We start from the raw sequence: 115343 nt of genomic DNA, 5'->3' as shown, positions 1-115343 counted from the left end.
CCGCTTCCAGGAACTGCTGCGCATGAGCGACCGTGACCGAGGCAAAGTCCTCGACTCCGTCCTCGGTCTCGAGCAACTGGGCCAGGTCCGCGAGCACGCCCGAACCCTTCAGGCGCGCCTCAAGGACCGGCTCAACAAGTACGAGCTGCACCGCAGGAGGTTCCTCGACGACCCAGCTGCGGCGCTGACCACCGCGACCGAACAGCACAGCGTGCAGCGGCAGCACTTGAAGCGTCTCCAGACTGCCCGGGCCGCCATCGCTAGTGCGCGTGCAGAAGAGCGACGAGCCGCCGCGGAGGTCAGCAGGTTGACCCAGCTGAAGGGATCTTTGGCGGCCGCTGTCCCTGCCGGCGCCGCCGACCGGCTACAGGCTTTGGCGTCGCTGGCTCAAACGTTTATCGGCCAACGCGTCCAAATCAACCAACTGACCCACCAACTGCAGATCGAGCAAGACTTTCTTCAAAGCCAGCTGACCCAAGCCGAGCAACGGGGTGGGGATGTGGCGGGCACCGCCACCACGATCAGCACCCTGGAATACCTCGCTGAACAGCTGCCCCAGCAGCGGAAACGGCATCAGCAGCTTACGGACAACGCCGAAGCCCTTGCCGTCGAGCAGCTTCGGCTACAAGGCATGCAACAGAACCTGGCCCATCTTGAGCCAGCCGTCGCGGCGGCCAACAAGACGCATGCAAACGCGGAAACGGCGTTCAAACGAGCCCAGGATCGGCAGCACAAGGCCGTCGAACGACTGAGGATCTGGCGCGGAGCCGCCGCAGACCTAGAGAAGGCACGCGCAGAACTCGCCACGACGGAAGAGGCTCTCGGCACCGCCATAGCCAAGGCAAGAGAAGCGGCGGGTATCGCAGAAGAGGCCGAGCACAACCGGAGCGAGAGCGAACAAACGCACCGCGCGCTGCTGAAGGCGAACGCCGCGGCGCACGCCGCCGCGGACCTCGAACCCGGCGCGGCATGCCTCATCTGTACTCGTCCCCTGCCTGCCGACTTCACGGCACCGATCGCACCCGACCTCACCGCCGCCGACGACGCCCACAAGAAAGCCCGAGTCCGGGCGGAGAAGACGGGTCGGGCGGCCGCCGTAGCGGCCGCCCGGGTGGAAACCCTGGAACGAGACAACCTGCCTGCCGCCCAGCAGAGCGTGACCACAGCCGAGACCCTGCTCAGTGAAGCGCTGATCAGCCTCCAGGAAGTCGTTGGAGACGCCGACCTGTCGGGAACCGACGAGCAGATCCTCAAACCGGTCACCGATGACGCTGCCAAAGCGCAGCAAGACGTCGAGCGCGCCGGAAAGATTCGCGACGACACCCGCGATACCGCGACCGCCGCCAGAACCGAATTCGTCACCCTCTCAGAGGCCCACGCCAAGCGCATGTCTGCCCATCAGGAGCAGGAACGCGACAACGTCGCCTTGCGCCAATCGATCGACGAGGCGGCCAGCCGCCTACCCGCCCGCTTCACTCTCGCCACACCCCTGGACGTCGCGGAAGTCCAGCAACAGAAGGCAGCAGCCGAAGCCCATCAGCGACTCCTTCAGGAGCTGGCCGGCCGACGGACCGGCGCCGAACAAGCGCTCGCCGGCCTGCGCTCGCGGAGCGCGGCGCTGGAGACGACCTACGCCAAGAAGATCACCAAGCCGGCGGCGACGCTGCGAGACAAGCTCTTGACCCTGGCGCAGCGGGTTAACGACGCCGCAGGGGCATTCGGGCTCGAAGAACCGGCGGCCGCGCCCGCCGCGCACGTAGACCTGGACACGCAGGCGCACTGGGCTGCTGATCTTCTCGCTCAGGCAAACGAGTTCCTCGGCATCTGCGCCGCAAAAATCGACGAACAGCAGCGTGCCGAGAAGGCTGCTGGAGAGGCCATCGGCCTTGCCTGCCATACGGCTGGTGCCGCCGGCGAAGAAGACCTCGAGCAGCAATACCTCGCCGCCCACGGTACGGTCCAGAACCTGAAAAGGCAGATCGAGCGCGCCCGGGAGGAACTCCCCGTGGTGAACGCCTTGCAGGAGCGGATTGATGCTGCGGCTGGCACAGTCGAGGTTCTTGCACAACTGTCGGTAGTGCTGGCCGAGGGCAAGTTCATCGCTGACGCTGTCAGCCGGCGCCTCCAAGCGCTGCTTCACCAGGCAAGCGAGATCCTGCTCTCGATCTCCGGTGGCCGCTACAGGTTCACGGCCGACTTCCGGATCATCGATATGGACACCATGGCTGCCCGAGATGTTAAGACGCTCTCCGGCGGCGAAACCTTCCTCGCCAGCCTCGCCCTGGCGCTCGCCGTAGTCGAACTCGCCAGCCGTGCGACCGGCCACGTCGAAGCGCTCTTCCTCGACGAGGGCTTCGGCACCCTTGACACCACCTTCCTGCGCGATGCCCTCAATACGCTGACCGACCACAGCACAACCGGCCGGCTGGTCACGGTGATCAGCCACATGCGTTCCATCACCGAGAACGCTGAACATGTACTAGTCGTGGAGAAGTCCCTGACAACTAGTCACGCGCACTGGGCCGACGCCTCGGAACGAGAGAGGATCATCAACGATGACCTTGGTCGTGGCCTGCTTGAATAGGCTGACAGGGCGCCAAGCTGGCCACGCAAAGGCTCCAGACCGAGATGATGCGCGAGTACCACGGTTGCGGGCGTCGCCTCTCGCGGCGACGCGGCAGTGTGATCTGGCTGAGCGGGGGAGGACTGTGTTATCGATGGCAATGCACAATCCTCCGGTGACCCGGAGCGTACTGGTAGTAACCCCCGCGTGCGGTCAGCTACGCCGGCCACGGCGGTCCCGGGCACATGCCGTCGATCAGCCGAGGCCTGAGGACGCAGCTCCAAGCGGCTCGCGGCCGGCGAGAACCTTAACCGCCGAGGCCACCGGCATCCCGGAGGCGCCGACGATCACTTCAGCCCGCCCCGGCACCCGATCCAAGGGGGGCAACGGAGGCACCAACTGGTGACCGAGATCGCAGAGCTGCCATTTGAGGAGCACGCTGCTGATTCTGCCGTGCTTGCGCTGTACCGGCAGGTGTTCGCCGTTCTGGCCCGTGACGCCAACCAGATGGTCGACGACCCGGCGCTCGTTCGCGTCGACGAACTGATCCTGAACGCATTCGCGTCCGCGGGCCCGGCCGGCTTGACGGTGGAGCAGGTGATCGCTGCGTGCGGAGACACCTCGCCCGTCGCGGTCCGGCGCCGGTTCGAGGTGCTGCGCTCCTATCGTGCGGTTACCAAAGTCAACGAGCGACCGAACGAGATGTTCTACCAGGCGGCGTTCGCGCCGTACGTGATGCTGCTGTTCCTGCGCCGGCTGGCGCAGACCGGCGGCCTCGGCGAGCTGCACCAGATGCTGTCGATCGCCCGGCTCTCGATCGAGGACGCCGATACCACTCTCGAGCAGGCCCAAGCGCAGCTGCAGGACCTGGCGAACGTGTTCCGGCTGCTGGCGAACCCCATCATGCAGATGGCGAAGTCCGGGACGGTCGAATCGTTGCGAAGCTCGGCGCAGCCGATGCTCGGCAACAGCGAACTCATCGACAAGGCGACCGTCTTCCACAACCTGGCGACGGAGAAGTGGCCGCAGCTGTTGCCAGAGTGCACGCAGCTGCGGATGGCGTTGGCCGCGTATCGGGACGCGGTGAACGCCGCGGCGCGGCGACTGATCGACCGGGCCGGCCGAACCCGGGCGTTGGGGCTGTTGCCAGCGGAGAAGTGGCGCAGCTTCGCCCGCGACGCCACCGGCGACGAGCTTGCGGCCGCGCTGGACGGGTTGCTGTTCGACGCGCCGAATCCGCACTTCACCGTTGACGACCTGCTCGACGCGGTCGAAGAAGGGTTGCGGACCGACACGGGGCGGACACCGCCGCCTCGGCCGCGGATTGACGATGAACCAGGCCCTGAACAGGTCGGTGCCGATATGGAGGCGGAACTGCTTGCCACCCGGGCGGAGGAGCTGCTGGCCGGCCGCGACGAGGTCACCGTCGCCGAGCTGTTGGACACGGCCGGGGATTGGGCGGCCGGCCGTCGGGTGCTGTCGGACTTGACCGCGATCGGCTTGCGACCCGAGCTGCCTTACCTGCTGACCTGGGGGGACGGGCTGCGGATCAACGTGGTCGGAGACCTGACCTGGGTCACCGACGGCTGGTTCAGGCGCCGGACACCGGCGGAGGCGCCGGCGTGAACGAACACGACACCGCACTGTGGTGGGCGAAGATCCGCTCCGGCGGCCCGCAACAGGCACCCGCGGGCAGCCCATCCCCAGCAGGGATGCGGCGCCTGGTCGAGCCGGACGCCCAGTCAGTGTGGTTCCTGCCGAACCTGCCGCCAAGTGCTGCGCCGGAGGTCCTCGCCGAGTACCGACAGGAACCGGCGACGCTACAGGATTCGGCCGGCACGCTACGAGTGTTCGCCGCCTGCCTGCGCTGCTGCTGGCCGGACCCGGGCACCGACTTGTGGCCGGGCCAGCCGGCGGATCTTACTGACGTCGACCAAGTGCTACAGCAGCTGACCCCGGGCCGGGACCGGGCCAGCCGGCGCAAGCTGCTGTCCGCCAGCCTGCGCCGGCTGGAAGCGTCCCGGTGGGTGCTGCAGACGGCCGACCGGGTCCGGCTGGGGCCTCGCGTCACCGGGTGGGGGTCGCTGGAGCTGTCCACGCTCCGGGAACTGTGGCGGATGATCCCCGACCCCCAGCCGAAGTCTGACCCAGGCGGAGGGGAGGTGCCGTGATCCGCAACCAGAACCCGCTGTTCGACTCCGTCCTTGCGACCCTGACCGACCGGCAGCGCGAACACGTCGAAGCGGCGTACGCCCTGCTGGAGCACAGCCGCGAACCCGTCCACCGGCAGGAACTGCACGCGTTGCAGGACCCGACCAGCCGGGACCGACTCGAGCAACTGCTGCGCCACACCGGCCGGGTCCTCGTCCAGGTCGACGGGCTGCGGTTCACCTCCGGATATGACGACACAGTTGCCGCGCAGCTCACCGCCGCCGGCTGGCAGCCACTGACCACCGTCGAGCGAGCCGTGCTCGCTCTCGTGCTCATCTACTCGGTCGCGATCGCCCGCAGCGAGGAACGCCTCGCTCCCGACACCTGGACGAGCCCGTACCCGACCACCGAGGCCGACATCCTGAAGGCCAGCAAACTCCCGGCGGTCGCCGCAAAAGCCGCAGCGAGCAAACTCGTCGCCGCCGGGCTGCTCACACGGGTCCGCGACCGCGCCGACGCCGAAGGTGGATACGTGCCCGGCCCACAACTGTTGCGCCTGACCCCGGCCGCTCGGGCCCGGCTGCAGGAACAGTTGATCCTCGCCGCCGCCCCGAACCATCCGCTCGCCGCCGCAATCCGTGAACGCCGCAACCGCACCGCCAGCAGGGAGAACATTCGTTGACCGCAGCAGGTAACCCCGTCGACGACGGCGCCACCGACATCGTCGGACCGCGGGTCCTCGCTGGCATCCAAATGATCAATATCTCCCGGCTGTCGACCCACCCGGTCCCGATCACCTCCCGCGGCCTGATCACCATCGCCGGCCAAGGACCGTCCGACTCCAACGGCGCTGGAAAGTCGTCGTTCATCGCCGGCCTCAGCCTGCTGCACGCCGACGAGCAGTGGCGGCTGCAATCCGGCGCGCAGGCAGCCGCCGAACTGCTGTTCACCGCCGAACTCGCCGGGCAGGAAGTCGTCCACGCGAACGCCGACCACGGCTACATCGTCGGCGTGTTCGTCCCGCCCACCGCCCGGGCGCTCGCCGAACTTGAGGCGGACGTGCTGACGGTGTGGCTGCGGATCAACCGGCAGGCGCCCCACGTCGAACTGCGGTGGAAGCCGCAGCTGCACGTCGCGTACGGTGCCAGCGAAAACGACCGGGCCGGCAGCGCCGACGGCTTGTGGGACGAGTTACCACGCAGCAACGGTCGTACCGACATCCGGGCGAACAAACTCGCCCGCACCCTGTATGGGCAGACCGTGCGATGCGTGTCGTTCCTGTCCACGTCGGTGCGAGCCAGCCCTACAGCGAACCTGCTGGCCCAGCCACTGAACGAGCTGACCCCGGAGCGGATTTTCGATGCGATCGGTGCGCTGACCGGCCTGACCCGCGAGATCGACGACGAACAGGCGGCCCGGCAGAATCAGTACCAAGCCGCGCTCGCCGCGAACACCGCGAAGGAAGAGTACGAGCGGTGGGACGAGCGGGTCACCGTCACCGAAGACATGATCCGGGCCCGCGAAGCAGCCCGTACGGTTAAGGCCGACGCGCTCGACAGTTGGCGGTTGCGGTGCGCCCGCTACCTCGTCGACGGTGTCGCCACCGACGCGGAGCTGCGGCATGACATCACTCAGCTCGAAGCCAAACGCAAAGAGCTCCAAGCAGCCATCGACGCTGCCGACGTCAAAGTCGGTCAACTTACTGACGACAAGGCGTTCGACGAGAGCTACCGGCAGCGGGTGAAGGCGTACAACGATATCGACGCCGAGGTGAACAGTCTGCGGAAAGAACAGACCGGTTACGTCGCCCAGATCGAGCTCCTCACCACACATAGCCGCGCTTTGCGGGAGAAGGCGGTCGCCGCGGACGGTCGGACCGTCGCCCAGGCCGAGCATGAGCTCCGCGACGCCAACGCCGCGGTCGACCGCGCGCAACGCCGCAAAGGCATCACCGAACAAGCCGTCAAGGACGCCCGTAAGGCGCTGGCCGCCGCAGAACGCGGCGAGGACGTCGCGGTCGCCCAGGTGCAGGCGCTGCGCGCGGCTGGCTTCACCGAGGCCGCCCCGCTTGTCGACGTGGTCAGTCTCACCGACGAGCAGCGCCCTGTCTGGGAAGCACGGCTGCTGCCGTATCGGCATGCGGTCGTCGTCACCGATGCGACTGCCGCGCAGGCGGCGCTCACCGACGTCCCCGGCTCGCTGCTCGTCGAAGCTGACCCGGACGGATTCGCGGGTGGCCCAGACCTGCCAGCGGCGGCGAACGCGGCGGTGACCGTGGCCCGGTTCCTGACCGCTCTGCGGGACCGTGCCGGCACCGGTGGACTGATCGACACGGCCGCCGGGGTGCATGGTATCGCTGGGTACGCAGAAGCCATGACCGGCCGCGCCGGCCGGATTCAGGCTGCCCGTGACGCCCTCACCGCCGCGTCCGCTGACGACGGTGAGGCGGACGACAGCGTTCGGGACGCGCAGCGGGCCAAGAAGCGTGCCGACGGGCGGGTCGAGGGAGCCAAGGCGGCGCTCGAGGCCGACGAGATCGACTCCCAGGTCGGGAAGTTACGGAAGAAGAACGCGAAGATCGATGAGGAGCTGGACGAACTCGCTGCCCCACATGCCCATGCGAAGAAGGCTTACCTGACGGCGCTTTCGGAGAAGAGCGGCCGCGACGAGCGGATCGCCGCCGCGAAAGCGCAGAAGGAACGGTTGAGCCGGGACCTGCAGCAGAACCAGGACCAGTGGCAGGCGAAAATCGACGCGCGGGCGGAGTTGGACCTGCCACGTCGGCAGGAAGCGTGGGCGGGCACCTCCGCGTCAGCGGAACAGCACCTGCTCACCCTCACCGAAACGGAGCAGAAACGCAGTGTCGCCGAATGGGACGACCTGTGTGCAGGGCAGACCGACCGGCTGCAGCAGGCGTGTTTCCCGCCGGGCACCCCGGAGGAGCAGCTGCCGGAGGAGCTGAAAGTCGTCGACCAGCAGCGCCGCGACCGCCGGCTCAGCGCCTACATCCGGCTCATCCCGCAGGTACTGCGGATCATCGGCCAGCACCTCGACGACCTTGAAAGCATCGACCGGCAGCAACTCGACGAGATCAGCGCCGAACGGGAACGACTCACCGGGACACTGCAGAGCGCCGAAGACCACCTGAGGGAGGCCCAACTGGCGGCGACCGCAGTGCGAGCCACCCTCGCGAAGGCCATCAAAGCCAAGCTAAAGCAGGTTTCTGACGAGTTCGACGCCCTCGACCAGGCGTACGGCGGGTACGGCGGCGCCCTCGACTTCCCCGAACCAGAACCACCAGCAGACCCGCAGAAGCCTTGGCAGTGGGCGATCACCCCACGGTGGCGACGCGGCGAAGGGAAACCACTGTCGTCGTACCAGCTGCGCGGCAACACCGCCCAGATGGACGACAAAGCCGTCAAACTCGTCTGCGCGGCCGCGCTTGCCGGCTCGCAGGACCGGCCGCTGCTGCTCGTCCTCGACGAACTCGGACGCAACCTCGGCTCTGCGCACCGCCGTGACGCGGTCGCCCTGTTCGAGAACATCGGCCGGGACCGGGCGATCAGCGTCGTCGGCGCCCTGCAGGACGACATGGAACGGTACGCCGTCGGCTCCTCCAGCCTGTACATCAAGCTACGGCGAACCTCGGACGCATACGCCTACAACCAGGCACCCGTCGTCGTCGGCAGCGAGTCCGAAACAGCCCGCGTCGAGCTGCTCACCATGTGGATGACCTCCTACCGCGGGGAGACACAAGCGTGACGATCCCAGGCGGCTCCGCATCCGACAACGCCGTCCCGGACGCAGAACCGGATCGTGAAATCGTGCTGACCTGGATCACCGACTATCCCGGACTGGTCGTGTACGCGCCGCTACCAGCCAGTGGCCGGTATCCACGCGACCGGAACGGCGACCCGTACTACCGCAGCGTGCGGCTGCGGGCCGAAAACCCCGGTCAGCCGCCGCGCCGGCCCGCCGGCCTGCTTTCCGACACCGACTGGGCGTGGATGACCCGCAGCGAACACGCCTGGCGGCAGGTCGCCGACAAGTTCGGCGCCCAAGCCGAGACGATCGTGTTCGCCCTCGCCCGGGCCGCGTGCGTCACCATCGGCTACGACCTGAAGGGCAGCCGGCCAGCACCGAGCCCGAAGCGGGTGTACCCGCACCCCAACCTCTCCGCCGCAGAGAAGTACCGCCGCGCAGTCCGCCGCGACCAGCGGTCCACCCTGCAGTCCCGCGCCGCCGAACTCGCTGCCGACCTGCGCGATGAATGGCCCGGCGTCGCCCAAGCCCTGCACACCACCGAACACCCGGACCGGCTCGGCTGGGCAGTCACCGCCGCAACCGATCTGACCGCCGGCGTCGTCCACAACTCCGTCCGCGCCTTCGTGCAAACCCACGCGGGAAGCACCAAAGCCCGCGATGACGTTCAGCGGCTGCTGACCGAGCTCGGATTCGAACCCGACGCCCTCGCTGCACTCGGCCTATCCCGCAGCCCATACATCGGCATCGGCGGCCCGGTCCGGCTGCAGGTCTCAGATGCCGTCATCGATCTTTCCCCGCTGCCTGGCCCGCATGACATCCGGCTCAGCCCTCAGCACACGATCTCCATCGACATACGCCGTGGGATGGGGCCGCTTCTCATCATCGAAAACCGGCAGGCCGCCGAAACGCTATGCGATATCGACGCGGGCGTGCCGGTCATTTGGTGCCACGGCCAGCCACCAGAGCCCGTCCTCAACCTGATTGCCGAAGTAGCAGTGCAGGCCTCGTCAACACTGATCTGCACCGACGCCGACCTTGGCGGAGTGCGTATCGCCGCGAGAATCCACGACCACCTCGCCGCAGAGTTGACAGTCCACGTCATTGACGTCGGCGCTGCACGGCACCAACCCGGTCGGGCTTTCTCTGCTCACAGCCGGGCACATCTGGAACCGTTCGCGACCCGGAACGATCAGATCGGAGCCTTTGCCCGCAACTGCCTGGATCGTGGCTACGCCATCGAACAGGAGGCGACCGTCAAAGCAGCGCTGACCGAAGCACTGGATCGGATTCGACGAAACTGACGGCGCAGCCCGCAGTGCAGTCACTCGATGCGAATCGATCGACGACGGCACGAAGCACTCGCCCACTCGCTCCACACCCACAACTTCCTGCCGCAGGTGGCTACAGCCGCCATGGCTGGCGTCGGTGGAACGCAGGGCAAGGTGACCTGACCAAAGGCTCCGCATCGTGCCGTAGCGTGCGGACAGCAAATTAGAGGGACTTCCCCCGGCGATCCTTGCTTGTGGTCTAGTGTTACGCAACGTAGTTCGCTACTGTTGGCGTATGAACACCCATTTAGAATATGGGTGCTACGTAGACGTGTCTGAATCCCCCCTCGGACACCAACTGAATCCCACTCCCACGGTGCGCGGCAAGGTCAACACTTGCCCGCACCGTTTGTGTTTCTCGGTACGACAGGTGCAGCCCGAGGCTGCGTAGACCTCAAGCTTGTGTTCCGGCTCGGCGTTTTGCAGGGCGCTCACGAGGTCTCCGACTTCCTCGACGACGGCCATGATCTGCTCCTCGCTGTGGAGGGCAGGAGCGGTGGTCTTTTCTTCGACTGGCGTGTGCTGGTGCCGTTCGGCGCGTTGGCGTTCTGCCTGGGTCTCGGCGATCCAGCCGGCAACGAGGGCCGGATGCGACGCGGGCTTGTGCTGCCCCGGGGCGGGGCGCACCGACCGCTTCCGGCCGTTGACCCGCTTTTCGTTCGCACACGCCTGCGGCGTCGTCGGCGTCCTGAGCCCGCCGGTCGCGCAACCGGGAACGGGTCGACGGCGCCGGACCGAGACCGGGTGGCGAGAAATGCGCCACACCGACGCCATCACGTCTGGGTCCTGACCCGCTAGTGTGTGGAAACAGTGTTTCCATTCATGCCGTCACAGGGCAGGGGGCCAGCGTGCATCGCAGCCAGGAAGACACCGCCGCCCCGCCGGGGGCCGGCGAGCAGGCCACCAGGTTCGGCCCACTCCAGCTCTCACCGGGCACGACCCGGACCAACATCAGCGGGTACTACTGGCTGGCGCTGACGTCGATCATGACGTTCACGTTCATCCCGGCCGCGCAGACGGCACTACTCACCTCCGTCCTGGGTGTGCCCAAGGGGGAGCAGGGTTCGATCGTGGGCACCGCTGGGCTGATCAGCGAAATCGTCCTGATCGCGGCGGTCGGCCTGGCCGGTGCCTGGTCCGACCGCCTCGGACGGCGCCCGATCGTGGTCGGCGGCTACGTTCTGCTCGGCCTCGGCGTCGGCGTGGCGCCGTTCCTCGGCTCGGTCCTGCCCTACTACCTGGCCCGGGGTGTCGCCGCCGTCGGAGTGGCGATGGTTACCGTGATGCTCACGGCCGTGGTCGCCGACTACGTCCGGGACACCACCCGTGGCAGGGCCAACGGGATCCTCGGCTTCTGCAACGGTCTCGGCGCGCTCGTCACGTTCTTCGTGCTGATCAAACTGCCCGACATCTTCGAGGGCATCGGGATGGACACGATCGCCGCGCTGCGGGCGACCTACCTCGTCGTCGGCGGGCTGGCCCTGCTTACCGCGGTCCTGATGCGACTCACCCTCCGGGGTGGGCTGGCGACAACGCACTCCGAGCACATCCCGATCCCCAGGCTGCTGCGCGAGGGCGTAGCCGAAACCCGGCGCCCCGGCGTCTCGTTCGCCTACCTCAGCGCCTTCGTCGCCCGAGCTGACCTGGCGCTCGTCGGCGCCTACCTCACCCTCTGGGCACAGCAGTACGGCACCCAGCACCTCGGGCTCAGCGAGGCCGAGGCGCTGGCCAAGGCAGGTCTGTTGCTGGGAGTGGCCAACGGCATCGCGCTGATCGGGGCACCGGCCATCGGCATCATCGCCGACCGGCTGTCCCGCACCGACGCGGTGCTGATCTCTCTGGGGACCGCAGCCCTCGGCTACACCGCCACGATCTTCGTCGGGGATCCGTTCAGCCCGCTCGGCTACGCCGTCGCCGCACTGATCGGGCTCGGCCAGGTCAGCGCCGTCATCTCCAGTCAGGTGCTGATCGCCGAACAGGCTCCCAGCCGTACCCGGGGTTCGGTCGTCGGAACGTTCGCGCTCAGCGGCGGCATCGGCATCATGATCGCGTTCGCCGCCGGCGGCACCCTGTACGACAACTGGCGCCCCGCCGGCCCGTTCGTCCTGTTCGGCACTCTGGCCGGGCTGGTCTGCCTGTACGGCCTGGCCGTCCGATCGAGGATCCCCAACCACCCGGTGGACTGAAACCCCGGTCGCACCCCCCCGGTGCTCGGAACGGTCGCTGGGCGGCCCGCCGGCCCTCCGCCCGTCGGCGGGCAGGCGCTACGGCACCTCGGGATTGTGCGCAAGTGGCCAAACGATCACCGCCGACGGCTCGCCCAGGACGTTTGACGGCGCCCGACTTTATGGAAACACTGTCACTTCCAGGGAAACGCAGCGGGAGTGCCGGAGGTGGGTGTGCCGACCACGATCGTTGTGGGCGCCGGGCCGGGTGGCCTGGCCTGTGCCATCGCCGCCGCCGACGCGGGCGGCACCGTGCTGCTGTTGGAGAAGGCGCCGGACGTTGGAGGCGCCCTGCCGTACTCGGGCGGGCACCTGTCCGCCGGCGGCTTCTCGCTGCAGCATGAGCGGGGCATCAGCGACGACCCCGAGCGGCACTTCGACGACGTCTGGCGGATCAGCCGGGGCGCCGCCCGGGCCGACCTGACCCGGCTGACGCTGCGCGAGCAGCCGGCGGTGCTGGAGTGGCTGCTCGCCGCCGGGCTCACCGTCGATCCGGGTACGCCCCGCATCGTGTACGGGCACGAGCCATACCGCACGCCGCGGACCGTCCACGCCACCACCGTCCCCGGCGGTCCGGCCATCCTGGCCGTGCTGCGCCCGATGCTCGACGCGCATCGGGCCGCCGGCCGCATCGATCTGCGCTGCGAGGTGCGCGTCACCGAGCTGCTGACCGAGGGCGGCGCGGTGGTCGGGGTGGCCACCGCCGACGGCGCGCGGTGGCGGGCACCCGCCGTCGTGCTGGCCACCGGCGGATTCGGGTACGCGCCGGAGTTGTTCGCCGAGCTGGAGGGCGCGCCGCTGACCACCTCGGCGGCGCCCACCTCGACCGGCGACGGCCTGCTCATGGGCCGGTCGGTCGGCGCCGGCCTGCAGGGCCTGGGCTGCTACATCCCCACCTTCGGCGGGCTGCCCCCGGTCGACGGCGACCTTCGGGTCGACTGGGCGCACCGGCCGCACCTGGTGGCGCCGGAGCGGCCGCCCTGGGAGATCTACGTCGACCGCGCCGGAGGTCGCTGGATCGCCGAGGACGAGCCCAGCATCGACCACAAGGAGCGGGTGCTGACCACGGTGGACCAGATGACCTTCTGGACGGTCTTCGACGCCCATGCCCTACGCGAGTCGTACCCGATGGTGCACGGCTGGAGCGCGGCCGAGCTGGACGCCCAGTGCGGCCGGCGGCGCGGCGTGCACCGGGCGTCCGGGCTGGCGGAGCTCGCCGGGCTGGCCGGCATCGACCCGGCGGGGCTGTCGGCCACGGTGGCCCGCTACAACGGGTTCGTCGCCGACGGCCGGGATGTCGACTTCGGCCGAACGTACCTGCCGGCGCCGATCGTCGAGCCGCCGTTCTACGCGCTGGAGAACCATCCGGTCACCCTGATCACGTTCGCCGGCCTGGACGTGGACGAGCTGCTGCGGGTACGCCGGGCGGACGGCACGACGATCCCCGGTCTGTACGCCGTCGGTGAGGTGATCGGCTCCGCCGCTGTCAACGGCAACGCGTTCTGCTCCGGCATGTGCCTGACGCCGGCCATGGCCTTCGGCCGGCTGGTCGGGCGTCACCTCGCGCGGACCGCGAACTGAGCCGGTCCCGGCCTGACGTCCACAGTGAACGAATGCGTTCAGTGCGCGAAGGTGAAGCCCTCCGCGCGCAGCTTGCCGGAGCTGATCGGCACGAACGGGGTTCTGATCTCACCCCGGTAGGTCAGCGCGGGCCAGCCGTCGGCGGCGCAGAGCTCGTCGAGGACGGCCTGGTTGGTCTGCGGCACGACCGCGTCCGGTACCGCGTTGAACACGCCCGTGAGGTCGCGGGTCACCACGAAGTCCAGCGCGGCGGCGGCGTCGCGGTAGTCGATGCGGTAGTGCAGGGCCTCGGCCGAGAACGGCACGCTGCCGCCGAGCAGTTCGTGGGCCAGCTTCACCCGGGTCGGATAGTCGAGGTCGCGCGGATGCCCGTACACGTCGGGGATCCGCAGCGCGGCGCCGCGCGGGGCGGCCAGCACGGCGGTCTCGGCGGCGATGAAGTTGCGGGGTGAGGCGTCCGGGTCGTCGGTGACCGGGGTGGCCTCGTCGACCAGCGCGCCCTGGCCGGCACCGTAGACCGACACCGAACTGGTGAAGACCACCCGGGGGTGCGCGGCGGCGGCGGTGCGCGCGGACGCGGTGAGCGTGTCGGCGTACTCGGCGATGCGCTGGTCGGCGTCGAAGGCTCGGGCGATGCGCGGGCTCACGGTGAGCACGACCGCGTCGGCGTCCCGGGTGACCCGCTCGACGGCCGGACGGTCGCTGCCACGGAGGATCGCCACCTCGGTGCAGACGGGGGCCAGCTCGGGCACCCGCTCAGGGGAGGTGGTGGTGCCGATCACCTGGTGGCCGGCCGAGACCCAACGACGGGCCAGCTCCATGCCGACGTTGCCGCACCCGATGATCACGTAGCGCACCTGGACCTCCTTATGGAAACGCCGTTTCCACACTCTGCCCCATCTCGGGCTCCCTGCCAAGGCCGTGTCGCGGAACACGCCGCCGGCGCTTCGGTGGTCCGCGGAGTCGATCGCATCGGCCGGCGTCAAATCGCCTGTCTGGCTATTGACAGGAGGGCTGGCTGGCTGCCTTTATGAACCTATCCAATTTTGGAAACTGCCGTTTCCACTAGCGAAACGGCAGCCAGGGGTACACCGTTCCCCACAGGAAGGAGAGCGGGACCGTAATGGGATTGCTCAGAACTACGGCAACAGCGGTGGGCGTGGCGGCGTTGGCCGCCGCCGCGACCGCGGTCTGCGTGTCCCCCGCGCAGGCGTACGGCCCCACCCCGGGCAACCTGGGATGCCGGCTGTACTTCAACGACGCCGGTACCGGCAGCTCGCCGACGAACTGGGCCGACTCGTTCGGGCTCACTCAGACGCCGGCGACGCCGAGCCCGGGGCAGACCGTGACGGTGACCTTCACCGCGGCGGCCGGTCCGAACAACGGCCCGGTCGCGATCAACCCCGGTGATGTGCCGATCGTCGTGGAGGCGGCGCTGGGTGGCTCGCAGAGCGGCCCGGTCACCCTCCAGCAGACCAACTACCCCGCCGGTCCGATCCCCGGCAACACCCCCACCGGCCCGATCACCGCCACCGGCACCTATGTGGCCGGAGCGACCGGAGCCGCGACGCTCACCGTCAACCGGGTGATCCTCAACAACCCGATCGCCAAGACGTACTGCTCCGCCGAGGGCGACCGGGACCACAAGGCAGCACCGGTCCCGACCTCCATCGTGGAGAACTTCACCGTCTTCGGCGGCACGGTCTCGGTTACCTCGGTGACCGGCCAGACCGTGACCGGGGCTGCCCGGGCCGGCAACGTCATCAACTACGCGGTGACCGGTCTCGCGCCGTCCACCGCCCTGACCGCAACACTGCGCGCGGCCGACGGCACCGGAACGGCCGAAGGCGCCGGCACGGGCACGACCGACGCCGCCGGCGCCGGCACCGGCACGATCACGGTGCCCAGCGGCGCCACCACGGGAGCACGTACCGTGGCGGTCTCGGACGGTACCAACACGGTCTCCGTCCCGATCACGATCCTCGGCTCGCCGAGCATCGCGATCACCCCCAGCGGTGGCGGCTCCGGCACCGTGGTGACGGTCACCGGCACCAACTGGAACCCGGGCAGCACCGTCACGATCGGCGGTTACCAGGCGCTCACCGGCGCCCCGCCGCCGCCCGCGACGAGCGACCCGGCAACGACGGCCACGGCCGGCGCCACCGGTGGTATCAACGCCACCTTCACCGTCACGGACAGCACCACCGCGTACATCGGCGCGCAGTCCGGCGCCCTGTTCGCAATCTCCGCCTGGACCGGATCGGCTGACTCGTGCACCGCCAAGACCGGCTCGGCCACGACCGGCAACTGCACCCTGTCCTACAACCTGTCGGAGACCGTGACCGCCGGAAACCTGTCGATGGCTCGCGCCCCCGGCACCGGCAACATCCCGTTCTCCGGCGTCACCGTCGGCGGCAGCGTACAGACGGCGACGGGCAACCTGTCGACCGTCACGGTGACCGACCACCGGGGCAGCACCTTCGGGTGGAGCCTCGTCGGCACGGTCACCGACTTCACCGGCACCCCGGGCGGAACCATCGCCAAGAGCAACCTGTCCTGGACACCGGCCTGCGTCGACACCGCCGGCGCGACCAACGCGGTCACCGCGGTGGCCGGCACCCCGGGCACGGTCGACGCGGCGACGCTCTGCTCCGCACCGACCAGCGCCACCGGTACGGGCGGCAGCTTCGACGCCTCAGCCGGGCTGACCCTCTCCGTGCCGGCGAACCAACTCGCCGGCACCTACGCCGCGACCCTCACCCTCACCCTGAGCTGAGGACCGCCCCGAGGTGGGGGCGGTCGGCCGAGCCGGCCGCCCCCACACCAACCAGTCGAAGGGTGGAACCGCGTGCGTCACCCCCTCTGGCCACGCCGCCTCCGCACCGGCGCGGCAGCCCTCGCCGCCGCTGCCGCCGCCCTCGCGCTGACCGTCGTCCCGATCGGGCCGGCCGTCGCGGCGGACAACGGCGAGTGGGCCGTCGTGCCCACCCCGCCGGCTAACGCCGGGCCCACCCCCCGGCTCTACTTCTTCCTCGAGTCACCCCCCGGCCGGACCCTCACCGACTCGGTGCGGGTGATCAACCGCACCGACACCGAGCGCACCTTCACCGTGTACGGCGCGGACGCCTACAACACCGCGCGCGACGGCGGGTTCGCGCTGCGCCAGCCCACCGAGAAGCAGTCGGACATCGGGGTGTGGACGGTGGTCGGCGCCGGCACCGTGGCGCTACCGCCCAAGGCGCAGGCCGACATCCCGTTCACCATCACGGTCCCGACGAACGCCAGCCCCGGCGACCACATCGGCGGCATCGTCGCGATGGAGTCCGTCCCGGGCGGTCGGAGCGAGCACAACGGCGTCGCCGTCGCGGTGCAGCGGGCCGTCGGCGCCCGCATCTACCTGCGGATCGCCGGGCCGGAGACGCCCGGCCTCAACCTCAGCGACCTGGATCTGGACCACCCGACGCCCTGGCTGCCCACGCCGGTCGACGGTGCCCTGGAATACACCCTGGCCAACACCGGCAACCTGCGCCTCGCCCCGACCATCACGGTCACCGCCTCCGGCATGTTCGGACACCGGATCCACCAGCGTGGCGCCACCCCACAGCTCGACCTGGTTCCGGGCGCCGAGTCGCGGATGCGTACCCGGTTCACCGGGCTGTGGCCGGTCGACCTCGTCACCGCCACCGTGACGGCGAAGGCCGACGGCGGCGTGCTCACGGTGCGGACCACCCGTACCGTCGTCGTCTCCTGGACCGGCGTCGCCGCACTCGCCGCGCTGGCCGCCGCCGTGGTCGTGGCCCGGCGCAGGCGCCGCCGCGCCCAGGTGGCCCGCCCCCGGGGCGTCCGACGCGTCCGCGCGCATTCGGAGGTCGGATGACGAGGATCGGACGCACCCTGACCGCCGTCGTCTGCGGGCTGGTCATCGGGCTGGCACTGCCCACCGGGCCGGCGTGGGCGGCCGAGGAACTCACCCTCGCAGCCCCGGCGGCGGCACCGGGCGACCGGCTCGGGGTGAACGGCACCGGCTGGCCCGGCGGCGCCCTGGTCCAGCTCGTCACCTGCGGGCAACTCGCCATCGGCGGTTCGGCCTCCTGCGACACACGGGCCGCCCTGGCCGTTCCGGTGCGCCCGGACGGCACCTTCTCGGTGCAACTCGTGCTCGGCACCCCGCCGGTGCCCTGCCCGTGCGTCGTGCACGCCACGCTGGTCGGCGGCACCGCGCGCGGCCAGGTCGACGCGCCGCTGGCACTCACCGGGCACACCATGGGGGAGACCCCCACCGTCTCGGCCGCCCCGGTCCGCCTCGACTTGGTCGAGGCGAGGATCGCCGGCCGACCGGGCTGGCGGAGCCTGTTCGGCGCCGCCGCGACCCGGACCCTCGTCTACACCGTGCACAACCCCGGGCCGCACCCGCTGCCCAACCCGCCCCTCAACGTCCGGATCGGCAAGGACGGCGGCGGCGACCGGATCAGCACACCCGGTGCCGGCGGCGTCCGGCCGGGCGAGACACGCACCTACCGGGTGCCCGTCACCACCCCGTTCGCCGCGTTCGGCCGGTACACCGTGCAGGCCGACCTGGGCGGGTTCGGCCCGGCCGAGGTGACGCTCCGGACGTACCCGTGGGCCCTGTTCCTGGTGCACCTGCTCGGCGGGACGCTGATCGTCGTGGGCATCGCCCGGCGCATCGCCAACCGCCGTGACCACCCGCCGCTGCCCGCGCTGGCCCCGGCCGGCACGCTGCTGCCGTCCGTCGTGCGGGTCAGCTCGCTCGGGGCGTACCTCGTCTTCGACGACGCTCCCGGTGCCGGCCGGCTACGTCGACGGGCCAACGCCCACCTGAGCGTCACCGCGCTGCGGGACCTGCTCGGCGACGCCGGACTGCCGAACGGATCCGGCACCGAGCCCGCCGGCACCGCGGTCATCGACCTCACCGCCCTCGACGCGGTGCTCGCCGCCCGCCCAGGCGCGGCCACGCCGGCCGGAGCACGCGCCGGCAGCCATAGCGCCGCCGCCGTGATCGATCTGGCCGCGCTCGACACCTACCTCGGGAGCCCTCGATGAGCCGCGATCCTGGCACCCACACCACCGGCTGGGACCGGGCCCTGACGGTACGGGCGGCCGTCGCCACCGTCGCCGCGCTGCTCGCCTTCGTCGGCTGCGGCGCGGTGCTGCCCGGAGTGGGCGGCGCCGACGGCACCGGCGTCGGGCCCGGCGTCACCGCCGACGCGGTCACCGTCGTGTTCGTCGGCACCGACCTGACCAAGACGGCGAGCCTGACCGGGTTCAACACCGCCTCGGCCGGCGACCCGGTACGCCAGATGCGGGCACTGGAAAGCCACGTCAACGCCAACGGCGGCATCGCCGGCCGGCGGATGCGAGCGATCTTCCGCAACTACGAGGCGAGCGACGACTCACCGGCCGCGGAGGAGAAGCTCTGCAACCAGATCACCCAGGACGACCGCGCGTTCGCGGTAGTGCTCACCGGCCAGTTGCAGGCCAACGCCCGCCCCTGCTACGCACAGCGGCACACCCTGGTGCTCGACGCCACCCTGATCACCATCGACCAGGCGACGAGCCAGCGTCTCGCGCCATACCTGTTCGCCCCGGCCTATCCCGCGTACGACGACTTCGTGCGCGCGTACCTGCCGGCGCTGGCCGCGCAGGGCTTCTTCGACGGTGCCCGGCAGGCGGGCATCGTCGCGGTCGACGCACCGGCCAACCGCGCGATGTACGAGCAGCACGTGGTGCCGTACCTGAAGCAGCGGCGAATCACCCCGACCGTGGCCTGGATCGACTCCACCGACCTGGGCACCCTCAACACGGGGCTCAACCAGGCCGCCGTCGACCTGCGGGCCAAGCGCGTCGAGCGGGTCTTCTTCCTCGGCGGGACCCGGCTGGCCTCCTTCTTCCTCACCTCCGCCTCCGCGCAGGGCTTCACCGCCCGGTACGGCATCTCCAGCTACGACAATCCCAGCTTCCTGATCGGCAACCCGGACATCATTCCGCGCGAGGCACTGACCGGGGCGGTGGGCATCGGCTTCAACCCGAGCCAGGACGTCGCCGACCGGGAGTACGCCTTCCCCGCCACCGACCCCGAACGAACCTGCCTGGGCATCTTCGCCGCAGCGGGGGAGTCGTTCCGCACCCGCGAGAACGCCCGCGTGGCCTTCCCGTACTGCGACGCGGTCCTGCTGCTGCAGATCGGCGCCAAGGACCTCGGCGCCGATCTCAACGCGCACCGGTGGCTGGCGGCCGTGGGCAGGCTCGACACGCAATTCCAGCCGGCCACCGGATTCTCCGGGCGGCTCGGCCCGGACCGGTTCGCCGCCTCGAACGGCTACCGGGCGTTCGGCTACGACAGCGACTGCGCCTGCTTCACCTACCGCGGGGAGGACGTGTCCTTTGCGACCCGATGACAACACCCGCCGGAGCGTTCCGCCGGGCACCGCCCGCGACGGTGCGAGGGCATGGCGTTCCCGCAGCGCGGGCTGGGGCGCGGGTACGGCCGGCGGCTTGCTGACCGGGGTGCCGCTGCTCGGCGCCGCGGGACTCGCCCGGGGTCTCGACGTCGACCTGACCAGCGTACTGACCGCGGTGATCGCCGCCGCGGTGGTCGGCGCGGCCGCGACCGTCGCGGTCGTGCAGCGGGTACCGCACCGCCATTCGGTACGCACCGCGCTGCTCGCCGGCGCCGGGCTGGGCGCCGCGCTGCTGCTGGTGGTCAACGTGGCCGCCCCGCTGCCGGGGCTGCTCGCGCTCACCGCGCTCGGACTGCCCTGGGCGGTCCTGGTGGTGTCCGGCCGCGCGATCGCCGCCGCGACGGCCGCCCTGCGGTACTGGCACGTGGGGCTGCTGAACGGGCTCGGCCTGGCCGCACTGCTCGCCAGCGGCACCGCAGGCGGATCCGGGTACCACTGGGCGGCGGCGGGCGTCCTCGCGGCGCTCGGCGCGCTGGCCGGGGCGGCCGCCGCGGAACTGCCGGGCGATGCCGGCTGGCCGCCGGCGCTACGCACCCTGTTCGACAACGCCACCCGCCCACCCACCGCGCGTACCGCCGTGCTGGCCCAGGCCGGCCTCGGCATGATCGTGCCCGGCGCGCTGACCTTCGCCGCCGACGTGCTGCACACCGGGTTCGGCCTCGGCCCGCGCGGCGCCGTAGGAGTCATCGGCGACGCGCTGCTCGCCGGGGCCGCGCTTGCCGTGCTCCTGCGCGGCGAGCGGACGCTGCGCCTCGCCGTCGCCGCAGCCCCGGCGGGGTTGCTCGGCGCCGCCGGTGCCCTGTTCGTCGGGGCCACCCCCGCAACGGTCGGCGTCGTGCTGTTCGCATCCGGCCTGGCCGTGGCCGTCGGTGCGCTGGTCGCGCTCGCCGTCTCGGGCGAACGCATCGCCGCCGAGGTGCTCCACCCCGACGCCCGCCCCGCGTTCGTGGCCGCGACATCGGTGCTGTCCCTGGCCGGTGGCCTGGGCGGCGCCGGCCTGCTCGCCCTGCTCAACACCCGGTACGGCGCCGTTCCGGCGTTGGCGGTGGCCGCGGCGGCGGTGCTGGTCGGCGCCGGCTACGCCCGGCGGCTCCGGCGCACCGCCGCCGCCGACGCCGAACGGTTGGCCCGGGTGCTCGCCGACGAGGCGGAGGTCGCCCGACTGAGGCACAGCGGCGCCCGTCCGGCCGCTCTCTCCTGCGCCGGCATCGACGCGGCGTACGGTCCGGTCCAGGTGCTCTACGACGCGGCCGTACGCGTCGGCGACGGCGAGATGGTGGCGATCTGCGGCCCGAACGGGGTCGGCAAGACCACGTTCCTGCGGGTGCTCTCCGGCCTGCACCGCCCCGCCGCCGGGGTGGTCCGGCTCGGCGGGGTCGACGTGACCGCGCTGACCGCGCCCCGCCGGATCGAGCTCGGGCTGTCCACGGTGGTCGGCCAGGCGGTGTTCGGCTCGCTCACCGTCACCGAGAACCTGCGCATGCACGGCTACGCGCTGGGCCGGCGCAGCGACGCGGTGCACCGGGGGGTCGACGCGTCGTTCGCCGTCTTCCCCCGCCTCTACGAGCGGCGCGACCAGGTCGCCGCCACCCTGTCGGGCGGTGAGCGGCAACTGCTCGTGCTCGCCAAGACGCTGATCCAGCGCCCCCGGATGCTGTTGGTCGACGAGTTGTCGCTCGGCCTGGCCCCGGTCGTCGTCGGCGGCCTGCTGGAAATGCTGCGCCGGCTCAACGCGCTGGGCACTTCGGTGCTGGTGGTGGAGCAGTCCGTCAATGTGGCGCTGTCGCTGGCCGACCGGATCTACTTCATGGAGAAGGGTGCGATGGTCGCCGAGCACACCGCGGGTGAACTGGCCGGTCAGCCGGACCTGGTCCGGGCCCTGATGCTCGGTGGCCACGCGCCAGCCGAGGACACCGAGCCCGCGCCGCAGGCGCAGGCCGCGCCCGCGTCGGAGGCCACCCCGGTGGACGGGGCGGTGATCCGATGATCGGCGGTTTCGACGTCGGCCCGGACCGCATCGTGCTGGGCCTGTTCACCGGCCTCACGTACGGGCTGCTGGCGGTCGGGCTGGTGCTGGTCTACCGGTCCAGCCGGTTCGTCAACTTCGCACACGGCGCGGTCGGGGTGTTCGGCGCCGCCGTGCTCGGTCGGCTGGTCGGTGACGGGGTGCTGCCGTACTGGCTCGCCCTGCCGGTCGGGATGCTCGCCGCCGCCGCGGTCTCCGGCGCGATCGAGCTGGGCGTGGTCCGCCGGCTGCGCCACCGGCCCCGGGTGATCGGCATGATCGCCACCCTCGGGCTGTCCCAGTTCGTGCTCGTGCTCGCCCTGCTGGTGAACAGCTCGGGGGCCAGCGGCCCGGCGTTCCCGGTGCCGCCCGGCATGCCGTCGTTCACCATCGGCAACACCCCGGTCGGCCCGGCGTTCACCGCGATGCTGCTGCTCACTCCGGTGCTGCTGGTCGGGCTCGCCATGTTTCTCAAGCGCAGCCGGTTCGGGCTGGCGATCCGGGCCGCCGCCGATGCCCCCGACGCGGCCACCCTCAACGGCGTCACCGCGGCCCGGATGGCGACCCTGGCCTGGTCGATCGCCGGTGCGGTGGCCGCCTTCTCGGCGATCCTCATGGCGCCGACCCAGGGCACCCAGTCGATTGAGTCGCTCGGCCCGGCCCTGCTGGTGCGGGGCCTCGCCGGCGCGGTGATCGCCCGGTTCTCCTCCGTCCCGATCGCGTTCGGCGCCTCGCTGGGCATCGGGGTGGGGGAGCAGATCCTGCTCTCCGGTCAGTCCAGCGGCGGCCTCGTCGAGCTGGCCCTGGTCGCGGTCATCCTGGTCGCGCTGCTGGCCCAGCCGGTCCGGGCGCGCCGCGACGGGGAGGACGGCGGCTGGGGCCGGATCGGCGCGCCGCCGCTGCCCGCCGCCTACCAGCGGGTCTGGCTGCTGCGCAACCTCGGCCGGGTCGTCGCCGGGGTGGGCTTCGCCGTCGCCGCCGCGCTGGCCTTCGTGATCAGCAATGAGACCGCCTCGGTGCTCATCGCGATCATCGGCTTCACCCTGGTCGGCCTGTCGATCGGGCTGGTCACCGGCGTGGCCGGCGAGCTGTCCCTGGGCCAGTTCGCGTTCGCCGGCATCGGCGCCGCGGTGTCGGTGCAGGTCTCCGTGCGGACCGGCAACCTGTTCGTGGGGATCCTCGCCGGCTGCGCGGCGGCGGCGCTGGCCGCAGTCGCGGTCGGCGTGCCGGCGCTGCGCCTGCGCGGGCTCGCCCTCGCCGTCACCACGCTCGCCTTCGCGCTGGCCACCAGCACGTTCCTGCTGCGGCAGGATTGGCTGCTCGGCGATGGCGCGCAGGTGCCCAAGCCGCGCATCCTCGGCCACACCTTCGACCTGGCCACCGACTACTACCTGTTCGCGCTGGTGGCGCTGCTGCTCGGCCTGTGGGTCACCGCGAACCTGCGCGCCGGTGCCTTCGGGCGGGTCCTGGTGGCGCTGCGCGACAACGCCGACGCCGCCCGCGCGTTCACCGTCGCGGTGCCGGTGCGGGTCCTGCAGGCGTACGCGGTCGCGGGCGCGCTCGCCGGTCTCGGCGGGGCGGTGATCGGCCACGGGCAGACCCAGCTCACCGTGAACACGTTCCCGGCCTCGGCCAGCATCGACGTCGTCGCCACCGTGGTGGTCGGCGGGATCACGCTGCTGGGCGGCCCGCTGCTCGGGGCGTTCCTGATCGTCGGCGTACCCGGATTCCTGGAACTGGACATCATCGGCCAGGCGGCGCTGACCCTGGTCTGGCTGGTCGTGGTGATTGCGCTGCCGGCCGGACTCGGCGGGCCGGTGCTGTGGCTGCGTGACCGGATCGCCGCGCTGATCGCCCGCGGCCGCGACGCACCGGTACCGTCCGCCACCGATGAGATGGCCGGGCCGGCGCAGGCCGCCAGCTCCGGTGGCCCGATCACGCTGCCGCCGCGCACCGTCCCGCTGCGACCGCCTGCGACCGGCGAGCCGCTGCTCTCGGTGCGGGAGGTGGCCCGCTCCTTCGGCGGCGTGCGGGCCGTCGCCGGGGCCAGCCTCGACGTCGCCGCCGGCGAGGTGGTCGGCATCATCGGCCCGAACGGCGCCGGCAAGACCACCCTGTTCGAAATCATTGCCGGCTTCACCCGTCCGGACCGGGGCGCGGTCCTGTTCGCCGGCCGCCCGGTCACCGGGCTGTCGCCGCAGCGGCGGGCCGGTCTCGGGCTGGTGCGCTCGTTCCAGGACGCGCGGCTCTTCGCCACCATGACGGTGCTGGAGACCGTCATGGTGGCCGGCGAACGGACCGCGCCGACCAGCCTCGTCGCCGCAGCTCTGGGTGCCACCGCCCCGGACCAGGCCAAACGCCACCGGGCCGAGGAACTCGTCACGCTGATGGGCCTGGCCCCGCTCGCCGATCGGTTGGTCGGGGAACTGTCCACCGGTACCCGCCGGATCGTCGAGATCACCTGCCTGCTGGCGCTGGAGCCGGCGCTGCTGCTGCTCGACGAGCCCTCATCGGGAGTGTCCCAGACCGACGGCGTCGCGCTGGGCGAGGTGCTGCGCCGGATCCACGACGAACTCGGGGTCACCATGGTCATCATCGAGCACGACCTGCCGCTGCTCGCCCGGCTCGCCGACCGGCTGGTCGCGATGGACGGCGGCCGGGTCATCGCCGACGGCACCCCGCAGGAGGTCCGCAACCACCCCGACGTGGTCCGCTCCTACCTCGGTACCGACCACGCCGCCGTCAACCGCTCCGGCGTGCCCGCTCAACGCACGACGGTGCCGTCGTGAGCCCGCTCCGCGTCGCCCCGCCACTTGCCCGTGCCGGCCTGCGCCGAACCTGTCAGGAGATCGCCGTGCGAACCATCCGCCGCCGGGCGCTCACGCTCGCCGCCCTGCTCGCCACCAGCAGCGGCCTCGCCGTCGTCGCGGCACCCCCGGCCGCGTTCGCCGCGCCGACCCTCACCGTCAGCGCCACCACCGGGCTGACGGACAAGCAGCAGGTCATCGTCAACGGTTCGGGTTTCACCCCGAACCTGAAGCAGATCGCCGTCGGTCAGTGCGTCGCCGGTTTCAAGGGACCGACCGACTGCAACCTGTCCGGCGGGGCCGCGTTCGTCAACGCCGACGGCAGCGGGAAGCTGCCCACGGTCACTCTGAAGCTGGCCCAGAAGTTCGGCGCGTTCGACTGCACCAAGCGCGAGTGCGTGGTCGCGGCGCAGATTCTGCCCACGAGCGGCAACGCCGACCAGGTCGAGGCCAACAAGGTCTCGGTGACGTTGACGTTCGGCAAGAAGTCGGCCCAGCAGCCCTCACCGGGAGCCCCATCCGCGACCCCCGCGCCCGCGGCGCCGGCGGCCACGCCGGAAGCCACCACGGCACCCTCGACCGGGCCGGCGGGCGCAGCCGGCACGTCGACCCCGACGCTCAACGCCAACCCGGTGAGCGCCGGCCCGGACCGGTACGCGGTCACCGTGCTGGTCGGCTCCGGCCTGCTGTTGCTCTGCATCGGCCTGCTCGTGCTGATGCCCTACCGGAACCGGAGGACCCAATGACCCGAGGTCGTTATCCCGTCCGGGTGGCAGCGTTCGCGCTCGTCCTGGCGCCGTTGCTGCTGCTACTCGCGATCCCGGCGGCGGCCCCCGCCCGGGCGACGCTGCCCGCCGCGGCGGTCGGCCCCACGGCCGGGACGCTGGGCTGCCGGCTCTACTTCAACGACGCCGGCACCGGCAGCTCGCCGACGGTCTGGCAGGACACCTTCACCCTGACCCAGTCACCGGCCGCGCCGAAGGTCGGCGACACCGTGACCGTCACGCTCACGGCGAAGACCGGCCCCGACAACGGGCCGGTGGGGCTGAACGCCGGTGACGTGCCGGTGAATGTCACGCTGGCCCTGGGTGGCTCCCTCTCCGGCAGCGCGACGCTGCGGATGTCCTCGTACCCGGCACGGGCCGTCGCCCCGGAAGCGCCGCTCGGCCCGATCACCACGACCGGCACCTACTTCGCCTCCGCCGCCGGAGCGGCGACGCTCACCGTCGGGCGGGTCACGTTCACCAACGCCTCGGCCACGACGCACTGCTCGGCGGCCGGCGACCGCGACCACAAGGCGGCACCGGTGCCGACCTCCATCGTGGAGAGCTTCACCGTCGGCGGTACCGGCACCGCGACCCCACCGCCGAGCCCGTCGCCCTCCGCAACGCCGTCCCCCTCCGCAACGCCGTCGCCCTCCGCGAAACCGTCGCTGTCGCTCCCGTCGTCGGCGACGGACGACCCGCCGACGGCAACCGACGAGGTCGACACGCCCGCCCAGCCGTTCGGCCCGAAGAGCGTGAAGCTGAACTGCAAGACGCTGAGCAGCCTCTCGTCGTGGACCGCCACGCACACCCTGAGCATGTCGCCCAGCAACCCTGGGCGGGGCGCCAAGGTGACGGTGCGCCTGAAGTTCTCGGCCGGCCCGAAGAGCGGACCGGTGCCGGTCGGTGCCGGCGATCTGGTGCCCAAGGCGACCGTCAAGGTCGGCGGGGTGGGCAGCGGTACGGTCAACCTCCGAGGCCCGGCGTACGGCGCGATCAACCCCAACGCCGTCCTGCCCGGCGCGACGCTGACCGGGACCTACACCACCTCGAAGGCAGGGCTGGTGTCGCTGACGGTCACCAACATCGTCTTCGACCACCCGCAGGTCGACACCGAGTGCAACGCGGGCGCGGACCCGGTGACCGGCCCGGCGGCGACGTCGATCGTCGCCAAATTCACGGTGAAGTCGCGGGCCGCGACCGGCGACGAGAGCGAAGGCGGCGGCGGTGGCAATGGCGACGGGTCGCTGCCGAACACGGGCGAGGGGGGCGTGACGGCGCTGCTGCTGCTCTGGTCCAGCGCCGTGCTCCTGCTCGGTGTCGGCCTGGTCGTGGTGCTGCCGAGGCGTCGCGGAATCCCGCGGAGCTGAGCCGGCGAACGGCGCGGGCCGGGGATTCCTCCCCGGCCCGCACCGCTGGCGTGTTGCCGACAGCGCGGGTGGTCAGTGCTCGCGCAGCAGGGAACCGGCGCCGTACACCTTGTCGGTGATCCCGTTCTCGCGCAGCGCCATCCACCAGGTCGCCGCGTTGATGGCGATCACCGGCTTACCGAGCCAGCGTTCGGCCTCGTCGGCCAGCCCGACCATCGACAGGTTGGTGCCGCACTGGACCAGGGCGTCGACGTCCGGGCCGTCCACGGCCAGCAGCGCCCGGCGCAACTCGTCCTCCGGGACGTGGGCGATGGAGACCGCGGTCGGGCACTTGAGACCCTCGATCGTGACCACCTCGAAGCCGATCTCGGAGAAGAACTGCTCGACGTTCGTGTCGCCGATCGGTTGGTACGGCGTCACCACGCCGATCCGGCGGGCGCCGTAGAGGCGCAGTGCCCGCTCACACGCCTCCGCGCCGGTCGCCACCTCCAGCCCGGTGATCGCCTTGATCTGGGCGACGAACTGCCGGTTGCCCTCGACGCCGCCCCAGAACGTCTCGGCGGACATGCCCATCACCATGTAGTCGGGCTCGCAGGTCAGCACCCGCTCGCAGGCCGCGCCGATCTCGTCGCGGATCTGGGTCAGGAGGTTCTCGAAGTTGCCGTCGCTGGAGAGGTCCTGGTCGCGGATGTGGATCCGGGAGAAGTGCGCGGTCACACCGGGTACGGTCATCCGGTAGAAGTCCGGCTCCACGATGGTGTTCGTCGACGGGGCGATGACACCGAACTTGCGGCGCCAGCCGAGCGCGTCGGTCATGAGCGGACAACTCCTTCCTGGGCGGGGGTCGGGTGGGACGTGGTCGAGGCCCGGTGGTGCGCGCGCACGGTCAGCCACGCCGCGGCCAGCAGCGCGGCCTGGCCGAGGGTGTTGGTGCCCTGCTCGACCCACTGGAGGGCCAGGGTTTCGTGCTCGGGATGGTTGCGCAGCGGCACCAGCAGCAGCACGCAGGCCAGCCCGGCGACGTAGAGCGTCACCGCGGCCCAGGCGCGCCGCCGGCCGGCGATGATCGCGGCCAGGACGCTGATGGTCGTCACGCCCGTGGTCGCGAGGGCGAAGACGGGGGCGAAGACGGCGTACCCGGCGGCCACGCCGGCGGTCACGGCCAGCACGGCGGCGAACGGCCACCACGGCAGGCTGCGCCCGCGCAATGCGCTCGCCAGGCCCCAGATCAGCCCGACCGCGCCGAGCGCCATCAGCGGAAACAGCGCCGCCTCCAGCCAGGGCAGGTCGATCGAGAACCCGGACAGCAGCAGCTTCCAGGTCGACTTGGCCAGGCCGCCGAGGCCGATGAGGACGGCGCTGACGTGGGCGACCGGGCCCACCCGCGGCACGACCCGAGCGGAGAGCCCGGCGAGGATCCAGAACCCGACCAGCGCCAGACCGGTCGGCACGAAGTCCTCCAGCGCGAGGACGACGGTGTAGTCGCTGCCGTTCACGACAGGTGCTCGCGCCGGGTCCCCGCGGGGACGCCGACGGAGTCGCCGAAGAGGTCGCGCTTGCGGAAGCTGGCGACGGCGAACCGAGCGGCGGCCTTGCGGCTGGTCAGCCAGGCGGCCCGGCTGCCGTTGCGGCCCCCGGCGAGGACCCGGTCGGCCAGCCACGGGGTGACCGTCTCGACCCGGTCACCGAGGATGTTGAAGATCTTTTTGGCCTTCGCCAGCTCGTCCGGCGGGTAGTCGTGGGTGAGCAGGTCGGTCACGACGATGCCGGGGGAGAGGTGGTGCACGGTGACCCGGTCGGCGACCCCGGCTGCGGTTAGCTCCTTGGCCAGCCCGTCGGTCAGGTAGGTGACCGCGCGCTTCGACGCCCCGTACCCGGTCAACCCCGGCCGGGCCTGGCCGTTGGAACCGAAGCCCTCCATGTTCCACAGCGCGCCGCGGCCCTGCTCGATCATCGCGGCGAGCACCACCGCGCTGGCCCGGGCCACCCCGCCGAGGTTGGCCGCGAGCACTCCGTCCAGCTCTGCCGGCGGCAGCTCCCACAGTGGGCGGCGGGCATGGTTCGTGCCCGCATTGTTGATCCAGATGTCGACCCCGCCGAACGCCTCGGCGGCCGTCGACCAGAGCACGGACAGGTCGGCGCGGTCGGTGACGTCCGCACGTACCCCGAGCACCTCGGCTCCGGCCGGCACCAAGGCTTCGGAACGCAGTGTGGCAAGCGCCGCTGCCACCGACTCCGCGCTGCGTCCGCAGAACGCGACCCGGGCGCCGCGGGCCAGCAGCGCGCGTACCAGGCCGGCACCGATCCCGCGGGTGCCGCCGGTCACCACCACCGCGGTCATCCGGCTGCCTCCCAGGCGAGCAGGCCGTGCAGGACGCTGTCCAGCACGTTGCCCCGGAACAGCTCGTACACCACGGCCAGGCGCCCGCCGGCGGACATGCCCGGCTCGGCGTCGATGGCGAACTCGCGTCCCTTGACCTTCCACACGTCGCCGCCGTCGGCGTGGAAGTGCCAGGACGGGTAGCTGGCGCGACCGAAGCCCTGCGCGTTGCCCCAGGCGTCGGGGCCCTCGAAGAACAGCCGGTCGCCGTCGCGGCGCTGCTCGACCACGTACCGCCGGTCCAGGCCGGCGCCGGTCCAGTGCACGACCCGGCGGGTGCGGAGCAGGTCGATCGGCTCCAGACCGAGGCGCACCGCGACCGTGCCGCGCAGCTGCTGGTCGGCACCCCACAGCTCGCAGCTACCGGTGAACGCGCCGGCCTGCTTGGTCGGCAGGATGTACGGCACCGGCCCGCGCCGCTCTTCGGCGGACAGGAACCGCGTCACCCGCTCCCGGGTGTCCGGGTTGGTGTCGTGGTCGAAGCTTCGCGTGTAGACGCCGTTGAAGCAGCCCACCACAGCCCAGCCCTGGTAGAGCATCGACGAGTAGACCTGGGTCTGGCCGTCGGGCAGCACCTGGTTCCAGGTGTTCAGGTCCACCTGCCAGCCGGGGCCGTAGTAGTGGGCGTCCACGAAGGACCCGTACGGCTGGCCCGTGCCGAAGAAGTCGGGGCCGGTGTAGGCCCGATCGGCGTCGGAGTCGATCACCCTGAAGGCGAACGGCGCGCCCAGCCGGTAGCGCCCGGCCAACTCGCCCCCACCGACCAGCCCGCCGTCCATGAAATACGTGGTGACGCCGTCGGAGAAGACCGACGAGCGGCGGATGTCCTCGAAGCCCTGCCAGACGCCGGTTGCGGTGAACAGCGACGGCCGGCCGTGCCACTCGCCGGCGATCCGCTGCTGCCACTGGCTCGGTTCGGAGTCCGCCGCTACGGTTGTCGGTGCGGTGGGCTCACCCATTGCCGATCAGCTCCGCTCGGATCCGGTCGGTCGCCGGCTCGCCGATCAGCCGGGTGACCCGGGCCCAGACCGGGTCGACGTCGGGGCTGAACAGGTTGACCCGTACGGCGGTGTCCCGGGCGGCCAGGTCGGTGTCGGCCAATCCCGCCACGACGTCGGCCGGCAGGCCGTCGGTCACCAGCGCGGACCAGTGCTCGGCGTACGCGGAGACGGCGGCTCCGATCTTCCGGAACGACTCCTCGGTGGCCCGGCCGACCAGCATCCACGGCGACATCAGCGCGCACTGGCGGGGCCCGATGTCGGCCCGGCTCAGCCCGTCCATCGCGCTGGCCTCGGTGAAGACCGCGGTGAGCGGCTGGTACGCCGCGTCCAGGTAGGGCAGGTGGCTGCTCAGCTCGGCCCGGGGGATCAGGTCGAGGTGATAGGCGTAGTAGTCGCCGCCGTACACCGAGTCCAGGGTGAAGTGCGGGACCGCGCTGTCGGCGGCGGTGAAGGCGAAGACCATGTGGCTGTCGAGGCGGATCATCGGGACGACCAGCCCGACGTAGACCACCTTGACCACCGGCTGGCCCGGTGCGCCCCGCCAGACCCGCAGCGCACCCACCGGGTCGGGCGACATCGGGCTGCTCAGCGGCTCGTCGATGACCGCGGTGAGCGGGTGCCGGGCGGTCAGGTGGGCCACCGCGTTCTCGCAGAGTTCCAGCGGGAGACTCATGCCTGCTCCTTCGTCCTCGTCGCGCTGCTGGTGGGGTTCGCCTGCGCCTCGGCTCCTGCGGCGGCGTCGGCGCCCTCCTCCTCGGTGATGCGTTTGAGCCCGGTCCGCTGCGCCTCCGCCACGGTCGGGTGGTCGCCCTTGGCCTTGTGCACCCAGGCGCGGGCGAGCTCCGGGTTCTCCCGGCGGGCCGGCGACGCGATGACGGTCGCCTCCCGCCGTGGCACGTCGCCCGTGATCCGGTCGGCGTCGGAGAGCATCCAGCCCTGCTCGGCCAGCTCCTGTCGGCGTCGCCGGTAGTGCACCGCGATGAGGTCGCTCTTGACGTGCAGCTCCGCGCCGAGGTCGAACGGGAGCAACTCGGGGCGGACGTTGTTCACCACCTCGGCGTCCTGGTAGAAGATCTTGAGGACGCGCTGCACTGCGTTGCGGTTGGCCCAGGCCCCGGTGAAGAAGGTGCGCAGGGCGACCCACTTGACCAGGGTGGTCGTCTCGTCGACCGGGATGTTGGTGTCGTAGATGATCAGGTCGCCGATCGACAGTCGGACGTGCAGCTTGATCATGTTAGGCAGCATCCAGCCGGCCGAGGTGACCACTGGCGGGCGGTTGGCCAGGTCCGCGTTGTTGCGGCTGATCAACGACCAGAGGCCCTTCGAGCGCGGCGGGTGCAGGCTGACCGTGGCGTACGCCGACCACTCGTCGCGCACCTCGACCTCGTACTCGGGCACCTCGGGCTTCTCTCGGTTGCCGAACACGCTGCCGTGCACGAAGGGTGCGTGTGCGATGTCGCAGCCGTTCTCCAGGATCCGTTCGTAGTTGGCCTTCCACAGGAACTCGCCGGTCACCGCGCGGAACTTCCCGCCGTTTTCCACCAGGTTGTCGAACTCCGGCCAGAGGGGGATCGGCGGCCGCTCGGCCTCGGGCAGGTCACCCATGAAGACCCAGACGAAGCCGTAGCGCTCCTGCACGGGATACGAGTCGACCCGGGCCTTGGTGGGGATGCCCCGGCCGGGCTGATTCGCCGGGATTTTCGTGCATGCTCCGCCCGGCTCGAACTGCCATCCGTGGTATGGGCAGACGATGTTGTCGCCGGCCGTCCAGCCGCCGGAAAGCGCCGCGCCCCGATGTACGCACAGGTCGGACAGGGCTACCACGCGCCCGCTCGGGGTGCGGTAGAGAGCCAGGTACTGGCCGAGCACGGTGATCCGGGCCGGCTTGGTGGTGACCCGGTCGGAGAACTCGACCGCGTACCAGAAGTTCTTGAGCATGGTGGCTTACCTCCGACGGAACGAGGCGATCGAAGAGGTGGTGTCGAGCTTTGCCAGCAACCGGTCGAAGCCGTCGGCCGGTTCGCCGCGAAGGTGGACGGCGAGGAACCCGGACAGCAGGTCGACCACGAGCGCACGGATGCTTTCCGGGTCGGCGGTCGCCTCCTCGTCGAGGAAGGCACGCGCCGAGGTGGGGTCGAGCGGGTGCACGATGCCGAAGTGGTTGGCACCGGCGAGCCGCACCAGCAGATTGCTGCCGCCCGCTTCGGGCAGCGCCTCGTCGAAGGTGCGGGTGATCGGGTCGGCGCGGGTGGCCGCGTCCTCGCCGTACCGGTCGGCTGAGCCGTTGATCACGCCGTCGTTGGTGCCGGCGAGCAACATGACCGGGCAGTCCGCCTGGGCCGGCAGCACGGTGCCGGCCGGCCAGCCGAGCATGGTCGCCACCATGGTGTGCGCCCCGTAGGTGGCCACCGCGCGGACCTCGGGCAGGAAGCGCGCCGACTGCAGCGCCACCGTGCCGCCGGCGGAGTGACCCACCAGCGCCACCCGGTCGAGGTCGAGCAACCCGTCGAGCGGCCCGGTGAGCTGCGCCAGCGAGTCGAGCACCGGGCGCAGCGACGGGCTGGTCGGTCGGCTGCCGTAGCCCTCCGGCCGGGCCGCGTCCAGGTCGACGCCGGGAGTGATCCCGTGCAGGCCGGCGAAGAGCACTCCGACCCAGTCGTAGGTCACCGCGACGACGCCCCGCGCGGCCAGCTCCACCGCCAGCCAGCGGTAGGCGTCCTGCCCGACGTTGACGCCGGAGACCAGCAGGACCACCGGGTACGGTGCCCCGGCCGGGTCGGCCGCCAGCACCCCGCTGAGCCGCTCGGCGTCCGAGCCGGTGGGCCGCGCCCGGTAGTAGACCCGCAGGTGCGCGGTGTCGAACGGCGCCGGCGCGCCGGGGACGCGTACGGCCCACCAGACCGACCGGACGTCGCCTTCCTGCGCACCGCTCATGCCGACGGCCGGGGGAGTTCGCGGTCGCCGCCCCAGAGCGCGCGGACGAGCCGGTTGGTGGTCTCCTCGCCGAAGTAGCGCACGCCCATCACGTTCGCCGGGTCGCGGTCGGCGATATTGCGGCGGATCCGCAGATCGGTCTCGGCGAGCGCGGCCCGCTCCTCGGCCGGCACCGGCTCGGCCTCGTCGACCCAGCGCAGCCAGCGGTCGACGTGGGCGTGGGTCACCTGGCTGACCCTCTCGATGTTCTCCGGGCTGCGGTCGAAGGAGTAGCAGTACGCCGTCGGCGACAGGCTGGCCCGGATGAACCCGGCCCGGCTGACGAAGTAGTCGAACGCCGGGTCGGTGCGGAGTTGCAGCCACTCCTCGTTGACCGGCTCGTAGTACTTGTCGTAGTAGTCGCCGTGCTCGACCATGTTGACCCGGGGCACCGAGTCGACGTAGAACCAGCCGCCGGGCCAGACGAGCAGGGCCAACCCCAGGTGCGGCACCCTGACCTGCGGGCCCAGCCAGCACGTCAGGTGCAGGTTGGCGAAGCTGGCGGCGGGGTTGCCCAGCCAGGAGCGTACGAGCCAGTCGACCTCGGGCCCGGTGTACGCGGCGAGCGAGCCGCCCGGTCCGTTCGGGTAGTCCCCGTAGTGCTCCAGCGGCTCGGTGGACGGGTCGCGGGTCAGCTCGAACCGTGCGTCGATCTTGGCCTTCAGCTCGTCCAGGAGTATCTGGTAGCGGTGGAACGTCTCGTGGACGTCGACCGTGGGGGAGTCGTCGAGCATGTCCTCGACGGGTTTCAACGTGTCGGCCACGGGTCAGCGCCTTTCGGTGAGGGCCTGGACGAGCCGCCACGGGCGGCCGTCGACGAGGTCGGTTCGGCGGGAGACGAGCCGGTTCGCCGCCTGCGCCGGGGTCACCACGGCATGCGTGACGGGCCGGTCCGCGGCGATGTCGGTGCGCAGCGGGCTGCTGATCCGGCCGGTGAACGGTCCGGCCCAGGTGGTCCAGAGGGTGAAGTCGGCGCTGAGGGTGAAGACCGCGGCGCCCGTGCCGAGGCGCCCGGCGGCGATCACGTTGAGCCGGTTCTCCGCGGCCCGCTCCGGCAGGCCCAGCGCCAGTTCCCAGGGCTCGCGCGGGGTGAACGGCACGGCGACCACATCGGCGTCGGCGAGCGCGGCGAGCCGGAACGTCTCCGGGAAGACCGCGTCGTCGCCCACCACGATCGCCAGCCGCCCCCAGGGCAGGTCGAAGGTGCGCAGCGCGCCGCCGGGCCGCACGGCGTCGCGGGCCGCGCCGGCCCGATGCAGTTGTGGCTGCTCGCCGACCACGCCATCCGGGCCGATGAGCAGCCCGACCGGACCGTCGGGGCCGAGAGCGGTGGCCACGGCGTACCCGTCGGTGCCGCGCAGCGCCGGTGCCAGCGCCGTGGCCACCTCGGCCGGCCCGACGTGCGCGCCGAGGGCGTTCTCCGCGAGCACGGCGAGCAGCGCGCCCTCGGCGACCGCCTTACCGAGCAGGTCGGCCGCCTGGCCCGGGTCCCCGGGCCGGACCACGGCGACCGGCAGGCTCGGTGCGCCGGGCGGCCGGCGGCGACCGGCCGGTGCGTCCCCGAGTGGGCTGTAGAGTTCCGGTCGGCGGGCCGCGAGGATGTCGCTGCCGTCCGGGCGGCGCTTGTCGTCGGCGCGCTCGACAGCGATGTCGGCGATGACGACGGCCTCACCGGTGCGCGGGCCCTTGGCCACCACCGTGCCGTCCGGCGCGACGATCTGCGACTCGCCGGCACCGTGCAGCCACTGCTCCGGCACGCCCAGGCCGCGGCTCATGGCCGGCAGGTGCTCGGCGGGCAGCAGCGGGCCGACCTTGTTGGCGGCGATCACCCAGACCCGGTTCTCCGCGGCCCGCACCGGAATGTGCAGCGCGGCCTCATCGGTGGCGAACGAGTTCAGGCTGTTGAGCAGCACCTGCGCGCCGCGCAGCGCGAGCCCGCGGGTGGTCTCGGGAATGACGCCCTCCATGCAGGCGTACATGCCGAGCCGGCCGAGCGGGGTGTCGAGCACGGGTCCGACCCCGGTCGCGGGGTCGAGGTGGTCGTTCTCGGCGCCCATCAGGACCTGCTTGTCGCAGCTGCCGAGCAACGCCCCGTCCGGGCCGAAGAGGAAGTTGGTGCCGCCGGTGCGCCCGTCGGGGTAGGCGTGCGTGACGTTGATTTTGAGGTGCACCCGATGCTCGGCGGCGCTCGCGGAGATCGCGGTGAGGAAATCGTCGCCCGGCCGGGTGGCCAGGGCGTGTGCCTGGGCGCGATCGGTGTACCAGGCCAGGTGGTTGCAGAACTCGGGCAGCACCACGAGTTGTGCGCCCTGTCGGGCGGCGTCGGCGACGAGGCGCAGGCAGGTGGCCAGGTTGGCCCCGATGTCCTGGCCGACCTCGAACTGTACGGCGGCAACCCTGATGGTCATTCCCGCTCCGGTTCCCCTAGCGAAACGCTGTTTCCAGAACATACACTCGGGCGACGCCGGGGAACAGGGGGACGAACAGGTGTTTACGCACGTGGTACTGATGAAGTTCGCCGATGCGGCCGATGCTGCCAAGGCGAAGTCACTGCTGGAAGGTCTGACCAGCACAATTGATGAGATCGCGACGCTGACCGTCGCCCTGGACACGCTGCGGACCCCGGTCTCCTACGACCTGTGCATGATCAGCACACACACCGACGCGGACGCGTTGCGCGCCTACCAGGCCCACCCCGCCCACCTGGAGGTGGCGGGCTGGCTCAAGCCGCGCCTCGCGGCCCGCGTCGTCGTCGACTACTGACGGCAGCGCTGGACCGACGCGGCCCGGCCTCAGCCCGGGTACGCGTTGGCGGGTAGCCCGGCGCCACCGGGCCGGAACGGGCCGGGCGCGTGCACGACGCAGGTCTGCGCGTACTCGGCCAGCCCTTCCTCGGCGTACTCACGGCCGTAGCCGGAGCGCTTCACCCCACCGAACGGCGCCCTCAGCGACAGCCCGGTGCGGTTGTGCGTGTTGACGAAGACGAAGCCCGCCTCGACCCGACGGGCCAGCGCGAACGCCCGCTCCTCGTCGGCCGACCAGACCGAACCGCCAAGGCCCAGCTCGTCGGCGTTGACCCGGGCCAGCAGTTCCTCCTCGTCGTCGTAGAGCAGCAGCGGCACCGTCGGCCCGAACTGCTCCCCGGTGACCACCTCGGCGTCGTCCGGTGCGTCCAGCACGAGCGTCGGGGTCACGAAGTACCCGCCGGCCAGGTCGGTGCCACCGTCGACAGTGCCCAGCGGCAGCGCCGTGGCACCCCGGGCGACGGCCGCCGCAACGATCCGCTCGATCCGGGCGACGGCACCGGCCGAGATGACCGGGCCCATGCTCACCCCCGGCGTGAGCGCGTCACCGACGCGCAGCACCTCCGCCGCGGCGGCCCGGTACGCCGCCACGAACTCGTCGCGGCGGCCGCGGTGCACATACAGGCGCTTGGCAGCCATGCACACCTGGCCGCTGGTGGCGAAACTCGCCAGCACCAGCCGGCGCATCGGCTCGGTGCCCAGGTCGGCGTCCGGCAGGAAGATCGCCGCGTCGTTGCCGCCCAGCTCCAGCACCACCGGTGTGGTCTGGGTGGCCGCGGTCGCCGCCACCTGCCGGGCCGCCACGCCGCCGCCGGTGAACGCCACCTTGCGCACCAGCGGGTGTCCGACCAACGCCGCACCGGCGGCGGCGTCGCCGTGGACGACCGCCAGCGTCCCGTCGGGCAGCGCCCCGGCGAGCAGGCGCAGCACCTCCGAGACCGCCAGCGGCGCCAGCGGCGAGGGCTTGACCACCACCGCGTTGCCGGCGGCGAGGGCCGGGGCCACCTTGAGCAGGGTGAGGATGATCGGCGCATTCCACGGCGTGATCGCGGCGACCACACCGTACGGCCGGGGCAGCCGCAGCAGCCGACCGGCCGCGTCGTCGATCTCCCGATCCGCGTACGCCGCCGGGGCGTGCTCGATGACCCAGCGCAGGTACGTGCCGGCGAACCCGACCTCGCCGCGGCAGTCGGCGAGCACCTTGCCCGACTCCCGGGCCAGCAGCCCGGCCAGCGGTTCGAGCCGCCCGGCGATCGCGTCGGCGCCGGCGGCCAGCGCGGCGAGCCGCCGCGCGATGCCGGTGGCCGCCCAGCCCCGCTGCGCGGCGTCGGCCCGGCGGACCAGGACGTCCACCCGCTCAGGCCCGCTCACACCGACCGTGCCGACCAGCTCGGTGAACCTGGACGGGTTCACCCGCTCGATCACCGGGCCGCCGCCGGGTGCCGTCATGCCCGTACCACCGGCTGTCCGGCGCCGGGGCGCAGCGAGGCAATCATGGAGCTGCGCAGCAGATACGCGCGGGCCGCCTGCGGGTCCGCGGCCAGCGCGCGCAGACCGGCCAGCTGCGCGGACCGCAACTGTGGATCGGTGGCCCGCATCCGGCGGTAGTTCTGGTCGGAGACCTCCTGCACGTAGGTCAGTGCGATCCGGCGCCGCTCGTCGGACACCGCCGTCACCGCCCGGTCCAGCTCCCCACCGTCCGGTGCCGGGCTGCCCGAGGCCAGCACCTGCGCGTAGGCGACCGCGTCGTGGATGCCCGAGTTCATGCCCAGCCCACCGAGCGGGTTGTTGACGTGCGCGGCGTCGCCGGCCAGCAGCACCCGCCCCTGCCGGAACGTCGCGGCGACCCGCTGGTGCACCCGGTACAAACTGGCGTGCGCCACCCGCCACGGCCGGCCCGGATCGGCGATCGCCCGCAACCGCCGGTCGAGCCGGCCCAGCTCGTGCGCGTCAGGGGTGTCCTCGGGGGTGGGCAGCAGCACCCGCCAGTGGTCCGGCGTGCGCAGCAGCACCGACCACTCGACCGGGTCGAAGACGTAGTTGACGTACGCCAGCGGGCCGAGCAGAACTGGCAGGTCCTCGTCGGTGGAGGCCACCAGGAACCGTTCGGGGTAAGTGATCCCGTCGAAGGGCAACCCCAGCGCCCGCCGTACCGCCGAACTGGCGCCGTCGGCCGCGATCAGCCAGTCGCCGGACACCTCCCGGCCGTCCTCGGCGACCGCGACCACACCGCCGTCGGCCCGATCCGCGGCCTGTCGTACCGAGTCGACCGGCCAACCGAAGCGGACCCGGGCCGTCGGTTGCCCGGCCAGGTGCGCCAGCAGGATCACGCACAGCTTCGACTGCTCGCACTGCACCCGGTACGGGTACGGGGTGTCCTCGGCGAGCACCGAGAGGTCCAGCTCCGCGATCAGTCCCTCCCGGCGATCCCGGTAGGCGAACGTCGGCGCCACCAGCCCGCGCGCCAACAGGTCCGCGCCGACCCCCAACGCCTCGAGCATCTCCAGCGTCGGCGGGTGGAACGTGGAGGCACGGGACTCGGCGGCGAGGGCGTCACCGGCCTCCAGCACGGTCACCTCGCAGCCCCGGCGGGCCAGCGCGAGCGCCGCGGTCAGCCCGACCGGCCCCGCTCCGGCGATCAGTACGTGCATCAGGCGTACCTCCGATCGAGAGTCAGCGCATCGTCCTGGCCGACCAGCGCGGTGAACGACGACCAGGCGAGCCGGGGCACCGCGCCGGCGTGACCGTCCCGGCCGATCGCGGCGTAGGCGGCGGCAGCCGCGCGCAGCGCGGCCAGCATCGGCGCGACCGGGTGCAGCACGACCCGGACCCCGAGCGCGCCGAGCGCGTCGTCGGGCGGGAAGGCGCGCACACCGGCCGCCTCCGAGCGATTCACCACCAGGGGTACGCCGGGCAGCGCGGTACGCACCGCCGCCAACTCCTCGGCGGTGTCCACACCCTCCAGGAAGACCGCGTCGGCGCCGGCGTCGGCGAACCGGCCGGCCCGCTCGATCGCCTCATCGAGGCCGGCCACCGAGTAGGCGTCGGTGCGGCCGATCAGCACCAGGCCGGTGCCCGCCTCGGCGATCGCCCGGATCTTCGCCGTCGCACCCGCCATGTCCAACAGCTCCTTGCCGGCCAGGTGGCCGCAGCGCTTCGGGCTGACCTGGTCCTCCAGGTGCAGCCCGGCGGCGCCGGCCGCCGCGTACCGCTGGGCGGTCCAGACCGCGTGCAGCGGATTGCCGTAGCCGGTGTCCGCGTCGGCGATCAGCGGCACGCCGGCCAGCGCCGGGACCAGCCGCGCGGCCCGCTCCGCGACGTGTGTGCCGTGCAGGTATCCCAGGTCGGGAAGGCCCAGCTCGACCGCGGCGCAGACCGCACCGGACAGGTGCACGACGTGGTGCCCGGCCTCGGCGGCCAGCGCGGCGGTGAGCGGGTCGTGTACACCGGGGGCGTGCACCGGCGAGGCGCCGCCCAGCAGCGCCCGCAGCACGTCGGCCGGGCGTGCGGTCGCCGCGCCGCCGGCCGTGATCGAGGGCGTAGCCTGCGCCGGGGCGGTCTCGCCCCGGGTCATGACCGGCCGTGCAGCGCGAAGCCGCCCTCGACGCCGACGACCCGAGGGTTGGTGAAGAACCGCAGGGTCTCGGCGGTGCCCTCCTCGCCGTACCCGGACAGCCCGAACGCCGGGCGCGGGCTGAACAGGTGCAGGCTGAGCACCGAGGAGCCGTTGACCTTGACCTCACCGGCCCGGATCCGGCGGGCCACGGCCAGCGCGGCCTCCTCGTCCGCGCCGAACACGTACGCCTCCAGCCCGTACGACGTGCCGTTGGCCAGCGCCACCGCCTCGTCGACGGTGGCGTACGGGTGCACCGCTGCCACGGGCCCGAAGATCTCATCGCCGGTGTGCGCGGGGGCGACGCCGGTGACCAGCGTCGGGGCGAGGAAGTTCCCGCCGGCCAGCGGCCCGGCCGCCGGCAGCGTGGTGCCGGTTACCGCGGTTCCGCCGTGGGCCAGCAGGTCGTCGCGGGCGGCCACCACCCGGGCCAGGTGCCGGGAGTGCACCAGCGGACCGAGGTCGGTCGCGGGGTCCAACGGCGCGCCGGCGACCAGGCCGGCGAGCCGGTCGGCGATCGCGGCGACGATCTCGTCGTGCCGGTCGGCGGGCACGATCAGCCGACCCAGCGCCCGGCACCACTGCCCGTTGAGGGTGCTCAGCAGGTCGACCGCGGCCCGGGCGACATCGGCGACGTCGGCGTCGGGGAGCACGACCAGCGGGTTGTTGCCGCCGAGCTCGAGCTGCACCGGCTTGATGTCGTAGGCGCAGGCCGCCGCGACCGCCCGCCCGGCGGCGAGCCCACCGGTGAAGGAGACCGCCCGGATCCGGGGATCGCCGACCAGGGCCGCACCGGCCTCGGCCCCGCCGTGCACGAGCTGGAACACCCCGGCCGGCACGCCGGAGGCGGCGAGCGTGGCCCCGACGACGGCGGCGAGCCGTTGGCTGCCGTGCGGGGCGTACTCGCTGGGCTTGAGGATCGTGGGGCAGCCGGCGGCGAGCGCGTTCGCGACCTTGTGCGCGGCCATCGGCGCGGGCGCGTTCCACGGCACCACACAGGCGGCCGGACCCCAGGGCAGTCGTTCGGCGTACGCGATCCGGCCGTCCTCGCGCTGGAACTCCTGGCTCTGCGGGCCCTGCCGCAGTTGGGCGGCGGCCAGCCGGAACGAGCCGCCGAGGATCACGCCCAGCGGTGTGGTCTGCCGGATCGGCACGCCGGTGGTCGCCGCCTCCAGCGCGCAGATCTCGGCCGCGACGCCCTCGACCGCATCGGCGACGGCGTCCAGTACGTCGGCGCGATCAGGGGCCGGTAGCGCGGCCCAGCTCCCGGCCTCGTGCGCCGCCGACGCGGCGGCGACGGCGGCCTCGATCCGGTGCGGCGGCGTGCCGGCAGCCGGTCGCCGCACCGCCCCGGTCGCCGGATCCTCCAGGTCGAATCCGAGCGGTGTGTGGCTGGGTGTCCAGACCTCGTCGACCAGGTCGGCGAGATCGGGCAGGTCCGGTTGGTGGGGCCCGGTCACCCGGCCACCGCCGCGAACAGGTTGTTGGACCGGTCGCTGGTGACCATGCCGGCCGCCTCCAACCGGCCGCGCTCCGGCGGGAACGTCATCACCAGCCCCATCGCCAGGTCGCGAAGCGCCCGGCCGACGGGCCCGTTCATGGTGGCACTCGACGTGCCGCACGCCTTGAGCGCGCCGACCGCCACGTCGAAGCACGCCTCGCAGATCGAGCCCTTGGCCAACCGCCACTGCTGGTAGACCTCGGCGTGCGGGCGCAGCGGTGGCTCGCTGGTCTCCAGCAGCAACTGGCGGCGCAGCCAGAGGTACGCCGTCTCCAGCCGTTCGGTCATGTTGCCGATGATCACCTGGTGCATGGGGCTCTCCGCGATCGGCCGGCCGGTGTCGGCGAAGGTCTTCTCGGTGAGCCTGGTCAGCGTGTCGTCGTAGACACTCTGCGCCGCGCCGACGTAGACGGCCGTGATGGCCAGCTGGTTGCCGACGAAGCTGCCCCGGCTGCACTGCAACATCTTCACGAACGCGCCCGGCACGGTGAGCGCCTCGTCGGCCGGGATGAAGACGTCGTCGAGCCGGATGCCGTGGTTGGCCGAGCCGCGCATGCCGATGCCGTCCCAGCTCGGCCGGGAGGCGACCCCTGCGGCATCTCGGGGCACGAGGAACAGTGCCAGCCCGTCCGCTGTCTCGTGCCCGGCGAGCCGGGCGGTGACCAGGTAGGTGTCGGCGACGCCGGTGGCGCAGCCGAACGACTTCTCGCCGCTGAGCGACCAGCCGTCGACGCCTGCGCGCCTGGCCGGGGTGGCGGTGGTGGAGATGGCGATGTTGGCCGACGAGCTCTTCACCGCCTCGCTGGCGAAGTTGGCCAGCCACACCCCACCGGCCATCCGGGTCAGCACCTTCTCGGCGAAGGCCCGCACGGCGGGGACGTCGTCGTCGTCGAAGAGGCCGCGTTCGATCGCCTCCAGCGGCAGCAGGCCCCGGGAGGCGCTGGTGTTGTGGAAGAAGAAGGCCAACGCCGTCGACGGGCACGCGCTGCCCATCGCGAAGGTGGCGGCGGCGAGGTCGCGCAGGCCGCCGCCGAGGCCGCCGTACTCCTGCGGAACCACCAGGCCGAGCAGCCCGGCATCGCGCAGCAGCGCGACGTGCGCGGCGGGGAACACCCCGTCGGCGTCGGCCTGCGCGGCGGCGGCCCGCAGCGCGGGCAGCACCTTCTCCACCCGGGCCGCACGATTCTGCTCGGCCGGGGTGAGGTCGTCGATGAGCCGTCCGCCGGTGGACATGTGGGTCACTCCTCTGGGTTGGTGGCGGGGAGCCGGGGACAGGACACCCCGAGTTGACGGGCGAGGAAGACCAGGTCGCGGGTGCGCAGGGCGTCCGCTCGTCCGCTGAGGGTGGTGTCGAAGCCGGTGACCCCGCTCTTCATCGCGACCGTGGCGTTGACCAGGCCGAGCCCGCGCTGGGTCCGCAGCCGCACCCGAAGTGAGGCGCGGCGGGCGCGCACGGTGGCGTCGGCGAGCACTGCCCGCACCTGCACCGGGCTGGCGTCGGCCTTCTCGACCAGGGTGACGGCGGTGTGCCCGGCACGCAGCAACTGGTCCAGCTCGGCGAGGGTGGCATCCTCGCCGCCGGGCCGGAAGGCGTCGGCGATCATCGGGCCGGGCGTTGCCCGCACCGTGAAGCCGGCCATCGCCAGAGTGTTCGCGCGCAGGCGGGAGAGCCGGCCCCCGATCGCGATGTCGATGCGCTCCGGCAGCGGGTCGGCGAGTTGGCTCCACACGCTGGAGTGGAACAGCAACGGGGCGCCGACCCGGGGGGTGCTCGCGGCGAGCACCTCGCCGACGAAGATGGTGTGGTCGCCGCCGGGGTAGGCGTGCACGACCCGGCAGTCCAACCAGGCGGTCGCGTTGGCCAGGACCGGGCAGCCGGTCTCGGCGTACGCCCAGTCCAACCCGGCGAAGCGGTCGGTGATCTCGGGGCGCATGCCGGCGAAGCGCTGGCCGATGCCGGCCTGGCCCTTGCCGAGGAAGCTGATCGCGAAGGCGCCGGCCCGCTCCACCAGGGCGTGGCTGGGAAGGTGGACGCCCAGGCAGACGGAGACCAGCGGCGGGTTGAGGCTGACCGAGGAGAACGAGCTCGCCGTCATGCCGTGCGGCCGGCCGTCGACGACAGTGGTCACGACACCGACGCCACTGGGCCACTGGGCGAGGGCCGAGCGGAACGTGATGCTGTCGACCGACACTGGCAGGCTCTCCGTTTCGCATCAGGAAACGCCGTTACCAGAAACGTAACGAGGGGTGGTGTCCCGTGTCAACCGCCGTTTGGTCCGGGTGGCCGGCGACACCCGGGACACGCTGTTTCGCTGGGCGGAATCGAGCGACCTACACTGCTCGGGAGACCGGACAAAAACGAACAGCGCTGTGGAGGACCACCCATGACCAATCGGACATCCGCGGTGACGGCGTCGGCCGTCGCGGAGGACGGCGACGGCCAGTCCCGCTCGATCGCGGCGGTCGAGCGGGCGATGGACGTGCTGCTCTACTTCGGGCGCAGCGGACGACCGGACCTGGGCGTCACCGAGATCGCGACCGCGCTGGGCCTGACCAAGGCCGCCGTGCACCGCATCCTCACGGCGTTGCGCAGCCGGGATCTGATCATCGTCGACCCGAGCACCCGTCGCTACGCACTGGGCCACGCGGCCGTCACGCTCGGCCGGGCCTACCTGGCCCGCACCGACCTGCGCGCGATGGCCGGTCCGGAGCTGCGCGCGCTGGCGGCCCAGACGGGCGAGACCGCCACGCTGTCGCTGCGCCGGGGCGACACCCGGCTGTACGTCGACCAGGTGGTGCCCGAGCACGAGCTGCGGCTGGACGTCAACATCGGCATCCCGTACCCGCTGCACGCCGGCAGTTCGTCGAAGGCGTTCCTGGCCTTCGTCGCCGAGGACGAGTTCGACGCCTACCTGGAGCGGCACCGGCTCGTCGAGGTCACCGACCGCACCATCACCGACCCTGCGAAGCTGCGCAAGGAGATGGCGGCCATCCGCAAGCGCGGCTATGCCACCTCGCGCGGCGAACGCCAGCCCGGCGCGACGTCGATCGCGGCACCGGTCTACGACCACGACGGGCACGTGGTGGCGGTCGTCAGCGTGGCCGGGCCGGTGGGGCGGTTCAAGCCGGACTCGCCCGAGCTGGCGAAGGCGCTACTGGAGGCGACCGGCCGGATCTCCGCTCAGCTCGGTTACAGCGGCACCTGACCGACCTGCCCGGGTCACAGCGCCGCGAGCGGCTTCAGCACGCCGAGCGCCGCGGCGGCCAGCACGCTGCCCCAGATGCCCCACACGTAGGGCAGGCAGCCGTCGATCGCCCGCCGCAGCGTGCGCTCCACCTCCGGCGTGGAGCCGGTCGTCATCAGGGTGCCGAAGGCCGGTCCGAACGGGCGCAGGGTGAGCCGGATGCCCAGTCCGCAGGCGATCGCGACGCTGTAGAGCAGGATCTTGCCGCCCAGCCACCTCGGGTTGGTGTCCACGCCGAACGGTGCGGCGGCGAAGAGCGTGTAGAGCGCGGTCCCGGCCAGGCCGGCGATCAGCACGATCCGGACCGTCCAGTCCGCCCGGCGTACCCACCGGTGGTGGCCCGGGCGGTGGTGGTCGGAGATCGTGGCGGCCAGCCACGCCGCCGCGAACACCCAGACCAGTGCGACGATCGGCCAGCCGAACGGGTTGATTCCGAAGACCCGCGCGCCGTGCGGGTCCAGCGCCATCAGCGTGACGCCGCTGGGCAGGAAGAGCACCAGGCAGATCTTGGGCCCCAGGTCGAGCCCGCCCATGATCTTCAGCGCGGTGGCCCGGGCGGCCGGAGTGAGGTCGGGCTTGAGGACGAACCGGCTCGACCAGAAGACCCCGAGATCTCCGCCCAGCCAGAAGACGAAGAGCACGATGTGCAGCAGAATCCACCAGCCGTGCGGGTGCGGTCCCATGAAGCCTCCTTGACGTCTCGATCATTAATGGAAACACTGTATTCGCAGTCGAAACAATGGCCGCATCGCCGGGGCGTTGTCGAGCGGGAGGGCCCGAAGCCGTTGAGGTCGTACCTGTACGTGCCCGGGGACGCGCCCGACAAGCTGGCCAAGGCGGCCCGGCGCGGCGCGGACGCGGTGATCGTCGATCTGGAGGACGCGGTGCCGCAGGCCGGCAAGGACGCCGCCCGCTCGGCGGTCGCCGCCTTCCTGCGCTCCGCACCACCCGGGGTCGCCTGGTGGGTGCGGATCAACCCGGGCCGGTTGGGCCACGTCGACGCGGCGACCGTTGTGGGGCCGGGGCTCGCCGGGCTCTGTGTGGCGAAGGCCGAGTCCGCCGCCGAACTGGTCGCCCTGGACGAGGTTCTCGGTGCGGCCGAGTCGGCGGCCGGGTCGCCGGTGGGCGCGACCCCCGTGGTGCCGCTGCTGGAGTCGGCGGCGGCCGTGGCCGCGGTCCTCGACATCGCCCGCTCACCCCGGGTACGGCGGCTGCAACTCGGCGAGGCGGACCTGCGCGCCGACCTCGGTGTCACGCTCGGGCCGGACGAGCGGGAACTGCTCTTCGTCCGCTCACAGGTGGTGCTGGCCAGCGCGGCGGTCGGCATCGAGCCTCCGGTGGGGCCGGTCAGCACCGACTTCCGGGACCTGGTCGCGCTGCGCGAGTCGACGATGGCGCTGCGGCGGCTCGGCTTCGTCGGCCGGGCCTGTATCCACCCGGCGCAGGTCGCGGTGGTGAACGAGGTGTTCACCCCCGCACCCGACGAGGTGGCGACGGCGGCGGACCTGGTGGCCCGCTTCGACGCGGCGGTCCGCGACGGCGTGGGAGTCTGCCTCGACGCACAGGGCCGGCTGGTGGACGAGGCGGTGGTCCGCTCCGCCCGGCGCCTGCTCGCCCTGGCCGTGTAGACGCCCGCCCGAAACCCGGGCATCTGCCGAGCACGCGCGGCTGCGGCGGTGGGCACGGCTGCCCCGAGCCGCTCTCAGCGAGCCGCGGCGGTCAGCGCGAGTAGCGCCGACGGCGTCACCCCGGCACCGGTGGCGCCGAGCACGGCGTCGCGCAGCGCGGCGATCTGCGCCGGTGGAACCGCCCGCTCGGCGTTGAGCTGGAACTTCGTCGCCAGATCGGCCGCGCTCAATGGATGCTGCGGCCCGCCGCGCGATGAGTCGACCCGGTGCTCCATGAGGGCACCGCCGCGGGTCCGCACCCGCAGCACCGCCGCGAACGCCCGCGGGAACAGCTCCGACGCCCGGGGGTCGGCCACGCACCGGACCCGGGCCGCCAGCGCCAGCCGGTCGGCCGGCAGCTCGCCGGCGAAGTCGTCGAGCGACAACCCCAGACCGCCACCGCCGAGCAGCGCCGCCGCGACCGTGTACGGGCCGGAGAACTTCGCGTGGTACGCGCTGCGCGGGCGGGTCTTCTCGGCAGTGGGTTCGGCGATGGTACGCAGCACCGGGGCGGCCACCCCCAGCTCGATCTCGGCGACGTCGGCCGGGTCGAGCCCGCCGGCCCGCAGCGCCAGGGCGCAGTCGACGCCGGGGTGGGTGAAGTGGTTCGACGGGTACGGCTTGTAGACCGTGCGCAGCACCTCCCACTCGGTGCCCAGCCCGCGCAGCAGCGCGTCGGCGGTGAAGTCGCCGGTGTGCGCGGTGAAGAAACCGAACCGTCCCTCCAGCACGGTCGGTGGCCCGGTCAGCCCGTCGGCCGCCAGCACCGCCGCACTCACCCCGGCGTGGGCGGCCCAGCCGCAGTGGGCCTGCTTGACCGAGCCGCCGGTGCGGTTGGCCTCCAGGATGCCGGCGCCCATGCTCGCGGCGATCCCGATGGCGTGGCCGATGCCCACGTCGTCCAGGCCGTAGAGCAGGCCGGCCGCGACGGCAGCGCCGATCGTGCCGCAGATCGAGGTGGCGTGCTGGCCCCGCTCGAAGAAGACGTTGGCCCCTGTTGCGGGCAGGTAGCCGGCCATGCCGAGCCGGTTGGTGATCTCGATCCCGGCGGCCACCGCCGCGACCAGGGCCGCGCCGCCGGCGGCCGCACCGGTCTCGACCGCCTCCGCGGCGGCGAGCGCGGCCGGCACGACGCTGGCGCTCGGGTGCAGCACCGAGGGCAGGTGCGTGTCGTCGAAGTCCAGCGAGTGGGCCAGTACCCCGTTGACCAGAGCAGCGGCCGGGGCGGGCAGCCGATCGCCGGAGCCGATGACGGTGGCCTCGCCGATGCCGCCCCAGCGCCGCACGGACCGCAGCGCGGCCGCCGCCGCGTCGGCCCCCGGGTCGGCGTGCGCTGCCAGGGCCAGCCCCAGGATGTCCAGCACCCGGCCGGGGATGTCGGCGCGGACGGCTTCCGGTACTCCGTGGTCACGGCAGTCGACCGCGAAGCGCGCCAGCCGGGCGCTGAGCGTGGGCTCGTCGCCCGGCGCGGCCGTCGTCCCGGCCGTACCTCCGCCCGCCGTCACGGCAGAACCGCCAGCGGGCGGACCGGGGCGCCGGTGGCTCCGACGATGGGCAGCGGGTTGAGCACGAACAGGAACTCCCGGACCCCGGTGTCGAGCAGCGCGGCCAGGTTCATCGTCTCCACGATGTTGATCCCGTGCTCCACCAGCAGGATCCGGTGCACCGGCAGGGTGGCGTGCCCGCGTCCGGGGGCGAGGTGCTCGAAGGCGATCGTCTCGCCACCGACCACCCTGGGCGCGCGCTCGGCGAGCCAGCGCGCGGCGGCCACCCCGGGGCCGGGTACGCCGTCGGCGAGCCCGACGAACGCTGCTCCGTCGCCCCACCGCCGCGACCAGCCGGTGCCGATCAGGACCGCGTCGCCCGGTGCGATCCGGGTGTTCCCGGCGGCCCGCTCCAGGTCGTCCGGAGTGATCTCGTAACCCGCCGGCAGCACGGCGGTGGAGTGCACGGCGGCGACGTCGAGCAGCACGGCCCGTCCGACGTACGGGTCGAACGTCTCGATGCCCAGCTCCGCGAAGCCTTTGTGGGACTGCGCTGCCGCGGCCGGCCGGCCGGAGTGCACGAGTCCGTCCTGCGAGACGTGGGCCAGCGCGTCGACGTGGGTACCGACGTGCCCGCCGGTGATGATGACCTCGTTGGCGGCGCTGCCGCCGTCGGCGCGCACCAGGTCGCCGTGGCGGCGCTCGATCACCATCCGGAACGGCGGGTGGTTCGGTGACTGGGGCATTCCCTGGCGCATCGGCTGGGCCAGGTCGATGACCCGGGCCCCGGCCAGCGCCGGCCACAGCGCGGTGACGCCGGGGTCGACGTCGGGTTGCGGTGCACCGGGCACGGGACCTCCACTTGGACCGACCGAGGGTTGGGACGTCAATCTAGCCGCCCTTTCTCAGTAATGGAAACTCTGTCACGTCCTGCGAAACGCAGCCGGTGAAGGGGTGTGCGGTGGCGCGTTACGACCTGCTGGTCAAGGGCGGCGTGCTGGTACTGCCGTACGTGGGAACGAGGTGCCCACGGCGGTCGGCGAGCATGGGGTGTGACGCGGCGGTGGTCGTGGCCGCGTCGCACCCCGTGGCCGTCACATCCCGTCGCCGGACCAGGGGCCGCGTGAACGGGACCGCACCGGCAGGGTGGAGATGACCGGCGCCTCGTCGTGCTCGTGGTAGTTGGTCGCCGTGCCGCCCCACTTGACCCACTCATCGGTGGTGTACCAGTTGACCAGCTCGCCGTCCGACCGGATGATCCAGTCGATGTCGGTCTCGGCGACGAAGTGGCCGTGCTTCACCCCGGCCGGCCGGAAGCAGTAGGTGCCCTCGTCGATGTCGCCGAAGTTGTACGCCATCTTCCCGCCGAGCGTGTAGAACTCCTCGTAGCAGGGGTGGTGGGCCAGTCGGTGGTCGCTCCAGCCCTTGTGGGCCCGGATCAGGCGGGTGTAGAAGTTGGTCACCGGGTCGCGGTGCAGCAGCTTGATGTAGAGCGGGGTGAGCGGTCCGACCGTCGGGGCGGCGGTCCACTCCATGTCGTTGGAATCGACCACCGTCACCTCGCCGACAGCGTTCTCCCACCGCGCCGAGGCCGGACTCCACTGTGCCTTTTCGACGTCGAAACCGCAGTCGCCGTACTCGCGCCAGTGCAGCACCGACGAACCCTCGCGGATCTTGATCCAGTCCATCGGCACGCCGCGGGGCACCTGAAGATAGCCGCCCGGGCCGATCTCCTGACCGCCGTAGATCAGCGAGCCGGACCGCACGAAGAACTCGGTGTCGGCGTGCGGCACGCCCGGCCCGCGCCCCCAGTCGCTGTCGAACCGCAACGCCAGCGAGGACGATCCGTCCTCCTCGTCGGTGGAGAGCCGGCGTTCGTGGACCCGGCCCTCACCGTGCGGCAGCTCCCCGACGTGCCAGATGTAGTCATTCTCGTGAATCAGTTCGACGTGCGCTCGCACCCGCAGCTCCTCACTTCGCGTTTCAGGCCGCCCGGCAGCCGGCGATGGTGAGATCGGCGCCGTCCGAGACCGGCATGGCTGCAATGGAAACACTGTTTCCACGGGCACGGCAAGCCCAACGTCCCGCAATGTTCCCCCTAGCGAAACGGCGTATCCATCGCATACGCTGCGTCGAATGAACGGTGCCGAGCTGTCCACCACCCCCAGCGGTACCGCGCGCGGCGGCAGGCTCGATGCCGACTACGCCGGTGCCGGGTTCGCCCGCCGGCTCGGCTGGGGCACCCGGCCCGGGCTCGTGCTGGTCGACCCCGTCGCCGCGTACGCCGTACCCTCGTCGCCGCTGTTCCTGGCCACCGCGGAGGCCGCGCTGGCCGCGCTGGCCGCGCTGGTGGCGGCCGCCCGCGCCGCCCGGGTTCCGGTGGCTTTCACCGCGGTGCGGTACGCCGACGAGTCCTGCGCCGAAGCACCCCTGTTCGCCACGAAGGTGCCGGCACTGACCGCGTTCGCCGCCGGCAACCCACTCGGCGACTTCCCGACCCAGGTCACGCCTGCCCCGGGCGATCACATCGTGTACAAGCACTACGCCAGCGCCTTCGCCGGAACCGCCCTGGCCGCCTGGCTCACCGCGGCCGGCGTCGACACGGTGGTGCTCGGCGGCTTCTCCACCAGCGGCTGCGTCCGCGCGTCGGCGGTGGACGCCCTGCAACACGGGTTCCGCCCGATGGTGGTGCGCGAGGCGTGCGCCGACCGCGATCCCGGCCCGCACGAGGCCAACCTCTTCGACCTCGACGCCAAGTATGCCGACGTGGTGCCGCTGGCCGACGCGGTCGCCCGGCTGGCCGGCCACTGACCGGACCCGTTCTCCCGACTTGAGTGGGCAGGAGCAGTCATGCGTAAGGCAGTCATCACCGGCAGCACCAGGGGGATCGGCTTCGCGCTCGCCCGCGAGCTGCTCTCGCGGGGCCACTCCGTCGTCGTCTCGGGGCGCTCGCGGCCGGCCGTGGACGACGCCGTCGCACGGCTGCGCCCACAGGCCCTCACGGCAGCGACGGTCCACGGGTTCGCCGTGGACGTCACCGACGCCGAGCAGGTCGAGCGGATGTGGAACGCCGCGGTCGACGCGCTGGGCGGCGTCGACCTGTGGATCAACAACGCCGGTGTCGCCAACACCACCCGGCCGATCGTCGACACCGCGCCGGAGGACGTCCGGACGATGGTCACCACGAACATGCTCGGCACCGTGTACGGGTCGCAGGTCGCCGTCCGCGGCATGCTCACCGCCGGCGGCGGCCAGGTCTTCAACATGCTCGGCGGGGGCAGCGACGGCCGGATCCGCCCCGGCATGGGGGTCTACGCGGCCACCAAACGCGGTCTGGACTCCTTCACCCGGGCACTGGCCAAGGAGGTCACCGGCACCGGCGTGCGGATCGGCCAGATCCGCCCCGGCATCCTCATCACCGAGGGGTGGCTGCGCGAGGCCGCCGCCGCGCCGGAGCAGGTGGCGCGGCAGCGCAGGTGGCTGAACATCCTGTGCGACCACGTCGACGACGTCGCGCCGTACCTGGTCGAACGGATGCTGACCAGCACCAGGAACGGCGACGCGATCGCGTGGCTCACCACCGGCCGGATGACCCGCAAGGTCCTCATCCCCGGCAAGCGGGACGTGCTCGCCCGCTACGGACTCTGACCGGGGCCGTCATGCGCGTCAAAGACTCAGGGAGGGATGGCACCGGGGTGAAGGGTGTGCAGCTCAACATGGCCGCCGGGATCCGCGAGTTCGGCCGGGCCACGCCGGGCCGGGTCGCGGTCGTCGACGGCGACCACGCCGTGACGTTCGGCGCGCTCGACGAGCGCTCCAACCGGCTCGCGTCCGCGACGCTCGCGCACGGCATCGCCCCCGGTGAGCGGATCGCGGTGCTGAGCAACAACCGCTACGAGTACTTCGAGATATCGGCGGCGATGGCCAAGGCCGGCATCCCGACCGTGCCGCTGAACACGAAGAACAACAGCTCGGACAACGCGTACATCCTCGCCCACTCCCGGGCGAGGGGGATCGTCCTGGCCGACGAGCTGGCCGGCAACGTCGACGGCCTGCTCGACGACCTGCCGCTCGTGCTCAGCTTCGCCGGCGAGGTCGGCCAGCGGTACGAGACGTTCCTGGGACAGGGCCGCGCGGTCGATCCGCAGGTCCCCGTCGACGAACTCGACCCGTTCTGCATCACCTACACCTCCGGCACGACCGGGCGGCCCAAGGGCGTCCTGCTGACCCATCGGGGACGGGTCCTCACCGCGTTCGGAGTCGGGCTGGACTACGGGCTCGGCCCCAACCGCAGCACGATCGCCGTCGCACCGATGTACCACGGCGCGGGGTTCGCGTTCGCCTACACCGCCCCGATGCTCGGCGGCTCGTGCAGCGTGCTGCCGACCTGGGATCCGGAGCGGTTGTTGGACCTGATGGTCTCCAGTCGCGCCTCCACGGTGTTCCTGGTGCCCACGCACGCCCAGCACCTCCGCCGGTTCTGCGAGGAGCCGGCCGCCCGGTACGACCTGTCGGCGCTGCGGACGCTCTACTTCAACGCCGCCGCGTTGCCGGTCGCGCTGAAGGAGTGGGTGATCGCCGCGTTCCCCGGCGTCGACGTGCACGAGCTGTACGGCTCGACCGAGTGCTCCATCGTCACCAACCTGCGCCCCGAGTTCGCCCTGGAACGGGCCGGCAGTGTCGGGCATCCCTGGTTCTGGAACGAGATCCGGCTCACCGACGACGACGGCAACGAAGTGGGGCCGGGTGAGCCCGGCGAGCTGTTCGCCCGCTCGCCGCTGCTGCTGGCCGGCTACCTCGACGACGAGGAGGCCACCCGGGCCGGATACGACGCCGACGGGTTCTTCTCCGTCGGCGACGTGGCCGTGCGCGATGAGCAGGGCTTCGTCACCATCGTCGACCGGAAGAACGACATGATCATCGCGGGCGGGGTCAACATCTTTCCGCGCGAGATCGAGGAGGTCATCGCCCGCCACCAGCCGGTCGACGAGGTCGCCGTCATCGGCGTGCCCGACGAGGTGTACGGCGAGCGCATCGCCGCGTTCGTGGTGGCCCGCCCGGGGACGCGGATCGACGTCGGAGCCCTGGAAGGCCACGTCCGGCAGCACGTGGCCCGCTACAAGGTGCCCCGCGAGTGGCACGTCGTCGACGCGTTGCCGCGCAACCCGAGCGGCAAGATCCTCAAGCGGACGATCCGCGACGGGTACCTCGCACGTTCTGAGGAGATTGGCTGATGGGGCTCAAGCAAGGCTGGACCGGGCGGTTCTTCGAGGACTTCGAGATCGGAGACGTCTACCAGCATCCGCTGGGACGCACCGTCACGGAGACCGACAACACCTGGTTCACGCTGCTGACCATGAACACCAACGAGATGCACTTCAACGCCGCGTACGCCGCGCGGTCGGAGTTCGGCAAGCCGCTCGTGGTGTCGACACTCACGGTGGCCATCGCGGTCGGGCAGAGCGTCACCGACCTGACCCAGAACGCGTTCGCGAACCTCGGCTGGGACGAGATCCGGATGACCCACCCGGTGTTCGCCGGTGACACGCTCTACAGCGAGTCGCTCGTGCTGGAGAAGCGCGAATCCGCGTCCCGCCCGCATGCCGGCATCGTCACGGTGCGCACCCGCACGCTCAACCAGCACGGCGACGAGGTCTGCTCCTTCAAGCGCACGTTCTACGTGTACCGCCGCGGCGCCGAACAGCTGGAAAACCTCTTCCCGGTGGGGAAGTCCCCACTCTCCCTCGACGGCGACAGCAAGGAAACGGCATGAGGCTCACGTACCAGCCGTGGGGGGAGACGCTCGCGGAGCTGGCCGACGCCGGGCGCCGGGCGGAACGCGCGGGCGCCGAGGTGCTGTGGGCCTCGGAGCTGCACCGGAGCGCGACCGGCACCGCCGCGGCCCTGGCCGCGGCGACGTCGACCGCACGGATCGGCACCTCGATCGTCCTGGCGTTCACCCGCAGCCCGATGATCACCGCGCTGGAGGCGCTCGACCTGGACGAGCTGTCCGGTGGCCGGTTCGTTCTCGGCCTCGGCTCCGGGGTGCGCCGGCTCAACGAGCAATGGCACAACGTGCCGTTCGGCAAGCCGGTCGGTCATCTGCGCGAGACGGTCCACAACATCCGGCTGTTCTGGGACGCCTGCACCACCGGCGCCGAGATCCGTGCCGACGGCGAGTTCGAGCCGATGCACATCCGCGGTTACGAGCGGCCGTACGCCGTTCCGGAGCGGCCGATCCCGGTGTACCTGGCCGCGATGGGCCCGCTGATGACCCGGCTGGCCGGCGAGATCGGCGACGGCTGGATCAGCCACGAGCTGTGCTCACCGGGGTACCTGCGGGAGCACATCCTGCCCGACCTCACGCTCGGCATCGACCGCGCGGACGGCAAGACGCGCCACGACGTCGACGTTGTCGTCTCCGCGTGCTGCTCGGTGGCCGCCGACCCCGCGCTCGCCCGCCGCCGCGCCGCCGGGGTGGTCGGCTTCTACGCCACGGTCCGCACCTACGCCGACTTCTTCGCGTTCCACGGCCTCGCCGAGGACCAGCAGGCCGTCATCGACGGGTTCCGGGCCGGTGCCGGCGCGGACCACCTCGCGGGCAGCGTCAGCGACCGGATGGTCGACGCGCTCACCATGGCCGGCACCCGCGACGACGTCGCCGCCCGGATCGCGGCCTATGACGGCATCGCCGACACCGTGAAGCTGAGCCCGCCGACCCACGGGCTGCCGGCCGTCGAGATCCGCGCGGCCCAGGACGAGATCATCGCACTGATCGGTGAGCTGACGGGAGCGACCACGTGAGACCGCTGGAGGACCTGCGCATCATCGCGGTCGAGCAGTACGGCGCCGGACCGTTCGGCAGCGTGCACCTGGCCGACCTCGGCGCCCAGGTCATCAAGATCGAGGACCCGCGGGCCGGCGGCGACGTCGGCCGATACGTGCCGCCGTACGCCGAGGACGAGGACTCGCTCTTCTTCGAGACGTTCAACCGCAACAAGCGCAGCATCTCTCTCGACCTGGGTACCGCCGCCGGGCGCGGCGTCTTCGAACAGCTCGTCGCGGTCTCCGACGTCGTGTACTCCAACCTGCGCGGGGACGTGCCGGAGAAGCTGCGCATCCGGTACGACGACCTCAAGCACCTCAACCCGCGCATCGTGTGCGTGTCGCTGACCGGGTTCGGGATGACCGGGCCGCGCAAGCAGGAACCCGGCTACGACTACGTGTTGCAGGGTCTCGCCGGCTGGATGGAGCTGACCGGTGAGCCCGATGGACCGCCCACCAAGTCCGGACTGTCACTGGTGGACTACTCGGGAGGCTTCGTGGCCGCGATCTCGCTGCTGGCCGGGGTGCACGCCGCCCGCCGCGACGGCGTCGGGATGGACTGCGACGTCAGCCTCTACGACACCGCGGTGTCGATGCTGACCTATCCCGCGACGTGGCACCTGAACACCGGGTTCCAGCCGGTCCGCACACACCACTCGGCCCACCCGTCGCTCGTGCCGTTCCAGGCGTTCGAGGCCAAGGACGGCTGGATGGTCGTCGGCTGCGCGAAGGAGAAGTTCTGGGCCCGGCTGTGCCAGATCGTCGGCCACCCGGAGTGGGCCGAGGCCGGCTCGCCGTACGCGACCTTCGCCGGCCGGCGGGAGCACAGCGCCGACCTGGTGCCCCGGTTGGAGGCGATCTTCCGGCAGAAGACCGTCGACGACTGGCTCACGCAGCTCTACGCCGGGTCGATCCCGTGCGGCCCGATCAACGACGTCGGCGCGGCCCTGGTGGACGAGCACACCGCCGCCCGGAACCTCGTGGTCACCACCGACCACCCCCGCTACGGCGAGGTACGGCAACTCGCGTCCCCGGTGCGGGTCGGTGACGAGACGCCCACCTACCGCCGGGCACCGCAGCGCAACGAGGACCTCGCACTCGTCACCGGGGAGATCCTGGGCCTGGACGAGTCTCAGGTGGTGGCGCTGCGGGCGGCCGGCGCGTTCGGCGATGCCGAGCCGGCACCCGGCGCGAACACCCCCGACACCCCTGACCGCCTCGACACCACCGCCACCTCACGATGATCGCCGAGGAGCTTGCCGAGTGGGGCACGGGCCACGTCGACATGCCGGCTACGGTCCGGGCCGCAGCGCTGCGGCACCTGCTCGACGGGGTCGGCACGGCGCTGGGTGGACTGCGCGCCAGCCCGATGCCGGGGGAGCCCGGTGGGCCGTCGCCGATACCGGCCGTCGTCGTCGCCCGGGGACTCGGCGGCCCGCCGGAGGCGACGATCATCGGGTCGCAGGGCCGGGTCGGTGCGCCGGCCGCCGCGCTCGCCAACGGCACCCTCGTGCACGCACTGGACTTCGACGACACCCACGCCGGCGGCCTCGTGCACGCCACAGCCGTGGTGCTGCCGGCCGCGTTCGCCGTCGGCGAGCAGGTCGGCGCGCCCGGCCGGGCCGTGCTCGAGGCCGCCGTGGTCGGCTACGAGACCGTGTGCCGGGTCGCCGCCGCCGCGTCGCACGGCTTCCACGCCCGCGGGCTGCACGCCACGATGGTGGCCGGCGTGTTCTCCTCGGCGATCGTCGCGTCCCGGCTGCTCGGCCTCGACGCCGCGCGGACGACCGACGCGCTCGGCATCGCCGGCAGCCAGGCCGGCGGGCTCCTGGCGTTCCTGCACAGTGGCGCCTCGACGAAGCAGCTGCACCCGGGATTCGCCGGGCACGCCGGTATCCTCGCCGCCCGGCTGGCCGCGGCCGGGGCCGGCGGCCCGGCGAACGTCCTCGACGGCCCGCACGGTGTCTACGACGCACTGGCCGCCGGCGCGGTCGACCTCGCGTCCATCACCGCCGAGCTCGGCACACGCTGGGAGACCACCCGGATCGGCATCAAGCCGTACCCGGCGTGCCAACTCTCCCACGCCGCGATCGACGCGGTCCGCGACGCGGTGCGCCGCGGCGGCGTCCGTTCCGTCGACGTCGCCGCGATCGACGTCGACGTGCACCCCGACTCGGTGCCCACGGTCTGCGACACCCGGCGGGACCTGGCGCGACCGGCGTCGCCGTACGCGGCGAAGTTCTCGCTGCCGTGGAGCATCGCCGCCGCCGTCGTCGACGGTGACCTGACCACCGCAACGTACGAGCCGGACTCGCTCGGCCGACCCGAGGTGGAACGCGTTGCCCGGCTGGTGCGTTGGCACGTTGCCCCCACCGGCGGCCCCGCAGCCGACGCGCCCGGCACCGCCCGCATCACGCTCGTCGACGGCTCGGCCGTCCCCGGCAGCGTGCCACGCAGCGCGGGCGGCCCGGACAACCCGCTGACCGACCAGCAACTCGTCGCGAAGTTCCACGGCAACGCCGGTGGCGACACCGCAGACGTCGTCGACCTGCTGTCCCGTCTCGACGAGCTGGACACCATCGAACCGCTCATGGCGGCGCTGGCAGCCGCCGGTACCGACAGGGACCGCCCGTGACACCACACGCCATCGAACCGCCCTCCTTCCGTTGGTTCCCGTACGACGGCTTCACGTTCTGCCTCGGCCTCGCCGAGGGCGACGCGGCCTGGACCTCCGGCCACACCTCCGCCGCGTTCGACGAGGCCGTCGGCAGGATGACGGTCACCGGGGACATGGCGGCGCAGGCGCGCACCGCGTACGAGAAGGTGCTGACGATCCTGGCGGCCGCCGGGTTCGGGCCGCAGGACGTCACCCGGGTCACCGAGAACGTGACGGTCGCCGGACTCGCCGAGTACGAGGCGGCCGCGGCGGTCCGGCGGGAGGTCTTCGGCGACCACGAGCCCGTGCTACGGACGGTCGTCGTCGAGCGGCTCGTGCGGCGTACCGCGCTGCTGGAGGTCGAGCTGCACGCGGTCCGCGGCGGCGGCGAGGTGCTGGCCGCCAGCGAGCCCCGGCCGGCCGGCACCTGGCAGGCCTCCACCGTGCGGACCGGTCACGACGGCGCGGTGTACCTACCCACGATGCTCCCGGTCGACGCCACCGGCGCCGTGGTCCACCCGGGGGACTTCGCCGCGCAGTACGCCTACTGCCTGGACCGGGCGGGCGACCTGCTCACGGCGGTCGGGCTGTCCCTCGACGCGGTCGTCACGACCTACGACTACTCGACGCCGGAGACCCGCGACGTGTACCGCCGGACGCACCGCGTGCGGCGGGAACGCCTCGGCGGCGCCGGCGTGTACCCGGGCGCGGGCGGCATCCTGATGAGCCGGCTGCACCACCCGGACGCGCTCGTCGCGATCGACGTCACAGCCTCCCGGCACCGGTTGGAACTGGTCAACCCGGGCTGGTCCCGCTACGACACGCTCACCTACGCCCCCGGGGTCCGGGCCGGCCGGACGCTGTACATGTCCGGTTTCGCCGCGCTGGACATGCAGACGCAGCAGGCCCTGCACCCCGACGACATCGTGGCGCAGGCCGAGGCGACGTACGGCGCGATCCTGCACCTGCTGCGCCACGCCGGCCTCGGACCGGAGCACCTACTGGAGACGGTCGAGTACTGCGTCGAGTCCGCGCTGCCGGCGTACCGGGGCGTGGCCGGCGTGCGGGAACGACTGCTCAGCCCGCCCTGGCCGGCGTCGACCGGGGCGATCTGCAAGGCCCTGCTGCGCCCCGAGTTCCTGCTCGAGGTGTTCCCGACGGCGGTGTATCCGCACATCAGCGGAGCGGAGGAGACGGCGTGAGCCTGCTGACCGACGAACTGCGCGCGCTGCTGGGCACGAGGAAGGTGTACACCGCGCCGGAACCGCTCGGCGCCGCTGCCGGCCGGTACTTCGGCCTGGCCATCGGTGACGACAACCCGCTGTATTCGGACCCCGAGTTCGCCCGTGCGCAGGGCCTGCCGGGCGTGACCGCTCCGCCGACGCTCATCTGCGAGACCAACCAGTACGCGAACCTCCCGATGAACAGCGACGGCTACGCCGGACACTCCTGGCACCTCGATGTCCCCGGCACCCGCCAGGTCCGCGGCGGCAACAGCTACACCTTCCACCGCCGGGTACGCCCCGACGACGTCATCATCGCGACCTGGGAGATCCACGACCTGACCGAGAAGCAGACCCGCACCGGCGCGGACATGCTCGTGGTCTCCTCGCGCGCGACGTACACCAACCAGGACGGCGAGCTGCTCGCCGTCAACGAGGAGACGATCATCCTGGTCAGCCTGGACGGTGCCGCATGACATCGAGGGTGCCACCGAACGTCGGGGATGCGCTGCCCGCGCTGGAGCGCACCATCACGCTCACCGACATGGTCGCCTACGCCGGCGCCACCTGGGACTGGTACCGCCTGCACTTCGACCCCGAGTTCGTGGCCGCCGCGCGGGTCCCCGGCCCGGTCGTGGACGGGCAGGTGTTCGGGGCGCTCTTCGTCGAGCTGCTCCAGGACGCGCTCGGCCCGCGCTGCTTCGTGCACGAGCTGTCGTTCACGTTCCGCAACCTCATGTTCGCCGGCGAGACGGTCCGGTGCGAGGCGACCGTGGTCGAGGTCGGTTCCGACCGCGTCCGGGTCGACCTCTCCGCCACTATCCTGGCCGGCGAGTACGGCCCACAGCGGCCCGCAGCCCGCCCCGCCCACGCGACGGTCCTGCTCGGCACGGCCGACGGGCCTGGCGCGCGGTGAGCGGCGTCGCGATCGTCGGCGCGGCCGAGTGCGACCTCGGCAGCACCGGAAAGTCCACGCTCACGCTGCAGACCCAGGCCGTCACCCGGGCGCTCGCCGACGCCGGGCTGACCCTCAGCGACGTCGACGGACTGGCCACCACGGGGGTGTCCCGCTTCTCCACCACACAGCTCGCCGAATATCTCGGGCTGTGGCCCCGCTGGGTCGACTCGACGTTCGTCGGCGGGTCGGCCGCCGAGATGATGGTCGCCCGTGCCACCCAGGCGATCGAAGCCGGCCAGGTGTCCACGGTTGTCATCAGCTTCGCGTCGAACCAACGCTCCGCACGTTCGCGCAGCCTCGGCGGAGTCGCCGAGGAGCACATCCCGGAGGCCCAGTTCGAGACGCCGTACGGCCCCCTGTACCCGCTGTCGTACTACGCGATGGCGGCACAACAGTACTTCCACCGGTACGGCGGGACGCGGGAGAAGCTCGCCGAGATCGCGGTCGCCGCCAGGGCGTGGGCGCTGCTCAACCCGGTCGCGTTCCGCTACGGCGCCGGGCCGCTGACCGTGGACGACGTGCTCGCCGCGCCGATGGTCTCCAGCCCGCTGACCGTCGCCGACTGCTGCCTGGTGACCGACGGTGGCGGGGCGGTCGTGCTCACCACGCTCGACCGGGCCCGCGACCTGCGGCACCCGCCGGTACGGGTTCTCGGGTACGGCGAACGGTCGACGAACACGTCGATGACCGCGGTCGAGGATCTGACGGCCACCGGCGCGCGCGAGTCCGGCCGGGAGGCGTTCGCCCGGGCCGGCATCACTCCGGCTGACGTGGACGTGCTGGAGGTGTACGACTCCTTCACCATCACCGCCGCGCTCAGCATCGAGGCGCTGGGCTTCTGCGGGCCGGGGGAGGTGCTCGACTACATCTCCGACGGCCGGATCCGTCCCGGCGGTGAGCTGGCGTTGAACACCTCCGGCGGCGGCCTGTCGTACTGCCATCCCGGTCAGTACGGGGTGCTGCTGCTGGTGGAGGCGGTCCGCCAACTGCGCGGCGAGGCGGGAGCCCGGCAGGTGCCCGACGCCCGGGTGGCCGTGGCGCACGGGACCGGCGGGATCCTGTCCACGCACGCGACGGTCGTGCTGGGGGTGCGGTGATGCACGTGCCGCCACCCGACGACGTGACGGCCGGCTGGTGGGACGCCACCCGGGAGCACCGCTACACGCTGCAGACCTGCCGGTCATGCGGGCACGTCCAGCATCCGCCGCGTGCGCTGTGCACCGCCTGCTCGTCGATGGTGGATCTCGGGTTCGTCGAGGCGTCCGGCCACGGCGTCGTGGACACGTTCACCGTGGTGCACCGGGCACCCGTGCCGGAGGCTGCCGTGCCGTACACGATCGCCCGGGTCCGGCTCGCCGAGGGACCATTCGTGCTGTCCACCCTCGAAGGGCAGGACTGGCGGATCGGCGACCCGGTCCGTGTCGGTTGGCTCGACCTCGACGACGGCCGGGCGCTGCCGGTCTTCCACCGCTGACGGAGGCTACCCATGGACTTCACGCTCACCGAGGAGCAGCAGGACTTCCGCGCCCTGCTCCGCACGTTCGTCGACCGGGAGATCATCCCGGTCGCGCGGGACTGGGAGCAAACCGGGCGGTACCCGACGGAGATCGTGCGGGGGATGGCCGAGATGGGGCTGTTCGGCATCACCGTGCCGGAACAGTACGGCGGCCTCGACCTCGACCCGGTCTCGTTCGCGCTGGTGTTCGAGGAACTCGCCCGCGGCTGGATGGGTATCGCCGGCATCCTCGGCAGCCACTCCCTGGCCTGCCGGATGATCGCCGTACACGGCACCGAGGAGCAGAAGCAGGCCTACCTGCCCGACCTCGCCACCGGTGCCCGGCGGACCGGCATCGGCCTCACCGAGCCGGACGCCGGCACCGACCTGCAGGGCATCCGCACCACCGCCCGCCTCGACGGCGACCACTACATCGTCAACGGCACCAAAATGTGGATCACCAACGCGCGGTACGCCGACCCGCTGCCGGTGCTGGTCAAGACCGACCCGCACGCCACGCCCGCGCACACCGGCATGAGCGTGCTGCTCGTCGACGCGACGCTGGACGGCTTCCAGGTCCTGCGGGACATCCCGAAGCTCGGCTACAAGGGCACCGAGTCCTGCGAGATCCTCCTCGACAACGTGCGGGTACCGAAGGACCGGTTGCTCGGTGGCGTCGAGGGCGTCGGCCTCAAGCAGGCGTTGTCCGCCCTGGAGTGGGGCCGGGTCAACATCGCCGCGCGGTCGGTCGGCATCGCGCAGCGGGCCCACGACGAGGCGCTGGCCTACGCCCAGCAGCGCAAGGCGTTCGGCAAGCACATCGCCGAGTTCCAGGCGATCCAGCTCAAGCTCGCCACCATCGCGATCCAGCTCCAGGCCGCCCGCCTGATGGCGTACTGGGCGGCCGACGCGGTCCGGCGCGGTCGCGCCGACGGGCAGACCGGGATGGCAAAGGTGTTCTGCTCGGAGGTGGCCCTCGAGGCCGCGATCGACGCGATGAAGGTGCACGGCGGCTACGGCTACTCCACCGAGTTCGAGGTCGAGCGCCTCTACCGGGACTCGATCCTGATGAGCATCGGCGAGGGCACGAACGACATCCTGCGGACCGTCGTCGCGAAGGCGCTCGTACGCGGCGAGGTGACCGTCTGATCCGCCGGTGATCCTCACTGGGCGTCCCGGACAGACCCGGGAAAGCCGCGGAGGAACCCGACGGGAGTGGACCAGGCGCGGCCGAGCAGCCACACATCGTCGGTCTTGATCGGCATCCCGGCGGGCGCGCCAAACCGGACAGACTCTCCGGCGTCCAGGTCGGGCTCAGGTGGGAAAACCGCCTGCCCGGAGCAGAGCGCCGGGGAGTTGCTTGCCGAGTCTCCGCTCCAGCCAGGCGACGGCCGAGGTGAGCTCCTCCAGATTCAGGCCGGTGGGCCGCCCCAAGCGGTCGAAGAGGTAGACGAGATCCTCGGTGGCGACGTTCCCGGTCGCCGCCGGCGCGAACGGGCAACCGCCCGTCCCGCCGATGCTGGCGTCGAGGGTGGTGACGCCCGCTTGGACTGCCGCGACCGCGTTGGCGACGCCGGTGTGTCGGGTGTCGTGCAGGTGCAGCCGCAGCGGTGTCCAGGATTGCGTGATCTCCCGGGCGAGCGTCAGCCGTTCGGTGACGTCGGAGGGTACGGCCACTCCGATGGTGTCGGCGAGGGCCAGTTCGTCCGGCCCTGCATCCCGCACCCGGGTGAGTACCTCCCGCAGCCGGTTCGGCGGGACCTCGCCTTCGAACGGGCATCCGAACGAGGCACCCACGGTCACCGTCGTGAACACCCCTGCCTCGCGAGCCGCCTGCACCAGTACTGCGGCCGTGTCGCAGGCTTGGGCGGTGGTCATGCCCTGGTTGCGACCGCAGAAGGTGTCCGTGGCGACGACGACGACGTTGATCTCGTCGACGCCCGCGGCCAGAGCTCGGTCCAGGCCGCGGCGGTTCATCACCAGGCCCGCGTATCGGACGCCGTCGTGGCGGGGGAGCGCGGCCATCAACTCGTCCGCGTCCGCCATCTGCGGAACCCGGGCGGGGTTGACGAAGCTGGTCACCTCCACCCGCCGGGCTCCCGCTCGTACCGCCCGGTCGACGAGCTCGACCTTGTCGGCGGTGGTCAGTAGCATCGCCTCGTTCTGCAGGCCGTCGCGGGGCGAGACCTCGACGATGTCGACCATGACTGTCATCGTTCCTCCGACAGGTACGCGACGGCCCTAGCCTCGCTGATCACCTCGGCGTACTTGGCTTGCAGGTCGTACAGGCTCGCCTCGTGCGGGCCGGTGGCGCGGTCCGCCACCGCGTCGGAAACCACCAGCGGGACGAGACCGTGCTGGATCGCGTCCACCGCCGTGGCACGGACACAACCGCTCGTGCTCACGCCGACCAGCACGACGGTGTCGATGCGCTCGGCCCGCAGGGTGGAGGCCAGCGACGTGCCGAAGAAGGCGCTGGCGTACTGCTTGACCAGCACCAGTTCATCCTCGGCGGGGCAGACCTGCGGCATCAGCTCACCCATCGCGCCACCGCCGGAGAAGAGCTGCCGAAGGGCGGTGACCTTCCGGACGAACAGGCCTCCGTCGACACCGCCGGGCCCGTACGCGACGCGGGTGTGCAGCACGGGAAGCCGGTGGTCGCGGGCTGCGGCGATGACCCGGCCTGCCGACCGCAGACAGTCCGCGGACGGCAGGCACAGCGGACTGGCCGGGTCGAAGTAAGCCCGCATAAAATCGATGACCAGCACTGCGGGGCGGGCGCCGGGCAGGAGCGCGCCCCCGAACCCGTCGTCGCTGCTGTCCGGCACGGGGTTCATCGGGCGACAGGCGGCCGAGGGGCGGGAAGACCGGTCTCCTCCAGGCACCGGTCCAGGATGGTTTCCATCGGCGGTCCCATGTCGAAGGTGGGCAGCGGGTCCGGACGTCCGTGGCGCAGCTCGGCCCGTACCTCCTCGGTGGCCGCGACGTCGACGGTGCCGGCCTCGTCGCAGACAACGCCGAAGCGGCGGGCCCCCGTGGGGCTGACCAGGCCCCGGCGGACCTCGAGGCCGACGAGTTCCGGGTCGCGGGCGAGCGGGTCGCCCCACCCGCCGCCACCCCAGGTGACGAAATGCAGCACGTCCCCGGGAGCTACTGGCACGTCGTGCACCTTGCTGCCCAGGATCTCGGTGCCGCCGTCGGCGCGTTCGAGCCACTTGCGGCCACGCGCACCGGGCTCGCCACCGTTGACCCCCCACGGATAGGTGAGCCAGCGGTCGTCGTGAATCGCGATCGTGCCGGCCTCCAGGAACCGGTAGGCCACGTCGACGCCGTTCCCGCCGCGATGGAGCCCGGCGCCACCGGTGTCCGCGATGGTCTCCCAGCGTTCGATCCGCAGCGGGTAGTAGGACTCCAGGTACTCGCACGGGATGTTGACGAACGACGGCCACAGCGAGTGGCCGTCCGGGCCGTCACCCACCGGCCGGCCGGGAATCCCGCCGAATCCGATCGAGTACAGCTGGAACCACTCGCCCTCGCGCTCACCCGGCCCGTAGCTGCCCGAATACATGAAATGCGGTGATGACGAGAAGCCGGCGGCGTTGAGCAGCCCGGGGTTCGTCTGACCGAGCAGGCCACCGAACAGGTCGAAGACGCGACCGATGCCGTGGTTACGCGCGTTGAGGGCAGCGGGGTACTTGGGCTTCCAGAACGAATCGTCGGGGATCGTGACGTCGACCAGCGGGTAGAAGCCGTCGTTCCAGAGGATCTGCGGGTCGGCGACGGTGATCATGTAGATGCCGAAGAACATCCGGACGAGGTTCTCGTTGATGTAGTAGTTGATCGGACCCTGCGCCTGCGGGCTGCTGCCGGTGAAGTCCAGCAGCACCTTGTCACCGGTACGGGTCAGGCTGAGCTTGAGCTCGTAGGGGCCGTAGCCGAGGCCGTCGTCGCAGATGTAGTCGGTGAAGGACAGCGTCTCGCCCTCCTTGAAGACCGCCCCGAGCAGTACCTTCATCGCCCGGTAGTTGCGGTCCAGGAGCTGGTCGAGCGCGGAGTTGTAGGTGTCCACCCCGAACCGGGCGCACATCTCCTGGACCCGCCGGGAAGCGGTCCGGCACGCCGCGACGATGCCGTTGAGGTCGGCGCGGTTCCAGTCGGGCTTCCGCACCTGGTTGAGGATGATCCGCAGGGCGTCCTCGGCGAGCACGCCCTTGCGGTACAACTTGAAGGGCGGGATCACCACGCCCTCCTCGAAGATGGTGCGGGCATCGGTCGGCATCGACGCCGGTGTCTTGCCGCCGACGTCGGACATGTGCCCGAACATCGCCGCCCAGCCCACGATGCGGCCCTCGAAGAAGATGGGCAGCACCACGAGCCAGTCGTTCGCGTGGCTGATCGCCGCACCGCAGGAGTAGGGGTCCGACGTCAGCAGGACGTCGCCCTCCTCGATGTCGCCGTCGAAGTTCTCCAGGAAGTCGGGGATGGACAGCCCGAACTGTCCCACCATCATTTTGCCGTCGGGGTTGGCGATCAGCGGAAACTCGTCGTGCTGTTCACGGATCCCCGGCGACAGCGCGGTACGGAAGAGCACCTCGTCCATCTCGTAGCGGGCGTTGCGCAGTCCGTTCTCGATCAGGTCGATGGTGACCAGGTCGACATCCACGGAACGAAGCGGTCCGGTAGCGGTCTCGATGAGGCGTGCCATGGTCAGTTCTCCCGGTGGGTGTCGACGGGGCGGATGAGGAGGCTGCCGCTCGGGTGCACCGCAGCCGTGTGCCCGGGCAGCACGAGCGTGGTGGAGTCCATCTCGGTGATGATCGCCGGACCGGGCACGACGTTGCCCGCTCGCAGCAGGGACCGGTCGTAGATGCGGGCTTCCACTTCGGCGCCCTCGACCCAGATGCGGTGGTTGGCCCGTACTGCGCGGCTCGGGTCCGCGTCACCCTGCTCCAGCGCGGGCGCGGCGACCTGGGGCCGGGGACCGTGCGCGGTGGCCCGGACGGTCACCAGCTCGTGTTCGGCATCGAGAACGAAGGAGAACAGTCGTTGGTGATCGGCGTCGAACGCCGACCGCAGGGCCGCGAGTCCACCGCCGGTCCCGTCGAAGGCGTCGATGTCGACAGCCACCGGGATCTCGAAACCCTGTCCGTGGTAGCGCAGGTCGGCGGAGAATACGACGTGCTGCTCATCCTCGGGGACGCCCTGCTCGCTGAGCGTGGAGCACGCCTTGCTCGCGAGTTCGGTGAGAACCGCGCGAAGGCTCTCGTCGGTCATTTCGTTGAAGCGGCGCACCAACGTCCGCACTGACTCGTCGCGCAGGTTGGTCGTCGCGTCGCCGTAGGCGCACAGCACTCCCGGCGACGGCGGAATGATCACCGGCCAGGCCCCGGTCAGTCTGCCGAGAGCGTTGGCGTGCAACGGGCCGGCGCCACCGAAGGCCACCAGCGCGTAGTCGCGCGGGTCGAAGCCCTGCTGCACCGACACCAGCCGCAACGCCCCGAACATGTTCTCGTTGACGATGTCGATGATGCCCGCGGCGGCGGCCTCGACCGACTCCAGCCCGGTGGCGTCGGCGATCGACTTCACCGCCGCTCGTGCCGCCGCACGGTCCAGCGTGATCTCGCCACCGGCCAGATCGGTGGGCAGGTAGCCGAGCACCACGTTCGCGTCGGTCACCGTCGGCTGCTCACCGCCCGCCGCGTACGCGGCCGGACCGGGTGCGGCGCCGGCCGACTGCGGCCCTACCCGGAGCGCCTGGGTCAGCGGCGGTACGTGGGCGATGGATCCGCCGCCGGCACCCACAGTTCGTACGTCGACGGAGGTGGCGCGGACCTTGAGGTCCCCGACCGTGGTCTCCCGACCCACCCGCGGCGTGAGCCCCTGAACCAGGGCGACGTCGGTGGAGGTGCCGCCCATGTCGAAGGTCAGGAAGTCCGGATAGCCGGCCTGCTCCGCCACCCAGGTCGCGCCGGTAACCCCGCCGGCAGGACCGGACAGCAGCAGGTTCACCGGGTTGTCCGCGGCGACGGCCGCGGAGACCAGACCACCGTCGCTGCGCAGGATGCACAGCCGACCGTCCACGCCGGACTCGCCGAGCTGCGCCTCGAGGTTGGCCACGTAGCGCGCCACCTGCGGCTGCACGGCCGCGTTCGCGACGGTGGTGATGGTCCGCTCATACTCGCGAAGCTCCGGCAGCACCGAAGACGACAGCGACACCGGTACGCCCGGAAGCTCCTCGGCGGACAATTCGGCCACCCGGCGCTCGTGCTGCGGGTTGGTGTAGGAGTTGATCAGGCTGACGCTCAACGCCTCGATGCCCTGCGCGCGGAGCTTGCGCAGCTTGGCACGGACGTCAGCCTCGTCGAGTTCGGTCACCACCGCGCCGTCGGCGCCGATCCTGCCGACGACCTCCACGGTGTCCTCCAACGCCGCCAGCGGCTCCGGCTTCGGCCAGATGATCCAGCCGGCCAGGCCACCTGGCACGAAGGAACGGGCGATCTGGAGCACCTGCCGGAAGCCGTCGGTGGTGACCAGCCCAACCCGGGCGCCCTTGCCCTCGAGGATCGCGTTCGTGGCGACCGTGGTGCCGTGGAACACCTCAGCGATCTCCGACATGGGCACGCCGGCGGCCTCACAGGCCCGCTCGATGCCCCGCAGCACCCCGATGGACTGGTCCTCGGGCGTGGAGGAGGTCTTGGCCCGGTATGTCTCTCCGGTCGCCTCGTCGATCAGCAGGATGTCGGTGAACGTTCCCCCCACGTCCACGCCGAGTCGGTAGGTCATGGTCCCTCCTCAGATGACGCCGGCAGAACGCAGCGACGCCATCGCGTCGTCGCCGAGCCCCAGCAGGTCGCGATAGATGTCCTCGTTGTGCTCACCGAGCTCGGGGCCGACGTGCCGGATCCGGCCCGGGCTGTCGGAGAGCTTGGGTACGACGTTGTGCATGGCGAACTCCCCGAGACCGGGGTGGGTCAGCCGGACGATCGCCTCCCGCGAGGCGAAGTGTGGGTCCTCGAGCATGTCCCGGGCCCGGAAGATGCGGCCTGCCGGAACGCCATGGGCGTGCAGCCGTTCGAGCAGATCGTCGGCCGCGAGCGTCGAGCTCCATTCGGCGACCAGGCCGTCCAGCTGCTCCATCCACCGGCCTCGGGCGCCGTGGGTGGCGTACTTCTCGTCGGTGGCCAGCTCCACCCGCCCCATCGCCTCGGCGAGCCGGCGGAAAACCGTGTCCTGGTTCGCCGCGATCAGCACCATCTCGCCGTCGGCCGTCGGGTAGACGTTGCTCGGCGATACGTTCGGAAGGGTCGTTCCGGTCCGCTCCCGCTGGTAGCCGGCGATCTGGTACTCGGGGATGAGCGACTCCATCATCGCCAGCACGGCCTCATAGATGGCCGAGTCCACCACCTGGCCTCGACCGGTGCGTCCGCGCTGGTGCAGCGCCACCAGGGTGCCCAGGCAGGCGAACGTCGCCGCCAGCGAATCGCCGAGAGAGACTCCGGCCCGGGCCGGAGGGCGATCGGGGTCGCCGGTCACGTACCGGATCCCGCCCATCGCCTCACCGATCGATCCGTATCCGGCGCGGGACGAGTAGGGGCCCGTCTGCCCGAAGCCGGTCACGCGGGTGACGATCAGGCCGGGGTTGATCTCCCACAGCCGCTCCGGGGCCAACCCCCAGCGTTCCAACGTGCCGGGCCGGAAGTTCTCGATCAACACGTCCGCCCGCGCGACGAGCCGGCGTACCAGATCCTGACCCTGCTCGGTCCGCAGATTCGCGGTCACGGACTTCTTGTTCCGCGCCACCACCGGCCACCAGAGCGACTTGCCGTACGGCTTCTCGCGCCCCCACTGCCGCATGGGGTCGCCCTGACCCGGGTCCTCGACCTTGATCACCTCGGCGCCGAAGTCGCCGAGGAGTTGACCGCAGAACGGCCCCGCCAGCAGCTGCCCGAGCTCGATCACCCGGATGTCGTCAAGCGGCAGTGGAGTGCTCATGAACCCCTCAATCAGCGTCTCTTTGCATGCAATTCACAGGTTTGTGACTCTCGTTACAGCACGTCGTGCTGGGAAGGTAGGCCGCTGTGGCTCGGGTGTCAATGCCCCGCAGAGAGATTGCATACAATCCGCGGTGTTGCTACGGTGCCGAGCATCATGAGTGACCACACGCCACCGCGGGAGGCCGACAACGGCCACGCCGCCGACGACGCCTACCGGCTGATCCGGGAACAGATCCTGTCCGGGCAACGGTCAGCCGGCGCCTGGCTCCGCGAGGGCGAGTTGGCCGAGTCGATCGGGGTGAGTCGGACGCCCGTCCGGGAGGCGCTCAGACGGCTGACCGCGGAGGGACTGGTCCGCCACGAACGCAACCGTGGCGTACAGGTCCAGGCGTGGAGCATCCACGATCTCGACGAAATCTTCAGCCTGCGGGCCGTGCTCGAGCCGTGGGGCTGCCGACTGGCGGCGACCACAGGCACCATCGACGTGGACGCGCTCGACGCGCTGGCCCACCGGATGGACGAGGTGGCGCCGGACGGACGACCGACCGATGTGGACGAGCTCACCGAGCTGAACAACCGGTTCCACCGGATGATCCTCGAGGCGTCCGACAACAGCCGACTCGCCGGTGTCGTCTCCTCGGTGATCCAGATGCCGCTCGTCTGGCGTACCTTTTCCCGCTACAGCCCCGACGCGCTGCGCCGTAGCCTCGCTCACCACCACGAGCTGGTGGCGGCCCTGGCCGCGCCCGACCCCGACTGGGCGGAGTCCGTTATGCGCAGCCACGTACGCGCGGCATGGCATTCCATCCGGCAGCGAGAGGGCGGCGACCGGGCGCCCGGCCCAGAACTGCCGAACCAGGTCAGCGCACCCGCTGATCACCCGCCACTCTGATCATGTGGTCGGGTTCAGCGATCGCGCGAATGGGCCTCGACACACGCGACGATGTGCAGGAACGGCCACGACCAGCGGTGGATTCTGCTCACCATCGCGCCCGACCGTGTCCGCGCAATTGGGCTGAACTCCTGCTCAACCGAGCCGGCCGTGGCCGTTCCTGCACCTCGTCGGTGCGGCTTTGCGGGCGCCTACAGCGTTGCGAGCCGCAGCGTCCTGCCGAGGGTGAGCGGCAGTGGTGGGGCTCGGACACGTAAACCCCCACAACAGCTCTTCACGTTTCAGTGAGAGTTGGTGGCGAGGCTCTCCGTCGTTGGTCGCGGCCGGGGGGGGACCGGTGCGGTCATGCCCGCATCGACGGTCGAGTTGTGGTCCCGGTCGGAACGAATCATCCAAACGGAATCGGTCGCCTTGCTCGAGGAAGCTCAGCGTGGCCCGGAAGCCGATCGGTCGGTGCAACTGCACGAGCGAGCGAGGCGCCGCGCGGCGATTGGGTCGGGCTGTCCGTGGCGAGGGTGACGGTCCGTCCGGCCTGCGGGGGCTGGGTGAACAGTAGGTGGGCGTACTCTCCGCCACGGGGACGGGCGTGACCTGCGAGGCCAGCAGGAGCGGCGTGCGGGCAGGCCTATCCCACCTCGAAGCCGGGGCGCAGCATGTCGCGGTTGCACGGACGTAGCGGATATCGGTCTCGTACAAATCGGGGGCCTTCGGCGATGTGCTGCTGAAACGCCTCATTGCCCTGGTACGCGGCATGGGCGAGGTCTCATACCCGTGGCCCGGGCTGTGCGGCGTCGAAGTCGACGAAACCGGCCAAACCCAGTCGTAAAGTCGTGGCCTCTTGCCGCCGTCGCCGCAACTGCGGCGCTTCCATGCACGGCTTGCTCAGCCCGACATGCAGGAAGACAGGGCTGACGGGCGGCGTTGGCAGCCGTAACATCGCCGCCGTGATCAAACTGCTATACCGCCTCAGTCCGGTGCGCACCGACTTGTTCGATATCTACCCAGATTTAGCGCCGCTCCGCGCATCGATGAAGTCGGGCGACTGGAGGCGGGTCTCAGGTTACTTTGAAGGCCTCCCGATCCGTGCGGACTGGTCTGTAGCGGTACGGGCAGTTGCGCGTACCCGAGGCGCCGAACGCTTTCTGCAACGCGTGGTCGACTCGGAGCGTGACTCAGCGTTGGTCCGCACGCTGCTCGGCGCACGTTTCATCGTCATGGCCTGGGACGCCCGCAGCGGACTGCTCGCCCAGTATGTGAAGCAGGCGCAGTGGCAGATCTTTCACGACTACCTGAACCGGGCCGAGCGGTTGCTCGCCGATGCCACCACTATTGACCCGACGAATGCCGCCGCATGGACCGAACGCGTCAAAGTCGCCCGAGGGCTCGGCCTCGGCGTTGACGAGGGACGGCGGCGGTACGACCGGGCCGCCGAGCACTGCGACGTCCCGTATCTGGCGCAAGCGGAACTCGCACAGAACCTGTGCCCGAAGTGGGGCGGTTCGTTGGATGCGCTCCTGACCTTCGCCCGAGAACGTCTGGAAACCGGCAAGCCGGGCACGCTTGACGGTGCGGTTCTTGCGGACGCATTGATCGAGCGGGCCTTCATGGAGGACGACTACTCGCTGATGGAGCAGAACCTCCAGGACGGCTCCGTTCGCAGCGAACTCGCCCGGGCCGCTGAGCAGACGGTGCTCCATCCGGACTTCGACCCGTCCACGCACGGCACTGTGGCCGCGCACGCGACCTTCGCGTACGCCTTCTTCGTCGCCGGCGACCACAAGCGCATGGCGCCGCACTTCGCCGCCCTCGGCGACCGGAGCAACTGGTACCCCTGGGGGGTCTGGCACGGCAAGAACTGGAAGGACACCTTCCGCTCCGCCCGTAGGGCCGCCCGCAAGTGGTAGACGAGCCCGGCCTGCTCGAGGTCGATGGAGTTCCGGTACTGATGGCTCCGACGTCCGGCCCGATGAGAGCTGGGCTGATGTTCCGCGTCGGCCGGGTCGACGAGACCCTGGCGACCAGTGGGATCACCCACCTCGTCGAACACCTGGCGTTGCACCGACACGGAACTCCGGACTATCACTACAACGGAATGACCAGCGCCACGACTACACAGTTCGTCATTCAAGGAGCTGGCGACGCCATCGTCGCGTATCTGAACGACGTATGCGCTGGCCTGCGGGATCTGTCGCTCGAACGCCTCGCCGTCGAGAAGAAGTTGCTGGAGACTGAGGCCAGCAACCGGCCGACGCCCGTCAACCAGATGTTGCCGCTGTGGCGGCACGGTGCACGCGACTTCGGTCTGGTCAGCTATCCCGAATGGGGCATGCAGAGCCTGCGCGAGGAACAGGTCCTCCAGTGGGCGCATACCTATTTTAACCGTGCGAACGCCGTGCTGTGGATCGCGGGCGACAGGATCCCCAGCGGTCTTCGGCTCGACCTTCCCGATGGCCAGCGGTGGCCCCTTCCCCCAGAGTCGTCCGCAGCGCCCACCTTGCCGGCGTACTTCGCCGCTGACTCGCCAATTCTGGTAATGGACGGCCAGGTCCCCCGCACGCGGGCCGCAGCCGCCTTTGCGCGGGCCCTGGACCGGGTGCTCTTTCGTGAACTGCGGCAGAACCGCGGGCTGTCCTATACCGCTGCAGCGGCCTACACCACCGACGGCCGCCCGCATGCCACAGTCACCGCGATCGTGGACGCGCAGCCAGACCAAATCGGCGACGCTCTGGACTGCCTCCTTGCTGAAGTCCGCAACCTGGCCCAGACCGAGACAGCAGACTCCGAGCTGGAAACCATCCGCGCTCTCGAGCTAGAAGGCCTCAGCGATCCCGAAGTCGATGCCCGGCTGTTGCCCCGCCGGGCAACGGACCTGCTCACCGGATTCCGCAGCGCCACCACGCGAGAGCTCATCGACGGCTTCCGCACCATGACGGCCAAACAGGTCAGCGCCGCCGCCGGCACCTTCGTGGGAACGGCGATGCTCATGCTGCCGGGCTCACACGCTCACCGCGCCACCGGATTCGAGGCTGCGCCAACCTTCTCCCGGTTCGCAGCGACGGGCAAGCGGCACCGCTCCCGCGCAAGCCATGACGTCCATCTCATCGTTGGCGACGACGGCGTCAGCCTGTCCATCCCTCAGGGGGCATCGACTGTCCTGTTCGATGACTGCACCGCCATGCTGCGCTGGCCCGACGGTGCACGGCAGCTGTTCGGGGCAGACGGAATGACAGTCCGAATCGAGCCGACACTCTATCCGTCCGCGACTGTCGTGCTCGACCGAATCGACTCCCGTATCCCGCAGACAGCAATCGTCGATATGCCCGCCCGCCAGCCCAATGAGATCCCGAAGCCGTCGCGTGCACGCAGCCTGCGCCGACGGGCACGGTCGTGGCTGATTCCCCGCCGCGCGTGGCTGGACCGAGTCGCAACTCCACGCGGTGGAATCCGCCAACTTCTGTACTCGGTGGGAATTGCGGTAGCTGTCTCGGCTTTGACGATCTCGGCCTTCGCGTTCAGCCGCCCAGGTCTACTGCTGCTCGCCATCACGTTCCTCGGAGCGCTGATATGGCGCCGCAAGGACAACGGGCATTGGTAAAACGACGTGATAGCTGCTTTCGGCCCCATGCTGACCGAACCACGCATGATTGCCAGATCGCCTACTTCCGCGCCGAGGAGCCGCCGCGTGAGTGGCTGGACTGGGTAGCGCACCAGCTCTGGCCTATGTGGACTTCGGTGAGGCGGGCGTACGTCGCTTGGCCGAGCACGGGATCGGCGCTGCGCGGTGACTGACCGTCCGCTGCTGTTTCTCGACGTGGACGGGACGCTTCTGCCCTTCGCCGGCGCCGCGGGCCCGATGGGCGATGACGCCAATCCTCTGTTGGCATGTCTCGACGCCGAACACGGCCGCCGGCTCGCTGCGTTGCCTTGTGATCTCGTCTGGGCTACGACCTGGATGGCCGAGGCAAACGAGGTGCTCGCACCACGGCTCGGCCTACCCCAGTTCCCGGTCGTCGACTGGCCAGACGACGAAGACGACGGCGGTCGGCTGCACTGGAAAACGCGCCGCCTTGTCGAGTGGGCCGCAGGACGCCGGTTCGCCTGGGTGGACGACGAAATCACTGAAGCCGACCGGACGTGGGTAGCAGCGAACCACAGCGCCTCCACGCTCCTGCATCGCGTAGACCCACGCCGCGGCCTCACCGACGCGGACTACCAAGCCGTCGCGCAGTGGCTGATCGAGGAGAACATATAGCGCAATCCGATTCGATAATCGAATGGATGCTACGGACAGGGCATCCAACGGTCAGCGCAATTGCAGGTTAGTAGCGATTCTGACCATGTAGTTGTGGTTAACTCGGGCCTCGGACACAAACCATAACCCCACGGTGCGCGCTGAGATCGGACTTCAGCGCGCACCGTTTGCATTTCTGGCTGGTAGGCGAGCCGCAGGCCGAGTTGTCGGTAGACCTCGGTCTTGTCGGCGGGGTCGGCGTCGCGGAGCACGCTGGTGATGTCGCCGAGCGCGGTCACGAGGGCAATGATCTCTGCTCGGCTTATCCGGCGCGGGTTGGTGCCCGCGATGGTGCGTAGTTCGGCTTCCGCGCGGGCGCGTTCGGCTTGGGTCTGCGCGATCCAGCCGGCGACCACGGCCGGGTCGGCGGCGATCTGATCCGCATCGCTGGATGCCAAGCCCGGTGGGGACCCGGTGCGAGCAGGCGACCGCGAGAACGTAACCCAGACCGTGGCCCCGCAGGGCCGCGGCCAGGTGTGGGTCACCGCCGTAGGCCTCGTCACCGGCGACCCTCGTCGAAGAACTCGGCCACTATCCGAGCACGGCCGGCGACAAGATCCTCCGGCTGCGACCACCAGAGCCAGACCGGTTTCGCCGCGGCGCCTGAACACTTTCCCGCCTCCTCGGCAATGTCAGGGTGAAGCGTGGATTTTGCCGAGGAGGGCTATGGATTCGGACGCGGATTTGATCAGCCGGTCGCTGGATGGCGATGTCGACGCCTTCGTAGAGGTGGTCGAGCGTCATGAGACCGCCGTCGGTGCGTACCTCGTTCGCCGGGCTGGGCGGGACGCGGCTGAGGACCTCCTGGGTGAGGTGTGGGTTGCGGCGTTCGAGTCGCGGCGATCGTACGACCGGTCGTACAACGACGCGCGGCCGTGGCTGTACGGGGTGGCATTGAATCGCTTGCGGCGCTACTGGCGGTCCCGGCCGGCCGAGGACCTGTTCGCGGACGTCCCGGACGAGGCTACTGGATGGGATCCGTGGTCGGCGGTGGACCTCGGCGTGGACGCCCGGGCGGTGCTCCGGTCGGCCCTGACGCGGCTCAAACCCGAAGAGCGGGAAGTGCTGAGGCTTGTCGCCTGGGAGGACCTGACCGCAGCCGACGCCGCGCGGGCACTCGGCATACCGGCCGGCACCGCGCGGCGGCTGCTGAGCCAGGCCAGGACGGCATTGCGCGACGCCCCGGGGGTGTCCGCGCTTCTGAAGGACCGCAACAGCGCGAAGGAGAGTCACCGATGACCGACGAGCTCGATCTGGTCGGTGCGTTGGGCAACGCAGAACCACTCAGCCCGGAGGCGTACCAGCGGGCGCGGACGGTGCTGCGGGCGGCTATGGCCGACCCCGGAACCGTGCGCCTGCTGGGCGCGATGTCAGCGAAGGACACGACTATGGAGGCGACGTCAACGATGGAAACGACGACAACCACGCGGGACCACGAATCCAGCCCGGCGCTTCAGCGCCGCCGCAGGATCGGTATCGCGGGCCGATTGGGCATCGGCGCCGGGGTGGCGGCTGCCGCCGCGGCGGCAGTCGTCGCTGTGGTGCTCAACCCGCCGGCGACCGGGAGCATCGAGGCCGGCAAGGATTCGTCGGCCGCCACCTCGGGCTCGACCAGCGTCGACGGGTCGGCCGAGCGCGCGCCGCTGATGACCCTGGCCGGGTCCATCAAGACGGTCACCCCAGCGACGGGCGACGCGTGGCTGGTGAAGGCGACGCAGGTCCATGGCACCAAGACCATGCAGGTCGTCTACACGCTGTACACCGACGGTCACGCGATCTACACGGGCAACAGTGTGCAAGACATCAAGCGTGCGATCGCCCGTCACCAGGACCAGATGGCCGACGGCGGCTACGCTCCGCTCCTCAAGGCAGCCGTCGCCGCGGCGGACAGCAGCCCGGCCGACGGCCGGACCCAGATGCTCAAGGCAGCCAAGGAGCCGCTGGTGGGCCTCGACCCCGCAGCGCAGAAGGCGGTGTGGGACAAGCAGCAGGCGGACGTCCAGGTGATCATCAAGCAGAAGGGCGGCAACGCCGCGCCGAAGCCGTACAGCCCGCAGGCCGTCCAGCGGCACCTCGACAACGCCCTGTGGACGTACAGCACCCTGGCGCTGTCCGCTGGCGACGGCAACACGCAGGTCCGGGCCGGTGTGCTGCGTCTGCTGTCCACCATCCCGGCGGTCAGCGTCACCAACTCGACCACCCACGGCAAGGCCACGCTGACGATCACCGCCGGTCCCGAGGTGTTCGGCGGCGAAGGCAGCGAGGTGCTGACCGTCGACGCCACGACCGGCATGCTCGTCGAGGACGTCTCCACCATGCCGGGCCTGCCCCGGGCCTTGACGACGTACGAATCCTCCCGCGTGACGACGGCCGACCTGTAGGCCGGGAACTCCCACCCACCACCATTCCGGCAGACGTGCGTAACCGTCCGGTGCGGGCCGCCCAGAGGCGGCCCGCACCGTCGTTGGTTGTCGGGGCGGCCCATGCCTGACTGCGATGATCGACGGATGACGTACATCCCGAACGTCATGACCACGCTCGACTCGCGCGAGATTCAGAGTGGCGCTGAGCGTCATCGGCGGTGGGGCAACGGGCATGTCGCCCGTCGGACACCACATTGCAGCATCCGTGCGGTATTCCGCGTACTGGTGGTCAAGCACATTGACCACGCAATTCTCATCTCAGCGACGCTCTCGACCGAGCCCGGTGGAGGTGCGTTCCCGCCACGCCCGCAAGCGGTCACGCAGCCAGTGGTAGCTGGCCTTGGGCGTACGGGCTCCGGTGCCGTAGTCGACGTGGACCAGACCGAAACGGGGCCCGTACCCGCGGGCCCACTCGAAGTTGTCGATGAGCGACCAGTAGAAGTACCCCCGCAGATCGAGCCGGTCGTCGACGGCGGCCGCACGGGCCGCCGCCGCCAGGTGCCCGGCCACGAACGAGATCCGTTCCGGGTCCGGCTCGGGTCCGTCCCGCAGGTCGGCGTAGCCGTTCTCCGTCACGTACACGGCAGGCAGGCCCGGGTAACGGTCCGCGAGCCCGGTCAGGGTGTCGAACAACCCTTGCGGCTCCACCGGCCAGCCCAGGGCGGTGGTGGGCAACCCGTCCGGCCGTAGCTGCCGGACCCCGATGTCGAACGCGCTGCGCAGCGCCGGGTCGGGCTGCTCGTACGGGGCGTCGGCGACGTGCACCCGGTAGTAGTAGTTGACACCGAGGAAGTCCAGCGGCGTCGAGATCACCGCCAGGTCATCGTCCCGGCGAAACGACAGATCGCTCACCCCGGCGTAGAGCCGCTCGAACCCGCACGGGTACGCGCCGCCCAGCACCGGATCCGTGAACTGCCGGTTGAGCATGAGGTCCTGCCGATCCGCCGCCGCCCGGTCGGCCTCGGTATCGCTGGCCGGCACGGCGGGGGAGAGGTTGAGCGTGATGCCGACGCGCGACCGCGGGCCGGCGGCGGACCGGACGGCGGCGACTGCCCTGCCGTGCCCGAGTAGCAGGTGGTGGGCGGCGGCCAGGGCACCGTGCCCTTCGGTGCTGCCGGGAGCGTGCCGGCCCTCCGCGTAGCCGACGATCGACGAGCAGTACGGCTCGTTCAGCGTGATCCAGTCCTGGACCCGGTCACCGAGGACGCCCGCCACCGCGGCGGCGTACTCGGCGAACCACTCGGCGGTGTCCCGTACCCGCCAGCCACCCTCGTCCTCAAGCGCCTGGGGCAGATCCCAGTGGTACAGCGTGACGAACGGCCGGATGCCGTGCCCGCACAGGGCGTCGACGAGCCGGTCGTAGTAGTCGAGGCCCCGCCGGTTCACCGCGCCCCGCCCGGCCGGCATGACCCGTGGCCAGGCGACCGAGAAACGGTAGGCGTCCACGCCGAGGCCGGCCAGCAGGTCCACGTCCTCCCGCCAGCGGTGGTAGCTGTCACAGGCGACCGAGCCGGAGGTGCCGTCGTCGACGGCACCGGGGCGGCGGCAGAAGGTGTCCCAGATCGACGGGCCGCGGCCGTCCTCGTCGACCGCCCCCTCAATTTGGTACGCCGCCGTGGCCGCGCCCCAGCTGAAGCCGGCCGGCAGGTCCGGCAGCCCGGGCAGGTCCGGCCGGGTTGCGGCCGCTGCGGCGCCTTGGGATGTGGTGGTCATCCTTTCACCGCCCCCTGCATGATGCCGTCGACGAGCTGCCGGCCGAGGAGCATGAAGACGACGAGGATCGGCAGCGTGGCCAGCAACGTGCCGGTCAGCGTCAGGGTGTAGTCGGTGGTGTAGCCGCTGGCCAGTGCGGAGAGCGCCACCTGCACGGTCGCGTTGTTCTGCAGCACGACCAGCGGCCAGAAGAAGTCGTTCCACGCCTGCATGAAGGTGAACAGCCCGAGCACCGCCGCGGCCGGGCGGGCCGCCGGCAGGACGATGTGCCAGTACAGGCCGAACGTGCTGGACCCGTCGACGCGGCCGGCCTCCAGCAGTTCGTCGGGCACAGCGCGGCCGAGGTACTGGGTCATGAAGAAGACGCCGAACGCGGTTACCAGCCCGGGCACGATCACGGCGGAGAGGTGCCCGGTCCAGCCGAGGTCGGCCATCAGGATGTACAGCGGGATGATGCCTAGCTGGTGCGGCACCATCGAGGTCGCGATGGCCACGACGAGCAGCGCCTTTCGGCCTCGGAACCGCAGTTTGGCGAAGGCGAACCCGGCCAGGGTCGAGAAGAACACCACGGAGACGGTGATCGAGCCGCTGACGATGAAGGAGTTCAGCAGGGCTCGGCCGAAGTCGGTCGTGTCGAACACGCGCGCGATGTTGTCGAAGAGGTGCCCGCCGGGCACCAGGGCCGGCGGCACCTTCGTGACGGCGTCGCTGGTCTGCGAGGACACGACGACGGACCAGTAGAGCGGGAAGACCGACCCGGCCACGACCGCCAGCAGGGCGCCGTAGCTCCAGACCGAGCCCCTGCGTGGGTACCCGAAGCTCCGGCGTCGGTGGGACCGGCGTTGCGGCGGCGAGGGGGTGGTGCCGGTCTGGATGGGGTCCGCGAGGGTGGTCACGGCGTTCTCCTCAGTCCTCGTCCTTGGCGATGCGCCGGGTGAGCAGGAAGTTGATGATCGCGAAGATGGCGATGACCAGACAGAGCGTCCAGGCGACCGCCGAGGCGTAGCCGAAGCGGAACTCCCGGAAGCCCTGCTCGTACATGAACAGGGCGACGGTCTGGAACTGTCGGTCGGAGCCGCCGGTGGGCGTCTGGGAGCTGGCGAACAGCAGGGGTTCGGCCATGATCTGCAGGCCGCCGATCGTCGAGATCACCGTGGTGAAGATGATCGTCGGCCGCAGCATCGGGACGGTGATCCGCCTGAACTGCTGACCCTGCGACGCGCCGTCGAGGTCGGCGGCCTCGTACAGGTGGTGCGGGATCGCCTGCATCGAGGCGAGGTAGATGAGGGCGTTGTAGCCGGTCCACCGCCACGCGACGATGAACGAGATGGCCAGGTGAGAGCTCCAGGTGTTGGCCTGCCAGTCGATCGGGCCGATGCCGACGAAGCCGAGCGCCCAGTTGACCATGCCGAAGTCGCGGCCGAACAGCTGGGTGAAGACGATCGTCACCGCCACGATCGAGGTGACGTTGGGCAGCAGCACGCCCATCCGTAGCGCGGTGCGGGCCCGCAACCGGTGGTTGAGCAGGTGGGCGATCCAGAGCGCGGCGAGCAGTTGCGGCACGGTGGACAGCACCCAGATGCTCAGTGTGTTGCCCAGGGCGTTCCAGAAGTACGCGTCCTGCAGCATCTCGCGGTAGTTCGCGAGGCCGACCCAGCGGTGCGACCCGGAGTCGAGCAGGTCCCAGTCATTGAACGAGACGTACGCCGTGTACAGCAGCGGGAACAGCCCGAACGCGCCGAACAGCAGGAAGAACGGCAGGATGTAGAGGTAGGGCGAGCCCTTGGTGTCGAGCCGGCTCAGGCCGGCCCGCCGGGCCTGGTGGAGGTAGGTGGCCATCGTCGATCCTTCGTCGCCGGGGGCCGCCGGCGGTCAGGGGCGACCGCCGGCGGCGCGGGTCGAGTTACTTGGCGAGGCGCTCGACGTCGCTGACCATCTGCTTCCAGGACTCGTCGGGGCTTTGCTTGCCCTGTTCGATGCGGACGAGGGCGTCGCGGATGGTGGTCTGCACGTCCCCGGCTCGCGGGCCCTGGTACTGGGGCTTGAGTTGCTTCGCCGCGGTGGTGAAGAGCTGGCCCACCGGGGCGTTGTTGAAGAAGGCGTCCTTGTACTGGGCGATCTCGGGCTTGTCGTACAGCGCCGGGATGGACGGCAGGTTGCCCCGCGCGGTGAACACCTTGGCCTGCTGTTCCGGGGCGGTCAGCCACGCCGCGAGCTTCTTGGCCTCCTCGATGTGCTTGCCCTGCTTGGGAACGGTGAGGTACGAGCCGCCCCAGTTGCCGCCGCCGCCCGGGACGCTCGCCACGTCCCACTTGCCGGCGGCGTGCTTCGCCTGGTCCTTGATCTTGGTCATCATCCAGGCCGGGCAGGCGATGGTGGCGAACTGGTCCTTGGCGAAGCCGTTGTTCCACTCCTGCGAGCTGCCGATCAGCTTGGCCGACAGGTTGCTCTGGATCGCCTGCACCGTCAGGTCCCAGGCCTTGCGGACATCGGGGTTGGTGCCCACGACGATGGCGTCGTCCTCGTTGTAGTACCCGACCGGGGCCTGGCCGATGACGGCGTTGAACAGTTGGCCTCCGCCATCGAAGAAGGCGCTGCCGGCCGGGGCCTTGGCCGCGTACCGCTTGCCGAACTCGATGTACTTGTCCCAGCCGCCGCCCCAGGCGGCCGACACCTGGTCGCGGTCGAACGGCATGCCAGCCTTCTCGAACAGGTCACGCCGATAGCAGATGGCCAGGCCGCCGACGTCGGTGCCGTACCCGATCTGCTTGCCGTCCTTGGCCAGCGACGCCGCCCACTTCCAGTCGAGGTACTCGGACTGGCGGTCCTTGCCCAGGTCGACGAAGAGGTTGCCCCGCTCGCGCATCTGCGCGATGAAGCCCGTGTCGACGCCCTCGATGTCGCCCGCGCCGGAGCCGGTGGCCAGGTGGGTGATCAGGTCGCGATGATGGTCGTTGTAGGCGGCCGTGTGCTCCTGGATCGTGATGTTCGGGTGCGAATTCTGGTACTCGGCGTACAGGTCCTGGTACCCGAAGTTGCCGAACAGGTTGACGTTCAAAGTGATCTTTTCGTTGCCGCTGCCGGAACCTCCGTCTGTGCCGGTGCCACACGCGGTCAGCAGTACTCCGGCGGCCAGGGCGGCCGCCGCCAGTCGCAACAGTCGGTTTGGGTGCATGCCAGGGAGCCCTTTCGTGCGGTCATGTAACCGGTTACCTGAAACCGGTTACATCGCCAGCGAAGCGATGGTGGTGGGGGTCGAGTGTGGATGAGGATCGGATGCCGGCCGAGTCGCGGGCGACCGCCGGGTGAGCGCCTTTCCTGGGCAGTGTGGACGGATCCGACCAGAGGATGTCAAGTTACAAAACGATAACAGTCGATGCGGCTTGACCGGCGGACATCGCTGGCGCTACGGTCGTGAAACCGGTTACAGAAGAGGCACCACCTTGACCACTATCAGGGAGCTGGCGCGCCGCTGCGGCGTGTCCGTCGCCACCGTGTCCCGCGTCTTCAACACCCCCGAGGTCGTCAGCCAGCACACCCGCCAGCGCATCCTCGACCTGGCCGCCGAGATCGGCTACCTGCCGAACGGGTCCGCCCGCACGCTCGCCACGAAGAAATCCAACATGGTGGGCCTGGTATGGGACACCGACCATCGCCGCCCTGGATGGCGCCACCCATTCCTGCAGGAGATCCTCGTCGCGCTCAAGACGGCGCTGAGCGCGCACGGGCTGAACCTGCTCATGCTCGCCGGCCACGACGCGGCGGGGCCCGACGACGGGCAGCGATACGTGCGCGCCGTCCGCCAGCACAACCTCGACGGCGCCGTCATCATCGACAACGGCACCCGGGACCCAGCCGTGCTCGCCCTCGTCGAAGCCCAGGTGCCGTGCGTCGCTCTCGACCTGCGGGTCGACGGCCCGACATCGACCTACATCACCTCGGACAATGCCGGCGGCGCGGCGCTCGCCGTGCGCCACCTCGTCGAACGCGGCCACCGGCGCATCGCCACCATCACCGGCCCGCTGCGAACCTGGCCGGGAGCCGAACGGCTCGTCGGCTTCCGGGCCGCGCTGGCCGGGGCCGGCCTGCCGCTCGCCGACAGCCACGTCATCGAGGCAGACTTCTATCTCGACGGCGGTCACGCCGCGATGAACCGGCTGCTCGCCCTCGACGACCGCCCTACCGCGGTGTTCGTCGCCGGTGACGAGATGGCTGTCGGCGCGATGCGGGCGGCCCAGGCGGCCGGCCTACGGATCCCCGACGACATTGCGATCGTCGGCTTCGACGACATCGAGGTGGCCGCGCTGATTCCGCCCGGGCTCAGCACCGTCGCCCAGAACAAGCCCGGCTTCGGCACGGCCGCCGCCGAGGCGCTGGTCGCCATGCTGCACGGCGGCGACGACCCGCCCAAGCCGACCGTGTTACCGACGACGCTGGTCGTCCGCGGCTCCACCTGACCCGAACCGCGCGACGTCGGCGCCGTCCCGCTCTGGATCGTGCTGCTGCTCGCGGTCGCTGCTGCCGGAGCCGCTATGACCGACCCCGCGGGCGGGGCCTGCCTCGAGCGTCACACCCGTGCCTGGGCGAGGTCGCGGCCGGCGGTGGCTCGAACGGCCCGCGGTTGCCGCCCGACGGGCTGCGACTGGAAAGCGAGTTTGGGCTTCCGAGGCGATGAGGCGTGTGGCCGGATGCCAGTGACATGGTCAACGGGCGGCGAGCTCAATCCCAGGCTTGCCGCCTCATCCGCCACCCGCTACCGCCTGCGACGACAGTTGCGGTGGGCGAGCCACGTGGCTGCGCCGTCCGCACGGGTGAGTGGCGGTTATTCAATAGCCTTGGATCTATGGCAGGGCAGTGGCGTGGCCCGCATCGACCGGATGGCCTACCCACTCCTGTCAATGTCAGGGCACCCGCTGGGGCAGAGTGATTCGGGGTTCGTGGCAACGCCGGTGCATCCTGATCGTTAGGACATTTGGTCGAACGGCGCTGGGATCATTGCCGGCTCCCAGCTACCGCAGGCGCCCGGCCAGGGCGAGCACCTCAGACAGTTGCTCGCCGGTCAACCGCCGGGCGTCCCAGGCCAACCGGGCAAGTTCAACGCGGTTGCGGTGCAGACGTGGGTCGGTGGCCGCAGCAACCCCGGCGACGGCGGCCAAGTTGTCGTCAGGGATACCCAGGACGGTGGCGAACGAGGTCACGTACTGCGGCGTCAGCCGGGTACGGCCAGGTCCCAGCATCGCCATCGTAGAGTGCGACACCATCGGCCCGCCGCCGATCAAGTACAACAGCTTCGCGCTGTATGGCCCGATATTGCGGTTACGTAGTAGCCGCAGCATCACCTCGCCAGGCCCCAGCGTGTACCTGTGGCGCGGCCGCACGGGCGGCCACGCCGGCGGATGCTCGGGTAGCGACCGGACGAACTCGTGTAACCGGCGCAGCGACTGCGGCGCCAACTTGGCCGCTATTTCCAGTACCGTCCCGACATGCCAAGGCCCGGTACCACTGGCAGGCACCAGATCTTGCGGCAGATCGAGCCCAGCGATCACGAACAGATCCGCCGTGTGCAACCCGAGCATCGGCGCCAGCCGCCGCACGAACGACGGAGTGGCCGCGCCGCTGGTCAGCACAGCGTCGAGTTCCGGCCGCAGGGCACCCGCTGTCGCGGCAACCTCCGGCCACCGATGCGCCAACAACCGCCCCAACGCGGTTCCGCTTCCAGCCTCCACCATCGCGGTCAGCGTATCCACCAACAGGCATCCACAGCATGCGCGCATCCATTGAGGGAAACGCCGTGATCTGCCGCTGACGTGCGCTTGAATGTCGGCCAAGGGGTGTCGCGACCTGCTCGCCGTTAGCAGTCACTCCGTCGGTTGGCGCCCGCCGTGATCTGTCGCGCCGAGGGCGGGCTTGGGCCAAGACGCCCGGGATCGTCAGCGAGCCCTCGCCGGGCCTGCTGCCAGGGCTCGCCGGCCCGTCGGTTCCGGCGCGGTGAGTATCCGGGTGACGGGCGCCGACGCGGCGAACGGCCCGGGCACAACCTCACCTCGGAGGACCCCGCAGAGGTCGACGCCTAGGTCCAGGTCAGACCCGTCGGGGTTGGTGTAGCCCATCTCGGCTTGGTAGCTGGTCCCGAGGCGCTCGGTGGTCACCGGGGCGACCACGTGGGTGCCGCCCGGGCGCGTCACCTCGACGCGAAGGGTGCCGGCTGCGGTGTCGAGCACCTCGACTCGCACGGGTGATGCGCCTGTGATGATGGCCGTGGGTTCCGCGCGGAACGGCTCGGCGCTCTCCGCGTAGAGGTTGCCCTCGATCCAGACCGGGAGGCGCGGCCCGGCCAGCGCGCTGCCGTGCTCGTTCGGGTACTCCTGCGCCACCGGGTAGGCGTCGTACTGCGAGGTGCCCACCGGGGTGGGCACGAAGGTGGCCTGCCCGGGCACGCCGTCCATGTCGATCGCGCCGGACCAGAAGCTCGCGAGCGTCGGCTCCGACTGCGGTGTGGTGTGCTCGGCGCGCGCGCCGTCGCCGACGAAGACGTTGTTGTAGAACCGGTTGTCGCCGCCGAGGATGTTCGAGACTCCGTAGACGGCCGTGGAGTGCGGAAAGTGGTACGGGGTGTACCGCTGGTGCTCGGTGCAGTTCGCGATGCGACCGGCGATGTAGTTGTGCACGTAGGCGCCGCCGGTGGACATGTCCTTGACCGCCCACGGGGACAGGAAGAGGTTCGAGTCCACGAGGTACGGGCCGTGGCAGACCTCGACCATGAAGTCTTCGGCGGTGGAGGCGTAGCAGACGTTGCGCCGCACCAGGGTGCCCTGGGCCTGCCAGTCGAGCCACAGGGCTCGGTGCGTGTGATGGATGGTGTTCCCGCTGATCACGGTGTCGATCGCGGCATGCAGCTTGATGCCGGCCACCTCGGCGCCGTGCCACTGTCGCTTCACGTGGATGCGGGAAATGTGGTTGTCGCTGATGGTCGAGAACGCCGCCCCCAGGTGCCCGACGATGCCGGCCTGCTCACAGTCCCGGATCGTGTTGCGGCGCACCGTGTGGGAGCCCACGTGGTCCCGGTCCCACGGGTGCGGCTCGCCCGCGGCGGGCCCGCGCAGGGCGAGCGCCCGCTGGATCACCTCACGCTCGCGTTGGGTGCCGCCCTTGGCGCCCTTCGGCCCTGCGGCCGCCTCGTTCTGCCCGGTGCTGACCTCTTTGCCCAGCGAGACGCCGACGTTCTTCGAGTCGGTGATGATGTTGTCCTCGATCACCCAGCCCTTCGACCAGTGTGGGCCGATCAGGCCCTCTTGCAGCGCCGTGGGCGGGGCCCACTGCGTGGCGGCCTTCGTCAGGGTGAACCCGCGTACCGTGATGTGGTCGATGCCCGTGGCGGCGGGCCAGAAGACGAACGTGCGCGCGTTGATCTCGATCTCGTGCTCCGCCGGGTCGGCGCCCCCGAAGTTCGCCCAGATCGTGGTGACGTCGTCGCCCACCTCGCAGTACCAGGTCAGCAGCGAGCCCGCCTGGTCGAACGAGTCCACGGTGACCTCGGGGTGCTCGACGCCGGCCATGGTCAACGACTCGTACAGCGACTTGCCGTCGAGATACACCTCGCCCGTGTGCCAGGTGTTGACCTGGTCGAAGAACCAGTCCCCACCGATGCGCTCGAGGTACGGGTTGCGCGACCCGAACAGGGAGTTCGGCACCGTCGCCACCCAGACCCGGCCCGCCGAGCCCGGGTGCGGACGCCAGTCGGCGATCACCTCAGCACCCGAGATGGTCACCGTCTCGAACAGGCCGTCCGCGCCCAGCGCAGCCTGGTAGGTGATCGGCGCAGCAGCCGTGCCGCCGCGCGGCGGGTTCACCCACTCGCGGTACACGCCTTCGTGCACGACGACGGTGTCGCCCGGCTGAGCCAGCGCTGCGGCGGCACCGATCGTGAGCAGGGGGGCCTCCGCGGTTCCGGCGGCGGTGTCGGAACCAGACTTCGCGACGTGCAGTTCCACGCCGGGAACCTCGACCTCAGGTACGGGGACAGTAGGAGCGCTGGTGACCATTGATGATCTCAATTTCTGGAGTTTCTATCGATACCTGGATGTCTGCGTCCGCGTGCGACTACCTTGCGAGACGACGGCGAGTCCGGCATGTCTCACTCGATCCGCGTGAGCAGCAGTGCCGCGGCAGAGAACGGCTCATCCAGCTCCACGGCTACTCGTTCCTCGGTCAGCTGGACCACGAGCTCACGGTGGGAGTAGAGGTCGCTGACCTCGTACCTCCCCGGTGGCAGAGGAACCTCGATCGGCGTTCGCTCGGCGGCTCCGAACCGGTGGGCTACGACCAGGATCTGGGCGCCGTCGTTGGCCACTCGCCGGACTGCCTGCCACCCTTCGGGGTGCCGGTAGCTCCGCACCTTCGTTCCGAACCGGTGACTGACACCGTTCTTGATCACCGGGGCTGCCGACCGGTAGAAGGAGATTGCCCGGGAGACCACGGCCCACTGCTCGTCACTGAGTTCGTGGATCTCGCCGGACAGGCACATCCGGCCGAGCATGGTCGCGGTGAGCGAGTACGCAAGCCGCTGTGGGGAGTCCTGCGTGCGCAGCACTGCCCAGATCTGGCTCTGCCGGGGGAGCAGCGCGCGTTGCACGTTGGCGGCGATGATGGGGATCTCCGCGCACTCGTGGGCGTCCGAGAAGGACGACATGCTGGTGAGGGCCAGCATCGAGGGTTCCAGCCGGTGGCCGCCGGATGCGCAGTTCTCCATCACGAGCTCCGGCATCTCCTCGCGGATCGTCCGGAAGAAGCCCTGGACCGCGGCCATCTGCTGTCGCAACCCCTCACCGAGGGATTCGGCTCCGTCGCACCCGATTCCGATGCTGGCGTTGTAGTCGACTTTCAGATAGCCGAAGCCGTTGGCCTTGAGGAAGTCGATCACCCGCTCTCTGAGGTACCCGATCACGAACGGGTCGCGGAAGTCCCAGAAGCGCCGGTCGCCTACGGTGACGGGAACACCGTCGCGCTTGAGCAGGTGGTCGGTCAGCGTGAATGACGTGGCCCGGGAGCCGACCGTCTCGAACTCGAACCAGATGCCGGGGATCATCCCGGCGGACCGCACGTGATCAAGTGTCTCGGTCAGCCCGTCGGGAAACGTCCGGCGGTCCAGCTCCCAGTCGCCGTGACCGTTGAACCATTCACTGCCCTCGGCCTTGTACCAGCCGCTGTCGATGACGAGATATCGGATCCCTTTGCCCGCGAGCCGGTCGACGATCGCCCCAAGGCTCTGCGGCGACGGCGAACCCCAGGTGGTGCAGTATTCGTTGAAGATGACGGGCAGAGCCTCTTCGACCGCGGGCACATCCAGGAAGAGCCGGTGGCGAGCCGTCAACCGGTGGGCGGCGTCGTCCACTCCACCCCGCGTGACCGTCAGGTACGCGACGGGGGTACGGAACTCCTCCCCGGGAGCCACGCGTTTCGTCCAGTGGCCCAGTTCACGGTCCGCCAGCCCGCCCGACAGGTTGAGGGCGGCGTCCGTCCGGCCCAGCTCGATCTGCCACGAGGCCGGGTGGGCAATCTGCACGCCCCAGCAGACGCCGGCGCGGCTGTCCTCGACGAACGCCGTCGGGAAGAACCCGTGCACCGGCCAGGATCCGACCTGACCGAAGCGCAGACACCGACCCCAGCCGGCCCAGGCCGGCTCCAGGCTCAGGTCCTCGACGTGGTCAGACACCAGACGCCCCTCGCCCGACCAGGCGCTGCGCAGCCTGTGCAGGAGCAGATCGCCGGAGGCGTCGTCCCCGGCGAAGGGAGTCAGACCAGTGAGCGAGAACGACGAGAGCAGCTCCAGCGTCACCATGTCCGGTCCCTCGTTGCGAAGGACGGCGAACGAGTCCAGCGCGCCCTCGCCCGACTGCCACCGCAGATGGTGTTCGACGAGGCACCCCTGGTGCGTGCGCAGGAGGGTCACGACCGTGGCACCGGCCTCGGTCTTCTCCTCGCGCTGCGACTCGAGGGTGAGCGTGGCGACAGTGCCTCCGTTCCGCAACGATCGACCGGCCGAACCGCCCGGGTACGGGTCGCCGACGGTCTTGACCTGGACGAGCGAGTCGACGGCAGACGACTTCCCGGCGATCTGGCCGGCCATTGCGGCCGGGAAGAGCATCATTCCCACCGGCCCGCCCGGACCAGGCTGCAGGTAGCGGGCGATCGTGTCGCCGAGGACGTAGTCCTTCAGGACCTCCACAGCTACTCCTTCGAACGACCGTGTCAATGCCGCCATCGCCGAGCCGACCTTGCGGCCTACGAAGGCCGACGACGGTCTGCCGCACGGCTGTCCGCGCCTACGGTCACCCCTTGACGGAGCCGAGCATCACGCCCGACACGAAGTACCGCTGCACGAACGGGTAGATGAACAGAATCGGGATGATCGCCAGGATCATCGACACGGCCTGGATGTTGGGGGAGATGGCGGCAGAGGTCGTGCCGGCGGCAGCGGCGCTTTCGCTAGCGGTGGTCGACGCGCCCGCGATGAGGTTGCGAAGGAAGAGCGACAGCGGGAAGAGGTCGCTCTTGTCGAGGTAGAGGAAGGCAGTGAACCAGTCATTCCAGTAGGCGACCGCGTAGAACAGGACCATCGTCGCCAAGATGGCCTTCGACAGCGGCAGCACGATCCGGATGAAGGTGCCGAACGTACCGAGCCCGTCGATCTGGGCGGCTTCCTCAAGCTCCTGGGGGAGATTCTCGAAGAACGACTTCATGACCAGCAGGTTGAAGACGGAGAGCGCTGGCGGCAGTACGACCGCCCAGAGCGTGTTCTTCATCCCGAGCGAGGAGATCAGGACGTAGTTCGGGATGATGCCGCCGTTGAAGAACATGGTGAACACGGCGAGGCCGATGAGGGCGTTTCGTCCGCGCAGATGCCGCTTGGAGATGACGTACGCGAAGGTGGTGGTGAGCACCATCGCGATAGTGGTCCCCACGACGGTGTAGAGCACGGTGTTGCCGTAACTGGTCCAGAAGCGACCGTCCTGCAACACCGCCTCGTATGTGCGGACATTGAAGCCGACGGGGACTGCGTTGACCAGGCCCGCCTTGATGGCACCGGCGCTGGAGAACGACTGCGCGAGCAGCGTGATGAACGGATAGAGCGTCACCGCGCAGATCACCACCAGGGCCACCATGTTCAGGACGGTGAACACCTTGTACCCACGCGAGTCGTGCGGGCCTGCCGGCTTCCCGCCATCCGCCGGCTTTGTCGCCGCCAGGGTGTCCGTCATTATCACCACAGGCTTGCTCCCACCACTCGGCGCGAGATGAAGTTCGCGGACAGCACCATGACCAGGCCGATGCAGGCCTGGAAGAGGCCGATCGCCGCCGCATAGCTGAGGTTGTTGGACAGCAGGCCGACCCGGTACAGGTAGGTCGAGATGACGTCGCCCGTGGCGTAGGTCAGCGGCGTGTACAGCAGCAGGACCTTCTCGAAGCCGACGTTGAGGAACGTCCCGATGTTGAGGATCAGCAGCGTGATCATGGTGGGGCGGATGCCGGGGAGGGTGACGTGCCACGTCTGCCGCCACAGGCCGGCGCCGTCGATGCGCGCGGCCTCGTACAGCGAGGAGTCCACGGTGGTGAGCGCGGCGAGATAGAGGATCGTGCCCCAGCCCACCGTCTGCCAGACCTCGGACCCGACATAGATGGTGCGGAACCACTCTGCGCGGGCCAGGAACGAGATCGGGTCCCCGCCCAGCGCCTCGATGATCTGGTTGACGGTGCCCTGCAGCGACAACAACTGCATGAGTATGCCCGCCACGATCACGACCGACAGGAAGTGCGGTAGGTACGTGATCGACTGGACGACCTTCTTGAACTTTCTGACCCGCACCTCGTTGAGCATGAGCGCCAGCACGATCGGCAGCGGGAACGTGAAAAGCAGTGTCAGGCCGCCCAGAATGGCGGTGTTCGAGAAGACGTGCCAGAACGACGGGTCGTTGATGAACAACTTCACATAGCGCAGCCCGACCCAGTACTCGCCGAACATGCTCCCGCCGGGACGGAAGCGCCGGAACGCGATGACGTTGCCCAGCATCGGCGCGTACCGGAACACCAGCAGGAACGCGACCGGCAGGACGGCCATCAGGTAGAGCACGCCGTCGCGTCGTAGTGCCACGCGCCATGGCACCTTCTTTGCGGGCGCGCCCCGACGGCGCCGCAGGCGTGAGCTGATGGAGCGGGCCGGCGCCGTCCAAGCTCGTGGAGGGCTCGCCGCCTTACCGGCTACCAGAACGTCGTCGGCGCGCTCGTCTGTGATTTCCATGTCCAACCCCTCAAGCGGAGGGTCCGGCGGGGCGCCGGGTGGCGCCCCACCGGACCGACGAGGTCGAGCCTCAGCCGTTCTTCTTCTTGAACCGCTCGTAGGCGCCGTTGATCAGATCCAGGTAGCCCTGGAGGTTCTTGCCCTTCAGCTCGTTGACGTAGGCGTCCCACTGGCTCATGGGGCGCTCGCCGAGGATGAACTTCAGGGTGTTGGTGTCTACGGTGTCCTTGAGGGGCGTCGCGAGCAGCGCGGCCTGCTCGAGTTCCTCGGCGTTGAGCGGAGCGGGCGGGAAGGGGGCACGCGGCTTGCGCGTCGACAGGACGGAGTTGATGTAGTCGACGTATGCGGGCGGGTTGTAGCTCACCTTGAGCGCGCGGGACTCGGTCGAGTCGGACAGGACGTTGTTGGAGTAGCCGAGGTCCGTGCCGATGTCCGTCTTGCCGTTGGGGTTGATGTTGAAGGACTTCAGCGAGTATTCGGGCTTGAGCGTGTACTTGTCGCCCGACTTCGTGTAAGTCTGGCCCTCCACGCCCCAGCGCAGCAGGTCACGGGACTCGGCGCTGTAGTACAGCCAGTCCAGGAACTGCAGCATCGAGAGGAAGTGCGGGTCGTCCTTGGCCTTCGTCGTGAGCATGAAGCCGTTCCAGAAGTTGCGCGGCTCGACGATCTGGCCAGCAGGACCGCCCGGCGGGGCGATCTCGACGACCTGGTACTTGCCCTTCTGCCCGGCCGCATCGAGCGCGGTGGAGAAGTCGTTGACCGTGCCGTTGGAGCCGGACGCGGCGAAGACCTTGCCCTGGGCGAACTTGTCGGTCACGGTGCCGGAACCGTCGTTCTTCTTCGTGAACGACTCGGTGTCGAGCAGACCGTCAGCGGCCAGGCCGTGGAAGTACTCGACCATGGCCTTGTAGCCGGGCGACGTGGCGGCGTAGACGAACTTGCCGCTCGCCTCGTCGAACTGGGTGCCGTTGCCGAAGCCCCAACCGGCGACGGTGCCGAACGCGTGGGCGGCGTAGTTGAGCATCGACGCACCCTCGAAGCCGTCCGCGAGCGGCTTGGAGTCGGGGTACTTCGCCTTGATCTTCACCAGGGCGTTGCGCAGCTCGTCCCAGGTCTGCGGCACGCCCCCGGCGACCTGCTCGAAGACGTCCTTGCGGATGACGAGCGTGAAGGTCGGGACTGAGACCTCCTGCAGGCCGGGGACCATGTAGTACTTCCCGTCGTCCTGGCGGAGGTTGTTGATCATCTGCTGCAGGTCCCACTGCTGCACGTACTTCTGGAAGTTCGGCATGTACTTCACGTAGTCGCTCATCGGCAGGATGGAGTCGGCGGCCGCGTACTGCTGCTCGTCCCCGGTGTAGACCAGCGGGATGATCTGCGGTGCGTCGCCCGAGCTGATGAGCAGGCTCTGCTTCTGCTTCGCGTCGCTGAACGGGATGTTCGTCAGCTCCAGCGAGACGTTGGTGCGCGTCTTGATCTCGTTGAAGATCTGCCACGAGGGCTTGACCGGGTTCTCCGGCCAGTCGGTCCAGAGCATCGAGAACTTCACCGGCTCGGACGCCTTGAACGTCGTGTCTGCCGCGTAGTTCTTCATGGCTGCGGCGTCAGTGAGGGCCGAGTCACCCTTGTCCCCGCTCTCCGACGAGCAGGCAGTCAGGGCGACGAGCACCGCGGCCGCGACGGCCACGGTGAGCGGCCGCCCGGTCCGGCGCAGGACGCCGGCTCTGAGGTCACGCTTCATGTCTCTCCTTCGAGAAAACTGTCCGGGCGATGTTGGCCGGAAGCTGTGCGGGCCTCAGGTCCGTCACCCCGTCGCGATTCCGTCGCGATTTTAGCGATAAAGTAGAGATGGGATCGCGTGCCGTCAAGACCTGCGCAGGCAGCGAGACGTCGATGTCTCGGTCCACATCGCAACGAGCCTCAGGCGCCGCACCGTTCAGAACGACGCCCCCGCCGACGGGTTCGCCGACTGCTACCTGGTCGGTAACCGTGCCCTGGGCGCCGCCGTTCACGGTCGCCCGGACACCGGGCGTCTCGACCTCAACCTCGACACGCTCTGGTCCGGGGGACCGCCGCCCCCGGCGTTGGCTGCGACCCGGGATATGTGGCGCCGCCGCGGTCGCGGTCACCGACGCCGGTACCGGTGTCCGGCTCGAGACCTTCGTGTCCGCTGTCGACGAGGACGGCCTCGTCGACGCCGGCATGAGGTTCGCCCTCGTCGTGGCGGGGGTCCCGGACGAGCGGGGACGGTGACCGTGGTGGCGCCTAGGCGCGGGCTGGTGCCGACCCCGTCACGGGCTCACCGGCCCTCGTCAGCTCGGTGAACGTACTTGCCAGGAAACATTTTATCGATAATATGACGGCGCCCCGCGGTGTGGCCGGGCGGCCAGTGTATCGCCAGAGGTGGTTGCTGAGCTGGCAGAACGTCGCGAGAGGGAGGATGCATGGTGAGGATGGCGGACGTCGCCCGCGCGGCGGGCGTCTCGGCCATGACCGTGTCGAACGTTCTCAACGAGCGCCTCCCGGTCGGCGAGCCGACCCGTGCCCGGGTCATGGCGGCCGTCGAGGCTCTGGGGTACGAGGTCAACCTGACCGCGCGACACCTACGCGCGGGACGGACCGACACCGTCGCCTTCATCGTGCCCAGCTTCCACGACTACTTCGGGGAGGTCGCCGACAAGATCGCGCCGCTGATCGAGGCCGAGGGCCGGCACCTCGTCCTCGAGCGGACGAGCGGCAGCCCGGAGCATGAGATGGCGGCGCTGAGCGTCGCGCGACTCCAGCTCTACGACGGCGTCCTGCTGTCCGTCGCCGGCCTCGACCGCGACCAGCTGGACCGGGTGCGCAGCTCCAAGCCCATCGTGCTGCTCGGCGAGCGTGACGTGCCCGACCGGTTCAACCACGTGCGGCTGGCGAACGAAGAGGGCGCCCGCCTCGCGACGGCGCACATGATCGAGCACGGCTCGCGGCGCATCCTTGCGCTGGGCTGCACGTTCGACACCGCGCACATGATGACGTCGGACCGCCGCATTGGCTGGGAGCGCGCACTTCTCGATGCCGGCCTCGACGTCGACCCACGCTATGTCGTGCCCATCGCCACCTACACGCCGGCGGCCGCACGAGATGCCCTGCTCGACGTCATCGCGTCCGGTCTGCCCTTCGACGGCGTCTTCGCCGTCACCGACGTCATCGCGCTCGGCGCCGTCGCGGCCCTGGCCGAGAGCGGGCTTCGGGTGCCCGTCGACGTCCAGCTCGCCGGGTTCGACAACCTCGACATGGCGAGCTTCCTCCCGCCCGGCCTCACCTCCGTCGATGCGAACCATGAAGGTGTCGCCGAGACCGCGGTGGGTCTGCTGCACCGGCAAATGGCGGGCTGGACCGGCCCGGCCGAGCACGTCGTCGCGCCCGTCCGGCTCGTGGTGCGTGGCTCCACCCGCGGTGGCGCGTAGGGCCGCGCACCCATGCGCGGAACGCCGCGCGCCCCGCCAGCCCGTTTCGGTCGAAGGAGACCATGCCGTGAGCGCCCCTGCGCGCACTTTCGCCGTGCGCGCCGTCCCCGCGTCCCCGATCGCCGGGACGCGGCACCGGCCGCTGCCGATCCCGTCCGTGCGCCTTGTCGGGGGTCCGTTGGCAGCCTGGCAGCAGCGGAACGGCGAGGCCACCATCCCGCACTGCATCGAGCAGCTGGAGGTCTCCGGTGTCCTCGACAACTTCCGCCGGCTCCTCGGGGAGTCGGACGCGGAGTTCCGCGGCCTCGTGTTCGCCGACTCCGACCTCTACAAGGTGATCGAGGCCGTCGCGTGGGAGATCGCCCGCACCCGCACGGGCGCGTTCGACTCATGGCTCGACGACGTCATCGCCCTGGTGGCGCACGTGCAAGAGCCCTCCGGGTACGTGCACACGTGGATTCAGGGCGTCGCACCGGAGAAGAAGTTCGCGGCGCTCGAGTGGACGCACGAGATGTACGTCGCCGGGCACCTCATCCAGGCGGCCGTCGCACTGGTGCGCGCCGCTGGACGCACCGACCTGCTCGACGTCGCCCGCCGTCTCGCCGACCTGCTCGTCGAGCGGTTCGGTCCCGGGGGCGAGGACGGGATCTGCGGACACCCCGAGATCGAGACGGCGCTGGTGGAGCTGTACCGGCTGACGGGGGAGCGCGCGTACCTTGACCTCGCATCCAGAATGATCGACCTGCGCGGGCACGGACTGCTGCCCGCCGGGTCGCTCGGAGCCCACTACTTCCAGGACCACCGCCCGGTGCGCGAGTCGACGGCGGCCGTCGGACACGCCGTCCGGCAGCTCTACCTGAACGCCGGCGTGACCGACGTGTTCGTCGAGACCGGCGACGACTCCCTGCTGCGGGCCATGGACGCCCAGTGGAACAGCGCGCACGACCGCAAGATGTACCTCTCCGGCGCGTTCGGGTCCCGCCACCGGGACGAGGCGTTCGGCGACGACTACGAGCTGCCGTCCGAGCGCGCCTACGCCGAGACGTGCGCCACCGTCGCCGACCTGCTGTGGACCTGGCGGATGCTCCTGGCCGACGGCGGCGCCGGCACCGCCCGGTACGCGGAGACCATCGAGCGAGAAGTGCACAACGCGCTCGCGGCCGCCGTGGACGCGACCGGCACCCGGTTCTTCTACGCCAACCCGTTGCAGCAGCGGCGCGACCACCACTCGGAGGAGAACGCGCCCCGCGAGCGGGCGCCCTGGTACGTGTGCGCCTGCTGCCCACCGAACATCGCCCGCACCGTCGCTCAGCTGAGCGCCTACGTCGCCACCGTCACCGACGGCGCGCTCTGGCTCCACCAGCTCGCGGACGCGGAGGTCGACCTGCCCGCCGAACTCGGGACGGGCACGGTCCGGATGGTCACGGGCTACCCCGTTGACGGGCGGGTCGAGATCCGCGTCGAGGGCGACGTCGTCCCCGGCGCCGAGCTGTCCGTGCGCATCCCCGGATGGTCGTCGCGCGCCACCCTGGTGGGCCCCGACGGCCCTCGCGAGTGCGACGGCGACGGCTACGCCCGGGCGCCGCTGGAGCCGGGCGCCCGCTACCTGCTCGACCTCGACCTGACGCCGCGGCTGACCACCGCCCATCACCGCGTCGACGCGCTGCGCGGAGCGGTGGCCGTCGAACGGGGACCAGTTGTCTACTGCGTCGAGCAGGCGGACCTGGACGCACCGCTCGACGTCGACGACCTCGCGGTCCTGCCCTCCGCGCCGATCACCGTCGGCGAGCGCGACACGCTCGTCCTGAGGTGCCGCGTGATCAACGCCGCGGACGGCCTCTACGGCCCCGACACCGCCACCGAGTTCGGCGACGAGCACCCGGTGACAGCGATCCCGTTCTCGGCCTGGGGCAACCGCGCCGCCGGCCCGATGCGCGTCTGGCTTCCGCGAGCTCCTCGCGCTGAGGCCTGCAATGACGGAACACGCAACTGATGGGAAGACCATGACGACGACCACGACCGCAGTGATCGACCTCGACCTGCCCGGCGCCACGATCAGCCGGCACGTGTACGGGCACTTCGCCGAGCACCTGGGGCGGTGCATCTACGGCGGCTTCTGGGTGGGTGAGGACTCGCCGGTCGCGAACGTGCGGGGCATCCGCTCGGACGTGGTCGAGGCGTTGCGGGCGATCTCGATTCCGAACCTGCGCTGGCCGGGCGGCTGCTTTGCCGACGACTACCACTGGCGTGACGGCATCGGCCCGCGCGAGAGCCGCCCGCGGATGGTCAACTCGCACTGGGGCGACGTGGTGGAGGACAACGCGTTCGGCACGCACGAGTTCATGGACCTCTGCGAGCTGCTCGGCGCGGACCCGTACGTGTCGGGGAACGTGGGGTCCGGGTCGGTGGCGGAGATGTCGGACTGGGTGGAGTACCTGACCCGGGCGGACGACTCACCGATGGCGGCGCTGCGGCGGGCGAACGGGCGCGAGCAGCCGTGGCGGGTGCCGTTCTGGGGCCTGGGCAACGAGGCGTGGGGCTGCGGCGGCAACCTGCGCGCCGAGCAGTTCGCCTCGCTGGCCCGGCAGTACGCGACCTACACCCGCAACCACGGCGGTAACCTGCTGTACCGGATCGCGGCGGGCGCGAACGAGGCCGACCTGCACTGGACCGAGACGCTCCTGCGCTCGTTCGACGACCTGGCGGCGGACCCGGCCGCGCCGGCGGGCCCGTTCCAGGCCGTGTCGCTGCACTACTACACGATGGCCGGGTCGTGGTCGGACAAGGGCGACGCCACCGGGTTCAGCACCGGCCAGTGGTACGTGACGATGGCCCGCGCCCGGCGCATGGAGGAGCTGCTCACCCGGCACTCCACGGTCATGGACCGCTACGACCCGCACCGCAAGGTCGGCCTGGTCGTGGACGAGTGGGGCACGTGGTGGAACGTGGAGAAGGGCACCAACCCCGGCTTCCTGTACCAGCAGAACACGCTGCGCGACGCCCTGGTCGCCTCCGTGCACTTCGACGCGTTCCACCGGCACGCCGAGCGCGTGGTCATGGCGAACATCGCCCAGACCGTCAACGTGCTCCAGGCCATGATCCTCACCGACCCCGACACCGGGGCGCTCGTGCTCACCCCGACGTACCACGTCTTCGCCATGAACACCGGCCACCACGACGCCGCCTCCCTCGCGGTGCACCTGCGCGACGTCGAGACTCGCGCTGTCGACGGGACCGAGCTGCCGCTGGTCTCGGCGTCCGCGTCGGCCAAGGGCGACACCGCCCTGGTGTCGCTGTCCAACCTCGACGCCGAGACGGATCGCATCCTCGTCCTGGACCTGCGTGGCCGCGACGTCGTCGGGCACACCGCGCGGGTGCTGACCGCCACCGCGCTCGACGCGCACAACACCCCCGAGCAGCTCGACGCCGTCGCCCCCACCGACCATGCCGGCGTGCGCCCCCACCCCCGAGGGCTCGAGGTGGACCTGCCCGCCCACTCCTACGTCACCGTGGCGCTCGAGCTGCGTTGATGGACCGACCGGACCTGAACATCCGCGACGGCGGGGCGGGGGTGGACTTCACCAACCCGGTCATCTTCGCGGACGTGCCCGACCCGGACGTCGTCTTCGACGGCCGGTACTACTACATGGTCAGCACGACTATGTACTTCGCGCCGAGCGTCCCGATCATGCGCTCGAGCGACCTGGTGCACTGGTCCATCGCCGGGTATACCGCGGCGATCCTCGACGACACGGACGCGCTGGCGCTGCGCAACGGCCAGGACGCGTACGGCCAGGGCAGCTGGGCAGCGAGCATCAGGTTCCATGACGGGACCTACTACGTGTCGGTCGGCAGCCTCACCACGCGGCGGACGTACCTCTACTCGACTCCCGATATCGAGCGCGGGCCGTGGACCAGGTCGGTGCTCGACGGGTACGCCCACGATCAGTCGCTGCTGTTCGACGGCGACGACGTCTGGCTTGTCTACGGTGGCGGGTCGATCGACCTGCGCAGGCTGCGGCGACACGAGGACGGGACCTTTGCGTGGGACGGCCCGGCGACGCGGCTCGTCGAGGACGCCAACGTCGACCAGACCAGCGGGCTGAATGCCGAGGGCGCTCACGCGTACAAGATCGGGGACTACTACTACGTCTTCATGATCGAGTGGCCGTCGGGTGGCATCCGCCAGGAGGTGCTGTGGCGGTCGACGTCACTGACGCCGCAGTCGGCGGGCGGCGTGTGGGAGGGCCGCGTCGTGCTCAGCCAGGGCGTGACGGTCGGGGGCCGACCCGGAACCGGCGTGGCCCAGGGTGGCGTCGTCCAGACGCCCGACGGGCAGTGGTACGCCATGCTGTTCCAGGACGAGGGCCCGCTGGGTCGTTCGCCTCAGCTCGTCGGCGTGACCTGGGATGACGACGGGTGGCCGGTGTTCGATCTCCATCCGGAAGCGCCCGCGGCGGCCGCGCGGACGGCCGGTGACGGCGCCGCCGTCGTCGCCTCGGACGACTTCGACAACCTCGTTGAGCGTGCGGGCCACTGGAACACGGCCAACGCGGACCTCCTGGCAGCGTCCGCCGAGAACGCATGGAACGGGTCGAACCTGGGGCTCCACTGGCAGTGGAACCACAACCCGGACAACCGGTTCTGGTCGCTCACCGAGCGGCCCGGACACCTGCGGCTGACCACGGGCAGCGTCGCCTCGAATATCCTCGATGCGCGCAACACGCTCACCCAACGCACGCTCGGACCCACCAGCTCCGGCGCCATCTCGCTGGACGTCTCGCACATGAAGAACGGGGACGTCGCAGGCATCTCCGCCTACCAGCGCAAGTACGGATACATCGCGGTGACGATGGAGGCGGGGACCAGGAGCCTGGTGATGGGCCGGGCAGGCGGCGACGGCGTCATCGCCTTCACCAGCGCACCGGTGCCGCTGCGGGCGGACGTCGTCTACCTGCGCGCGGACGTCGACTTCCGGGACGCCGTCGATACGGCGTCGTTCGCGTACTCGTACGACGGCAGCAACTGGACGTGGCTGGGCGACACCATACGGATGCGGTACGACCTCGCGCACTTCACCGGGTACCGGTTCGCCCTCTTCAACTACGCCACCGCCGAGCTCGGGGGATACGTCGACGTGGACTGGTTCCGGGTCAGCGCCACCACCGGGCTGGCAAACCCTACTCGCCGACCGAGAGAAGGAGCTGTCCATGACTGAGCAGGCGACGTCAGCCCTGCTGATCGACGGGCAGGCGCCCGCCGAGGTACCGCTGCACCACGTGTGGAACGAGTGCGTCGGTGCTGGCCGCGCGAACGAGGCGTTGCGGGCGGACTGGCAGGCGCACTTCCGCGAGGCCGTCCAGGTGCTGGGCGCCCGGCACGTGCGCTTCCACGGCCTGTTCCATGACGACATGTTCGTCTACCGGACGGACAACGGCGGCGGCTTCGGCCCGAACCAGCCGCTGCCCGAGCCGGTCTACACGTTCGCGTATGTCGACAAGGTGTTCGACGCGATCCTCGACGCCGGCGCCCGCCCGTTCGTGGAGCTCGGGTTCATGCCGCGCCAGCTTGCCACCCAGACCGAGACGCTGTTCTGGTGGAAGGCGCACTGCAGCCCGCCGAAGGAGATGAGCCGCTGGGTCGCGCTGGTCGACGCCACCGTGCGGCACTGGATCGAGCGGTACGGCATCGACGAGGTGCGGCAGTGGCCGTTCGAGGTGTGGAACGAGCCGAACCTCGTGCCGAACTTCTGGACCGGGACCCGCACCGAGTACTTCGAGCTGTACGAGGCCACGGCGCGCGCGATCAAAGCCATCGACCCCCGGCTGCGGGTCGGCGGCCCCGCGACGAGCGTGTTCGTCCCCGACGCCCGCTACGCCGGAGAGACCCACGACCCGTCGCTCGAGGCCGAGACCGCGGTGGCCACCGACCCCGACGAGCTCGACTGGCAGCCGGTGTGGATCCACGAGCTGATCGAGTACTGCGCGCAGCGCGGGCTGCCGGTCGACTTCGTCTCCACCCACCTGTACCCGACCGACTATGCGGCGGACTCCCTGGGCAACGTCAACGCGATCACCCGCCAGAGGGACGCCACGTACGTCGACCTGCAGGTCCTGCGCACGATCATCGAGAACAGCCCGTACCCGGACGCCGAGGTGCACATCACCGAGTGGTCGACCTCGCCGTCGAGCCGCGACGCGATCCACGACACGCTCTTCGCCGCCGCGTACATCGTCCGGGCGTTCCTCAAGGGCGCGCCGCTGGCGGACTCGATCTCCTACTGGACCTTCACGGACGTGTTCGAGGAGGGCGGCGGCGGCATCGGCCCCTTTCACGGAGGCTTCGGGTTCGTCAACGAGAACGGCCTGCACAAGCCGACGTTCCACGCGATGGCCATGCTCAATCGCCTCGGTGACCGCCTCCTGGCCGAGCTGCCCGACGGCGCTATCACCCGCTCGTCCGCGACGGGTGACGTGGCGGCCATCTTCTACAACTACCCTGCCGAGATGGGCACGACGGGGCTCGCGTCCCGCAACGGCTACGCCGAGACGCGGGCCCTCGCCGAGATGGGCCCGGAGCGCCGCGTCCGGCACCGGGTCGAGGGGCTGCGCCCGGGCACCGAGCTCACCGTGGAGATCCTCGACTGGGAGCACGGGAACGTCGCCGAGGCCTGGTACCAGATGGGCGCTCCGCTCAACATCACGCGGGAACAGACCGCCGAGCTGCGCCGCGTCGCCGACGGCCTCCACCGCAGCACGCTGACCGTCGACGACGACGGCGTCCTGGACATCGACCTCACGCTGCCCGCCTGGGCGGTCGCCTCGGTCGCGCCGACGCTCCCCGGCGGCCGGCGCCCGGATCGGGGAGCGACGAGCCAGGCAGGATGAGGCCATGACCAGCAGCCGCCGGCGACGGCGGGAACGCTGCCGTCGACGGACGCCTGCGCTGTCCGGCAGGCACCGGGGTGGCGGCGGCTGCCACCCCGGTGCCGATCGGATCACGCGCTGGTGCGCGGCTCCCGCCGGTCGCCGGCCGACTTGCCGGGGGCCAGGGAGATCGTCGGCAGGACCACGCCGTTGACCGAGACCCGCAGCGTCGGCTTGGTGCCGCGCTTGAAGACCACCGTGCGGGTGTACGTGCCGTCGGTGTTGACCGGCGGCGGCTGCCGGTCGCGCACGTGCGCGAACACCGCCCCCTCGCCGCTGATCGCCCAGACGACCGTGTCGTCGAAGCCCGGGCCGAGCAGCTCCTGGAAGTCGTCCTGCGGGGTGATCGTCACCTTCACCGCGGTCAGCGACGGTTCGGCGATCTTCAGTGTCTCCCGCCGGATGACGGTGGCCTTGCGGCTCACGCTGATCGCCGCCAGCGTGGACCGGTCCAGCCGGTGGCTGAACGGGTTGCCGTCGTCGTCCACGCCGTTGACGAAGAGCGTCCAGTTGTAGACGCCCTCGACGTGCACCTTGGCGAAGGTGTTGGTGTAGATGCCGTCGCCGTCGACGTCGTGCAGCAGGTCGGTGCCGTCGACGAAGAGGCCGCCGGGGTCCGGGTTGCAGCGCGGCAGCCCGTCCCAGCCGTACTTCTCCAGGACCGCGTCGATCAGCGCGCCCCGGCCGCGCGGACGGTCCTTGCCGTCGCCCTTGCGGCGTTGCTGGCGGACGATGTCGTCCCGGTTGAGGCCGGCCAGCAGCGAGCCGATCCCCTCGGCGGGCGCGTCGAGCACGGCCCGGACGGTGGCCCCGCGCACCGGCGCGAAGTCCTTGCGGATCTCCACCGCCAGCTGCATCTCGTCACCGGTCAGGTAGTCCTTGTGGTCCAGCGCCAGGGACGACTTCACGTGCAGGTCCTCGAAGGCGAAGACGTCCTCCAGGGCGATCGGCTTGACCGCCGCGCCGTGGAAGCGCCGCACCCGCCAGGTCGCGGTGCCGTCGTTGAAGGCGCTCGCATCGGGTACGCCGAGGTAGAAGTGCCCCTCGAAGTCCGCCGGGACGATCTTCTCGACCACGAACGTGGTGCCGTCCCAGCGGGCGATCTCCACGGTGTCGATCACGTCGGCCGGGGTGGGCGGGTCGAGGGTCTTGAGGATCGCGACGCCGAACTTCTGCGCGTTGCTGGTGTCGAAGAAGACCTCGGTCAGCGGGGCCGGCGGCACCGGGTCGCCGACCACCCGGGTGAAGCGGGTCAGCAGCTTGTTGGCCTCCTGCGACAGGGAGAACATCGTGGCGAACTGGTCGATCAGCGTGCCGACGGTGAAGGCGGCCGCGAAGTGCCCGGCGGCGGCCAGGTTGTTCAGCACGGTGAAGTTCGGCGCCGAGCCCAGCCCGATGGTGAACAGGTTCAGGTCGGTGCTCGGGCCGGTGATCTGGTCGATGTCCGGGTCGAGCTTGGCCTGCGCCCAGGTCTTCGGGTTGCCCGGCTCCGCGCCGGGTCCGATCTTGATGGTGCCGGCGTTCTCGTCGCCGTCGGTGAGCAGCACCACCGTGTAGCGGACATCGGTCGGGAAGCCCGCCGCCTCCAGCTTCTTGAGCCCGAAAAAGAGACCGTCGCCGATCGGGGTGCAGCCGCCGGGGGAGCCGAAGACCGGCCCGCTGAGGTCGGCGGCCGCCACCGCGGCCGGGGTGCCCAACGGCACCACGTCGGTGATGAACGGCGGCCCGGCCGGGCCGGAGTTGCGGAACGAGCAGTTGTTGTCCTCGAAGACGGTCACCCCGATCCGGTCGTCGGCGTTGACGCCGTCGCGGAACTCACCGAAGAAGTTGACGAAGATCCGGGCGGCGGTCTTCGCGTTGTCCCAGCGGTGCTCGGCGCCCATGCTGCCGGAGCGGTCGAGGATCAGCTGGACCCGCTGCGGCCGGGGTGTGATCGAGGTGGTGCCGGTGCCGTGGCCGGTGAGGAAAGCCGGGCCGCCGATGCCCGGGTAGACCACGTCGACGGTGAACGTCACCGGGGTCGGCGCGTACACGCCGGGCAGCGGCACCGGGTTGAGGAACGCGTCGGTGAGCTGGTACGTCTGGCTGGTGCCGACCGGCGACGGCAGCCCCTGGATCGCGATCGCGCCCAGGTGGCCGAACTGGTACGTCGGCACCGGGGCCGGCAGCACCAGACCGTTGGCCGGGTTGGTGTTGCGGACCACCGTCGGGGTCAGCGCGGGACCGGCCGCCCCCTGCGCCGTCACCGTGAGCAGCTGCTTCTCCAGCAGCTTCGACGGCAGGCCGTTGTAGGCGGCCACCGGGTCGCAGACCAGCCGGATGACGTTGGAGTTGAACGCGTTGTCGACCGCGTACCCCCAGGTGACGGCGGCGGTCGCGGCGGCCCGTACCTCGTAGTGCTCGTCCAGGACACCGGACTCCGACGGGTCCTGGATGTTGCAGGTGAGCTGCGTGACGCCGCCGCCGCTGCTGCGGGTGGCGCTGACGTCGCGCCCTGCGATGCTCGCGCTGTCCACGGTGCCGGCGGTGGCCAGCGCGTCCAGGTCCACCGAGCCGCCGGGCGCGGTGATGCGGACCAGGGTGAGGGTCAGCCCCGCCGGGGCAGGGTCCGGGTAGGACACCGTGAACGTGCGCGGGACGTTGTTGAAGTCGAGCTGGGAGTTGGTCACGAACGCCCTGGAGTTCGAGACGGTGTAGCTCGACGCGGCAGGGGTGTTCGGTGAGATGGCGGGCATGCTGCCTCTTTTCCGGTGCGTCAGATGGCGGTGACGATTCGCTTGGCGTACAGGTCGAAGTTGCCGGCGCCGGGCCGGTCGCTGCGCCACAGCACCCAGATCCCCTGGCCGGGTACGAGGAGCGGGTGCGGGTTCTGGTCGTTGGACGGGCTGGAGATCACCTGCTGCGCCGAGCCCCACACCCCGGTGGCGGGATCCCGGCGGCGCAGGAACACCTCGTTGCCGGCGCCGGTGACCGGCCGGGTGGCCAGCAGGAAGCAGGTGCCGTTGGCGTCCCGGGCGGCAGCCGGCTGGATGTCGGCGTCGCTGCCCGGCACGGTCACGATCGCCCCGGTCTGCCAGCTGCCACTCTGCGCGCTGACCACCTTGACCTGGGTGTCCTTGTAGAACACCATCGCCTCGGTCGCGCTGACGCCGACCACGAACGGGTCGGTCCCGGCCAGCGGCGCCGGGATGACGTGGTCCACCGCCGACGCGGCCGGCGCGGTGGGGGTGAGCCGGCCCAGCGTCATCGTGTTGCCGGCGGTGGTCACGTACCCGAACCAGACGACGCCCCCGGCGGCGGTGGCATGCAGGCCCCCGGCGACGCCGGCGGCGGCCGGCGCGGGCAGCGCCACCGGGGTGGCGTCGAGGAAGGTGCTGTCGGTGTGCCGGTAGCGGCGGAAGAACCAGGTGTTGGTGGCCGCCTGCCGGACGAAGAAGGTGACGATGTCGCCGGCCAGCACCCCGAACGGGGTCTCGTCGGCGGTGCCGGCGGTCGCCGACAGCGCCTGCTCCGGGGCGGCGGCCAGCCCGGCGAGGGTGGCCCGCTTGAACACCACGTCGGTGCTGGCGCTGCTGAGCAGCCCGTTCTGGTACGCCACCAGGAACTCGCCGTTGGGCAGCGGCACCGCGGTCGGCTCGACGTGCGTGGTGCCGCTGGTGACCGCGACGGCCGGGGCGAAACCGGCGTCCGGGGCGGCCAGGTCGATCCGGGTGGCGAAGATCTGGTTCACGCTGCCGACCCGGGGCGAGATCCAGAACGCGGCCAGCCCGTTCTGCGAGTCCAGCACGAAGGCCCGCCGGATGGTGTCCGAGCCGGGACCGGGCGACACCGACAGGTCGGTGGTGGTGGGCAGCTGCCCGGCCAGCAGCGCGTTGATCGCCTCCCGCAGGCTGATCGGCGGGCGGCCCTGCCCGGCCCGGTAGTCGTACGGGTCGACGCCGAGCAGGTCGGTGACCAGGTTCGCCGGGGGCAGCAGCAGCCGCCGCTGCCGGCGGTCGATGATCTGCCCGTCGGCCACCACGTCCTGCCCGGTGAAGCGTTGCAGCACCGCCAGGGTGGCGTACGAGTGCCCGGGCAGGTGCGGGCCGGGGGTCGTCTCCGGGTACGCCCGGACCACCCACTCGCGGCGGGTCCGCGCGCACGTCTCCACCCCGAGCCCGGTGTGGATCAGCCCCGGGTCCTCGTCGGGGGTGAGCAGCCGCTCCCAGACGTCCAGCTCCACCAGCACCCGGTGATCGGTGGCCGGGGTGTCCAGCTTCGCGACCACCGGCACCCCGAGCCGGGCGGCCAGCGCCGCCGCGCCCGGCTGGCTCTCGTGCAGCGGCTGCTGGTCGAACTTCACGTCCGAGCGCAGGAACACGTCCAGGCCGTCCACGATGAACCGGCCGACCTGCCGCAGCGCGGCCTCGGCGTTGGGCAGGCTGCCGCCGGGGCCCTGGACGCCGGCCCGGATGGTGAAGCTGTTCGCGGGCCCGGTGCCGATCCGGAACCCGTCGTTGCCCTCCGGCACGCCGTCACCCACGTACCACTTGAGGAAGGCGCGCAGCTCGAACTTGCGGATGTCGTCCTGGGTGTTCCAGTCGGCGTCCACGATGGGGACACCCTGCTGGAGCCGGACGTTGACGTGTGCGAGCAGCGGATCGAAGGTGCTCGCGGTGATGACGGCCATCTGGTCGCCTCCTTCGCGGATCGTCAGAACACCAGCCAGATGGTCCGCTCGAGGGTGCTCGCGGGGTCCTTGGCGATGGCGGGATGGGTGCGGTAGTTCAGCAGTACCTGGGTGCCGTCGAGGCGGGCGACCAGCCCGAACTCGCGCAGCGTGCTGGTGGCGTGGTTGCCGTCCGGCCAGGCCGGCACGGCGGGCCCGAGCAGCGCCTTGAGCTGGAGGGTGCCGGTGGGGGTGGCCGAGATGGTGCCGGTGGCGGGGTCGATGTAGTCCAGTTGCAGTTGCGCCCGGGGCACCAGGTGCGGGTGCGGGTCGACCAGCGCGGCCTGGGTGGGGGAGGGCTGCGGCGGGCCGCTCGCGTCCCAGGCGGGCAGCCCGGCGCCGACGGCGAGGCCGAGCACCGACTCCGCGGTGGTGGGGGTGCCCCGGACGAACCCGGCGAGCAGCCGCCGGAAGTCCGTCACGATCGTGTTGCGCACCCAGCCGCGGTCCCACCGTGGTTCGCCGTCGGCGTCGTACAGGACGTCCCGGAACTGGCCGTACAGGCCCGCCGCGGGGCGTTCGATGCGGTCGTCGGAAGTCATCTCAGATCCCCTGTCACTGCAGCGGTGGGTGGTGGGTGCGCCAGCGCAGGCTGGTCAGGTCGGTCGGGTCGGCGGTGACCCCCCGGGCCTCCGGATCGGCCGGCGGGGGAGTGGAGAGCTGGGCGCTGCCGAGCACGCCCCAGCCGGGCAGCAGCACCGAGACCCGCCCCTCGCCGACGCTCAGGTGGTCGATGTCGGGATGCTTGTCCCGGTACGTGTCGAGCAGGTCCGCCCCGGCCGGGTAGACGTACTCCACGTCGGCGCGGGGGGCCAGCCAGACCACGGCCCGCAGGTTGATCGGCAGGAAGCGGCGCAGCACCGCGCGCAGCCGTTCGGCCATGCTCTCGTCGAGCAGCCCGGAGACGGCCTGGGTGAGGTAGAGGCCGAGGGTGCCCCGGGTGTAGATCTCGTCCTCGCGCAGCGGCCGCGCCGTGCTCGCCCCGTCCGGCCGATGCGGGGTGTACGCGACCAGGTCGTCCCAGGCGCGCCGGCGGCGCAGCCGGTCGACGTCGCCGAGCACCACGGTCGTCGAGCCCGCGTACCGGTGCAGGGTGCCGGTGCGCTGCCCGCCCGCGCCGCCCACCGTGTCGTGCCCGACGGAACGGTCGCTGCGGTGCAGCAGCCAGCGGGTGCCGCCGACGTCGACCGGGGCCGGCCAGGTGTCCGCGGGCGCCCCGGCGGTGATCCGGGCCGCGCTACCGCCCACCGGCACCGACCACAGATCGGCGCCGCCGCCCCGGTCGGAGCGGAAGAACACCAGCGGCGGCAGGCCCGGGCGGACGGCGAGCCCCGGCTCCCGGTCACCGGCGGTGTCCGGGGCGGGCGGCGGGGTCAGCGCGGTCTCCGCGCCCCACGCCCCGCCGGACGGGCGGCTGCGCTGCCGCAGCGACCAGCCGGCGGCCCCGACCGCGCCCTGCCGGGCCCAGACCGCCCAGACCCGACCGTCCGGGTCCCGCCCGAGGGTCGGTTCCCGGCTGGCCAGCGGGCCGGCGGTGAGCGCCTCGTCGCCACTCCAGGCGGTGCCGTCGAAGCGGGCCGTGCGGACCTGCCAGGCGGTGCCGTCGTGCCGGGCGTACGCCAGACGCACCGTGCCGGGGGTGTCGTCGGGGCAGGCGGCCAGGTCGGCGAGGCGTCCGGCCGGCACGAGCGGCAGCGGCTGCGGCTCGCGCCAGTCGATCCGGTCACCCCAGTCACCGGTGGCGCGGCAGTTGTCCGGGCCGAAGCCGAGCGCGGCGGCGGCCGTGGAGGTGGCCAGGTCCACCTCGAGGTGGGCGTCGCCGCCGGTGAGCACCGAGGTCAGTCGCAGTGCGCCGCCGGGCGCCGCCGAGGCGGTCAGCAGCCCGGCGAGCCGGCTGTTGAGCACGGCGGCCACGTCCCCGATCGAGGGGGCGGCCGGGTCGGCGAAGTCGGTGGCGGCGAACTGGGCGGCCCGGGCCCGGCCGGCGCCGTCGCGGACCAGCAGGAACGAGCCGTGCGGGATCGGGAAGGGGCTGCCGGCCCGGCCGGTCAGCACCGCGGGGGCCGGGTCGGTGGTGGTGCCGACGCTGAACAGGATCCGGGCGTCCGGCATACCGGGCCGGTCCACCCAGGTCAGCAGGATCCGCGCCGGCAGCCCGGGCCCGGCCGGGGGCAGCGCGGCGGCGGCCGGCTCGCCACCGGGGAAGAGCGGCGTCGAGCTGCCCCACTGCCCGTCCCGGTACGGCTTGACCTGGAGCTGGCCGACCGGCTCGGCCGGCACGAACGGCGCGGCAGCCGGCCCGTCGACGGGGCGCCCGGGGTCCCCGGCGACCGGCGGCCGGGGGAACGCGTCCCCGGCGACGGCGCGGCGGGCGGCCCGGTTGTCGACCGGGGCGAGCGGATCGGCGACGGCGTGGAACAGCCGGAACGCCGACGATCCGGCCGGCACCACCGACAGCCGCCCGCGCGGCGCGCCGTCCAGGGTGACCAGGCTCGACTCGGGGGCCTCGACCCGCAGCGTGCCGCCGTGCGCGTCCAGACGCAGCCGCCCGCTCGGCAGGGCGGTGGCGGTCAGGTGGACGAACTGCCGGTTCAGCGCGGCGGCGACCTCGGCGGTGGTGGCCGCGGCGAGGTTGACCGCGTCGCCCCGGGCGAACCGCGCGGTGACCGGCCCCGCCCCGTCGGTGCTGACCGTCAGTTCCATGCCGGCGCGCAGCGGGAACGGCCCGCTGGTCGTGCCGGTCACCGTGGCCGACCCGGCACCGGTGTTCGGCGGCGCGAAGCCCAGCAGGTCGGCGGCGTCGCCGGCGGCGACCCAGCCGGCGCCGGTCTCCCGTAGCGCGAAGACGTTCTGCTGCGGGGCGTGGTGGGCGCGGGTGAGGTGCTGCGCGTACTCGGCGACCTGGATCTGCCAACCGGTGTAGCGGGTGACGATGGAGCGCAGGTTCGGCACGGTGCCGACGCTGCGGTAGAGGTGCGGGGCGGCCCGCACCTCGTTGCGTTGGGAGTAGACCGGCAGGGTCCGGTCGGTGCGCCAGTCCAGGAAGGCCGCCAGCAGGGGCAGGTACTCCGGGGCGACCCGGTCGACGTCGTGCAGTTGGCGCAGCGCCTCGGCGGTGCTGCGCATCAGGCCCAGCGGCGCGGTCGCCGCGGTGAGGAAGCGGCGCAGCTGCCCGGCCCCGCGCAGCTGCGGCGGCAGCACCCGCAGCGCCTCCTGCACGCCCGGGTCGAGGGCGTGCACCTCGTCCGGCCGCAACGGGTGGTCCTCCCGCTGGTGCACCGCCGGCAGCAGGCGGTAGAGCCGCTCGCCCAGGCCGTGCTCGTCGGTGGCCAGGGCGCTGGCCCGGGCGCCGTCCCCGGCGTGGAAGTCGGTGCCGTCGTAGCAGAAGACCGTGTAGTAGTAGCGGGTCAGCGGGGTCAGGCCGGTATCGACGAGCCGGTCGAGCACCGGCGCGGTCTCGTCGTGCACCACCACGCCGTCGTCCGGGTCGAGCGGGAACGTCCGCTCCCGGCGGACCACCCGTACGCCCAGCAGGAAGCCACCGCCGAACGCCGACACCGGCGGGTTGGTCCAGGTCAGCTCGATCTCCCGGCCGAGCAGCCGGGGCACGGCCCGGGCCCGGGTGGGGCTGCGGTCGAGAGTCGTCGGGCTCATCGGGGCACGCCACCGGTGATCACGAGCCGGATCGTCTCGGCGTAGCCGGGCCGGGCCAGCTCGAACGGCTCCAGCTCGATCACCCCGTCGGCGTCCACCCCGCCGTCGGGGGAGCGGCTGAACTGGGTGACCGTCAGCGACGCCACCTGGGGCAGGCTCTGCAGGGCGTCGTAAAGGCGGCTCAGGTAGATCGGCTCGCCGAAGTCGACCCGGTCGAAGGCGATCAGGTCCGCCGCCGCGCCGGTCACCGCCGCCCGCACGTCCTCCTGGAGGAAGTACGGCTCGGCGCGGACGGTGGCCGCGAAGTAGACGTCGACCGGCTCGGGGCCGAGCACCCGCAGCACCGTGCCGGCCATCCGGGACTGCTCGAAGGCGGCCAGCAGGTCGCGGCGCAGCAGCTCCGAGGGCTGCTCGACCCGGCCGCTGGGCGCCACGTACAGCAGCACGTCGTTCCAGTTCAGCGCGACCGCCCGGGCCTTGCCCACGCCCGGCGTACGCAGCGCCAGCTCGACGTGGTCGTCGGCGGTGACCGCCCGGTCCTGGGCCCGGTACAGCCGGGGCGCCAGGTCCCGGGCGCCGGTGATGCTCTCCGCGGCCGCGCCGCCGGTGCCGCCGGCCGGCGCGACGATCCGGCGCAGCGCGCTCACCGGCGAGGTGAACGTGGTGCCCGGCGGCACGTTGCCCTGCGGCCCGCCCCCGACCCGGTACGTCGCGAGCAGCTCCACCGGGTCCAGCGCGCTGCCCCGGGGCGGGACCGCGCCGTTGACGCCGTCGCCGAAGAGCAGCGTCACCCGGCCGTCGGCGGCCCGCTGGGTGGCGAAGCACCGCTGGGCGGGACCGGCGGTGGCCAGCGACCGCACCTCCTGCCACCGGGTGGGGCCGCCGGGGCCGGCCACGGTGACGGTGACCGAGCCGCCGATGACCGGGCCCTCGCCGAGGGGGTAGAGCTGGTTGGGGGCGCCGTCGGAGACGCCCAGCAGCTCGTCGGTGACCGTGCGCCCCTCGACCGCGGTGACCGGCAGGAACCAGCGCAGGTTCTCCGCCACCACCGGGCCGAGGCCGGCGCCGGTGATGGTGGTGTCGCGCACCGCCTCGAACTGCTGCCGCTCGCCGGTCGGGCTTTGCGCGAGGAAGGCGGTGCCGGCGGGGACGGTCACCGGCAGCGGCTGCGCGGCGTCCACCGCGACGGCGAGCTCGACCGTGGCCGGTGGGGCGGAGCGCAGCTCGTAGCCGAGCAGCCGCAGCAGCTGCACCAGCGCGTCCGGCTCGTCGCTGGTCTCCGGGAAGAGCTGCGCGGCGATCCGGGACTGGTAGTAGAGCGTGACGTCGGCCGCGTACGCGAACAACTCGATGAGCAGGACGCCGAGGTCGTTCTCCGAGTGGTCGGTCCACTCCGGCAGGGTCTGCCGGGCGATGGCCAGCATCGACTCCCGCAGCGCCTCGTACCCGAGGTTGGTGTAGTCGATGGGCAGTCCGCGTACCTCGCTCATGACGACCTCGGCAGCTTCAGTGCCACCCGCTGCGCCACCTCGGTGGAGTCGATGGCGTAGTCGAAGGTGACGGTGAGTTCGGACTCGTCGTGCGTCAGTCGGACCGGGCCGGTCAGCCGCGCCTGGGGCAGGTGGTTGCGCAGCGCCTGCTCGATCTCGTGCCGGATCAGGGTGCGCAGGGTGTGGTCGTTGGGCTGCTGGAGCCGGTGCTGCACGCCGCCGCCGTAGCCGCGCCGCAGCAGCCGCTCGCCGAGCCGGGTGGAGAGCAGGTGGCGCAGGTCGTCGGCGACCTTCCGCGGCCCCTCGGTGCGCGCGACGCCGCCGGCGGTGATCCGGAACGGCATCGCCATGCCCCGCAGTGTGGTCACCGGATCCTCCCGTTCAGGCTGGTCGGCGCGGTCGGGGTGGCGGCGGGCACGGTCAGCGCGGCGATCGCCGCCTTGAGCGTGGCGCCGCTGGCCGGCAGGGTCGGATCCCAGGCCGCGAAGGCGGTACGCAGGCCCGCGTCGAAGGCCCGCAACTGCTCCACCTCGACGCGCAGCGCGGCGAGGAAGGCCCAGAACGTCGGGTCCTGCGCGGCGGCGCTGATCGTCTCGGCGTCCTGGGTGAGGATCCGCCACACCCCGTCGCCGAGGGCGTCGAAGTTCGGTTTCACCTGGGGGTTGTCGACGTTGCCGCCCTGCGGCGGGTCCATCGTGTCGAGCTGCGCGCGCATCGCCTCGCGCAGTTCGGTGGCGCAGGTGGTCTTGTCCGGCCCGAGAGTCATCGCCCACCCCTCACGCGATCACTTTGGTCTGGGTGGTGATGGTGATCGGGACGGGCGCGCCCAGGTTGCCGATGCCCTGGTCACCGAGGCGCAGCAGCGGCAGGCTGGCCCCGGCGCCGAGCATGATGACCGGCCCGTCGACGGTCGCGCCGGCCGGCCCCAGCTCGACCTTGGCCGCCCCGGCCTCGGCCTTGGCCGACGCCGCCTCCAGCGTCACCTTGGCAACCCCGGCGCCGTGCTTCACCGTGACCGCGCTGGAACCCAGCTCGATCTCGTGGTGGTTGACGCCGTCGGTGACCGTGATCCCGTTGGCGTCCAGCGTGATCGAGTGGCTGTTCTTCCCGTCGGTGAGCACCACCCCGTCCGCGTCGAAGGTGAGCCGGTGGGCGTTGACGCCGTCGGTGAGCACGACCGACTCGCTGCCGTCGGTGTCGTCGAAGATCAGCAGATGGCCGGCCGCGGTCTTGAACGCCCGCACGGTCGGCGGGTTCTTCGCCGCCTCCGGGGCCCAGCTGCCGGGGACGTGCTGCACCCCGGTCCAGAGCGGACTGTTGCTGTCGCCGCCCTCGAACTCGACCCAGATGTTGGTCTCCTTCTCCGGCACGAAGAACATCCCGTACGGCAGCGCGGCCCGCGCCGGCACCTGCTCCTCGGCGGGGAAGACGGTGGGCACGGAGACCTGCACGATGCCGAGCTTGTCGGCGTCCCGGTTGTCCTTGACGACGCCGCTGTACTTGCCGAAGTACTGGTCAGCCACGGTCCCCCCTCACCGGACGGCCTTGAAGTCGGTCTTGTAGCCGCTGCTGTCGATCGTGTGGGTGACCCCGGTGACGTACCAGTCGCCGGCGAACCGCTCGTGCACCCCGGTGATCGAGACGTTGCACTTGGCCCGCATCCAGATCGAGCCGAGGGTGGTGCCGGTGGCGGACATGCCCAGGCGTCGCGACTCCAGCGCGCCGGTCTCGTCGTCGAGCTTCTGCTGGTTGGCCGCGACCGCCCCGGTCGTCGGGCGGGGCTTCGCCAGCTCCTGCTGGAGCTTCTCCCGGGCCTGCACGCCGACCTCGTACAACGCGTCGATCCGGTCGAGGTCGACCCGGCTGGCCCGGCTGCCCAGGTCGGCGGCGAGCGGCCAGATGAACACCTCCACCGGCGGCTGCGGCGGGGTGTTGACCGCCCGGCCGCCGTCGTCGATGTCGTTGACCTCCTTGACCCGGTCGATGTAGCTGGCGTCGAAGGCCGGGCTGAAGGACATCAGGTTGCTGCCCGGCCCCTGCCGGTAGCGCAGAACCAGCTTGTCGGCCCGGTTCAGGTGCAGGATCCGCCGGTCCGGGATGAAGTAGAGGACCTCCCGCTCGTTCTCGTCGAGCTCGACGAAGCACTTGGCGGTGTACTTCTTCGCCAGGTCCTGCAGGAACGCCAGGTCGGTCTTGGCGTCCTGGTTCTCCCGGGTGACCCGGGGGTCGGGGCTCAGCCCGGCCACCACGTCGGCGAACCGGTACGGCTGGGCGATCTTGCGGACGATGGCGTTGACCGTGGTGCTGGTCCAGTTCTTCTTCTTCTCGACCAGGCCCATCTCGATGGACTTGTCCTCGCCCTTGATCTTCACCTGGGGCACGCCGTTCTCCGGGTAGGTCAACTCGACCTTGGTGATCAGCGCGCGCAGCAGCAGGGCGTGCTGGCCCGGCTCGGCGTACCCGAGGTCGATCTCGGCCACGCAGCCCTCCATCAGCGCGTCCGCGTAGATCATCCGGGGATCGTTGACCGTGATCGTGGTGCTGTCGGCGAGCCGGTCGTCCTCGATGACCTGCACCGAGGTCACCCACGGCGTGATGTCCTGCCCCTCGATCACCACCGAGAGGTACGGCACCCGGGCCGGCAGTCCCGGCGCGGTCACTAGAAGCTCCTCGCCCGGCTGGCCCGGGTGGCCTGGCCCGGGTCGGGCAGCCGCAGCTGCTCGCCCGGCGTCAGGTCCAGCGGGTAGCGCACCGGGTTGACGTCGAGCACCCGCCACCAGAGCTGCTCGTCGCCGAGGCGCCGGCGGGCGATCAGGTCGATCTGCTCACCCTGGCGGACCCGGTGCGTCTCGGTGCCGGCCGTGCCGGTGGTGTGCAGCCGCAGGCCCAGCACGTGCCGGCGGCTGCCGTCGGGCGCGACGACCTCCAGCACCGGCAGGCCGGCGAAGCGGGAACTCGGCGGGATCGGCATCAGATCGCTCCTCCGGCGGCGGGGTCGGGGTTGTACGGCGTCAACTCGGCCAGGGTCACCTGCACCTCGGCCCGGATCGGGTCGAGGTCGGGGTTGTAGAGCTGTTCGGTGATGCTGACCTCGGTGACCACGCAGTCGACGACCCGCTCGCCGAAGCCGAAGCGGCAGGTGGGCGGGGCCGCGAAGACGGTCTCCGCGCCGGCGTACAGGCCGGTGAAGCCGTCCGGGGCGCCGTTGGCGTCCTGCCACCGTTCGGTGCGCGGGTGCACGAACGCGCGGTACTTGTTGAGTTCCGGGCCGATCCCGCCGCGCTCGTCGCGGGCCACGTCGATCTCGTCGTCCGCGGGCCCCTTGAACAGGCCGTCGACCACCACCGTGAACGACAGGGTCCGCTCACCGCCGGCGCTGTACTGCCGGACCGGCATGAGCATGCCGGGCGCGTTGAGGGTGGCGTAGCTGACCGACCGCTTGTCGGTGACCTTGTCCGGGTTGTACTGGAACTGGACCAGGATCTCCGGGTCGAGGCCGACGCTGACGAGGAAGCCGCGGACCGGATTGCGCAGGTGCAGGTTGCTCATCTGTCCCTCCTCACGCCGTCGCCGGACGCGCGCCGGCCTGGAAGTCCTGGGTGGACCGCAGCGCGCCCAGGCGGGCCTGGAGCTGGGCCACGATGTCGTCGGTGAGCAGCTGCGCGGAGTCGGCCTCCAGCCGGTCGGCGGTGATGCTGATGTTGATGCCGCCCGCGTTGACGGTCTGGTCGACGCTGGTGGCGCCCCCGACGGGAGCCGCGGCGAGCGCACCACCGGGGGCGAGCGCGCCCAGCCCGACGCCGCCCCCGGCAGCGGCCCCCGCCGGGGGCGGTGGTGGCGCGGCGGCCAGGGTGGCCTGGTTCACCATGGCGTTCAGGTCGATGGAGCCGAAGAGCGAGTCGCCGATGCCGCCGATCGCGTCACCGATCCCGCCGAAGAAGTCGCCGACGCCGCCGGCCACGTCACCGAGCACGCCGCCGATGTCGCCGAGTACGTCCCAGAGGCCGCCGGCGATGTCGGTGATGGTGGTCAGGACGCTGCCCAGGCTGTCGAAGAGTTTGCTCAGCGTCGCGAGCGGGCCGGCGGCGTAGACCAGGGCGGCGGCGACCGCCCAGACGAAGCCGGCGATCAGGACCAGGCCGATCGCCATGGTGACCATGTCACCGGCGGTCATGTTCGCCAGCGTCGAGGCCAGCGCGGTGAGCTTCTCGATCAGCGTCGCCAGCCCCGGCAGCGCGTCGACCGCCTGCTGGGTGAGCGTGTTGATCGCCATCGACAGCAGCCACACGAAGCCGGCGATCATGACGAACCCGATCGCGATCTGGAACATCTCGCCGGGGGAGAACTTCGCGATCGCGTTCATCAGCGCGGTGATCGCGGTGAAGAAGTTCGCCAGCGGATCGATTGCCTTGATCGCCTGGTCGGTGAGGGTGGCCAGCGCCTTGCCGAGCAGCCAGACGAAGCCGGCGATCAGCAGGAAGCCCACCGCGATGGTGACCATCTCGCCCGGGGAGAACCGGGCCAGCGCGGTCATCAGGTTGCCGATCGAGGTGAAGAACGAGTTGAGCTGCGGGACGATCTTCTCCAGATCCGAGGTCACCTGCTGGAACGCCTTGCCGAGCAGCCAGACGAAGCCGGCGATGGC

93 protein-coding genes and 1 pseudogene (1 of these 94 running past the window's edge) are annotated in these 115343 nt (G+C 71.0%); 45 read left to right on the top strand and 49 right to left on the bottom strand.

Going from position 1 to position 115343, the window contains the following annotated elements:
- The 8 genes from LQ51_RS16690 to LQ51_RS16655 all read left to right on the top strand — a co-directional run.
- A protein-coding gene (locus LQ51_RS16690; RefSeq protein WP_046566792.1) for an AAA family ATPase crosses the window boundary here: on the top strand, positions 1-2584 show its 3' portion. The gene continues 419 nt to the left of window position 1, outside the view; the window shows 2584 of its 3003 coding nt (coding positions 420-3003); its start codon lies beyond the left edge, outside the window; its stop codon occupies positions 2582-2584.
- Positions 2585-2965: 381 nt separating this feature from the next.
- Positions 2966-4189, top strand: coding sequence for a hypothetical protein (locus LQ51_RS16685; protein ID WP_046566790.1), 1224 nt, complete (start codon positions 2966-2968; stop codon positions 4187-4189).
- Positions 4186-4734 carry a hypothetical protein gene (locus LQ51_RS16680; RefSeq protein ID WP_046566788.1) on the top strand — a complete coding sequence of 183 codons (549 nt, stop codon included), beginning with the start codon at positions 4186-4188 and terminating at the stop codon, positions 4732-4734. Before LQ51_RS16685 ends, LQ51_RS16680 begins: the two co-directional genes overlap by 4 nt.
- Positions 4731-5396, top strand: a complete 666-nt coding sequence (locus LQ51_RS16675) for a hypothetical protein (RefSeq protein ID WP_231605769.1) — start codon at positions 4731-4733, stop codon at positions 5394-5396. Before LQ51_RS16680 ends, LQ51_RS16675 begins: the two co-directional genes overlap by 4 nt.
- On the top strand, positions 5393-8476 hold the full coding sequence (locus LQ51_RS16670) for a coiled-coil domain-containing protein (protein ID WP_046566787.1): 3084 nt from the start codon (positions 5393-5395) through the stop codon (positions 8474-8476). Before LQ51_RS16675 ends, LQ51_RS16670 begins: the two co-directional genes overlap by 4 nt.
- Positions 8473-9780 carry a DUF2399 domain-containing protein gene (locus LQ51_RS16665; RefSeq protein ID WP_231605768.1) on the top strand — a complete coding sequence of 436 codons (1308 nt, stop codon included), beginning with the start codon at positions 8473-8475 and terminating at the stop codon, positions 9778-9780. The genes LQ51_RS16670 and LQ51_RS16665 overlap by 4 nt, the downstream gene beginning before the upstream one ends.
- 875 nt (positions 9781-10655) lie before the next feature.
- Positions 10656-11993 (top strand): MFS transporter, encoded by a 1338-nt coding sequence (locus LQ51_RS16660; protein ID WP_046566785.1) that lies wholly within the window; start codon positions 10656-10658, stop codon positions 11991-11993.
- A gap of 213 nt (positions 11994-12206) precedes the next feature.
- Entirely contained in the window at positions 12207-13613 is a 1407-nt protein-coding gene (locus LQ51_RS16655; protein WP_197087788.1) for an FAD-dependent oxidoreductase, read from the top strand.
- Positions 13614-13651: 38 nt separating this feature from the next.
- On the opposite strand, the gene LQ51_RS16650 is transcribed toward LQ51_RS16655, so the two are convergent.
- Positions 13652-14470 (bottom strand): NAD(P)-binding domain-containing protein, encoded by an 819-nt coding sequence (locus tag LQ51_RS16650; protein ID WP_046566781.1) that lies wholly within the window; start codon positions 14468-14470, stop codon positions 13652-13654.
- Positions 14471-14766: 296 nt separating this feature from the next.
- On the opposite strand from LQ51_RS16650, the gene LQ51_RS31345 reads away from it, so the two are divergent.
- The 8 genes from LQ51_RS31345 (at position 14767) to LQ51_RS31330 (ending at position 27038) form a co-directional block, all read left to right on the top strand.
- Complete coding sequence (locus LQ51_RS31345) at positions 14767-16389, top strand: WxL domain-containing protein (protein WP_052744926.1); 1623 nt, start codon at positions 14767-14769, stop codon at positions 16387-16389.
- Between the two features lie 72 nt (positions 16390-16461).
- Positions 16462-17490: a WxL protein peptidoglycan domain-containing protein gene (locus LQ51_RS16640; protein WP_046566779.1), complete on the top strand. Its 1029-nt coding sequence runs from the start codon at positions 16462-16464 to the stop codon at positions 17488-17490.
- A complete protein-coding gene (locus LQ51_RS16635) occupies positions 17487-18674 on the top strand; it encodes a hypothetical protein (RefSeq protein WP_046566778.1) in 1188 nt (395 codons plus the stop codon). The genes LQ51_RS16640 and LQ51_RS16635 overlap by 4 nt, the downstream gene beginning before the upstream one ends.
- Positions 18671-20029 (top strand): type 1 periplasmic-binding domain-containing protein, encoded by a 1359-nt coding sequence (locus LQ51_RS16630; protein ID WP_046566776.1) that lies wholly within the window; start codon positions 18671-18673, stop codon positions 20027-20029. Before LQ51_RS16635 ends, LQ51_RS16630 begins: the two co-directional genes overlap by 4 nt.
- A gap of 97 nt (positions 20030-20126) precedes the next feature.
- Positions 20127-22079: an ABC transporter ATP-binding protein gene (locus LQ51_RS31340; protein ID WP_052744925.1), complete on the top strand. Its 1953-nt coding sequence runs from the start codon at positions 20127-20129 to the stop codon at positions 22077-22079.
- Complete coding sequence (locus LQ51_RS16620; protein ID WP_046566774.1) at positions 22076-24886, top strand: ABC transporter permease subunit; 2811 nt, start codon at positions 22076-22078, stop codon at positions 24884-24886. Before LQ51_RS31340 ends, LQ51_RS16620 begins: the two co-directional genes overlap by 4 nt.
- Positions 24887-24951: 65 nt before the next feature.
- The gene (locus tag LQ51_RS31335) at positions 24952-25650 is read left to right on the top strand and encodes a neocarzinostatin apoprotein domain-containing protein (protein WP_052744924.1); all 699 of its coding nucleotides are present in this window, start codon (positions 24952-24954) and stop codon (positions 25648-25650) included.
- Positions 25651-25673: 23 nt separating this feature from the next.
- Positions 25674-27038: a hypothetical protein gene (locus tag LQ51_RS31330; RefSeq protein WP_052744923.1), complete on the top strand. Its 1365-nt coding sequence runs from the start codon at positions 25674-25676 to the stop codon at positions 27036-27038.
- A 72-nt stretch (positions 27039-27110) separates the two neighbouring features.
- Here LQ51_RS31330 and LQ51_RS16605 read toward each other — a convergent pair whose 3' ends face one another.
- The 9 genes from LQ51_RS16605 to LQ51_RS16565 are packed head-to-tail and all read right to left on the bottom strand — an operon-like array spanning position 27111 to position 35800.
- A complete protein-coding gene (locus LQ51_RS16605) occupies positions 27111-27854 on the bottom strand; it encodes a maleate cis-trans isomerase family protein (protein WP_046566772.1) in 744 nt (247 codons plus the stop codon).
- The gene (locus LQ51_RS31325; RefSeq protein WP_052744922.1) at positions 27851-28534 is read right to left on the bottom strand and encodes a hypothetical protein; all 684 of its coding nucleotides are present in this window, start codon (positions 28532-28534) and stop codon (positions 27851-27853) included. Before LQ51_RS31325 ends, LQ51_RS16605 begins: the two co-directional genes overlap by 4 nt.
- Positions 28531-29379, bottom strand: coding sequence for an SDR family NAD(P)-dependent oxidoreductase (locus tag LQ51_RS16595; RefSeq protein WP_046566770.1), 849 nt, complete (start codon positions 29377-29379; stop codon positions 28531-28533). Before LQ51_RS16595 ends, LQ51_RS31325 begins: the two co-directional genes overlap by 4 nt.
- Positions 29376-30377, bottom strand: coding sequence for a hypothetical protein (locus tag LQ51_RS16590; protein WP_046566768.1), 1002 nt, complete (start codon positions 30375-30377; stop codon positions 29376-29378). Before LQ51_RS16590 ends, LQ51_RS16595 begins: the two co-directional genes overlap by 4 nt.
- Complete coding sequence (locus LQ51_RS16585) at positions 30370-31092, bottom strand: hypothetical protein (protein WP_046566765.1); 723 nt, start codon at positions 31090-31092, stop codon at positions 30370-30372. The genes LQ51_RS16590 and LQ51_RS16585 overlap by 8 nt, the downstream gene beginning before the upstream one ends.
- Complete coding sequence (locus tag LQ51_RS16580) at positions 31089-32357, bottom strand: aromatic ring-hydroxylating dioxygenase subunit alpha (protein ID WP_082159472.1); 1269 nt, start codon at positions 32355-32357, stop codon at positions 31089-31091. The genes LQ51_RS16585 and LQ51_RS16580 overlap by 4 nt, the downstream gene beginning before the upstream one ends.
- Before the next feature lie 6 nt (positions 32358-32363).
- Complete coding sequence (locus LQ51_RS16575; protein ID WP_046566763.1) at positions 32364-33353, bottom strand: alpha/beta hydrolase family protein; 990 nt, start codon at positions 33351-33353, stop codon at positions 32364-32366.
- Complete coding sequence (locus LQ51_RS16570) at positions 33350-34156, bottom strand: oxidoreductase (RefSeq protein WP_052744921.1); 807 nt, start codon at positions 34154-34156, stop codon at positions 33350-33352. Before LQ51_RS16570 ends, LQ51_RS16575 begins: the two co-directional genes overlap by 4 nt.
- A 3-nt stretch (positions 34157-34159) precedes the next feature.
- Positions 34160-35800 carry a nitrilase-related carbon-nitrogen hydrolase gene (locus LQ51_RS16565; protein ID WP_046566762.1) on the bottom strand — a complete coding sequence of 547 codons (1641 nt, stop codon included), beginning with the start codon at positions 35798-35800 and terminating at the stop codon, positions 34160-34162.
- Between the two features lie 79 nt (positions 35801-35879).
- On the opposite strand from LQ51_RS16565, the gene LQ51_RS16560 reads away from it, so the two are divergent.
- Positions 35880-36155, top strand: coding sequence for a Dabb family protein (locus LQ51_RS16560; protein WP_046566864.1), 276 nt, complete (start codon positions 35880-35882; stop codon positions 36153-36155).
- Between the two features lie 29 nt (positions 36156-36184).
- Here the strand turns inward: LQ51_RS16560 and LQ51_RS16555 are convergent, their stop codons facing one another.
- The 6 genes from LQ51_RS16555 to LQ51_RS31320 are packed head-to-tail and all read right to left on the bottom strand — an operon-like array spanning position 36185 to position 43502.
- A complete protein-coding gene (locus LQ51_RS16555) occupies positions 36185-37645 on the bottom strand; it encodes an aldehyde dehydrogenase family protein (RefSeq protein WP_046566760.1) in 1461 nt (486 codons plus the stop codon).
- Positions 37642-38847, bottom strand: a complete 1206-nt coding sequence (locus tag LQ51_RS16550; RefSeq protein WP_046566758.1) for an FAD-dependent oxidoreductase — start codon at positions 38845-38847, stop codon at positions 37642-37644. The genes LQ51_RS16555 and LQ51_RS16550 overlap by 4 nt, the downstream gene beginning before the upstream one ends.
- The gene (locus LQ51_RS16545; protein ID WP_082159470.1) at positions 38847-39770 is read right to left on the bottom strand and encodes an isocitrate lyase/PEP mutase family protein; all 924 of its coding nucleotides are present in this window, start codon (positions 39768-39770) and stop codon (positions 38847-38849) included. Before LQ51_RS16545 ends, LQ51_RS16550 begins: the two co-directional genes overlap by 1 nt.
- Positions 39767-41269: an aldehyde dehydrogenase family protein gene (locus LQ51_RS16540; protein WP_052744919.1), complete on the bottom strand. Its 1503-nt coding sequence runs from the start codon at positions 41267-41269 to the stop codon at positions 39767-39769. Before LQ51_RS16540 ends, LQ51_RS16545 begins: the two co-directional genes overlap by 4 nt.
- On the bottom strand, positions 41266-42543 hold the full coding sequence (locus LQ51_RS16535; RefSeq protein ID WP_046566756.1) for an acyl-CoA dehydrogenase family protein: 1278 nt from the start codon (positions 42541-42543) through the stop codon (positions 41266-41268). The genes LQ51_RS16540 and LQ51_RS16535 overlap by 4 nt, the downstream gene beginning before the upstream one ends.
- 5 nt (positions 42544-42548) lie before the next feature.
- The gene (locus tag LQ51_RS31320; protein WP_052744918.1) at positions 42549-43502 is read right to left on the bottom strand and encodes a flavin reductase; all 954 of its coding nucleotides are present in this window, start codon (positions 43500-43502) and stop codon (positions 42549-42551) included.
- Positions 43503-43694: 192 nt separating this feature from the next.
- On the opposite strand from LQ51_RS31320, the gene LQ51_RS16525 reads away from it, so the two are divergent.
- Positions 43695-44516: an IclR family transcriptional regulator gene (locus LQ51_RS16525; RefSeq protein WP_046566754.1), complete on the top strand. Its 822-nt coding sequence runs from the start codon at positions 43695-43697 to the stop codon at positions 44514-44516.
- Between the two features lie 14 nt (positions 44517-44530).
- Here the strand turns inward: LQ51_RS16525 and LQ51_RS16520 are convergent, their stop codons facing one another.
- The gene (locus tag LQ51_RS16520) at positions 44531-45238 is read right to left on the bottom strand and encodes a hypothetical protein (protein ID WP_046566752.1); all 708 of its coding nucleotides are present in this window, start codon (positions 45236-45238) and stop codon (positions 44531-44533) included.
- A 102-nt stretch (positions 45239-45340) separates the two neighbouring features.
- Between LQ51_RS16520 and LQ51_RS16515 the strand changes: the two genes are divergently transcribed.
- Positions 45341-46183 (top strand): HpcH/HpaI aldolase/citrate lyase family protein, encoded by an 843-nt coding sequence (locus LQ51_RS16515; protein WP_046566750.1) that lies wholly within the window; start codon positions 45341-45343, stop codon positions 46181-46183.
- A 74-nt stretch (positions 46184-46257) separates the two neighbouring features.
- Here the strand turns inward: LQ51_RS16515 and LQ51_RS16510 are convergent, their stop codons facing one another.
- From LQ51_RS16510 to LQ51_RS16500, 3 genes are all read right to left on the bottom strand, one after another.
- Entirely contained in the window at positions 46258-47727 is a 1470-nt protein-coding gene (locus tag LQ51_RS16510; protein WP_052744917.1) for an MmgE/PrpD family protein, read from the bottom strand.
- Entirely contained in the window at positions 47724-48557 is an 834-nt protein-coding gene (locus tag LQ51_RS16505; RefSeq protein ID WP_231605767.1) for a cyclase family protein, read from the bottom strand. Before LQ51_RS16505 ends, LQ51_RS16510 begins: the two co-directional genes overlap by 4 nt.
- A gap of 243 nt (positions 48558-48800) precedes the next feature.
- Entirely contained in the window at positions 48801-49667 is an 867-nt protein-coding gene (locus LQ51_RS16500) for a DUF4437 domain-containing protein (protein WP_046566748.1), read from the bottom strand.
- Between the two features lie 175 nt (positions 49668-49842).
- Between LQ51_RS16500 and LQ51_RS16495 the strand changes: the two genes are divergently transcribed.
- The 13 genes from LQ51_RS16495 to LQ51_RS16435 are packed head-to-tail and all read left to right on the top strand — an operon-like array spanning position 49843 to position 62012.
- The gene (locus tag LQ51_RS16495; RefSeq protein WP_082159467.1) at positions 49843-50517 is read left to right on the top strand and encodes an isochorismatase family protein; all 675 of its coding nucleotides are present in this window, start codon (positions 49843-49845) and stop codon (positions 50515-50517) included.
- Between the two features lie 39 nt (positions 50518-50556).
- A complete protein-coding gene (locus LQ51_RS16490; RefSeq protein ID WP_046566746.1) occupies positions 50557-51354 on the top strand; it encodes an SDR family oxidoreductase in 798 nt (265 codons plus the stop codon).
- 47 nt (positions 51355-51401) lie between these two features.
- Positions 51402-52940 (top strand): class I adenylate-forming enzyme family protein, encoded by a 1539-nt coding sequence (locus LQ51_RS16485; protein ID WP_231605766.1) that lies wholly within the window; start codon positions 51402-51404, stop codon positions 52938-52940.
- On the top strand, positions 52940-53479 hold the full coding sequence (locus LQ51_RS16480; protein WP_046566743.1) for a MaoC family dehydratase: 540 nt from the start codon (positions 52940-52942) through the stop codon (positions 53477-53479). The genes LQ51_RS16485 and LQ51_RS16480 overlap by 1 nt, the downstream gene beginning before the upstream one ends.
- Entirely contained in the window at positions 53476-54510 is a 1035-nt protein-coding gene (locus LQ51_RS16475; RefSeq protein ID WP_046566741.1) for an LLM class flavin-dependent oxidoreductase, read from the top strand. The genes LQ51_RS16480 and LQ51_RS16475 overlap by 4 nt, the downstream gene beginning before the upstream one ends.
- Positions 54507-55775, top strand: coding sequence for a CaiB/BaiF CoA transferase family protein (locus LQ51_RS16470; RefSeq protein ID WP_046566740.1), 1269 nt, complete (start codon positions 54507-54509; stop codon positions 55773-55775). The genes LQ51_RS16475 and LQ51_RS16470 overlap by 4 nt, the downstream gene beginning before the upstream one ends.
- Positions 55772-57166: an MmgE/PrpD family protein gene (locus LQ51_RS16465; RefSeq protein ID WP_046566738.1), complete on the top strand. Its 1395-nt coding sequence runs from the start codon at positions 55772-55774 to the stop codon at positions 57164-57166. Before LQ51_RS16470 ends, LQ51_RS16465 begins: the two co-directional genes overlap by 4 nt.
- Positions 57163-58389 (top strand): RidA family protein, encoded by a 1227-nt coding sequence (locus LQ51_RS16460; RefSeq protein ID WP_052744916.1) that lies wholly within the window; start codon positions 57163-57165, stop codon positions 58387-58389. Before LQ51_RS16465 ends, LQ51_RS16460 begins: the two co-directional genes overlap by 4 nt.
- On the top strand, positions 58386-58886 hold the full coding sequence (locus LQ51_RS16455; protein WP_046566736.1) for an FAS1-like dehydratase domain-containing protein: 501 nt from the start codon (positions 58386-58388) through the stop codon (positions 58884-58886). Before LQ51_RS16460 ends, LQ51_RS16455 begins: the two co-directional genes overlap by 4 nt.
- Entirely contained in the window at positions 58883-59326 is a 444-nt protein-coding gene (locus LQ51_RS16450; RefSeq protein WP_046566734.1) for a MaoC family dehydratase, read from the top strand. The genes LQ51_RS16455 and LQ51_RS16450 overlap by 4 nt, the downstream gene beginning before the upstream one ends.
- Positions 59323-60465 (top strand): acetyl-CoA acetyltransferase, encoded by a 1143-nt coding sequence (locus LQ51_RS16445; protein WP_046566732.1) that lies wholly within the window; start codon positions 59323-59325, stop codon positions 60463-60465. The genes LQ51_RS16450 and LQ51_RS16445 overlap by 4 nt, the downstream gene beginning before the upstream one ends.
- Positions 60465-60842 carry a Zn-ribbon domain-containing OB-fold protein gene (locus tag LQ51_RS16440; RefSeq protein WP_046566731.1) on the top strand — a complete coding sequence of 126 codons (378 nt, stop codon included), beginning with the start codon at positions 60465-60467 and terminating at the stop codon, positions 60840-60842. Before LQ51_RS16445 ends, LQ51_RS16440 begins: the two co-directional genes overlap by 1 nt.
- Before the next feature lie 12 nt (positions 60843-60854).
- Positions 60855-62012, top strand: coding sequence for an acyl-CoA dehydrogenase family protein (locus LQ51_RS16435; RefSeq protein ID WP_046566729.1), 1158 nt, complete (start codon positions 60855-60857; stop codon positions 62010-62012).
- A 165-nt stretch (positions 62013-62177) separates the two neighbouring features.
- Here the strand turns inward: LQ51_RS16435 and LQ51_RS16430 are convergent, their stop codons facing one another.
- The 5 genes from LQ51_RS16430 to LQ51_RS16410 are packed head-to-tail and all read right to left on the bottom strand — an operon-like array spanning position 62178 to position 68855.
- Positions 62178-63077 (bottom strand): hydroxymethylglutaryl-CoA lyase, encoded by a 900-nt coding sequence (locus LQ51_RS16430; protein WP_046566727.1) that lies wholly within the window; start codon positions 63075-63077, stop codon positions 62178-62180.
- The gene (locus LQ51_RS16425; RefSeq protein WP_046566726.1) at positions 63074-63700 is read right to left on the bottom strand and encodes an isochorismatase family protein; all 627 of its coding nucleotides are present in this window, start codon (positions 63698-63700) and stop codon (positions 63074-63076) included. The genes LQ51_RS16430 and LQ51_RS16425 overlap by 4 nt, the downstream gene beginning before the upstream one ends.
- Entirely contained in the window at positions 63697-65568 is a 1872-nt protein-coding gene (locus LQ51_RS16420) for a hydantoinase B/oxoprolinase family protein (protein ID WP_046566724.1), read from the bottom strand. The genes LQ51_RS16425 and LQ51_RS16420 overlap by 4 nt, the downstream gene beginning before the upstream one ends.
- Positions 65569-65570: 2 nt before the next feature.
- Positions 65571-67646, bottom strand: coding sequence for a hydantoinase/oxoprolinase family protein (locus LQ51_RS16415; RefSeq protein WP_046566723.1), 2076 nt, complete (start codon positions 67644-67646; stop codon positions 65571-65573).
- A gap of 9 nt (positions 67647-67655) precedes the next feature.
- Positions 67656-68855, bottom strand: coding sequence for a CaiB/BaiF CoA transferase family protein (locus LQ51_RS16410; protein WP_046566721.1), 1200 nt, complete (start codon positions 68853-68855; stop codon positions 67656-67658).
- A 156-nt stretch (positions 68856-69011) separates the two neighbouring features.
- On the opposite strand from LQ51_RS16410, the gene LQ51_RS16405 reads away from it, so the two are divergent.
- The 4 genes from LQ51_RS16405 to LQ51_RS16390 all read left to right on the top strand — a co-directional run bounded on the left by LQ51_RS16405 (position 69012) and on the right by LQ51_RS16390 (position 74001).
- A complete protein-coding gene (locus LQ51_RS16405; protein WP_052744915.1) occupies positions 69012-69749 on the top strand; it encodes a GntR family transcriptional regulator in 738 nt (245 codons plus the stop codon).
- A 944-nt stretch (positions 69750-70693) separates the two neighbouring features.
- On the top strand, positions 70694-71653 hold the full coding sequence (locus LQ51_RS16400; RefSeq protein WP_046566849.1) for a hypothetical protein: 960 nt from the start codon (positions 70694-70696) through the stop codon (positions 71651-71653).
- Positions 71654-71730: 77 nt separating this feature from the next.
- Positions 71731-73344 carry a peptidase M16 family protein gene (locus LQ51_RS16395; protein WP_156313117.1) on the top strand — a complete coding sequence of 538 codons (1614 nt, stop codon included), beginning with the start codon at positions 71731-71733 and terminating at the stop codon, positions 73342-73344.
- A 201-nt stretch (positions 73345-73545) separates the two neighbouring features.
- Positions 73546-74001, top strand: a complete 456-nt coding sequence (locus LQ51_RS16390) for an HAD domain-containing protein (protein WP_197087794.1) — start codon at positions 73546-73548, stop codon at positions 73999-74001.
- Positions 74002-74030: 29 nt separating this feature from the next.
- On the opposite strand, the gene LQ51_RS32795 is transcribed toward LQ51_RS16390, so the two are convergent.
- Positions 74031-74438 (bottom strand): hypothetical protein, encoded by a 408-nt coding sequence (locus LQ51_RS32795; protein ID WP_156313116.1) that lies wholly within the window; start codon positions 74436-74438, stop codon positions 74031-74033.
- A pseudogene (locus LQ51_RS33975) lies at positions 74434-74550 on the bottom strand (IS701 family transposase); the annotation flags it as partial. The gene LQ51_RS32795 and the pseudogene LQ51_RS33975, both read right to left, overlap by 5 nt.
- Positions 74551-74706: 156 nt before the next feature.
- Here LQ51_RS33975 and LQ51_RS16385 point away from each other — a divergent pair.
- Both LQ51_RS16385 and LQ51_RS16380 read left to right on the top strand, forming a co-directional pair.
- On the top strand, positions 74707-75279 hold the full coding sequence (locus LQ51_RS16385; RefSeq protein WP_046566718.1) for an RNA polymerase sigma factor: 573 nt from the start codon (positions 74707-74709) through the stop codon (positions 75277-75279).
- The gene (locus LQ51_RS16380; protein ID WP_156313115.1) at positions 75276-76421 is read left to right on the top strand and encodes a hypothetical protein; all 1146 of its coding nucleotides are present in this window, start codon (positions 75276-75278) and stop codon (positions 76419-76421) included. The genes LQ51_RS16385 and LQ51_RS16380 overlap by 4 nt, the downstream gene beginning before the upstream one ends.
- A 300-nt stretch (positions 76422-76721) precedes the next feature.
- On the opposite strand, the gene LQ51_RS16375 is transcribed toward LQ51_RS16380, so the two are convergent.
- The 4 genes from LQ51_RS16375 to LQ51_RS16360 all read right to left on the bottom strand — a co-directional run bounded on the left by LQ51_RS16375 (position 76722) and on the right by LQ51_RS16360 (position 81351).
- Positions 76722-78176, bottom strand: a complete 1455-nt coding sequence (locus LQ51_RS16375) for a GH1 family beta-glucosidase (protein ID WP_156313114.1) — start codon at positions 78174-78176, stop codon at positions 76722-76724.
- Positions 78173-79072, bottom strand: coding sequence for a carbohydrate ABC transporter permease (locus LQ51_RS16370; RefSeq protein WP_046566715.1), 900 nt, complete (start codon positions 79070-79072; stop codon positions 78173-78175). The genes LQ51_RS16375 and LQ51_RS16370 overlap by 4 nt, the downstream gene beginning before the upstream one ends.
- A gap of 10 nt (positions 79073-79082) precedes the next feature.
- Complete coding sequence (locus tag LQ51_RS16365; RefSeq protein WP_046566713.1) at positions 79083-80015, bottom strand: carbohydrate ABC transporter permease; 933 nt, start codon at positions 80013-80015, stop codon at positions 79083-79085.
- A 64-nt stretch (positions 80016-80079) separates the two neighbouring features.
- Positions 80080-81351 carry an ABC transporter substrate-binding protein gene (locus LQ51_RS16360; protein ID WP_046566711.1) on the bottom strand — a complete coding sequence of 424 codons (1272 nt, stop codon included), beginning with the start codon at positions 81349-81351 and terminating at the stop codon, positions 80080-80082.
- Positions 81352-81481: 130 nt separating this feature from the next.
- Between LQ51_RS16360 and LQ51_RS16355 the strand changes: the two genes are divergently transcribed.
- The gene (locus tag LQ51_RS16355) at positions 81482-82633 is read left to right on the top strand and encodes a LacI family DNA-binding transcriptional regulator (protein ID WP_231605765.1); all 1152 of its coding nucleotides are present in this window, start codon (positions 81482-81484) and stop codon (positions 82631-82633) included.
- A gap of 552 nt (positions 82634-83185) precedes the next feature.
- Here LQ51_RS16355 and LQ51_RS16350 read toward each other — a convergent pair.
- From LQ51_RS16350 to LQ51_RS16325, 6 genes are all read right to left on the bottom strand, one after another.
- On the bottom strand, positions 83186-83926 hold the full coding sequence (locus LQ51_RS16350; RefSeq protein WP_156313113.1) for a hypothetical protein: 741 nt from the start codon (positions 83924-83926) through the stop codon (positions 83186-83188).
- A gap of 180 nt (positions 83927-84106) precedes the next feature.
- Positions 84107-86167 carry a right-handed parallel beta-helix repeat-containing protein gene (locus tag LQ51_RS16345; protein ID WP_052744911.1) on the bottom strand — a complete coding sequence of 687 codons (2061 nt, stop codon included), beginning with the start codon at positions 86165-86167 and terminating at the stop codon, positions 84107-84109.
- Positions 86168-86310: 143 nt separating this feature from the next.
- On the bottom strand, positions 86311-88401 hold the full coding sequence (locus LQ51_RS16340; RefSeq protein WP_052744910.1) for a glycoside hydrolase family 36 protein: 2091 nt from the start codon (positions 88399-88401) through the stop codon (positions 86311-86313).
- A gap of 103 nt (positions 88402-88504) precedes the next feature.
- Entirely contained in the window at positions 88505-89434 is a 930-nt protein-coding gene (locus tag LQ51_RS16335) for a carbohydrate ABC transporter permease (protein ID WP_046566705.1), read from the bottom strand.
- Between the two features lie 2 nt (positions 89435-89436).
- Positions 89437-90324: an ABC transporter permease gene (locus LQ51_RS16330; protein WP_231605764.1), complete on the bottom strand. Its 888-nt coding sequence runs from the start codon at positions 90322-90324 to the stop codon at positions 89437-89439.
- Between the two features lie 217 nt (positions 90325-90541).
- Positions 90542-92212, bottom strand: coding sequence for an ABC transporter substrate-binding protein (locus tag LQ51_RS16325; protein ID WP_046566704.1), 1671 nt, complete (start codon positions 92210-92212; stop codon positions 90542-90544).
- A gap of 112 nt (positions 92213-92324) precedes the next feature.
- Between LQ51_RS16325 and LQ51_RS34560 the strand changes: the two genes are divergently transcribed.
- The 6 genes from LQ51_RS34560 (at position 92325) to LQ51_RS16300 (ending at position 100807) form a co-directional block, all read left to right on the top strand.
- Positions 92325-92795: a glycoside hydrolase N-terminal domain-containing protein gene (locus LQ51_RS34560; protein WP_156313129.1), complete on the top strand. Its 471-nt coding sequence runs from the start codon at positions 92325-92327 to the stop codon at positions 92793-92795.
- Between the two features lie 129 nt (positions 92796-92924).
- Positions 92925-93920: a LacI family DNA-binding transcriptional regulator gene (locus tag LQ51_RS16320; RefSeq protein WP_197087782.1), complete on the top strand. Its 996-nt coding sequence runs from the start codon at positions 92925-92927 to the stop codon at positions 93918-93920.
- Entirely contained in the window at positions 93895-95913 is a 2019-nt protein-coding gene (locus LQ51_RS16315; RefSeq protein ID WP_255352238.1) for a glycoside hydrolase family 127 protein, read from the top strand. Before LQ51_RS16320 ends, LQ51_RS16315 begins: the two co-directional genes overlap by 26 nt.
- A 10-nt stretch (positions 95914-95923) precedes the next feature.
- Positions 95924-97450 (top strand): alpha-N-arabinofuranosidase, encoded by a 1527-nt coding sequence (locus LQ51_RS16310; RefSeq protein WP_046566701.1) that lies wholly within the window; start codon positions 95924-95926, stop codon positions 97448-97450.
- A complete protein-coding gene (locus LQ51_RS16305) occupies positions 97450-99138 on the top strand; it encodes a glycoside hydrolase family 43 protein (RefSeq protein WP_046566700.1) in 1689 nt (562 codons plus the stop codon). Before LQ51_RS16310 ends, LQ51_RS16305 begins: the two co-directional genes overlap by 1 nt.
- The gene (locus tag LQ51_RS16300; protein WP_046566698.1) at positions 99131-100807 is read left to right on the top strand and encodes a GH39 family glycosyl hydrolase; all 1677 of its coding nucleotides are present in this window, start codon (positions 99131-99133) and stop codon (positions 100805-100807) included. Before LQ51_RS16305 ends, LQ51_RS16300 begins: the two co-directional genes overlap by 8 nt.
- A 110-nt stretch (positions 100808-100917) precedes the next feature.
- On the opposite strand, the gene LQ51_RS16295 is transcribed toward LQ51_RS16300, so the two are convergent.
- The 12 genes from LQ51_RS16295 to LQ51_RS33415 all read right to left on the bottom strand — a co-directional run.
- Positions 100918-103581, bottom strand: a complete 2664-nt coding sequence (locus LQ51_RS16295; RefSeq protein ID WP_046566696.1) for a vWA domain-containing protein — start codon at positions 103579-103581, stop codon at positions 100918-100920.
- Between the two features lie 20 nt (positions 103582-103601).
- The gene (locus LQ51_RS16290) at positions 103602-105515 is read right to left on the bottom strand and encodes a DUF6519 domain-containing protein (RefSeq protein WP_046566692.1); all 1914 of its coding nucleotides are present in this window, start codon (positions 105513-105515) and stop codon (positions 103602-103604) included.
- A gap of 23 nt (positions 105516-105538) precedes the next feature.
- A complete protein-coding gene (locus LQ51_RS16285; RefSeq protein WP_046566688.1) occupies positions 105539-106096 on the bottom strand; it encodes a hypothetical protein in 558 nt (185 codons plus the stop codon).
- Positions 106097-106109: 13 nt separating this feature from the next.
- Positions 106110-109208, bottom strand: a complete 3099-nt coding sequence (locus tag LQ51_RS16280) for a phage tail protein (RefSeq protein ID WP_046566686.1) — start codon at positions 109206-109208, stop codon at positions 106110-106112.
- The gene (locus LQ51_RS16275) at positions 109205-110698 is read right to left on the bottom strand and encodes a baseplate J/gp47 family protein (RefSeq protein ID WP_046566684.1); all 1494 of its coding nucleotides are present in this window, start codon (positions 110696-110698) and stop codon (positions 109205-109207) included. The genes LQ51_RS16280 and LQ51_RS16275 overlap by 4 nt, the downstream gene beginning before the upstream one ends.
- Positions 110695-111066, bottom strand: a complete 372-nt coding sequence (locus tag LQ51_RS31315; protein WP_052744908.1) for a GPW/gp25 family protein — start codon at positions 111064-111066, stop codon at positions 110695-110697. Before LQ51_RS31315 ends, LQ51_RS16275 begins: the two co-directional genes overlap by 4 nt.
- Positions 111063-111464 carry a hypothetical protein gene (locus tag LQ51_RS16265; protein WP_046566682.1) on the bottom strand — a complete coding sequence of 134 codons (402 nt, stop codon included), beginning with the start codon at positions 111462-111464 and terminating at the stop codon, positions 111063-111065. The genes LQ51_RS31315 and LQ51_RS16265 overlap by 4 nt, the downstream gene beginning before the upstream one ends.
- Positions 111465-111474: 10 nt before the next feature.
- Positions 111475-112221 carry a phage baseplate assembly protein V gene (locus LQ51_RS16260; RefSeq protein ID WP_052744907.1) on the bottom strand — a complete coding sequence of 249 codons (747 nt, stop codon included), beginning with the start codon at positions 112219-112221 and terminating at the stop codon, positions 111475-111477.
- A gap of 9 nt (positions 112222-112230) precedes the next feature.
- A complete protein-coding gene (locus LQ51_RS16255; protein WP_046566679.1) occupies positions 112231-113358 on the bottom strand; it encodes a phage late control D family protein in 1128 nt (375 codons plus the stop codon).
- Positions 113358-113669 (bottom strand): LysM peptidoglycan-binding domain-containing protein, encoded by a 312-nt coding sequence (locus LQ51_RS16250; protein WP_046566678.1) that lies wholly within the window; start codon positions 113667-113669, stop codon positions 113358-113360. Before LQ51_RS16250 ends, LQ51_RS16255 begins: the two co-directional genes overlap by 1 nt.
- Positions 113669-114247, bottom strand: coding sequence for a CIS tube protein (locus tag LQ51_RS31310; RefSeq protein ID WP_052744906.1), 579 nt, complete (start codon positions 114245-114247; stop codon positions 113669-113671). Before LQ51_RS31310 ends, LQ51_RS16250 begins: the two co-directional genes overlap by 1 nt.
- Before the next feature lie 10 nt (positions 114248-114257).
- Positions 114258-115343 (bottom strand): hypothetical protein (locus LQ51_RS33415; RefSeq protein WP_046566676.1); only part of this gene is annotated, 1086 nt, incomplete at its 5' end.

It is taken from the genome of Micromonospora sp. HK10 (assembly GCF_000982955.1).
Classification (GTDB): Bacteria; Actinomycetota; Actinomycetes; order Mycobacteriales; family Micromonosporaceae; genus Micromonospora.
This window is presented reverse-complemented; position numbering and strand designations above follow the sequence as displayed.

Bases quoted from the DNA above. Each gene is read 5' to 3' on its own strand.
- LQ51_RS16635 (WP_046566778.1), top strand. From the start codon at position 17,487: ATGACGAGGATCGGACGCACCCTGACCGCCGTCGTCTGCGGGCTGGTC.
- LQ51_RS16630 (WP_046566776.1), top strand. From the start codon at position 18,671: ATGAGCCGCGATCCTGGCACCCACACCACCGGCTGGGACCGGGCCCTG.
- LQ51_RS16620 (WP_046566774.1), top strand. From the start codon at position 22,076: ATGATCGGCGGTTTCGACGTCGGCCCGGACCGCATCGTGCTGGGCCTG.
- LQ51_RS16605 (WP_046566772.1), bottom strand. From the start codon at position 27,854: ATGACCGACGCGCTCGGCTGGCGCCGCAAGTTCGGTGTCATCGCCCCG.
- LQ51_RS16595 (WP_046566770.1), bottom strand. From the start codon at position 29,379: ATGACCGCGGTGGTGGTGACCGGCGGCACCCGCGGGATCGGTGCCGGC.
- LQ51_RS16590 (WP_046566768.1), bottom strand. From the start codon at position 30,377: ATGGGTGAGCCCACCGCACCGACAACCGTAGCGGCGGACTCCGAACCG.
- LQ51_RS16585 (WP_046566765.1), bottom strand. From the start codon at position 31,092: ATGAGTCTCCCGCTGGAACTCTGCGAGAACGCGGTGGCCCACCTGACC.
- LQ51_RS16580 (WP_082159472.1), bottom strand. From the start codon at position 32,357: ATGCTCAAGAACTTCTGGTACGCGGTCGAGTTCTCCGACCGGGTCACC.
- LQ51_RS16575 (WP_046566763.1), bottom strand. From the start codon at position 33,353: ATGAGCGGTGCGCAGGAAGGCGACGTCCGGTCGGTCTGGTGGGCCGTA.
- LQ51_RS16565 (WP_046566762.1), bottom strand. From the start codon at position 35,800: ATGACCATCAGGGTTGCCGCCGTACAGTTCGAGGTCGGCCAGGACATC.
- LQ51_RS16555 (WP_046566760.1), bottom strand. From the start codon at position 37,645: ATGACGGCACCCGGCGGCGGCCCGGTGATCGAGCGGGTGAACCCGTCC.
- LQ51_RS16550 (WP_046566758.1), bottom strand. From the start codon at position 38,847: ATGCACGTACTGATCGCCGGAGCGGGGCCGGTCGGGCTGACCGCGGCG.
- LQ51_RS16545 (WP_082159470.1), bottom strand. From the start codon at position 39,770: ATGACCCGGGGCGAGACCGCCCCGGCGCAGGCTACGCCCTCGATCACG.
- LQ51_RS16535 (WP_046566756.1), bottom strand. From the start codon at position 42,543: ATGTCCACCGGCGGACGGCTCATCGACGACCTCACCCCGGCCGAGCAG.
- LQ51_RS16525 (WP_046566754.1), top strand. From the start codon at position 43,695: ATGACCAATCGGACATCCGCGGTGACGGCGTCGGCCGTCGCGGAGGAC.
- LQ51_RS16520 (WP_046566752.1), bottom strand. From the start codon at position 45,238: ATGGGACCGCACCCGCACGGCTGGTGGATTCTGCTGCACATCGTGCTC.
- LQ51_RS16495 (WP_082159467.1), top strand. From the start codon at position 49,843: ATGAACGGTGCCGAGCTGTCCACCACCCCCAGCGGTACCGCGCGCGGC.
- LQ51_RS16490 (WP_046566746.1), top strand. From the start codon at position 50,557: ATGCGTAAGGCAGTCATCACCGGCAGCACCAGGGGGATCGGCTTCGCG.
- LQ51_RS16480 (WP_046566743.1), top strand. From the start codon at position 52,940: ATGGGGCTCAAGCAAGGCTGGACCGGGCGGTTCTTCGAGGACTTCGAG.
- LQ51_RS16475 (WP_046566741.1), top strand. From the start codon at position 53,476: ATGAGGCTCACGTACCAGCCGTGGGGGGAGACGCTCGCGGAGCTGGCC.
- LQ51_RS16465 (WP_046566738.1), top strand. From the start codon at position 55,772: ATGATCGCCGAGGAGCTTGCCGAGTGGGGCACGGGCCACGTCGACATG.
- LQ51_RS16450 (WP_046566734.1), top strand. From the start codon at position 58,883: ATGACATCGAGGGTGCCACCGAACGTCGGGGATGCGCTGCCCGCGCTG.
- LQ51_RS16440 (WP_046566731.1), top strand. From the start codon at position 60,465: ATGCACGTGCCGCCACCCGACGACGTGACGGCCGGCTGGTGGGACGCC.
- LQ51_RS16435 (WP_046566729.1), top strand. From the start codon at position 60,855: ATGGACTTCACGCTCACCGAGGAGCAGCAGGACTTCCGCGCCCTGCTC.
- LQ51_RS16430 (WP_046566727.1), bottom strand. From the start codon at position 63,077: ATGACAGTCATGGTCGACATCGTCGAGGTCTCGCCCCGCGACGGCCTG.
- LQ51_RS16425 (WP_046566726.1), bottom strand. From the start codon at position 63,700: ATGAACCCCGTGCCGGACAGCAGCGACGACGGGTTCGGGGGCGCGCTC.
- LQ51_RS16420 (WP_046566724.1), bottom strand. From the start codon at position 65,568: ATGGCACGCCTCATCGAGACCGCTACCGGACCGCTTCGTTCCGTGGAT.
- LQ51_RS16415 (WP_046566723.1), bottom strand. From the start codon at position 67,646: ATGACCTACCGACTCGGCGTGGACGTGGGGGGAACGTTCACCGACATC.
- LQ51_RS16410 (WP_046566721.1), bottom strand. From the start codon at position 68,855: ATGAGCACTCCACTGCCGCTTGACGACATCCGGGTGATCGAGCTCGGG.
- LQ51_RS16405 (WP_052744915.1), top strand. From the start codon at position 69,012: ATGAGTGACCACACGCCACCGCGGGAGGCCGACAACGGCCACGCCGCC.
- LQ51_RS16395 (WP_156313117.1), top strand. From the start codon at position 71,731: ATGTTCCGCGTCGGCCGGGTCGACGAGACCCTGGCGACCAGTGGGATC.
- LQ51_RS16385 (WP_046566718.1), top strand. From the start codon at position 74,707: ATGGATTCGGACGCGGATTTGATCAGCCGGTCGCTGGATGGCGATGTC.
- LQ51_RS16380 (WP_156313115.1), top strand. From the start codon at position 75,276: ATGACCGACGAGCTCGATCTGGTCGGTGCGTTGGGCAACGCAGAACCA.
- LQ51_RS16375 (WP_156313114.1), bottom strand. From the start codon at position 78,176: ATGACCACCACATCCCAAGGCGCCGCAGCGGCCGCAACCCGGCCGGAC.
- LQ51_RS16365 (WP_046566713.1), bottom strand. From the start codon at position 80,015: ATGGCCACCTACCTCCACCAGGCCCGGCGGGCCGGCCTGAGCCGGCTC.
- LQ51_RS16360 (WP_046566711.1), bottom strand. From the start codon at position 81,351: ATGCACCCAAACCGACTGTTGCGACTGGCGGCGGCCGCCCTGGCCGCC.
- LQ51_RS16335 (WP_046566705.1), bottom strand. From the start codon at position 89,434: ATGACGGACACCCTGGCGGCGACAAAGCCGGCGGATGGCGGGAAGCCG.
- LQ51_RS16325 (WP_046566704.1), bottom strand. From the start codon at position 92,212: ATGAAGCGTGACCTCAGAGCCGGCGTCCTGCGCCGGACCGGGCGGCCG.
- LQ51_RS16320 (WP_197087782.1), top strand. From the start codon at position 92,925: ATGGCGGACGTCGCCCGCGCGGCGGGCGTCTCGGCCATGACCGTGTCG.
- LQ51_RS16310 (WP_046566701.1), top strand. From the start codon at position 95,924: ATGACGACGACCACGACCGCAGTGATCGACCTCGACCTGCCCGGCGCC.
- LQ51_RS16305 (WP_046566700.1), top strand. From the start codon at position 97,450: ATGGACCGACCGGACCTGAACATCCGCGACGGCGGGGCGGGGGTGGAC.
- LQ51_RS16300 (WP_046566698.1), top strand. From the start codon at position 99,131: ATGACTGAGCAGGCGACGTCAGCCCTGCTGATCGACGGGCAGGCGCCC.
- LQ51_RS16295 (WP_046566696.1), bottom strand. From the start codon at position 103,581: ATGCCCGCCATCTCACCGAACACCCCTGCCGCGTCGAGCTACACCGTC.
- LQ51_RS16290 (WP_046566692.1), bottom strand. From the start codon at position 105,515: ATGGCCGTCATCACCGCGAGCACCTTCGATCCGCTGCTCGCACACGTC.
- LQ51_RS16285 (WP_046566688.1), bottom strand. From the start codon at position 106,096: ATGACTTCCGACGACCGCATCGAACGCCCCGCGGCGGGCCTGTACGGC.
- LQ51_RS16280 (WP_046566686.1), bottom strand. From the start codon at position 109,208: ATGAGCCCGACGACTCTCGACCGCAGCCCCACCCGGGCCCGGGCCGTG.
- LQ51_RS16275 (WP_046566684.1), bottom strand. From the start codon at position 110,698: ATGAGCGAGGTACGCGGACTGCCCATCGACTACACCAACCTCGGGTAC.
- LQ51_RS16265 (WP_046566682.1), bottom strand. From the start codon at position 111,464: ATGACTCTCGGGCCGGACAAGACCACCTGCGCCACCGAACTGCGCGAG.
- LQ51_RS16250 (WP_046566678.1), bottom strand. From the start codon at position 113,669: ATGCCGATCCCGCCGAGTTCCCGCTTCGCCGGCCTGCCGGTGCTGGAG.
- LQ51_RS31310 (WP_052744906.1), bottom strand. From the start codon at position 114,247: ATGAGCAACCTGCACCTGCGCAATCCGGTCCGCGGCTTCCTCGTCAGC.